This window comes from Paenibacillus sp. R-74696, assembly GCF_055814915.1.
In genome coordinates, this window is sequence record NZ_JBPULM010000031.1 from 173,015 (window position 1) to 288,357 (window position 115,343).

Here is a 115,343-nt window from a genome sequence, read left to right on the forward strand (position 1 = left end):
CTGGACATTTCGGCTGCCCCAGCAGGAATGGAGGCCGGATTAATTGTGTTTGGATACCAGTATGCTGCCTTGCGTATTTGCAGCAGCAAATCAAGGAATGCAAGAAAATTGCAGCTGGTACACGGAAACGAGGATCAGGAAACGGTGATTTGGGAAGCCCCCATTGAAGCAGATCATGTTGTGTTACGAGTAGATGTACACCCAGGAGCCCGATGCTCCTTTGCATATAGTTTGGATGGAGAGCACTTCGTTGCTCTGAACATCCCGTTATTTCAAGCAACGGTCAGCAAATGGGTAGGAGCAAAAATAGGCGTATATGCTAAATCGGATGCTGTAAAAGATCAGACGACAAGTGCCATAAAGGAACAGGCAGCACCTGGGTGGGCTGAATTTGGCTGGTTTACCGTTAGCGCACTGGACAATCGCTGATAGGCCTATTATGTTCCAGCTGGATCATGTTACTTGCCTTAACAAACGTTTCTCAGATAGACACATTTTCTGTAAGGACCAGCAAAACGACATGAGATATAGAGAAACATGAAGAAGTGATTATTTTATTGCAAAAATGACCTTATTTAATCAAAAGCAGCCATTCATGATCTTTATTGCATTTTGAGGTTTATTGAAGAGTTCAATATAATAGTTCATATGAACTCAAAATAAAAAGAAGGATTGTGATGAGACTCAAATGAGTACGGGTTTAAGTTTGTTCTTGATTGCTTTGCTAATTTTACTGACCGCATTTTTTGTAGCTACTGAATTCGCCATCATTAAACTTCGCTCCAGTCGTGTAGACCAATTGGTCTTAGAGGGGCGGAAAAATGCTAGTGCTGTGCTACACGTAACTCGAAATTTGGATGGGTATTTGTCTGCATGTCAATTGGGTATAACCATTACTGCATTAGGTCTAGGATGGTTGGGCAAACCAGCCGTGGAGAAGCTTCTTCTCCCTGTATTTGAAAGCATGAACTTGAACACCGATATTAGTCTCATCTTATCTTTTATATTGGCTTTCTCGCTCGTAACCTTTCTTCACGTCGTTGTGGGTGAGCTTGCTCCGAAAACGTGGGCTATTCAAAAGCCGGAATTCGTTAGTTTTGCTGTAGCCAAACCGATTATCTTTTTCTATAAGGTTATGTATCCCTTCATCTGGCTTTTAAATGGTTCAGCAAATGCTTTGGTTCGTTTTTTCGGCTTAAAGGCCGCTAAAGAGCATGAAGAAGCGCATTCTGAAGAAGAGATTCAAATCATATTAAACGATAGCCTTCAAAGTGGTAAAATTAACAATACAGAATATGGTTATATGAATCGCATTTTTGCTTTCGATGATATGGTTGCGAAGGATGTCATGGTTCCAAGAACCGATATGGTTTGTTTATTTACGAACTTATCTATATCCGAGAACATGGAGATTATTCAGAAGGAGCAATATACACGATTTCCAGTAGCGACAGATCATAAAGATCATATAGTAGGGATGATTAATACGAAGCAATTATTTTTACAACATGATAAGATTGACAGCGAATTGGATGTGAAAAAGCTCCTTCATCCTGTTGTGACTGTTTCCGAAGCGACACCTTTGAAAGTATTGCTTAAACGTATGCAGCAGGAGCGAGTTCATCTTGCTGTTCTCATAGACGAATATGGCGGAACGTCTGGACTTGTAACCATAGAGGACATTCTCGAAGTAATTGTAGGGGAAATTCACGATGAATTTGATGCAGATGAACGTAAAGGAATAGAAAAAATGATTGAAGTGAAGCCTATCAAGTAAACAAGTCTTTAAAACAGAAGAAGACCGTGAAAAACGGTCTTCTTCTGTTTGCGTTTCGCCCAGTATTCACTGCTAGGAATGAAGGGCTGCAAAGTTATTTCTATTTATTTAGCTGCTTAGATACGAACGGTCTTTCTATCAGTTAATAGGATGACGATGACCAGTAAGAAACCGATCAAGGCCAGGCCCGCTGCCAGCCATGGCAAGCCGCCTAGACCAGAATGCGTTATGACGACGCCGCCAATGTAGGCACCTAAGGCATTTCCCATATTGAGGAAAGAGTGATTGGACGTCGCGACAAGCATGGGAGCCTCACTCGCTAAAGTCATGGTGCGGAGCTGAATGCCCGGCATAATGCTGAAGGCGGCAATTCCCCAAATAAATAAAGTGGCTATGGCCAAAATAGGATTGTACAAGGTAACCGACAAAGCGGCTAACACGATGCTTAAAAATGCAAAATTAACCATAAGAGCAGGGAGCAGCTTCCAATCCGCCAGCTTGCCTCCAATTAAATTGCCGATGGTAACGGATATGCCGAAAATGACAAGAATCCAGGTGACGTTGTGCTCCTTAAATCCACTCATCTCCTGAAGCACCGGCGAGATGTAGGTGAATAAGGCGAACAGGCTTGCGCAGCCAAATAAGCCAGCTATAAGCATTAGCAAAACCTGAGGTTTAACAACAGCCTTAATTTCCTGCCAAACGCTCGCATTGTGGCTTTCGGAAATAATAGGGATGTATTTCCATATTCCTGCAAGTGAAACAATGCCCAAAACAGTGATGACGCCAAAAGAAGCTCTCCATCCGAATTCCTGACCGATAAAGGTGCCAAAGGGTACGCCAACAATGTTGGCAATCGTAAGTCCAGCTAATACAAGTGCTACGGCACTTCCCTTTCTGTGGGGAGGAACGAGATGTGTCGCGATTAAAGTGCCGGCTCCAAGAAAAGTGCCATGCGCCAGCGCCGTCACGATTCTTGCAAAGATGAGCAAGGGATACGTGGGAGCAAGCATGGAAAAGGCATTACCCAGAATAAAAATGAGTATAAGCAGCAGCAGCAATCTTTTCTTAGCAACGGAATGCGTCAAAATGGTCAATAGGGGTGCACCGATTGCAACACCTAGGGCATAGCTCGTAATGATTTGACCCGCTTGGGGAATGGTCACGTTAAGATCGGACGCCACGTTAGGCAGCAGTCCCATGACTAAAAATTCGGTCATGCCAATGGCGAAGGCTCCCATCGTTAACCACATAAGCGAGGCTGGCATTTTCTCCTTGCGCTGCGACTGAACACCCGCAAGCGATTGTGAATTTAACATTGAAAATTCTCCTATCCTGTCTGTTTCTCTATCTAATATACAAGTTATAATCATAGTTTCTGATCAATGGATTTACAATGCAACATCTTGGCTTCCTTCATCAAAATGTGATAGATCTTGCTATTTGCAGCCTGTATAAATGATAATGATGTTAGAGCAGCCAACTTGGGATATGAGGACGAGGACATCTATGAATCTAACCTTACAATATATTGGAAAAGTGTTGGAGCAGCCGGATTGGAGCTTCCCGACGCATCGGCATCAGCATTTCAGCGAGCTGATTTTTGTAACGAAGGGCGAAGGCGTTGTGACGATTGTGGGGGAGCGTTACGCGGTGCAGGCGGGAGACCTGTTAGTATACAATAAAGGCGTAATTCATGAAGAGTATTCCAGCGAGAATAATCCGCTAGCGCTTTACTATAGCGGCATTTTACATCCGGATATGGAGATGTTAATACCGCTCGAATGCTGTCCTGTCATGAAAACAAAAGAACATAAAAATACGATTCAATCGTTATTTGATTTGTTATTTGAAGAGGCGCAGCATAAACGGGATCAGTACCAGCAGGCCACCCAGCAATTATTGACGGTATTGGTCGTTTGGGTACATCGGTTGAATAAAGAAAATACGACCTTGAATAAGGTTCGGGATGCAGAATCCTTGGCGATTGGAATTAAAGAATATTTGGATATTCACTATTTGCGCCATCTTACGCTGCAGGAGATTGCTACCGAGTTTCATTTGAGTCCCTATTATATTTCTCATGTGTTTCATCGAAAGTATAACGACTCGCCGATCAATTATATTTTGAATCGTCGAATGGCTGAAGCTAGACAAATGCTTGTTTCAACCAAGCTGAAAATTTCGGTAATCGCCCATTTGCTTGGTTATGAAAATGCAAATTATTTTACTATTTTATTTACACGACTAATGACTGAATCACCTAGTCAATATCGTAATCGGGAGCTTCGCGAACGGATAAATTTATAAAGAGCGGAGGAGTCAAGCATAGTCTGTAGAAAATGTCCATGAAAGGGACACGCTAGGCTTGACACCATTTGCTTTTTGCGTTAAATTAAATGCATGCGCATGCTTTTATTGGTAACTGCAATTAAAATCCGAATGAGATAAGTGAGGGATTCGGGATGTTTTGGTATATTTTTTTATCCATAATGATTGTAATGTTCGTAGCTATACGCTGTTTATGGCCTTTACCGAATCTCATGCTTATCGATTATCAAGACTTTTTGAAACGGAGAGAAGAGTTTCATGAATACAAAGTTATTGATATCCGGGATGCTGTCGAGTATTTGGCTGAGCCTACTGCGGGAACGATTAATATTTCGTTAGGTCGCCTTCCTTATGTATGGAAGAAGCATCTGGTTCGTGAGGATAATGTCATTATATGGTCTGCGAAGGCTTTCAAATCAAGAAAAGCAGCGCGAATTTTGCGAAAGCAAGGATTTGGATCTCTCTATATCATTAAATAATTTACGTTCTTACGAGCAGTCCTTACGTTGCGAAATTGCCGCGTTCAGAGTAAGAGTCAAAACAACAACTTACCCATGTGATTGGTCCTTTACAATGGAATGGACAGGTACTACCTGCCATTCTATTGTAAAGGATCTTTTTTATGTCTAACCCCATAGTTACTCATTACCAAAAGTCCGTACTTAATTAAACATATCAATAGAATTGCAATGATCCGCTTCCTATAAATAAGCATTGGGGAAATAAATATGCAGATAAAACATGTCTTCCTCTGTATGAAAGGATAGTGTTCCATTATATTTTTCAGCAATATGGCGCATGCTTTTTATGCCAAAACCATGACGACTCTTATCACTCTTATTGGTTTGTGGAAAATTATCTCTAATAATAAAGTCGCTATTAAAATAGTTGGTGACATGAATGCCAATAACACCATTTTCTTTACCTATAGAAATAGAAATTATTCGTTTCTTGTCATTCTTGACTGATTGTACGGCTTCCAGAGCATTTTCTATGGCGTTGCTTAAAAGAGAATATAAATGAGTAGGTGAGATAAAAGATAAACAATGGCCATCAGCCATGCAACTCATGCGAATCTGATTTTTTTGACAATAAAGCTGTTTTTTATAGAGAATGACATCCAGGATATCACTCCCCGTTTTGAGAGTTGTATCGTAAACCTCAATGGCAGCCTTCAAAGATTCAACTTCTTGGTTTGTTAGCTTGTAACTAATACTCGACAATTGTTGGCGAAGATCATGAGATTTCATATTAATAATTTCAATTTCACTTCGCATATTATCAAACTGTTTTTTCTCTGAATACAGCAATTCTTCCATAATTAATAAATCTTGTTTAAGTTTGCTTGTTTCTAATATTCTTGTACGCAATAATAAAGTAAGCAAAGCATAAAAAATTGAAAAAAACCGAATGATAAAATCTAAGATATTGTTTTCGCCCTCGAATGAGCGGCTAAAAGCAGTAAGTATCATTGTAACAAGAATAAAGATTAATGAAAACGAAATAATTAATTTCTTACTAGCTTTGTCGTGTTCATAAACGTGGTTTCGGCGAAAAAGAAGGGCAAGCAAAAGACAAAAAACAAAATGGATCAACGAGTATAATGCCCAATCCCGCAATGGAACAATTTCCTTGAAAAGGGAAAGCGTTTCATAAGGATTTTTACCGAAAAATATAATGAATATTTCATATAAACGACCTACAATCACCTGGATGGCTACTCCTCCACAGAGACACAACAATAGTTCTGAAAAGGTTTCCTGGTAAAGCAAGTATAGAGCGAGTAAAACAAATAAATAAATAAAAATATTCAGCATGCCTTTATAAAGAGGGGGATTTAGTGAAATAAATACTGACATTAAAAGAATAAGCGGAAAAGCGAAAGGAGTGATTATAGTTAACTTTATTCCAAAACCTTTCTTTTTTTGAAAGGGTGGTGTCAGTATAAATACACAAAATACAAACTCAATTAGACTGGCCGTGCGAATGATAATCTGCTTTGAGTATGCATCTAACAAACCATAGATGATCTCACTCATACGTTTTTCTCACTTACATACTCCATTAATTTTTTAACAAAAGCTTTTTTCCTAGGCTGACTTATTCGCAAGTCGACGCCATCCAGTGAAACGGTATATCCTTGTATTCTTTGAACGTACGCAAGATTAACAAGATAACAATTGTTGCATCTGAAAAAATCATATTCTTGCAGTTTTTTCTCAATGGATGAAATCGTTGCATACTGTCGAAATACTCCATCCGCCGTGTGATAGATCACATGATGTCCTTCGGTTTCAACATAGCTAATACTTTTAGGAGAAACTTTGAGGATGCCATTATCGGTTGTAATAAGAACGTCATTTTTTGGTGTCTCATTAATTCTACGTATAGCACGAGACATTTTTAGAGCGAAATCATAATATTCAACAGGCTTCATTATATAATCAAGCGCTTCCACTTCATAACCATGAATAGCATATTGGGTGAGATTTGTAATGAAGATTAGAATAACTCCTTTATCGAGTGCCCTAATACTACGGGCAGCATCCATCCCGTTCATATAAGGTAACTGAATGTCCATAAATATGATATCAAAATTTGCAGTGTAATTTTCCAGTAGTAATACCGCTTGGGGGAAATGCGTGATGTTAAATGAAAGTCCTTTTTCAGAGCCATAGTTTTTAAGATGACTTTCTAATAAATGGGCCTGATTAGTATCATCTTCCACAATTGCTATTTTGATTATCATCTGTCACCTCTCCGGCTTATCTAGGTCAATTTTCACTATATGAAGTGAAACTCTCCTTGTCAATAAGATATCCTCCGACATATCGTAAACTAAAAAAAAACATCATAAACTAAAGTGCGATTGTTAAGTTTTCTTTAATACTATGAGAATATGCGAAGAATCACAAAATAAAAGTAATATCTCTTACAATAAGTATGCACTTGGAAAGCGTATACAATACTTAAGTCAAAGGGGAAAAAATCATGAAAAAAAGATCAGTAAAAAATGCATTTACAGTAATTAGTGTGTTGGTGATCGTAATTTGCTTAGCTGCATGTGGAAAGGGAGCGGATGGAGAGAAGTCATCTGGATCAAGTAACCTGACAGGGTATTATACCTCAACAACCAATGTCGGATTTATGAGTGCTTTCCCTGAGCATACCTTTAAGCAAGCAACTTTCGGTGTACAAGGTATTGAGACATTTTCAGACAATACGTATTGCTTAACAATTACTGAAACTTATTTTTCTGGACATTTAGAATTTAATGACAACGGAAAATATGATGTGGTTCCCAGAGGGGCAAACATTACTAAGTACTATGGAAGCTTAACTTCAGTAGATGAAGAGGGACTCATTACACTTGAGTTGTCAAAGCCTACAGCAGTTATTTCTAATAATTCTCACTCAGCAGGCGCCAACCCAATTGGCTATGTTAATACGAAACAATGGACTGATGAGATGGGTCAGGCAGTCGGCGGCGATGGGCCAGCTTTATCTGCAGAAGAGTACTTGGCATCGGTTGCTTTCCCTGATACATCTATTATAGTTGACGGAACACAAGCCAGTTTCGATTATGTTGTTTTGACTGGTGATGAAGCTGCATCAAATTAAATTAACTAGCGATTGTTTGGGGAGGTAACACCTTGAGAAATAAATCGAATTTATGGCGTGGGTTAACATCTGTTTTTGCATTCCTCTTAATATTTAGTATTTTAATGACTCAATTACTGATGAGCTGGAGCGGTCAAGTAAACGTCTTTCTAAATGTTACAGCACCTGTAATCAAAGCAGATGCAAGCACTATGCAATATAAGAGCGATTACGAGTTATCTGATAAAGGTTTGCAAGACATGATTGCAGATTCCGATAAACATGACGTACAAACCATGGAAGAAGGTACGGTTCTTTTAAAGAATGATCAAAATGTTTTGCCACTAACGTCTGAAGAACGCAGTATTACATTATTTGGTCGTTCAACAGCCGATCCTGTGTTCAGTGGAAATTCTGGCGGACCAGGTATGGACGAAAAACGCCAGGTCAGTTTGCGTAGCGCATTGGAAGAAGCGGGTTTCAAACTTAATGACAAGCTATTCGATGCCTATAAAAACAGTGGCGTTGCCAGAGTCAAGGCAGCTCCGGATTGGTTTATTGGAGAGGTTGATAAAAGTTTCTATACCAGCGAGTTACAAGCCACGTATCAGGATAGTTACAATGATGCGGCTATTGTGATGTTATCCCGCGATGGTGGAGAGGGTAAAGATTTAGCGACTTCTGACAGGGACGGGATTTCTCACCTGGCCCTTCATGAAACAGAAAAAGATTTGTTAAAGATGATTAAGGACAGTGGAAAATTCTCTAAGACCATTGTATTAATCAATAGCGCCTACGCCATGGAACTTGGTTGGATTCAAGAAGAAGAATATGGAGTAGATGCCGCGCTCTGGATCGGGAATCCAGGATTAATAGGATTCAGAGGCGTTGCCAATGTTTTAACAGGCAAAGCGGATCCTTCAGGCAGGTTGGCTGATACCTTTGCAGCAAATTCACTATCTGCGCCAGCAGTCAGAAATGCAGGCGATTTTAAATACGCGAATGATGATGGTAACTACATTGTTCAAGCTGAAGGGATCTATCAAGGATATAAATATTATGAAACTAGGTATCATGATGCTGTTCTAGGGCTTCATAATGCTGACAGTAATGCAGGTGCTTTTGTTAATAAAGACCGTTGGAACTATGCAGATGAAATGGTTTACTCCTTTGGCTATGGTAACTCCTATGCTGATTTTTCCCAAGAGTTAACAGCTGTTAATTGGGATAGACAAGCAAAAACGGTAACAGCAACGGTTAAAGTTACCAACCAAGGGTATCCTGAAGCATCAACTTATACTGGAAAGTCGAAGTCAGTAGTTCAAGTATATGCTCAACTTCCATTTGAAGAGGGGCAATCCGAGAAATCGGCAATCCAGCTAATTGGCTTTGGTAAAACTAAGGAATTGGCAGCTGGAGAATCTGAGGAAGTAACAGTCACTATTGATGAGTATCTGTTCGCAACTTATGATGCCAACGCTGAAAATGGTGCTGATCCAAGCAAGAATGGTAGTTATGTCTTTGATCCAGGTGAATATTATTTTGCCATTGGAAGTGACAGCCATGATGCTTTAAATAATATTTTGGCTAATAAAGAAGGCGAAAACGTAAAAGGCAAACTAACATCAGCAGATGGTTCTATTGTAGATGGGGAGCCGGGGAAGGCAATATCTGTTGTATTAGAATCATTGGACAACACAACGTATGCGAAGTCACAACATACGGGCGAAATTGTTTCGAATCAGTTTGATGAAGTTGATCTTAACTCCTTTGCTGAGAATACTGTAACTTATTTAACACGCAATGATTGGAATACTTATCCGAAACCCTATAAAGATATCGTGGCAACCGATGGACTTAAAGAGGTAATGAACAATCAAAAATATCAAAAACCAAAGGACGCACCTGAATATGACAGCTTTACTCAAGGTGCAGATGTTACACTCAAACTCATTGATATGAAAGATGTTCCCTTTGAAGATGATAAGACGTGGAACAAATTTTTGGATCAATTAACGGTTAGTGAATTAAGCGCAACGATTGGTGAGAATTTTGGCCAACCAGCAGTGAAATCAATTAATAAGCCTGCCAACAAAAATACAGATGGTCCTTCAGGATCTCAATCCAGTTATTTGTATGGAGGCAATCAGCCAGCAACTGCGCATGTCAGTCAAGTCGTGGCAGCTGCAACTTGGAATCACGAATTATTAGCAGAACGAGGCGCGTTTATTGCAGAGGATAGCCTGTTTAGCGGCACCACACAGTTGTGGTCTCCAGGAGCGAATTTACACCGGACGCCGTTTAGCGGGCGTAACTTTGAATACTACTCTGAGGATAGCATTCTATCCTATCTGCTAGGAGCTGCTCAGACAGAACAGATGCAAGCCAAGGGATTAACGGCTGCTATTAAACATTTTGTTTCAAATGATCAAGAAACGAATAGACAAGAGCTGTCTACATTTATGACGGAACAGGCTTATCGCCAAGGTCCTTTAAAAGGTTTTGAGGGCGCATTTACAGAGGGTGGTGCCCTTGGCACGATGATGTCTTTCTCCCGAATTGGTGGCAGCTTGGCTTATAGCGATAAAGCGACGATGACGCATGTTCTAAGAAATGAATGGGGCTTCAAAGGCGTAACGATAACGGATTCCGTTAAGGGCAATCCTAATATTCCAACAATTGAATCACTCGTTGCGGGAACAGATACCTTTAATGCTGACACTGGTCGTGCCAGCGAAATTCATAAATACCTCGCAAGTAAGAAGGACGGTTATGTTCTACAAGAATTAAGACGAGCGAATAAACATTTCTATTATTCACTAGCCAAGTCTAATTTGCTCAATGGCTTGACAGAAGAAACCGAAGTTAGTGATTTTACACCGTGGTGGCAAACCTTTCTTAAAGTGACCAATTACACGCTTATTGCATTAACATTATTAAGTTTAATTTTGTTCATCAGAAACGGCTATAGAAGAAATGTAAAGGAGGGGAACTAAGATGGTCTTATTTAAAGATAGAGCGCTTGGTTTTTGGATTGGTTTTATGGCATCCATTGTGATGCTAGTAGCAAACATTGCGTTTATCATTTTTGATTATGGCGATCGTACCTTTTCCTTTGTAACCTTTAGCCTGATTATCATTGGTGTTTTAGGTGAATTGTTGGTTTTGTTTAAAAACTATTCTTTTGCGCCACTTGTACCATCGATTTGTTTTGGCGCAGCGCTGTCGATGCATCTTTATTTAGGCTTTCCAACATTGTCGGATGTTGTGAATGGAGTTAATTTTATTGGTGGTAACCCTCAAGCAGTTATTATTTTCGGTATTGCCTTTGCTGTTGGCACAGTTGCAGCAGTGGTTTCTAGCTTTATGAAGCAATCCAATTCAGAAAAGTTAATTTATACCGTTACAACTTCAAAATGAAAAAATGGAGAAAAGTAAATGAAAAAAATTAGTATCTGTGATGGATGGAGTTTTATAGAGAATATAACGGATGAATTTATTAACTTCACAGGGGAGGGGACAGCCATAAGGCTGCCCCACACATGTAAAGAAGTACCTGTACACTACATGGAGGAAAGCTCTTGTCAGATGATATGTGGTTATAGACGTTATCTGAAAGTTCCACATAAATGGAAAGGCCGGCGCTTGTTTCTTCAGTTTGATGGTGCTGCTCATGTGGCGGATGTTTTTGTCAATGGGGAGAAGTTAATTACTCATAACGGTGGCTATACTGCATTTCGGGTAGAAGTAACGGATAAGTTGGTGTACGGAGAAGAGAACAGAATTGTTGTTCGCCTCAATACACGAGAGGATACAAATGTACCGCCATTTGGACATGTGATTGATTATATGACATATGGTGGACTATATCGCGAGGCATGGTTGTTGCTAGCAGATCAAAGCTATGTGGCAGATGTTTTTGTGCGAACACCAGACATGTTTCAAGCACTAATTGATGTTACAATCAGTCAGCCTGAAACAACCCAAACGCTTGAATTAAGTTTGTTAGATCAGCAACAACAAGTAGTTGGCCAGAAGTGTCTGAATGTATCGGAGGCAGTAATTAAGGAATGCAGCATCGGTGTTTCAGATAGTCAAGCCTGGTCTCCAGAAACTCCTTATCTGTACACATTAATAGCCTCGCTAAAGAATCAGAATGGGGACATCATTGATGAATACAACGTGTCTTTTGGATTTCGTCAAGTAGATTTTCGCAGTGATGGATTTTATTTGAATAGCAAGAAATATAAAATTCGTGGATTAAATCGTCATCAGAGCTATCCTTATGTAGGATATGCTATGCCTGCGTCCATGCAAGTGGAAGATGTTAGAATCTTAAAAGAAGAACTGCATGTCAATGCGGTTCGTACCTCTCATTATCCTCAGTCTAAGCACTTTCTTGATGCTTGTGACCGTTTAGGATTGCTTGTATTTACAGAAACGCCAGGTTGGCAGCATATCAAAAATGATGAAGAGTGGAAACAAATTGTCTGTGACAATGTAGAAGAAATGATCTTGCAGTATCGAAATCATCCTTCGATCATCCTTTGGGGAGTGCGTATTAATGAGTCACAGGATGATGATGCTCTGTACGCAAAGACAAATGAAATTGCTCACCGCTTGGATCATAGCAGACAGACGAGCGGGGTTCGCTTCCTATGGAGGAGTAGTCTATTAGAGGATGTTTATGCATTCAATGATTTTTCTCATACAGGAAAGAATGGTGGGTTACTGCCAAGGTGGTTGATTTCACCAAATAAGAATAAAGCATATTTGATTGCTGAGTTCAATGGTCACATGTTTCCAACAAAAGCAACGGATAGTCCCACCCATAGACTGTCGCACGCTATGCGTCATGCCAATGTTTTAAATGAGGTTTATAAAAAAGAAGATATTGCGGGGGCATTTGGTTGGTGCATGTTTGATTATCAAACCCATGGCGATTTTGGGTCAGGTGACCGTATTTGTTACCATGGCGTCATGGACATGTTCCGTAACCCTAAACTTGCTGCCAAAGTCTATGCCAGCTTCTCCGAAGATGCAGCAGTTCTGGAAGTTGGTTCAGATATGCATATTGGTGATTATCCTGGTGGTGCGGTTGGTGAGAACTATATTTTCACTAATGCCGACCAAGTACGCCTGTATAAGAATGAATTAATGATTCGGGAATTTCAACCCATCAACAAACGGTTCCGTCACTTACCACATCCACCTATTGAATTTTATGACACTGTCGGGAATGTGATTGAAGACGGAGAAAAGTATTCTCATAAGAAAGCTGAAGCCATTAAAGAATGTCTATTAGCTATTCAACGGTTTGGTACTGCACTACCTCCAAAGTATATTTTCAAAGCACTTTGGGTGATGCTTCGTCACCTTGTATCACCAGTTACGTTTTACCGGTTGTTTTTCAAATATATTGAAAATTGGGGAGTGTCAGCGCCAGTCTATCGCTTTGAAGCCATTAAAAATGGTGAAGTTGTCGCTGAGGTAGTTAAGGCCTCTAATGCTAGCATTCATATAGAAACCACAGTAAGTGGAACTGATTTAATGGAAGCAGATACATTTGATGTTGCATCAGTCCGTATTCGAGTAGTAGATGCAAACAACAATAATGCAACGTACTCACATCTACCTGTATTTTTAAAAGCAGAAGGCGCGATAGAAATCGTAGGTCCAAACTGTGTCACAGCAGAAGGGGGCATGTGTGGTACTTATATTAAGACAACGGGTATCGCTGGTGAAGGAACATTGACTATTACATCCAATCAGACAGAAACAGTCGAATTGCGCTTTAGTGTAAAAGTGGAAAGAAGTGATCGTAGTGAGTGGAATTAAGGCACGCTGGAGTAATTATAGAGTTAAACATCCCAAAATAGCTCAATTCATTATGTTTATTATATTAAGTAACGGCATTACAATTTTTCAAATGATTCTTATGCCGGTTTTGAAAGCCATGTTTAATGGAACTAAATTAGTAGAAAATAATTTTCAAATTTTGCCGCTAGGCCATAATTTTGATGGATCCGTTTATTATATTTTCAACTATCCGTTAGGTTCAATCTCCTCAGGTGGAGGCGGTGGACTCGCTTACTTCATTGCCGTTCAATTGACTTTGGCAGTAGCGCAGGTCATTAATTTCTTTGCTCAACGAAATATTACTTTCCGTTCAAAGAGCAATATTTATAAAGCGGCTTTTTGGTATCTGGTAGCCTACATTTTGATTACAATTAGCGCCGGGGCGCTTCAGGGTTGGTATAAAGATCCTATTTATAATTATTTCATTTCTGAATTTGGAAAATCCGGTGAAACGACTGCGGATTTAATTACAATGATTGTTAATGCTTTCATTTCATTTTGGGTATACTTCCCTATACTTAAAATCATTTTTAGAGAAGAGAAAAAATAATGGTTACTATAAGAAAATAAGAAGAGGTTTTGTTATGAAACTATTGTCATTCATAATACCTTGCTACAATTCGCAAGATTATATGGATCGTTGTATTAGCAGCCTCCTTGTTGACGGAGAAGAAATTGAAATAATTATCGTTAACGATGGCTCTAGCGATGGTACTAAAAGGATTGCAGATGACTATCAGGATAAGTATCCATCTATTGTCAAAGTGATACATCAAGAAAACTTGGGCCATGGTGGTGCGGTCAATACGGGTATTAAGTTTGCTGCCGGATTATTTATTAAGGTAGTTGACAGTGACGATTGGGTTGATCGAGAGGCTTATCAAGAAATACTCACAGCACTAAAAAAATTGGTTATGGAAGAAAAGAAAGTAGATATGGTTGTTAGTAATTTTGTCTATGAAAAAAAAGGTAAACGGCATAGGAAAGTAATGAAGTATGAAAAAAACTTTCCTGAAGGACGCATTTTTACTTGGGACGAAATTAAATCATTTCGTAAAGGCCAGTATATTTTGATGCATTCTATCATATATCGTACGGATCTATTGAAGGAATGCCAATTGAAACTTCCAGAGCATACTTTTTATGTGGACAATCTGTTTGTGTTTAAACCGCTGGAAAAAGTCGAGTTCATTTATTATGTGAATGTAGATTTCTACCGGTATTTTATTGGAAGAGAGGATCAATCAGTCAACGAGAAAGTAATGATTGAAAGAATTGACCAACAGCTAAAAGTAAATAAACTCATGATAGACGAAGTAAACATTGAAAATATCACAACCCCAAAACTTCGTCAATATATGTTGAATCACCTTGAAATTATCACCGTTATTTCTACGATATTATTAATCCGTTCGGGAAAAGAAGATAATCTGAGGAAGAAAAAAGACTTATGGAAGTATATTAAAGAAAAAGATATTCAACTATACAACAGTATCAGATATGGGGTAATGGGAAGACTAATGAATATACCGGGTCATTTGGGGCGCAGTATATCCATATCTGCCTATAAAGTGTCACAGAAAATTGTAGGATTTAATTAAAAATTGCAAACCTGTGGATGTTGTTTAAAATCCACAGGTTTATTTTATTTCTCACAATTGAATGAAAGGCAAGGTGAAAATGAATGCAGTACGATTATTTAGTAGTGGGATCTGGACTATTTGGCAGTACATTTGCCTATGAAGCAGCCAAACGAGGGAAACGAGTAAAGGTTATCGATAATAAAGCGCATATAGGTGGTAATATTTACACAGAAAATATAGAAGGTATACATGTGCATAAATATGGCGCCCATATCTTTCATACAAATAGTAAAGAGATATGGGACTATATCAATCAATTTGCCGAATTTAATCGATATACTAATAGCCCCATTGCTAATTATAAAGGCGAAATTTACAATTTACCTTTTAATATGAATACGTTTAACCAGTTATGGGGGACCATTACCCCCGATGAGGCGCTAACAAGGATTGCAGAGCAAAGAGCCGCTGCGAAGATTTCAAATCCAAAAAACCTGGAAGAACAAGCGATTTCCTTAATTGGAACCGATATTTATGAAAAACTGGTAAAGGGTTATACAGAAAAACAATGGGGACGTAAAGCAACTGAATTACCTTCCTTCATTATTAAACGAATTCCTGTCCGTTTTACTTATGATAATAATTATTTTAATGATCGCTATCAGGGGATTCCTGTAGGCGGCTATACACAAATAATTGAAAAGATGCTGTCGAGTAAATTGATTGATGTGGAGCTTAATCAAGACTTTTTTGTGAATAAAGAATCATACTTGGAACAATATCCGAAAATTGTCTATACAGGAATGATCGATCAATTGTTCGATTACAGATTCGGTGAATTAGAATATCGAAGTTTAAGGTTTGAATCATTTACTTTAGACCAACAAAACTATCAAGGAAATGCAGTAGTAAATTATACGGATGCGGAAACTCCGTATACCCGAATTATTGAGCATAAACATTTTGAATTTGGCGCTCAGCCAAAGACGATTATAACTAAAGAGTACCCAAAAACATGGGTGAAAGGTGACGAACCATACTACCCTTTAAATGACGATAGTAATAATGAAAAGTATAGAAATTACCGTAAACTAGCGGAAGAATTACCAAACGTTCTGTTAGGTGGACGTTTAGGGATGTATAAATATTTTGATATGCATCAAGTTATTGCGGCAGCATTAAATGTAGTTAAGATCGAATTTAGAGTAGACAGCGAAAAACACACCTAAGCATCAAGGAAAGCCTGACCGAAAAGAGGAATGTACGATTTTCGATATAAGGTTAAAAACCGAATATATAAACAGCTGCTCTATGACCCTATAATTAGCTTTGTACCATCAAAGTATAGAAATGGGGTAAAACATGGGTCATTATGTTAAGTTCGCAAAGTTGTTAGCGCTTTCTATTGCGATTGGAGTATTGCCGACTTTAGCCGCATGTTCGGGCAATAATAATCAACAGCCATCGGGCAGCCCGGCAAGCACAACTGAAAGCTCTTCGGCTGGGGCGGGTACGTGGGAACAGAAGTTTGACCCTCCGGTTACGATTACGACAGCCATAGTCGATGATGGCGCTTCGAGGGGCAATGCGTTCAAGCCCGGCGAGTCGATGGAAGACAACATGAATATACGCTGGATGAAGGACAATATGGGCATCAACGTGAAATTCGATTTTATTGTAACGAAACCGGAAGATTACGATACGAAGCTTCGCCTCCTGCTCTCCAGCGGCGCCAAGCTTCCTGATGCTTTCAGAGCCCAGGGCGAGCCGCTTCAAAGCTTGCTTGCAGCCAATAAGCTAATGTCTCTAGACGAAGCAATTGAAAAATATGCGCATCCAGGATACAAGGAATTATTAGAAAACTATGGATATACCCTGGGAGAAGTCAAAAAAGACGGCAAAATTTATGGTTTGCCATCCTTTTTCATGGGCGATGAAGGCACCGTTATGTGGGTTCGCAAAGACTGGCTTGATAATCTAGGTCTTCAGCCGCCTAAGACGCTGGCCGAGTTCGAGAACGTACTCCAGCAATTTACGGAGAATGACCCTGATAAAAACGGAAAGAACGATACGATCGGTCTGGCCGTTCCGCTTAAAGAAGGACCATGGACTTGGATGGGTCAGACGGACGCCATTGTTGCAGCCCTCACCACCCAAATGATCAATACCTCCGACATCCGCAGCTTCTGGAACAAGGGAGAAGACGGCAAGCTGAGCTATGGCGCAATTAACCCAGACGCCAAATTGTATCTGCAAACGATGAAAGATTGGATGAGCAAAGGTTATATGGACAAGGAAGCCGGAATCAAGGATCCGTCAAAATCCTCCGAATTGGTTGCCAGCGGCAAAGCCGGCATCATGTTTGGTCCGGCCTGGATGGGTGACTGGCCGCTGAGTGACGCGACCAATAACGATCCCAAAGCCAACTTTGAGCCTTATCCACTTCCAGCCGGTCCGGATGGCCTGGTAGGTCGTGCGGAGAAGATGCTGGTTTCGGGCTTTACCGTGTTTAACAAAGACTTTAAGGATATCGAGGTATGGTTCGCTTATTTCAACAAAATGTTCGCGAAGCAATTGGAGCAAGAAGGCGATCCGTACTTCGATCCGCGTTGGAAAGACGGTTATTACGAAGGATACGATTTTGTGAAATACAACGGCAAGCTCATCAAGGGCGAATACGAAGCTGCGGGTGTTCCAGCAGACCAATGGCCGCTTAAAGATGGAAGAAGCATGGATATGAGATTCATGATGACGAATATTCTCGGCTCCAGCGTTACGATTCCGTACTCCAACGAGGCTCCAGTCAAGAAGTTTTTGGCCGATCCGACCGCTGAGCCTATAACCTCCAAAGAATTTGATGTTAAACAAATGAAGAAGAAACAAATTGATGCTCAGGGCGTCCGGATTAACCAAGGCATTACAGAGGGGAAAAACTATTTTACCGGCCCAATGACACCGACGATGAAATCCAAAGGCGAATTGCTGAAGAAGCTTGCTACTGAAAGCTACCTCAAAATCATTTACGGCGATCAGCCGATCGAGTATTTCGATGAATTCGTCAAAGAATGGTTGGATAACGGCGGCCAGAAAATTACGGATGAAGTCAACGCGTGGTATGCAGAAAACCAGTAACGCGCGCTGACAACAGCAATGAAGGACGGAGGAGAGGGCAGCATTCGCTGCCGGTCTCCTTTCCGTTTTTTCGATGAAAGGAAGGGTACGAATTGGCAATGTACTGGAGAAAAACATGGCCGTTCCACATGCTTTTGTTGCCGGCCTTATTATTATGCATCGTGTTTCAATATATCCCGTTGTTTGGAGTTGTCATTGCCTTTCAAGACTATCAGCCATGGCTTGGCATCAAGGGGTCGACTTGGGTAGGCTTGGATCATTTCCGGTATCTGTTCACGTATCCGGACGGCAAGCAGGTCATCTGGAACACGCTAATTATCGCCGCATTTAAGGTGATCATGAATTTATTTATTCCCATTATTTTCGCTCTCTTGCTCAATGAAGTCAGGAAGATGTTTTTTAAGAGGGTTGTACAGACACTCGTCTATTTGCCGCACTTTTTGTCATGGGTTATCCTAGGCGGCATTATGCTCGATATTCTATCGACGGAGGGCGGGATCGTCAATCGCGTCCTTGAATCATTCGGCATAAACAGCATCTTTTTCTTAGGCAATGGCCCATGGTTCCGATTTACAGTCATCCTTAGCGACGTGTGGAAAGAGTTCGGTTTCTCCGCCATTATTTTCTTGGCTACTCTAATAGGCATCAATCCGGCTTTATACGAGGCGGCCGAAATCGACGGGGCTACCCGCTGGCAGCAAGTCAAATCCATATCCATTCCGCTCATTTTGCCAATCGTGATCGTAGTAGCGACGCTATCGCTCGGTCGGATTTTGGATGCCGGCTTCGATCAAATTCTGAACTTGTACAATCCGCTCGTGTATTCACACGGAGATATCATTGATACCTTCGTTTACCGGGAAGGACTGAACAACGGACAGTTCAGCTTCGGAACCGCGGTTGGGCTATTCAAGTCGTTTATCGGCTTCATCTTAATCGTCATCAGCTACAGATTGGCGTATAAACTAGCTAACTACCGGATTTTTTAAAATATAAGAATTTATAAGCCTCACTCTTATAAATAGACTTATATTTCATCGCGAAACGGTTGCTATGCCGCCAAAGGACGGCTTCAGTCGTTTACGCTTGAGGAGGCCCACCATGTACTACCGCTCTAGAAGCTACACCGTATTTACGATTTTAAATACCGTCTTTCTCTGCCTGCTGGCGCTCATTTGTATTCTTCCACTTATTCATGTGCTTGCGGTTTCCTTCAGCTCACGGGCTGCGGCAACAGCGAATATCGTCAATTTTTGGCCGGTCGGCTTTACGACGGACGCCTATGTCAAGACGCTGGCCAACGGGAAATTTCTGAAAGCCATGTGGATCGGCGTAGAGCGAACCGTGTTAGGCACGATACTTTCAATGGTCGTAGTCACGATGGCTTCCTACAGCTTATCGAAATCCAGCTACAAATTTCCGGGGCGTCAAATTTACATTTGGATATTCGTTTTCACGATGCTGTTCTCTGGTGGTCTAATCCCCTCATATATATTGGTCAGCAAGCTGCATCTGATTGATACAATTTGGGCGTTGATATTGCCTTCGGCCGTCAGCGTATGGAATATGATTTTAATGCTCAATTTCTTTCGAACGATTCCGCAGGAGTTGGAAGAGGCTGCCCATATCGATGGAGCGGGCCATCTGAGAGTGCTTTGGAGCGTTTATTTACCTGTATCGATGCCATCCATTGCGACATTATCTTTATTTTCAATGGTATCTCATTGGAATTCATGGTTTGACGGCGTCATCTATATGACCAATCCGGATGGGTATCCGCTCGCCACTTATTTGCATTCCATGATTGTTAGTGACAATATGTCTCGAATTGGTGTAACATCGGAAAGTGTAGCAAATTTCTCCAACCGCACAATTAAAACAGCGCAAATTTTTATCGGCGCGTTGCCGATTTTACTCGTATATCCATTTTTGCAAAAGTATTTTGTTAAAGGAATTGTGCTGGGCTCGGTGAAGTCCTAGGTTAAATCCTAGGTTAAATCTGCCCAGCAGAGAAGATGGAATTGAAGTGGAGGAGACCTATGTTATACAACAGAAGCGTTATGGGAGGCAGAATGAATATATTCACGAAAGTCATGATCGTGATCGTTCTTATGCTCATCCCTGTCGTTATGATGTATAATTCGTCGAATAAGATTAGTACCGGCGTTGTTGAGCAGGAGCTGCTTCAAGTCAACATGAATCGAATCCGTTTTTTTGTGGAGCAGATGGACGTCGAAGCAGATCGTTTATGGCGAGCTGCCTTCGTCGTTGCATCCGATCCGGATGCGCTGCAGCTGCAGCTCCGTTCTTCTTCCGAACCCTCCTATTCCATGCTGCAATCGAAGACGCTTCTGCTGCAGAAGCTGGATATGCAGTCTACCACCTTCCAATGGGTAAACGATTTCACCGTGTATTCCCCGGTTTCGGACGTAATGGTTTCTACGAATTATTTGCAGCAGCACGATGCGGATTATTTCAGGAATTCGAGCCAGCAGCGTTGGGATTATCGCATGATTGTTACGGAGCGGGGACCGGAGAACGCATTTGTGCGGGATTTAATAACGCCTTTCGAATCGAACGCCAAACCAGAAAATCCAAATTTGTACGTCGAAGTTTCGTTCTCGTCGGAAAATCTAGTGAAAATGCTAGATCGTTTTAAGCAGGGCAGCGTTGGAGAGCCATTTCTCTATAGTCCAGGCTTCGAACCCATTATGCCAGGGGAGTCTGAGCCCGAACTGATCCATGCCATGGCCCAGCAATTCGATAAAATCAAAGCACAAAACCCGAGTGAAGGGTCAGTCAAATTAACTTTTCACAACGAGCCTTACCTTGTAAATTATGTGGCATCAGCCTCGCTCGGATGGTATTTGATCGATTTCCAGCCCATGCAAAAAGTGCTGGAGCCCATCGATCATAGTAAAAAAATGTTTTATGCCGCAGGCTTGCTATTGCTGGTTCTGGGTGTCGCCTCCGCGGCGCTTTTGTACCGCAACGTGCAGAAGCCGATCTACGATTTAATCCGGGCGGTGAAATTGCTCCGGCGGGGCGAGTATGGTCATCGGGTCAAGCATGTATCGAGCAATGAGTTTTATTTTTTGATCGAGCAGTTTAACCTGATGTCCCATGATATTCAAACGCTAATCGACAAAGTATACACGGAGCAGCTTCAGGCGAAAGAGTCATCCCTCAAGCATTTGCAGGCACAAATCAATCCACACTTTCTGTATAATAACTTCGCATATATTCAAAGCATGGCGCAGCTTGAACGGACGAAAGCGATTGTCGCCTTCACCCAACACTTGAGCCAGTATTACCGTTATACGACAAGGACAGAGCAGCAATTGACTTCTTTGAACGAAGAGATGGAATTGATTCGCAATTATTTGGAAATTCATCGAATGCAGTCCGAGCGTCTGCAATTCCATGAACATATTGAAGCAGGCATGTTTTCTTTGCTGATGCCCCGATTGCTGTTCCAGCCGCTTGTCGAGAATGCGATTGTGCATGGAATGGAAGGCAAGAAGGGGAAATTCGAAATCGTCATAACCGGCAAACAGACCGAGGAAGGCTGGGAGCTCATCGTAGAAGACAACGGAGTAGGAATGCAGCAAGCTGAATTGGATGCTTTAAGGCATTCCCTGCAATTGAAATCGAGCGCGGATCACAGCCTTGGGCTAAGGAACGTTCATCAACGTCTAAGGCATTACTTCGGACAATCCTCAGGGCTTCTGATCAATCATTCATCTTTAGGCGGGCTTCGCGTGGGCTTGATGATTAAGAACGGAGGCGATTCCGATATTTGAAGTTCTGATCGTAGATGATATTCCCTCTCAGGTTGACAGTATAGCTGCTACCATTCCGAAGGACGAACTTAGAATTGGGCATATTCATAAAGCTTTTACAGGTGAGGAGGCTTTAAAGCTTTATCGGGAACAAAACATTCATATCGTCATTACGGATATACGGATGCCGGAGATGAACGGAATTGAGCTCATTCGGGAGATCCGCGAAATGGGCCGCAAAGTCAAAATCATCGTGATTTCGGGGTATGCTGATTTCGAGTATGCCCAAGGCGTTGTGCCATATAACACGTCCGGCTACTTAATGAAGCCGGTAAACCCTGAACAGCTTCGGGAAATGCTAGGCAGATTATCCGAAGAAATCACCTGCGAGACGAAGCAGCAACAGCAGCAGCAGCGCGACGTATACGCTTTCCGGGAGAATTTGCCTAGGTTGAAGAGCGAGCTGCTGAATCGTCTGCTGCATGATAACGGCATCCCGTACACGGAACTGGAACGGAAGCTTTTCCTGCTCGACTTGCCTTTCTCCCTGAATCAGGAAGTAGGCTTGTTTATTGTGCGGCTGGAGGGCAGGCTGCAAGCCTATGAGAGCATGGATAGAGAGCTTATTGAATATGCGGTCACCAATATGGCGGAGGAATTGTTTAGGGATGTCTTTCACTTGTGGTTCTGTCGCGATCATAATGAGTATCTCGTCTTTGTCGTATCAGCCAAAGGGAAAGCCGAAACGAACGGACAGACCCAAGAAACGACGACAATCGATCGAATTACGATGGACGTCCGGGTGGCTATGCTGAAGAAAAAGGCGGAAGCCCTCTTAAATGGCAGCGTTTCTATCGCGCTTGCCGTTAACGGGATGTCTTTTCCCGAAGGCGTTCCTGGACTATATCGATCAGTAATTGATGGCATGAGGCGGGTAGAAGAGGGGCGGCAAGGCCTATTTCTGCGAATCACGGGCACATTCGATCAGGTTCGGATCGGAACGCTGACGTCGCTCTATCGACCTCCTCTCCTCATTCATTTGCTCGATACGGGGAACTGGCTGCATGCGGAGGAAAAGTTAATCGAGATATTCGATGAACTGAAAAGCGTCGACTATCCTCCCGAGCATGCCAATGAAGCGTATTTCGCCATTGCTAACGCCTATCAGTATATGGCGCACAAAAAAGGAAAGCTGCTAAGCGAGTTCGGATCGTCCTCCTTCGGTCTCATGCCAGCCGCTCCTTCTCTTAAGCAGTTGGAGAAGTGGGCATTTTTCATATTCCGCTGCTTGAGAGAGCAATTGGAAAATTTATCTGTGAAGCAGGCAGGGTTAGTTGACAAAGTCCATAAATTCGTCGAGCAAAACATGAACGATAATTTATCGCTGCAGACGCTTGCGGCGCAAATCGGTCTGCATCCCGCCTACTTGTCGAGAGCATACCGGGCAGAGACGGGAAACAATTTGAGTGAATATATTTTACGATACCGGATGGAATTGGCGGCGTATTTGCTGCGCAGCAGCGACAAGAAAATTTATGAAATCGCTCGAATCATTGGTTATCAGGCAGTGCCGCATTTCATTAAGCTGTTTAGAGCATTTTCGAATATGACCCCTCAGGAATATCGCGATCGAACGGGGCTGTCCTGACTTTTTGGAAGCGTATAGAGATTGAAATCAAAGCCCCATTCTATCAAACCCTTGATTGGATGGGGCTTTTTTTATAAAGTCGATTTTTAATAACACATTTATCCGCATCGCCTCTGTTTTGGGTAAAAATTCCTCGGTTTGGACAATCTGAATCTGTCGTTCTATCATGTATACTAAAAGGTAGAATGAAAGCGGTAACATTGATTGGGGAATCAGGACGGGCGAAATGAAAGGGAGGAGTATAACAATGGAAAGAAAAATAAGATGGGGCTTATTAGGGTCAGGAAGTATTGTAGACAGATGGATTTGTGGTACCAAACAGCTGAATGATGTGGAAATTGTCGCCGTCTCCTCTAGAACAATAGAAAGCGCGCAGAAGATGGCTCAAAAGCACGATATTCCCTTAGCGCTAGAGTATGAAGCTTTGTTAGAAAGAACAGATATTGATGTTGTCTATATTCCCATACCACATCCCGCACATAAAAAAATGGCGATCATGGCGATGGAGCATGGAAAATCAGTATTGGTAGAAAAACCGGCATGTGTCAATGAAGGCGAATTAATTGAAGTATTAGAATGTGCCAAGAAAAATAATGTATTTTTCATGGAGGGCATGTGGACTAGATTTTTTCCGATGATGAACAAGATAAGGTCATTATTAAATGACGAGGGCATCGGTGAAATTAGAGCGATGAATATCGCATTTTCTTTTAGAATGCCGGGCGAATTCCGCGATAAACGATGGATGAATCCAGAGCTTGCTGGTGGCGGCCTGCTGGATACAGGGATTTACAATCTTCATTTTGCCGAAGCTGTATTAGGGAAAAATCCTGTTGCACTTACAGGGTTCGCTACTATTAATTCTGATGAATACCATATTCAGGTTGACGAGCAAGCAAGCTATATTGCCAAGTATGATAAAGGCGAGCTTGTCGTTATGAGCAGTGGCGTGAGAACAAATATGGTCGATACCGCCATGATCTATGGTACCCAGGGCTATATTGAAGTGCCGTCCTTTTGGAAGCCTACCTTAATCCATGTGATGAAGGATGGCAAGATGACAACCTATGAAGAGAAAGCGCCTCAAAAGGTTGAAGGCATTCAAGATGATGGCTTTCAATATGAGATTGCCCATGTGAATGAATGCATAAGGGGAAATTTAAAGCAATCGCCAATGATGACATGGGAGCAAAGCCTATCGATTATGAAGCAGTGTGATGAATTGCGACGTCAATGGGGACTTAAATATCCTTTTGAAGATTAATGAGCGAGACGGGTTTGAAATAAAGGGATGGAGGAATGAATGATGAATCATGAGATGATTGCCGAACAAGAAATGTTATTTCAATTTGATACATTTAGTCATGACTTGGGGATAGAAATTGGTTTATGGCTGTTAAACAAAGCCAGAAGTGATGGAAAGTCTATCGCAGTGGATATATCTAAATGCGGTCAGCAAATTTTTCACGCTGCCTTAGAGGGGACGACTGTCGATAACGATGAATGGCTTAGGAAGAAGAAAAATACGGTGTACAGGCTCAATCAAAGTACATTAGGTGTTCAATTGAAGCTGAAGGAGCAAGGCGTAACGCTGGAGCAAGCACTCCATTTAAGCCCTGTTGACTATGTAGCGGCAGGAGGGGGCTTCCCGATTGTAGTTAAGGGAGTTGGCTTTATTGGAGCCATTGCAGTTACGGGTACCTCGGACGTCGATGAACATGAGCGTATAATAAGCTGTTTAAGTGCTCTACTAGGTGTAAGCGATTATCCGAAATGAATGGTCTGACAGGCAGGAAATGCTGCTGCTTTACCAAACACCAACCGGTCATCCATGATGATCGGTTGGTGTTTTTCGTCTACTCTTTCTTGCGAAAGTGGAGTGGAGTCATTCCAACGCTGCGCTTGAAGCAGGTGGAGAAGTAAGGTGCATATCGAAACCCAACCTCCTCAGCTATGCGATCGATGGACCATTCCGTCGAGATGAGAAGCTGCTTCGCCCGCTCCATCCGGAATTGCAGCAAGTAATGAATGGGCGTGACACCGTATTTCATTTTCATGCAACGAACGATGTAGTTAGGGTGAAAATGCAGCTCCAATGCCAGCGTTTCATTGGTGATTTCCTCTTGGTAGTTGCGCTGCAGGTAAGCAGCAGCCTTCTCAGCCAGACGTGTTGCCGGTGTGCTAGCTATACCCGAGCTTCCGTTTTCCAGCAAAGCGAGCAGTTGGAACAGCAAGTGCTGCTTCTCCCAGAAGGCTTCGCCGACCCGCAGTTCTAGAAGCTGTCTCATCAGATCAAACGCGATTTGGGGATTAGGCAGCGCTGTTTGCTTAGGGATACGTATTAATTTTGGATTATCGAATGGTGAAGACGGGGCTGTTGCTTCTGGCTGGGCAATCAGGGGATCTTGACGCCAGAGCTCATGCTCGAAATGAACCCAGTAAAAAGACGTTTCCTGCGTGCAAGGCTTGACCGAATAATGCTCCCCTTCTGGCAGCAGCAATAACGCATCTCCTGCTCCAAGCGACCATTCGATCCCATTTTCACCAATGTGCAGTACTCCATTAACCACGATCAGCAGATCGAAAAGCCTAAAATGCTTTCGATTCGGATGGCGATCCCCTGTGCGGAAGTCCGAGCGGCCAGCTTCCCAATAATAAGGAAGGGGTGGGGTTTGCAGCGAAACCATGAACTCGTCATTCAAATGCTTATCCTCATAATTCTGTGTTATTTTTTATAGAAAAAAGGTCAATCCGTTTCTATTATGACAGTTATAAAAAGCATATACTCGATGCTATAGAGAGTCAAATTTTATAATTTCGAGGTGGATATCTATGCAAAAAAAACAGATTCATATCCAAGACGATTTTTGGAACCCATATTCCGAGCTTGTTCGCCAAACGGTTATACCCTATCAGTGGGAAGCACTGAACGATAGGATAGAGGGTGCTGAGCCGAGCCACGCCATACGAAATTTCCAGATTGCTGCTGGATTGGCGAAAGGCGAATTTGGCGGCTGGGTATTTCAAGATAGCGATCTTTACAAATGGCTGGAGGCTGTTGCCTATTCGCTTCGCCGCCACCCCGATCCTGAGCTGGAGAGAATTGCCGATGAAGCGATTGACCTGATCGGCCAAGCCCAGCAAAGCGACGGTTATTTGAATACCTACTTTACGATTAAAGAGCCTGGAAAACAATGGACGAATCTTTACGAGGCCCATGAGCTTTATTGTGCAGGCCATTTAATTGAAGCGGCAGTTGCTTATTACGAAGCGACAGGCAAGCGCAAATTGCTCGAAATCTCTTGTCGCTTCGTTGATCTGATTGCAAGCCTGTTCGGAACCGAACCGGGCCAGATCAGGGCCTATTGCGGCCATCAGGAAATTGAATTGGCCTTGGTGAAGCTGTACGGAGTGACGGGAGAAGAGCGTTATTTGAACCTGAGCCGCTACTTCATTAATGAACGTGGAAGCGAGCCAAACTATTTTATAGAGGAATGGGAACGCGGCGGCAGGACAAATATTTGGTCGCAAGGAATGCCTAATCTGGAAGTATACCAATGCCATCTTCCCGTACGTGAGCAAACGGTTGCGGTTGGTCACTCCGTTCGAGCCGTCTATATGTACACGGCGATGGCTGACCTCGCCCGCTTGACTGAAGATGAGGGGCTGCGCGAAGCTTGCGAGCGCCTATGGTCGAATACGACAAGCAAGCAAATGTACATTACAGGAGGAATTGGTTCAACGCATCACGGAGAAGCTTTCACGTTCGACTACGATCTTCCAAACGATACGGTTTATGCGGAAACCTGTGCCTCTATCGGTTTGATTTTCTGGGCACGCCGGATGCTGCAGCTTGAAGCCAAAAGCGAGTATGCGGATGTGATGGAGAGAGCGCTGTACAACAATGTGCTTGGCAGCATGTCAAAGGATGGAAAACATTTCTTTTATGTTAACCCGCTAGAGGTGTGGCCAGAAGCAAGCGGCAAAAATCCAGACAGACATCACGTCAAGCCGGTTCGGCAAAAATGGTTCGGATGCTCCTGCTGTCCCCCTAACGTCGCCCGGCTGCTATGCTCGCTAAATGATTATATTTACGACGTGTCTAATGATGGCAGGACGGTATATACCCATTTGTTTATCGGAAGCAACGCCTCTTTCGAACTTGGCGGTGTCAACGTAAACTTGCATCAACGCTCCGCGCTTCCTTGGAACGGCCATGTAGAATTGTCGGTTTCGCTCCCAGAGGGCGAAGTAAGTGCTGCGTTTGAAATCGCATTACGCATACCGGATTGGTTCCAAAGCGAGCAGCCGACGTTGAAAGTGAATGGCGAAACGCAGCCCTATCGTATTGAAAATGGCTATGCGAAGGTAGAGCGAAATTGGTCAGATGGCGATACATTGCAGTGGCTGCTTCCGATGGAGGCAAAGCTAATTGCTGCCCACCCGTTCATTCGGGCAGATGCTGGAAAAGTGGCCATTCAGCGTGGGCCGCTCGTCTATTGCCTAGAGGAAGCCGACAATGGAGCTCCGATTACCTCGCTTGCATTAGCCGAGGAGCCGAATTTGACGGAGTATGCCGTTCAAAATCTTCTTGGAGGCTGCGTTATTGTAGAAGGTGATGGAGTAGTGACAGACCCTGCTTCATGGTCCGATGGTAAGCCCTACCGCTCTTATACGAAGCAGAGGAACGCGGTTCGATTCAAGTCCATTCCTTATTATTTATGGGGCAATCGCCAGCCTGGCGAAATGAGCGTCTGGCTGCAGAGCTGAAATAGGTGAATGTATAGGCTGCAGGACCGATACAGCTTGCGACAAGGATACAAGGTAACGAGGAGGAAAAGGGCAGGAGAGCGTATCCTGTCCTTTTTTCGTATTCGGGTCGGATAAAGTGGGAATTGAAAATTTAAACATTGACTTTCAGTAAAATGGTAGCTAATATAGCTATTGTACCTAATCATGATAATCATTATCAACATAGTGATAAACATTATCGTAGTAGAATAGCTTTGATTTTTGGAATAACAGGGGGATAAACAAAATGAACAAAAGGCTAATGGGTTTAATTATGATTATCGTTGTTATGCTGGTCGCAGCGGGCTGTGGATCTAACACTACGAATAATTCGGCAGCAGAAGGAACCGCAACTGACCATGCAGCTGCTGCAAATTCGAATGGGGAGTCCGCTGCGGCTGGACCTATTGTATTAAAGGATGCTAAAGGCGAGGTTAAGCTGGATAAGCCTGCGCAAAAGGTTGTCGTACTAGAGTGGACATTTACGGAGGACGTGATTGCGCTTGGAGTGCAGCCAGTTGGTAATGCCGATAACGCACAATATAAGCTGTATGTGACATCAGAAGCGCCACTGGATGAAAACGTGACGGATGTTGGTATGCGTGACGCTCCGAATCTGGAGACAATTGCGGCTTTGAAGCCCGATTTGATTATAGCGAATACGGATAGCCACGAAGCGATTTATGATCAATTGAAAGGCATTGCGCCAACGTTGATTTTTAGTCTATACCCGCTTGAAGGGGACACCAATCAATATGACCAGATGGAAGAAGTGTTCAAAACGATTGCAGCTGCTGTTGGCAAAACAGAGGAAGGTACTAAAGTTCTAGCTGACCTGGATGCGCATTATGCGGATGCAAAGGCTGCGCTTGCTGCGGCGGGAAAGGGTGGCTTCAACTACGTGCTGACACAAGCGTACAGCTACCAAAATGCAGCAACGCTGCGTCTTTTTACTGACAACTCGCTTGCCGTACAAACGCTGGATCGAATTGGCCTGAAAAACGATTGGAAATCGGAAAACTTTGAGGTTTACGGATTTAGCACTTCGACGGTTGAAGCGCTACCGGCGGTTCAAGACACCAATCTGATCTACATTGTTCAAAAGGATGATAATATTTTTTCGAAAGAACTAAAGGATAACTCGGTTTGGAACGGTCTTACCTTCGTTAAGGAGAAACGCATCTACGGATTAGATAGCGCAACCTGGGTGTTCGGCGGTCCAATCTCCTCGAAAGTGATCGTTGATGAAGTTGTGAATACATTAACGAAATGAGTGCCAAGATGAACGATAATCATAACAATGAAGCCACTATCGGAATGACCTGGCGGGTAATTGGAATATTTGGGGGCGGCCTTGCCGCCCTTTTCGTATTATCCCTTCTTAGTCTTTGCTTCGGGGAAGCTAAAATCCCGGCAGCCACCGTGTTAGAAGGGTTGCTTGGCCGTCAAGATATAATGGAGCATAATCTGCTCTGGGATATCCGCATGCCGCGCACGGTTATTGGTATTTTGGCCGGGGCTGCGCTCGCTGCGGCTGGCGCCTTACTGCAAACGATAACGAAAAACCCGCTCGCTGCCTCAGATACACTAGGTATCAATGCTGGGGCTTACTTTATGGTTGTCCTTGGCGTGGTAGCCTTTCCTGCTCTGCAGCAGCAGTTCCCATTTTTAATGGCGGCGGCGGGGGGATTGCTGGCGGCGTTAATTGCCTATTTCCTGAGCGGCGGCCGGAAGGCCACACCTATCAGGCTTGCCTTATCAGGCATGATCGTATCCATGGTGCTTGGGGCGTTTACAACGGCCATTCATATTTTTAAGCAAACGGAAACGCAAAATTTATTTTTATGGGGTTCAGGTTCCTTAATTCAGCTGAACTGGAGCGGAGTCGAGTATGCATGGCCTTTCGTCATTGCCTTGCTTGGAATTGCAATGCTCGCAGGAAGGCAATTTGATGCCTTGGAGCTCGATGAGTCTACCGCTCGTTCGCTTGGGCAGCGTGTAGGCTTAATTCGGGCAATGGGGCTTGGCCTCTCGGTACTGCTGGCTGCGATTGTAGTCAGTGTAGTTGGCCCGATTGGCTTCGTTGGTCTGGTCGCCCCCCATCTTGTCCGGCTTAGCGGTATTCGCAAGCATCGCCTGCTTATTCCCGCCAGCGCATTGTGGGGAGCGCTGCTTATTACGGCGGCGGATTTGCTTGCTCGTATGGTGCGGAGCAATTTAGGGGAAATGCCGGTTGGCGCGGTCATGGCGATTATTGGAGCGCCTTGGCTCATCTGGCTCGTACTGACCAAGATGAAAAATATATCCGGTTCAGGCTCTGGGCAGTCATCTATGAACATCGGCGGGGTAGCGCTGCGTATGCGCTTCGCTCCGACTGCAATATCCATGACCGTGCTGCTCATCGTTATCATCCTCGTAAGCTTGTCGCTTGGGGGAACGAGAATACCGATTGCCGATTTGCTAGGCAGCCTCGTCGGTGGAGGAGACTCATCCTATTCGGTGCTGCTGAAATTAAGGCTCCCGCGTACACTCGTTGCGGCTGGGGGTGGAATTGCGCTTGCTATTAGCGGCGTTTTAATTCAAAGCGCAGTTCGAAATCCGTTGGCTGATGCCTCGATTATTGGCGTGACGTCGGGGGCAGGGTTTGGCGCGTTAATCGTATTGGTTGCGCTGCCGAATTTAACAATCTTCGCTCTCCCGTTTGCGGCAATTGCAGGTGGGATTCTTGCCGCAGCCTTTGTCTTTTTCTTAGCTTGGCGCAAATCTTTAAATCCGTCTGTTCTTATTTTGCTTGGCATCGCAGTATCGGCAATCGGCTCTGCGGGCATACAGGCGATGATCGTGAAGGCGAGCCTTTGGAATAGTACAGCCCTGATTTGGTTAACGGGCACAACCTATGGGAGAGGCTGGAATCAATTTTATAGCATTATGCTGTTTCTGCTTATCCTTTTACCGATTGCCTACTATTTGGGCCGAAAATTCGATTTACTGGCGTTTGGCGACGAAAGCTCGATAGGCCTTGGCCTGCCGGTTCGAGGAACGCGACTCTGGGCGATGATTATCGGCGTTTTGCTAGCAGCGGGAGCTGTTGCGAGCGTAGGTACGATAGGTTTTCTCGGGCTTATGGCACCGCATGTCGTGCGCATGATGATTGGGCATCACACGAGACGCTCCATTATTTTGTCAGGTCTGCTCGGCGGCTTGCTGCTCGTCATTGCCGATACGCTCGGTAGAACGATCATGGCACCGAAAGAAATTCCATCAGGTCTAATTATTATGCTGATCGGCAGTCCGTATTTCCTGTTCCTCATGTACCGCTCGGTGGTTAGGAAGTTTTAGCAGCGTTTGTGAGGCTGCTTGAAGCCTGCTGCTTTCCAATGCAGGTGGGAACGGAACGGTAAACACCCTGCACAAAGACAGGTTTGGCGGCGGACACAGCAGCCGCTATTTCAGCAGAATCACGGATATGACGTAGGCTGCAGACTCAGGTGACGCTAAGGCGCTGCCATAAGCCATTTTGACGGGATATTGAGGGCAATAACGGATTTCCTGTCCGCTTATGTCCTGAAATGGGATTAAAATCCAAAATAGCGGAGCCTCAGTCCGCCATAAAAAGCATGAGAGGGTCCGAGGTAAGCGATCGGAGTAACAATCTAATGCTGTCGTTCTCAGGCTGCCGTTCCCAGGCTGCCGTTTCCAGTTTTGAATTGTCAGAGGAGATTGCCTCGAATATTTGCTATGCAAGAGCAGTTGCATCAAACAGTTCGATTATGGTTAGATATTACCATGATTGGCCTGTTTTTTGCTTTTTTTATTCATTTTTTAAAATTAAGACGAGTGCAGCGTAAGAGCAAGGAGTGAAGAAAAATTGGAAGTCACGAACGACAAGATAAATATGGAGGAGCAGCTGTTTTGGTTCACGCATAGTGCTATTAAAGTGATGGACGTTCGGCATATTAAAATGAAGCTAGGGGAAGCGCTTAGCGCCTATCGGCTGCCGGCCAATGCGTTTTTGTTTGCGCTAAGAGGCAGTGCGGCGGTTGCTTTGGACAATCGGGAATATGCATTCAAAAAATTTCAAATATTGCATGGCGGGAAAGGCTTTTATTTGGATATTCGCCCCACAGATGAGCTTTTTGAATATTATCTCATTCTCTACAAAACGGTTCAGCCGCTTCTGAATATGCCAGAAAAACAGCGGCTGCTGGAGAAAAATCCTTTTCGCATGCAATACGGTGTTACGCCCGTTTTTCCAATATCCCTTTATGAGAAGCTGAAGCAGCTGAACGAAGAATTTCATAAGGACGGCAAGCTTGCCGAGCTGCATGTGAAAACGTTGTTCTACGACTTCATCTATGAATTGCTGCGGCAGCTTGAGGAGCAGGAGGTTCCCGTTATAAAAGCGGATCTGGTCGCCCAAGCGGTCAGGTTTATCCATGAGCATTATGCGGAATCGATTACACTGGAGCGGCTGGCGAATGTGCTGGATTGTACGCCAAGGCATTTAACGCGCCTATTCAAAAATCAAATCCACCATAGTCCGATTGATTATCTCATCCAGCTTCGCATCCAGAAGGCGAAAGATCTGCTGACGAGCACGGAGGGGACTTTACAGGAAATAGCCACTGGTGTCGGCTATCCGGACGTTTATTTTTTTAGCCGTATTTTTAAAAAGCATACGGGCATTTCGCCGATCCATTATAAAACGGAAGCGAGCCCCCCGAGAAAACGCCCTTATAATCCATTATTGATGTCCCGATACCCCATTGTATCCAGGAGGCGCAGCGGGCATACTGTTATTGGTGATAATCATTATCAAAACAGAGGCGAAGGGGTATTAAGAATGAACAAAGTTTCCAAACAATCAATTGCCATTATGATGCTGCTAGCGGTTACTCTATTGGTCAGTGCATGCGGAAGTTCGGCAAATTCTCCAGCGACAAATGGGGCTGCGCCAGCCGCAAGCAGCAATTCAGCGGAACAGACAGCGGGTGAGCGGGTACTGAAGGATGGTTTGGGGAATGAGGTTAAGGTTCCAGCTAATCCTCAACGCGTTATAGCCTCTTATTTGGAAGATCATTTGGTGGCGCTAGGCGTCATTCCGGTTGCTCAGTGGTCGGTAAGTGATGGGAAGGTGCAAAATTATTTGCAGAAGGAGCTGGCGAATATCCCTGCTATTCCATCCGAGCTTCCCTATGAAGTCGTGCTGAGCTACCAGCCTGATCTTATTATTATCGACAATGCGGAAATGGTAATGGGGGACAAGTATGCACAATATGCTAAAATTGCCCCAACCTATACAGTAGGCAGCGATGTCAACAATGATTGGCGGCAGGAGCTGCTGACGGTAGGAGAAGTGCTGAATAAGAGTGAGGAAGCGAAGCAGGTGCTGGCTGATTATGAAGCGAAAGCTACAGATGCCAAGGATAAGCTGCACCAAGCAATCGGTGACAAGTCGGCTGCGGTTCTCTGGATAACGGCTAAAAATGTCTACGTCGTCAACCAAAACTTATCCAGCGGCGATTTGCTTTATCGGGATCTGGGTTTGGCCGTTCCGAACGTGGTTGCGGAAATATCCTCTACGGCGAAGGCGAATTGGAGTGCGATTTCCAAGGAGAAGCTCGCCGAGCTGGACGCCGATTACCTGTTCATTGTGAACAGCAGGGAGGCGACTAAAGAGGAAATTTTGAGCGATCCGATCTGGCAGGGCATTCCTGCAGTGAAAAATAACAACGTCTACGCGTATGACAACAATGCCAGCTGGCTGTACACAGGAACGATTGCCAACTCGCAAATGATTGATGATGTGCTGGAGAGTATTGTGAAATAAATAAATAAATAAACAAATAAATCTAACCCGTAAAATGGACTCTCTAAGAGTTTCCACTTTACGGGTTATTTTCTTGTGAGGCTAAAATAAGTGCAGGAATAGTGATTTTATTGCCATATCAAAATCCCCTCCTATATTGTAGAATGATGCACATAAGCGCTGCAGGATACGAAAGGAGACAACAGATGAAGAGCTTCCAGCTGAGCAAGCTGTATATACCATTTACGTATAAAATGATGATTCCTTACATGGCGCTTGTGCTGCTGACGGATGTGCTGGTCGGCTATATCTCATATACGATGCTCGTTCAGTCACGAACGGAGATGGCGGAGACGAATATTCGCACCGCGATGGAGCAGACGCGCAATAATATTGAATACCAAATGGATGAGATAGAACGTATATCGAGCACGCTCTTCAGCAGCTTAACGTTTCAGAATGCTCTGCAAAACACGGGAGAACCGCTGGAGATTATGCTGAAAATGAAGGATGACATCATACCGCAGATGAGAGCGCCGCTCCAGCTGTATGGAAACAATATCCGGCTCGCGGTTTACACGGTAGACGAGAAAATGTACGAGGTGCTGGGCGATGATATGGACAAGCCTATTCAGCGCAGAGACTATTATGTGCTTTCGATGCATCATATCGAGAATACGGACTGGTTCAAGTCACTCCAAGCATCCAATCAGGATAATCTTTGGATACAGCTGGCTTCCGACCGCAAACTGGAAAACGTTTCGCATTTTCGCAAGCTGGTGTCCTCCAGCGGCATGGCTTCTGTTATCGGCTATGTGCGCGTGACGGCTCGCTTTGATGAGCTGCTTGGCAACTTCGATACGTTCCCGATTGATCAAGGCATCAGCTTGCGACTTCTTAACACCCAATCAGGCGAGGTCATGTATACGCGCGGCATAACAAGCGATCAGTCTAATTCGGCCTCCTACCTGAGTGTAAAAGAAGACATACCCGGAACGCCATTTGTGATTGAAACGCTTGTGCCGCATGCCTATTTAAACAAGGATGCCAGCCGTATGCAAAAGGTTATTTTCGCCGTGTGCTTAATCAGCTTCCTGGTCATGGCGTTTATTGGCTACATTGTTGCCCGGTTGTCTGGCAAAAAAATGAAGCGAATTGTTATGCTGGTTCGCTCCTTCCAAGAAGGGAACTTTCATAAGCGGATTGGTTTTACCGGCAATGACGAATTTGTTCATATTGCCAATTCCTTCAACCAAATGGCGACGAGCATTCAAGAGCTGATTAAAAATGTCTACGTGCAGGGCATTCAGAAAAAGCAGGCTGAGCTGGATGTGCTGCAAGCGCAGATCAGCCCTCATTTTTTGTATAACACGCTCTCGACGATTGGCAGTCTGGCTAATTTGGGTGAGACGGACAAGGTGACGGCGATGGTTCAGGGGCTGTCGAAGTTTTACCGTTTAACGCTGAATGGCGGCAATGTGTACATTACGCTGGAGAAGGAGATTGAGCAGGTAAAAACGTATTTGGACATTCAACGGGTAAAATATGCCGATACGTTCGAGGTTTATTACGACATCGAGCCGGATATTTTGCAAACGCCGATTATTAAGCTTATTTTACAGCCATTTGTGGAAAATATATTTAAGCACGCTTGGTTTGGCAAAACGATAGCGATACGCATAACGGGCAGGCGGCTGGGCGACCGCATTGAGCTGAAAATTATTGATACCGGCATCGGGATGCGGCCGGATACGATCAAAAAAATGCTCTCGAATACATCCTTGCCTATGCCTGTTCCTGCAGGACAAACGGATAAAGTGGAAGACGCCAAATCGGATAAATATGGTCTGAAAAACGTCGAAGAGCGAATCAAGCTGCGCTACGGCACGGATTTTGGCATTCGAATTGGCAGCCATTATGGCGCGGGCACAACGGTGCAAATTATTCTTCCGGTCGAAAATGCCGAGATGAGGGAGGATGCAGAAGGGATTTGGCTATAGGCAGCTTAGAGGGGAGCGTGCGGAGATGGATATTAGTTTATTGCTCGTGGATGATGAGGCGATCGATTTGGAATGGCTCCGGCGACGGGTAGTCGGCAATGAGCGCCTGCAATTGCAGGATGTGTCCGTTGCCACTAGCGGGTTCGAGGCGCTGGAAATGATGGAGCAGAAGCGCATCGACCTGATTCTCTCGGATATTCGCATGCCGATTATGTCGGGGATGGAATTTGCCCGCAGGGCGAAGGCGATTAACCCGATGGCGCATCTTGTTTTTATAAGCGGCCATCAGGATTTCAGCTACGCGAGGGAAGCGATCCAACTGAACGCCTCCGGGTATTTGCTTAAGCCGGTTGATGATACCGAGCTTCATGATATGCTGCTGGAGCTATGCAACAAAATCGAGCAGGAGCGGCAGCAAAACCAGTCGCTGACCGAGACGCTGACGCTGGTGCATCAGGAGCTGCTGCTGCGCTGGTTTAACGAGCCGACATCGGGGCGGGTAGAGCAGCATCTTCACAGCTTCCTTATGCCGCTGCTGCAGGGCGGAGCAGCTGTTGCCATTATTGAAATTGATGATATGGAGTGGAAGCTGGGCAAGATGGCAGCGGGTGAGCGACGTTCCTTAACAGCGGAGATGGCGTTGTTTATTCGTGACTTTGTTGACCGTCATCAAGTTGGAACGTTGCTGACCAGCTATGACTATCATTTTGTGCTGCTGGCGACGGTGCAGGAGGCGGAATGCAAAGCGCTGCTTGAAAAGCTGGTGCAAGCGTTTAACGAAGCTTTTCCCTATTCGATTACCATTGGCGCCGGCATGCATACAACGGTTATTGCCAAGCTGCATGACGCTTATCAGCAGGCACAGGCAGCTCTGAGCATCAAATGGATTGTCGGGAAAAACAGGCTCATTCACGATGCAGCATCCTGGTCGCCTAAAGAAGCGATGGCGTACAGCCTCGAAGAGACGGTAGACCGGATGCTGCGGGCGATGCTGGAATATGATCTGACGACGGTTGATGATTGCTTGCGGGAGCTGTTCAGCGGCGACCAGCCGCTAACCGGGAAAAACGACATCTACGACCTCATCATTCGTATTACGTCCAAGCTGCATGCGGATCTCCAGCAAATGAACGAGCATTTATATGAAATTTTAAAATGGGACTCCCATCAGCCGTTTGTCTTGTTTCAATTTGAGACGGTGCACGACATTCTCTCCTGGCTGAGAAGGCGGTTTTTCGAGCTGTCCGAGCTGCTGTATTTGAAGAAGCAGCGGCAGAAGCGGAAGCTGATCGAAGAAATCGCACTTTATGTGGAGCAGCGGCTCGATCAGAAAATTACGCTCAATGAGGTGGCGGCCCACTTTGATTTTACGCCGAACTACTTGGGCCAGCTGTTCAAAGCCGAGACGAATACGCTGTTCAGCGATTTTCTAAGCGAGCTGCGTATGAAGCATGTGTGCAAGCTGCTGGAGGACCCGACCAAGAAGATATATGAAATTGCCGAGCTGGCTGGCTATAAAAATATTATTTATTTTAATCGCCAATTCAAGCAGCAGATTGGTATGTCGCCGGGGGAATATCGGAAAAAACATAATATTTAATCGTTTTTCTGTGTTTATTTCATGGTAATGGCCCGGGGTCCGACGGATACCGGGTTATTTTTTAACCGCCATTTTATGCAATCGTTGAATTAGTATAAGTTTTAGTTGTTCCCCTTAATTATGCGGACGCCCTGCTTTTCTTATAATGAAAGCAGACAAGAGAAGAGAGGGGAGCACAGATGAAGCGACACGGATTTATACAGGATGTCATCAAATATCGGGCTATTTTGCTCATGCTGCTGCCAGCCGTTTTGTTTTTTCTACTGTTTGCTTATATACCGATGGCGGGCATTATTATTGCTTTCAAGCATTATGATTATGCCGGCGGAATCTTCGGCAGCGCGTGGAATGGGCTGGACAACTTTCGGTTTTTCTTTGAATCGGGCGATGCCTGGCGCATAACAAGAAATACGGCGCTCTATAATATCGCTTTTATTGTAGTCAACAATGTGCTGCAAATTTTCACGGCGATATTGCTGTTCGAGGTTGGGGGCAAATGGTTCCGCAAAATCGCTCAGTCGATTTTGTTCCTGCCTTACTTTATTTCTTGGGTTGTCGTGGGCGCGATTGCCTACAACCTGCTCAGCTTTGACATCGGAACGGTTAATTCCCTGCTGAGAAATATTGGGATGGAGCCGATTGATATTTATAATACGCCTGCCTATTGGCCGATTATTCTCGTACTGGTCGCGGCGTGGAAAACGCTCGGTTATGGTACGATCATGTATTTGGCGGCGATTACGAGCATTGATACCGAAATGTATGAGGCCGCGGAAATCGATGGCGCGAATATTTTTCAGCGTATCTTCAAGGTAACGATTCCTAATTTATATCCAACCGTCATTATATTGGTGCTGCTGGCAGTGGGCAATATTTTCAAAGGCGATTTTGGGATGTTTTACAATATGGTCGGCAATAATGGTGTGTTGTTCTCGTCTACTGATGTTATTGATACATTCGTATTCAGGTCGCTCATCACTTCGAATGACATTGGCATGTCGGCCGCTGCGGGGGTTTATCAATCGGTTCTCGGATTTACCACCATTATGCTGTTTAACTATGCCGTTCGCAAGTATGACAAAGATCGCGCCTTATTCTAGTGGGAGGTCATGAAAATGAGTGTATCTGATGCTAATATCGGCAGTAAAGCCGTCAAGTCTGTGAAAAGCGGTCAGCTCGACCGCCAACTTCTTGCCATTATCGGCTATACTTCCTTAACCGTACTGTCGGTTCTGTGCATATTGCCTTTTATTCTGATCGTATCCTCTTCGTTTACGGAGGAAAGCACAATTGTGCGTGAGGGTTATCAATTTTTCCCAACTGCCTTCTCTGTGGAGCCTTATAAAATCCTGTTCAAATATCCCGAACAAATGATTCGGGCATATGGGGTAACCATCTCTGTTACCGTTATCGGTACAGCGATCGGTCTGTTCCTGACTGCTATGACCGCCTATTGCCTATCACGCAAAGATTTCAAATGGCGCAATTTTTTCTCCTTCTTCTTTTTCTTTACGACGCTGTTCAGCGGCGGGCTTGTGCCTTGGTACCTGCTCATCGTCAACTATCTCCATATGAAGGATACGGCGCTAGCGCTGATTGTGCCGCTGCTGCTGAACGTGTTTTATATCATCGTTATGAAATCGTTTATGAGCAACATTCCAGAAGCGATTGTTGAATCGGCCAAAATCGATGGCGCAGGCGATTTCCTTATTTTCATGAAACTTATTCTTCCGCTGTCCAAGCCTGCTCTCGCAACGATCGGTCTCTTCCTTGCCCTCGGCTATTGGAATGATTGGTATAATGCCCTGCTGTTCGTTGCGGACGACAAGCTGATGCCACTGCAATATTACTTGTACAAAATGTTGGGCAACATGGATGGTATGCGCAAGGCAATGATGGGCTCAGGCGCTGTTGTGACGACAAGCCTGCCGACAGAGGGCCTTAAGATGGCAATGACGGTTGTAGCCAGCGGTCCGATCCTGCTTGCCTATCCCTTCATCCAGAAGTACTTTGTAAAAGGCTTGACGATTGGCGCAGTGAAAGGATAATCCCAAGGGAACTTGGTTTATCAAGATAGATGGGCATATCAACAGTTACATTTAAGGGGGAAATTCAATATGCAAAAGAAGAAAAAAGTCGTTATACCGGCGGTAGCCTTAACTTTAGCCATGGTTCTTGGTGCATGCGGCAACGGTGGCAATACAGGAACAGAAGCAAGCACTGCACCAGCGTCAGGCACAAATTCTTCCGCAGCACAGTCGCAGACGAAGGACGGCGTAGATATTTCCAAAGAGGTTAAGCTGAAAATGGTGTTTGTCGGCCCGAAGCCGGTTGATTATGATGCCGTATTCGCAGAAATTAATAAAAAGCTCAAGGAAAAAATCAATGCGACTGTCGATGCCGAATTTCTAGATTGGTCCGATTGGGCGCAAAAATATCCGCTGAAGCTGGCGGCGAATGAAGATTTTGACCTTATCTATTCTGCGAACTGGGCGGGCTATAACGATCAGGCACTCAAAGGCGGTTTTCTGGAGCTGACCGACGATATGCTGTCCAAATATATGCCAGAAACGTGGAAAGCAATGGACAAGGTTGGCTGGGATCAGGCGAAAGTAAACGGCAAGCTGTACATGGTTCCGCAAAACAGAGGCGAATCGGTAGAGAAGCTGATTTTGTACCGGGAGGACCTGCGTAAAAAATACAACCTTCCTGCTATCGACAGCCCGGAAGCCTATGCTAACTATTTGAAAGCGGTCGCTCAAAATGAGAAAGGCGTTACGCCATTCACACCGGAAACCGGCGACTGGAAGCTGCATAATTTAGACCGCATTCTGCTCAAGCAGCAACATGACTGGAACATGCTCGATTTCGACCTGCCGATCGGCTTTAAGCTGACGGATGAAGCGGGCAAAGTGTTTAACGTCTATGAAACACAGGAATTCAAGGATTTGCTGTATTATTACAAAGACCTTGCTGACAATAATGCCTGGTCGAAAAACGTATTGAACAATAAAAATGACCACCAGCAGGATTTCAAAGAAGGCAAAACAGCATCTATTACGCATAATATGGGAACGCTCGGCTCACTTATGGCATTGATGCGCATGGAAAAATCGCCTTATGAGCTTGCGCTGGCGGACATTACGCCAAATACGAAAAAATCGAATGCCGTATCGACGCAAAACGGTGTTTCTATCCATGCAACCTCCGAAAATCCGGAGCGTGCGCTGATGTTCGTTGACCTGATGCAAAATGACAGAGAGCTTCATGACTTGGTGCAATACGGTATCCCAGGCGTACATTTCACAGCCGTTGGCGACGATAAATACGATACGACCGATAAAAGCGTGAACTTCACAGGCTTCTCCAGCTGGGGCTTCAATTCGCCGCTTAATCGTGACAACGCATCCTTCCCAGAGGAAGCGACTGCGCTCACGAAAGATTGGGAAGCGAAGGTTTACCACTACCCACTGGAAACCTTCGTTTTTGACAACAGCAAGGTGAAGACGGAAGTGGCGAATGTTGGCAATGTGATGCTCCGCTTTGCTATTCCGCTGGAGTATGGCGCTATCAAGGATGTAGATAAAGGCCTTGAGGATTTGAACAAGCAGGTGAAGGCGGCCGGCATTGATAAAATTCTCGCAGAAGTACAAAGCCAAATCGATGCTTTTCTAGCAGCGAAAAAATAATAGCAGCTAAGGCAATAAGCTGCCCGCAGTCCGAACATCTGGCAACAGGTGCTCGGGCTGCGGGCTTTTGCTTTTTCAGCAGTGCGGCTGCCGGTTTAAAGCCTGTCAGGCTTGCTTTTCTTTTTATTTTTGCTGCGAATCTTACCGACAATCCACAGCAGCAGCGGCAGAAAAATAAAATGGAAGGGCAAATTAATCGGTACAGCGACGAGCTTAGGATAAAGGATGGAGCTGTCAACAAAGTTGCGCGGCAGCATCGAGAGTACAAGCGCGACGGGGGCAGCGATAAAGATGAAAGTTCGCCAGCGCTTCACACCGAACCATTGGGCGCTGCCATAAGAGGCAACGAACAAATACAGCGATACTTTAATGAAAATGCCCATAATCCAGATGGCGACGACGATGGCATCAAGATTTTGCAAAAAGCCGAAGGAAATGAAGCGAACCAAATTGAGAAACGGATAGGTCTGCCGAGCAGCTGTTGAGTAGCCGAAGATGGCGATGCACTCCATTGCGGAAAACAACGTAAATACTCCTGCTACTACGGAGCCGAGCACAGCGCTTTTTGTCCCCTCGCGCGGCTTCGAAAGGAAGGGGAGAATCATCATCAGCATAATGTTATCACCAAGAAAGGAAGCGGTAGGCAGCGCGCCCTTGAGCAGCACGAGCGGGCTGCCGTCGACCATAAACGGCAGTAAATTGTTTATTTTTATTTGCGAAATATTCAGCAGAAGCGGCACCATAATACCAAGCAGCACTAAAGGGCCAAATACCTCGCTGCACCTTGCAAGCACCTCAATTCCAGCAAAGGAAACATAGGCTGCCACAAGGAGCATGCCAATAATCGGAACTAGGACGGGCGTGAGCGGCAAAATGGTGCCAATCATGAAATCGGCATACTGCCGTAAAATAATGGCCAGCACCGTATACCAATATATGAAATACAACAAAATGATCGTGTGACCAAGGAACTTGCCCAATATTTTCGGCGCATAGGTGACTAGAGAATCGCCAGGATACATGATACTGATGCGTGACAGCACATAGGCAAGGCCCATGGAAAACAGCGTAGAGATGGCAATCGATAACCATGCATCCTGCTTGGCAACCGCAATGGAAGGATTGATGGTCAGCAAAATGGTCATGCCGATCTGCATCGTGGAAATCATCCAGAAAATTTGATTGCCGTTGATTTTCTCCTTAATCATTCGGCTTCCTCCTTCCTACTTGGATTCTTGGGTATTGAACATGCCCGGTCGCAAAATTTCTGCTTTAGCTTTTACAATTACCTTTATTTCTGGGAAAATCGCATCCCAATCCTTTTGATTTTGCTTCCATACACGTGGATAAGCGCGATGGAACGCTCCTGCAAAGTTGAAAATGTCCGCCTTATAGCTTTTTTTAGCTTTGGCAACAGCCAGGTTTATGCGCTCTTCAATATTGCGCTCTAGCTGGTCTTCGATTTTTTGAAGGCTTTCGCTGCTCTCGGTCAAATTGATGTCCGATGTATTTTGCAGCAGTTGATTTTTGCAGGAGACGTGAATCGTCATTTCCCATTTGCCGTCACGGAAGCGCGGCTTCATAGATGAGCGGTTGCGCAGCAGTTGAACAGAGACCGTACCGCTAGCGCCCTCGGGCTGGATCGTAATGATGGCATTGTCCATTGCATTAATAATCCACAAAATGCCGCGCGTCACCCGGTTGTCAGCGACACCTACCAGCTTGCCATTATGTAAAATGGCAGTCCCGTTTATGTAACCGATGCTGCGCGTAGGATCGTCTTTATTCGGCGGCGGCAGCAGCTCTACCCAAGGCAGCAAGGCGGTTTTGCTGTCATCCTCCAGCATTTCGGACAAATGAGCCATCGATGACGTGATGCTCGTCCTATTGTTCGCCATTTCGCGCAGCACCTCCGACGTATTCCGCTCCAAAATCGAATGACGCTCCAAAATTTTTTTTGCTTTTCCTTTGCTGACGAACACAAACGCCCGCTCACGCGGCTCTGAATCCCGCATCAGAAAGTCCATATCCTCCTTCACGCCTTGCTTGACCTTGTCCTCGCCAAAGATGAATACCTCGGCATGGCCCCAAAAGATTTTGCGAGAAAAGCGTTGTTGGAGTTGGGACAACGCATCAGCAATATTTTCACCATGAGCCGATTGAACGAAGGTGGTCCCGGTTCCGCCTGAAGCTTCGCCAGCAGCTTGTACTCCTTGCGGAGAGCCTTGGGGAATGAAAATTTGCACGCTCACCTCAATGAGCTTATCGTCCTTCTTATCGATCGCTACCCCGGTTACGAGCGCCAAATCATTAATTTCCTTGCGATCCCAGCATCCGCCGAGTACAAGACAAAGCAATAGAGCTAATAGTGAAAACAGAATTGAACGCAGCATCTGGATCATGAGGAAGCCTCACCTTCTCCTTGTTCGGGACGATTGTAAGGGGGCTGCCTTATTTCATTTTTACGTCCAGTAAAGCTTGGTCTTTTGCGGTTGCTCCAAATCGGAGCGCGCATGAATGTATCGAGCATTTCACTCCATTTCATTGGCGCAAGCGGCTGCAAGTATGGCACTCCAAGCGAGCGGATGGAGCATAAATGGATAATGATGGCGATGACGCCAAGCATCAAGCCGAGCAGGCCAAACATGCCCGCCAGAAACATAATCGGGAAACGCAATACGCGTATGGCGATGCCAGCGCTGTATTGCGGCAGCAGGAACGACGCGATGCCTGTAATCGCCACGACCATGACCATTGGCGAGGAGACGAGTCCGGCAGAGGTCGCCGCTTGCCCGATAACGAGTGCGCCGACGATGCTGACGGCGGAGCCTACCTGCTTGGGCAGGCGAACGCCGGCTTCCCGCAGCGCCTCGAAGGAAACCTCCATCAGCAGCGCCTCAATCAGCGCGGGGAAGGGGATGTCTTCCCGAGACTTGGCAATGCTGAGCAGCAGCGAAGTTGGCACCATTTCCTGATGGAACGTCAGCACCGCGACATAAAGGGAGGGCAGCAGCAGCGAAATGAAGAGGAACAGAAAGCGCAGCCAGCGGATGAAGGTGCTGATCATAAAGCGCTGGTAGTAATCCTCTGGCGATTGCAGCATAGACATGAAGGTCGTCGGAGCAATCAGGCAAAAGGGCGTACCATCTACCATGATGCCTATTTTCCCCTCCAGCAGCGAGGCGCTGACCACATCAGGACGTTCGGTTACTTGGATTTGCGGGAAGGGCGAATACGGATGATCCTCAATTAAGGCTTCGATATAGCCGCTTTCCAATACCCCATCAATGTCGATTTTCTCGATGCGATGTCTGACTTCCTCGACAAGCGAGTGATTAGCAATGCCATCAATATGGGCGATGACGACTTCCGTCTTTGTATAGCGCCCAACCTGTACAGAGCTCAGCTTTAGGGCAGCATCTTTAATTTTGCGCCGCAGCATGGAGGTGTTGACGCTCATCGTCTCGGTAAAGCCTTCGCGCGGACCGCGAATAATCGATTCTGCTGCCGGCTCCTCGATACCGCGCTGCTGCCAGCCGGATAAATTAATGGCGATGCCAAACGGCAGATGATTAACGAGCAGGGCAGCGCTACCGGTCGAAATATAATGAAGAAGCTCGTTAAAGGATGTGGCGATGGAAAGCTGGCTCGTCGATACGACGGAGCGGATATAGGCAAAATCAAGCTCAGACGCTTCGGTTCGGGTTTGCAGCAGCGGAGCAAGAACATGCAGGTCGATGAGCGTTTCGTTAACCATGCCATCGATAAACAAAAGAAAAGCCTCGGTTTTCCCAGCGATCGGAAAGGTCCGGCTTTTAATATCAACGGAATCATTATAAATCGTGTTGAGAATTTCGATATTGGCTGCTAGCTCGGTGCTGAAAGGCATCAGCCGGTAATCCATTATGTCAACCATCGTCATTCTCCTTGAATTATAAGAGTGGTTAAATCCGAATAAGTTAAGGATATATTTACCGACAGCGGCATTTTTTATTCTGCTGATTGAATAGGATGGGCAAAAAGGGGCTGCTGGCAGAAAGCCAAAAAAAGCAGCGCTCTCCTGAGAGAACGCTGCTTTGATCCGGATTAGCGTTATGGGCTAAACCAATTGTGTATCGTTATTAATGGAAATGAGCACAATGGCTTTATCCTCGCCAATATTTTTGGCATAGTGGGGCATGCAGGCTTTCCAGCTAAAGGAATCGCCTGCGTAGATGGTTGCCGATTCGTCTCCCTGCTCTACATAGATCGTGCCGGAGAGGAGGAAGTGAATTTCTTCCCCCGCATGGGCATGCTCCTCTGCCGTCGAGGCGCCGGGCTCAAGCTCGACCAGCATCATTTTGACGCTGCCGCGCTCGCTGAGCTGCTCGACCTTCATCTTCCCGCCGCCGTACAAAGTGTGCCGACGCTCATCCTTGCGCAAAATCTGCATCCGCTCATCCTTTTTGAGCAGCAGGAAGGCGAGCGGAACGTTCAGGGCTCCGGCAATATGATCGAGCGTAGAAATGGATGGCGATGTTTTGTTATTTTCTACTTGGCTTAGGAACCCTTGTGATAGTCCGGTAAGCTCCGCAACCTGTTGGATAGAGAGTTGTTTCTTCTTGCGAATTGAGCGAATGGTATTGCCAATATCCATGAGTACCTCCTGAAACATTGGTTGCCTCTTAACCGTTGTCGTTAAGCTGTGGCGGTTGAGCCTGTGTATGTGGCATTAAGCTTCATCCATAGTAGCAAATGTTTTATTGACTTGCCAGCATTCACATGATAATATTTCTCATATAAAACATATATTCTTATAACAAATATATCAGATAAAGAGGCGATGGACAATGACTATTTCCATTCATCCAGCTGCACATATTGGATATGTGAAGCTTAAAGTAAGTAATATGGAGCGCTCGCTCCTTTTTTATAAAGCGGTTGTGGGCTTTAAGGAGCTTTCCCGAAGCGGGAACGAAGTGCAGCTGACGGCTGACGGCAAGCGTCCGCTGCTCATCTTGCAGGAGCAGCAGGGTGCGGTTGTGCTGCCGGAGCGTGCAGCGGCGGGACTGTATCATTTTGCGATTTTATTGCCGAGTCGTGAAGCGCTGGGGCTTGCTTTGCGGAATTTGGCGAACCATAATGTGCCGGTTGGACAGGGCGACCATTTGGTTAGCGAAGCGCTCTATTTCAATGATCCAGACAACAATGGCATTGAAATTTACCGCGATCGCCCCCGCGAGCAATGGGAGAAGCTGGAGGGCGGCGGCTACAAGATGGCGACTGATCCCGTTGACATTCAGGGTCTGCTGGATGTTTCCGAAGGCAAGGTTTGGAATGGGCTGCCCGAAGGCACGGTTATTGGGCATGTGCATTTGCATGTGAGCCATTTGCCGCAAGCCCAGCAGTTTTATTGCGACACATTAGGCTTTGATCTTATTTTCAACATGGGCGGGTCCGCATTGTTCATCTCGGCGGGCGGCTATCATCATCACCTCGGCCTGAATACATGGGCAGGCGTAGGTGTACCAGCAGCTCCAGCGAATGCGGCAGGTCTGGACTACTACACGATTGTGCTTCCTAATCAAGCAGCGTTGGATGAAGTGCTGGCTAGATTGGGGCAAAAGCAAATACAATTCCGCAAGCAGGCAGATGGCTGGATGGTCACAGATCCTTCTGGCATTTCCAGTTTGCTGACGATTGGTGGATAAGCAGCGATGGAGAAGCGAATGGGGGAGCAGCAAACCGGAATTGAAATTGGCATTTATACATTAGGCGATATATTGCCTGATCCTCATACATTGGAAACGATAAGTGCGAAGCAGCGGATTCAGGACATTATTGCAGCGGCAAAGCTGGCGGATGAAGGAGGGCTCGACATTTTCGGCCTGGGCGAGCATCATCGCCATGATTTTGTCGTTTCGGCAACGCCAGTTATGCTGGCAGCTATTGCCCGGGAAACGAAGCGAATCAAGCTGACGAGTGCAACTACCGTGCTCAGTACGGTTGATCCGGTACGCTTATTTGAAGACTATGCGACGCTGGATTTATTATCTGATGGGCGTGCGGAAATTATTGCGGGACGCGGAGCATTCGTCGAATCGTTCCCGCTGTTTGGCTATGAATTGAGCGATTATGATGAGCTGTTTAGCGAAAATCTGGAGCTGTTCGGCGAGCTGAGCCGCCAGGATACAGTAACCTGGCAGGGCAAGCATCGCCCTGCCCTTCGGGCCGCTGCGATTGCTCCGCGTCCGATTCAGCCGCAAATTCCGGTATGGGTTGGCGTTGGCGGTTCGCCGCAGAGCGCTGTGCGCGCAGGGGAATTTGGCCTCGGCATGATAATGGCGATTCTTGGCGGTTCACCAGACAGGTTCAAGCCGCTCGTCGATATTTATCGCGAAACGGGAGTGGCGTCGGGCTTCGATGCAGCGAGCTTGCAGGTTGGCGTCACTGGTCACGGCTATATCGCGAAGGATAGCCAGAAGGCTCGTGCAGAATATTTCCCCTATTACACGAATTATTGGTCGCATATGAACCGCCAGCGCGGCAGCGACTTCCGTATTACGCAGGAGGAGTTCGCCGAAATGACGGCGCCCGATCAGGCCTTGTTTGTCGGGAGTCCAGAGGAAATAGCTGAGAAAATAATTCGCCAGCATGAGCTGTTCGGGCATCAGCGTTTTATTGCTCAGCTCGATATTGGCGGCATTCCTTATGCCAAAGTTGCCGAAAGCATCGAGCTATTAGCTGGGAAGGTCGCGCCTATCGTGCGTGCAGCGACAAAAGCGAAATCATGATTTAAACCTGATCCTTGCCGATTTTGACGAAAGCTGGCGGATAACGATAATTCATTCATAGATTCATAGACAATCTGGCAGGCGCTGCTTTACGGCGTTTGCCAGATTTTTTGTCGTGCTCCAAAATATTTTCAATAATCAGACGGTTCTACAATTTTCTCGTAAATGATCCTTTACAATAGATTTTAACGAGCTTAGAAATACATATTTATGGGTTAAAAGGTAATTTGTGATATTTGATAGAAAGGAGGCAAGGTGGCGGTTTTAGTAGAGGGCAATGAAAAATAGGAGGGATTTCATGCAGCAATGGTATAAACGCAAAACAAGTCGCAATAAGCAATTATCTATTCTAATCGTCATGTCGCTTTTGCTCACCTTATTATTACCCGCGGGGGCTATGGGGGCGGAAGCAGCTCCGCAAAGCCTTAAATCCTCCATATTGTCAGAGCAGCTGAAGCTGCCGAAATCGGCTTATGAGCAGGTTGATTCAGCCGGCAAGAAGGAGTCGGCGGGGCTGCTTGGCGCGCAGGGAGAGCAGCGCTTCAAGGTGGAAGCGGCAGGCTCTGCGGCAGAGGGAACAACACCACTACTCCTTACGCCGCAAAACTACGTGCCGCATTCGGACAGCGGCAAGACGATTAGCGTCATCGTTGAGCTGGTATCCGATCCAATCGCCGTGCAGAGCGTCAAGGCACAGCAAGGTCAGGCCAAGTCGATTGCCGGCTATCAGACGATTGTGAAGCAGGAGCAATCCAGCTTTGCTGCTGCTGCGAGGAAGCTGAATGTGAAGCTTGGGCGCCAGTACCAGCAAATTTTCAATGGCTACTCGGTACAGGTTCCGGCAAATCAGGTGGACAAGCTGCTTGCGCTGCCTGGCGTGAAGGCTATCTATCCGAATTCGGAAATTATTATAGATCCGCAGCCAAGCGTGGAGGCTAAAATGGACGAGAGTGTTCCATTTATCGGTACCCCTGTTTATTGGGACAGCGGCCTAACGGGGGAAGGCATTAAGGTTGGGGTTATCGATAGCGGTATTGATTATCTCCATCCAAGCTTGAAGGATGCTTATAAGGGTGGCTATGATTTTGTCGACAACGACAATGATCCGTACGAGACGCTTCCCGATCCGAATGATGCTGAGGTGGCAACCTCCCATGGCACGCATGTGGCTGGTACCGTAGCAGGGCGCGGAGATCCGGAAAACCCGGATGGCGAAAGCGGATGGGTAAAAGGCGTCGCATACGGTGCAGATATTTATGCTTACCGCGTACTGGGGCCGAAAGGCAGAGGTTCGACGGAAAACGTCATTGCCGCGATGGAACGATCGGTTATCGACGGTATGGATATCATTAACCTTTCGCTGGGCGATGACTTTAATGATCAGTTCGAGGCTAGCGCCGTCGCGCTGAATAATGTGATGCTGGCAGGCGTTGTGGCGGTTGCGGCGAACGGCAACGATGGACCAGAGCCTTATACGGTAGGTGTTCCGGCTACAGCGGAGCTGGCGATTTCCGTCGGAGCTTCTTCGCCGCCACTTTCTGTGCCTGTGCTGACAGGAAGCGGAGTAGACACCGTCTATGGTGGCTATATGACCTACTCCCCTGAGCTTGGCAATCTGGAAAATAATGCATTGGAGCTTGTATATGCGGGCCTAGGAACAGCGGCGGATTTCATTGGCAAAGATGTAACGGGTAAAGCTGCGCTCATTTCACGAGGCTCCATTACTTTTGGCGAAAAGGCGCTGAATGCCTTAAATGCCGGAGCTGCGGCTGTCATTATTTATAACAATGCGACAGGAGGCTTCAGTGGAACGCTGAATGCGGGAGTCGATTATGTCCCTACGCTTAGCATTTCCCAGGAGGATGGACTTGCTTTGAAAGCGAAGGTTGACGCGGCTGCTGGAGCTGGCGGGTATTCGATCGACTTTGGTACAACAGTAGAGCAGGATATGATGGGGGATTTCAGCTCGCGCGGTCCATCACTGCCGGGTCTGGCTATTAAGCCGGATATAACGGCGCCAGGTGTAGCTATTCGTTCATCCGTACCTGCTTATGGCGGCGATTATTCGGATGCTTATGAAAATAAGCAAGGCACGAGCATGGCGAGTCCGCATATTGCAGGCGCTGCTGCTCTGCTGCTTCAAAAGGAGAGAGGACTTACTCCATTTGAGGTAAAAGGGCTGCTGATGAACAATACGAAGAAGCTGGCAGATCGCAGCGGCGAGCGTTATTCGCATATGGATCAAGGGGCAGGACGGATTGACTTGGAGCAAATCTCTCATGCAAAAGCGATAGCGCTTGTGGAGGAAACGACAGTTGCAGTAGCAGGTGCTGCCGCTACGTCTTATTTGACGGGCAGCTTATCTTTCGGAGCACAGGCTCCAGGGGATGAGTCGGCGAAAACGATCCAAGTAAAGGATATTTCTGGCGCGGCCAGCTCGTATGCGGTATCGACAATATGGTATGGCGAGGCAGCGGGTGAGCTAAGCGTTAGCGAAGAATCGTTCGCGGTGGCGGCAGGCGGTACGGCTTCCTTCGATGTAGCCCTGCAGGTAGCAGAAGCAGCGGAGGATGGCCGTTACGAGGGCGAAGTCGTCATTCAGGGTGGAGGACAGACTATACAGCTTCCACTCGCTGTCTATGTAGGCGAAGTGGAGCTTCCAGCAAAAGTATCGGAAATTACGCTTGAACCGTTCCTTTTTTCGCCAAATGGTGATGGTGCAGCGGATACGACCGACCTTAAGTTCCGCGTAAATGCTACGCTGCCGTATTTTTCACTGGATGTTTATGCGGTTTCGGGAAGCAATTTGTCCTGGAAAGGGGCCATTGTGGAAAGCGCGCAAGGCATGACACCGGGCAGCTACATCGTTGAAGGCTGGGACGGGGAAATATTGACGGCTCTTGGCCCTCAGCAGCTTGGTGAAGGACATTATGTCGTCGTGCCTTGGGTCGGGTTTGGGGCAGAAGATTTTTTGCTTGACCAGCTTGCCGAATTTGTCTTGGATGTGCAGGCTCCGGTTGCGGAACTGGCTGACCCGCCAATTGCAGTTACAGGCAATGACGGTGTGATTAGCGGACGAATTATCAGTGACCGCCTTATTACGTTGTTCGGCGATTATTCGGCAGTTGGTGCTGCTGCCATCGCTGAGGATGCAAACGGCGATTTGCAGCAGTATGATGCGACGATTGCAGCAGACGGGCGCTTCGAGATTTCGGTGCCAATTGTTCAAGGAAGCAACGCGTTTGACGTGTATGTGTATGATGCCGCCGATAATGGCGTCATTGAGCCAGCCTTTGTTGTCAACTATGAGAGTGCGAATGAGCAGCCTGCCACATTGGCAGCTGTTGCTTCAAAGTCCAGTGTTCGCACGGGTGAAACCTTTGATATTGATGTGAATTTTGAGCATGTAAAGGGCTTATATGCGGCGCAGTTCAGCTTGACATATGACAGCGGGCTCGTGAAAGGCACAGTTGCGCCAAGCGTTACGCTGTCCACGTATCAGCAGCAGGTCAATCCTGGCGGATCGCTTATCGTAAATGAGACGGTTGTCGATCTCGGGAGCGGCGTTGCGAGGAGCGACTATGTCGTATCGTTGACCGGGGATCACAGCGGCTATAGCGGCTCCGGGACGCTGGCAACATTCCATTTTTCCAGCGGCAGCGCCGGAAAACAAGATTTTAAACTGTCCAATGTTCGGGCATTGAACAGCGATACGCAAGAAATTGCTTATAGCAGTGTGAGCGACGTTTCTGTGACGGTGACGCCGGGTCCTACCGAGCCGGAGCATCGGATTACAGGCAAAATAACGGCGGAAGCTCTCGGCAGCAGTGTGAATTATAGTGAGACGTGGTACCAAGGTGCCGATGGTGTGCACAAAGTTGTCGTAGAGGCGGTTACAGCAAGCAAGGAGGTTGCAGCTGTTGGTGAAGTGAAGGCGGATGGAAGCTATACGCTGCTTGTTCCATCGGGTACTTACACCGTGCGTGTAGTCGTGCCAGGGCATGTGGCTTCGGCGTCTTCGGTGACGGTGGCTGACGAGGATACGACGCTTAATGTCGGACCGCTTCAGGCGGGCGATGTGAATAGCGACGGTAAAATCGATCTGGCCGATCTCCAGCTTGTCGCCAAGCAGTTCGGCAAGTCACGGAGTACAAGCTGGGCCAATGCACCGGCAAGCTCAGCTGACATTAATCGGGATAACGCGGTTGACCTGCTCGATATTTCATTCGTTTTAGGCAACTTCAAGCTGTAAGCGGCACGAGATAAGAGATAAGAGATAAGAGATAAGAGATAAGAGATAAGAGATAAGAGATAAGAGATAAGAGGTAAGAGACAAAGGGCAAGAGACTGATCATAAAACGGTCGTGAAAAATGGAAGGGGAGCGCGATTGGCTCCCCTCCTTATTTTCAGGATGAGGTATAGGGAGCAAGAAGTCGAAGACAGGAGAGATGAATATGAGAGGGAGTCAGCATTCAAAATGGTTGTCATTAATGGGGGTAAGCCTGCTGGTCACTGCTTGGCTTGGTGCGGCATCGGCATCGGGAGCCGAGAAGGCGGAAGCAGACAAGCTGCCGCAAATTCGTATTGTCCTTTCTGCCAATCAGGTGAAGATTGGCGACGTGTTCGAGGTCGCCGTATGGCTGCAAGGCTTTAAAGGGAGCTACGGCGGAGTTCAAGGCTATGAGGTACATATGAAATACGATTCAAAGCGAATAGCGCCTGTAGTTGAAAAAGAGGCGGAGGCGCTGCTGCGGCCAGCGGTGTTTGCAGCTTCGGCGAGTCCCATGCAGCTGCTGAACAAGCTTGATGCCGCAGCAGGCCTTATTCAAATTGCCGAGGCGACGGCCCAGCGGGACCCGGCATTATTTTCTGGCTACGGAAAGCTGGGCAGCCTGACCTTCAAGGCAGAGAAGGATGGAGCCGCGTCCTTCAGCTTGGCGAAGTCGATCATTATTTTGCCGGATAATCCGGGACTGAATATTCAGCATCGAGTAAATGAGCCAGTCGTCAGCATTGGCGCAGAATCAGTCAAGGACGGCGCGACGAAGGTCGTCGGACAATCGCCAGCGAAAGCGGCAGCACAGTTGACGGTGGAGCAGCGCCTCAAGCAATTCAAGGATTATGAGGCGGTTGCGAAGCTGAAATGGGCTTCGGCAGCTGTCGGGGAGCTGGCGCTTGCGCAGGTGATGCAAGGGACGGCAGCTGGCACTTTTGAGCCGGGGCGCCTAATGACGCGGGCAGAGTTCGCGAAGGCCGCTGTACTTGCGTTCGAGCTGGATATGAAGCAGCAAGCCATCCCCGCTTTTACCGATGTGCGCAAAAGCGATTGGTCATACGACTATGTGGAGACAGCGGCGGCAAATGGCCTGCTGCAAGGTGTAGAGCGGCCGCAAGGCAGCGCCCTTCTGCCGAATCAGCCGATTACGCGAGCGGAAATTGCCGCTGTGCTGTCGCGGCAGCTCAAGGCGCTCGGCCCGGCCGAGCCAGCAGGTGCACAAGAAGAAGCTGCATCTGGTGTACATCCGTTTAGCGATATTAGCGGCCACTGGGCGGAGCAGGATATTGCGTATTTGTACGAGCGTGAGCTGCTGCAAGGACGGACGGACAAGCTTTTTGCTCCAGGCGACCATGCAGTGCGTGCGGAAGTCAGCGTGCTGCTGCACCGCGTAATGGAGCGTCTGAACTGACATCAACTAAGGCAGTCCTCCCATGCAAAAAAACCTCTGCCACATGGGAGAGGTTTTTTTGCAATACATGCTCTATACCGGAATCATAAGTAAAATAATCGAAAATAGCGAGAAGCAAACGCTGATGAGAAACAGAAACGACAGCACTTGTCCGGGTTTGAGGCCGGAATGCAGCAGGCGGTAATGAACCTGTGTCGCATCCGCTTGGTAAATGGGCTTGCCTTGAATCATACGCTTGATTACGACGAAAATGTTATCGAAGATCGGCACGCCAAGCGCCAAAATCGGAATGAAAATCGACAGCACAGTTGCCTGCTTGAAGGCACCGTCAAGTGCAATGACTCCAAGCATAAAGCCGAGGAACGTCGCGCCAGCGTCGCCCATAAATATTTTGGCCGGAGGCTTGTTGTAGCGCAAGTACGCAATTGCAGCCCCAATCAAAATAATAGCCAGCATCGCGGAATCGCTTTGCCCCTTGGTAAGGGCCACAATAAACAGCGTTACAGCTGAAATTGTAGAAAGGCCGCCCGCCAAGCCGTCCATGCCATCGGAGAAGTTAATGACGGTCGTTACGCCGAAAATCCATAAAATCGTCAATACGAATTGCAAGGCATAAGGCAGATTGACGAACTCACCGCTGAGCGGATTGTAGAAGCCCTCGAATGATACACCAGCGAAAAATACGATTGCTGCCGCCGACACTTGAACGAGCATCTTCGGCAATGACGGAAAATCCTTGCCATGCGTCTTGTACCAATCGTCAATCGTGCCAATAATGAGCAGCAAGATCGAGCTTATTATAATAGCGACTGTTTTCATTGTAATTTCATCTACAAATACTAAATACGTAGCCATAAAGCCGACAAAAATAGCATAGCTCGCCGTGAGTGGAATCGGCTCTTTATGTATTTTGCGTTCGACATCCTTGCGGGGCTTGTCCACAAAATCGATGCGGAAAGCGAGCTTACGAAGCGGAGGAATAAGCAGCAGCACAATAAAGAATGACATTGCAAATGCAGCAGCGTAACTAATCTAGATCATCTCCTGAATGTATAAATATATAAAAATAGGCAGCAAAGCTAGCAATCTCTCAAACTAATAAAATGTTACAATAAACGAGTTTGAATAGCAAATTTCTGATAAATAACTCATCTTCCGTCGAAGTCCAGATCGTTCACCATTCGCCGGATTGTTCAATTGAAATCGCTTACATAAATGCTAATATAAGGGGTGTGCGTTGCTGATATTAACCAGGCGTCGCATCATTATAAAGGAGGAGTTCAAGCATGGTGATTATGGGAAAAAGAAGTGTGATCGCTGTTTTGCTGCTTACTCTACTGCTTTCAATTGCTGCCGGAGCGATTCCGGCGGGCCGCGCTAACGCTGCCAGCGTAAGTATTGTAAACGGGACAGACTGGAAGGATACTGCAGGCAACCCGATTCTTGCGCACAGCGGCAACATTTTAAAGGTCGGTTCCACCTATTACTGGTATGGCGAGCATGCGACGGGCGGAACGTTCGATGCCGTTAACGTGTATACATCAAGCGACCTCAAAAATTGGACTTTCCGCAGCAGCGTGCTGACCAAAACCTCGGCAGCGGAGCTGAATACGAGCAAGATCGAGCGCCCGAAGGTCATCTATAATGCCGCAACGGGCAAATATGTGCTCTGGATGCATTATGAAAATGGCAGCGATTATTCGCTCGCCCGCGTTGCAGTAGCGACGAGCTCTACACCAGATGGGGCATTTGCGTATCAAGGCAGCTTCCGGCCGCTGAACTACGAGTCCCGGGATATGACGGTGTTTGCCGATACCGACGGCAGCGCCTACCTTATTACCGCTTCGAGGAAAAATGGCGGCGCCAACGATACGATGGCGATTTTTAAGCTGAATGCCGATTATACCGGCGTGAGCAGCTTTGTCGGCTGGATTTATGAGAACGGTTACCGCGAAGCGCCTGCTGTTGTGAAGAAAAACAATACGTATTATTTGTTCACCTCGCAGGCTTCGGGCTGGTATCCGAACCAAGGCGGCTATTCCACAGCCTCGGCGATGAACGGCACATGGTCTGCGATCTCGCCCTTCGGTGATCCGGCGGCTTACAGCTCGCAGATTGAAAATATTATGACCGTGACGGGCAGTGCCACCACGACCTACATCTATATGGCGGACCGCTGGAATCCGCTCAATCTCAGCGACCACAAATTCATCTGGCTGCCGCTTACGCTGAATGATGCAAGCAATAGTGCAACGCTCAATTGGTATAGCTCATGGGGCATTGATGCAGGAACTGGCACGGTCACGCTGCCGTCGCAAGTCAACCATGCGCTGGGCAAAACCGCGACCGCCAGCAGCATCGCCTCCGGAAGCAGCGCAGCAAATGGCAATGACGGCAATGCACAAGTGTCATGGGCGGCTGCAAATAATGGCTGGCCTGCTTGGTGGCAGGTGGATTTTGGCGCACCGAAGACGATTACTGAGGTTGATATTTCGTGGTTTATGTATAAGGGCTCCGAGGGCTATTACAAATATAAAATCGAAATCAGCAATGACGGCGTGAACTACGCAGCGATTGACCGTACGACGAACACCGCATACGGTTTCACGACTGACGCAGTACATTTTACGGCGCGATATGTGCGAATTAATATGGTGAATGCAGTGCTGTTCAACAATCCGGGCAACTGGTATACGCCAACGCTGCATGAGGTTCGGCTGTTTGGCCCAGCGACTGCAGAGGCGACGGGCTACAGCACCTTTGAAGCGGGCGCTCTTGCTGGTTACCTAATCCGTCATAACAACTATGTTGGACGCGTTGATTCGGGTATATCTCCGGCTGCCGATTCGCAGTTCCGAGTGGTGCCGGGACTTGCGAGCGCGTCGTCCGTATCGCTGGAGTCGATGAATTACCCTGGCTATTTTTTCCGCCGCAATGCCAGCAATCAGATTGTGCTTCAGCAATATGACGGAACGGATGCGTTCAAACAGGATGCGACCTTCAACATCGTCAGCGGGCTTGGAGACAGCACGGAAATTTCCTTTGAATCGTACAGCCAGCCGGGCTATTACGTTCGCCATTACGACTATGTGCTGCGGCTGGACGCCTTGAGCGCCCTCAATACAACAATTTCTAAAAATGATGCAACGTTCAAACGAACGAACTATTCGTAAAATCGTAGAGAGAAGGATAGACGAGGGCTGAAAAGAGGGAGGAAAAGAGGGAGGAAAAGAGAGGAGAAATAGAGAGCAAGAGAGAAAAACACAAGACACAAAAAACAAGAGAAAGAGTGGGCTACCTCCTCTTTCTCTTGTTTTTATGGATGGACGGAAGCTTCATATATTTTTGCAGCCTCGCCATTAAAGATGTAAAAAAGCCGTCAGCGAAGATCCTTATAAATTTCCCGCATCACATGACCTAGCTCAGGAACGATAATGCGTTCGGCCGCGAGCCGGACTGCGCCGCTGGAGCCGGGCATGGAGAAAATCGCCGTATCCTCGTAAACGCCAGCAATCGCCCTGCTCAGAATCGCCGCCGTGCCGATATCCTCAGCAAAGCTCAAGTAGCGAAAAATCTCGCCAAACCCATGCATTTCCTTATCGAGCAAATCCTTTACTGCCTCATAGGTCGTATCCCGCTTGGCAATGCCTGTCCCGCCATTGAGCAAAATCGCCTCAACCGCCGGGTCCGAAGCTCCGCTGCGCAGCGCGGACTGGATTTCGCTGTATTCGTCCTTGACGATGGCGTAGCGCGTCGTCTGATAGCCGCCTGCCTTGAGCAGCTCAATAAGCAGCGTGCCGCTTTTATCGGTAGCGGGCGTACGTGTGTCAGATACGGTAATGACCATGCAATTAACGGTCGAAGGTGCTTCCTCGCGATGTTGTTCAACGGATGTACTCATTGGAAATGTAAACATCCTTTCTTGGCCAGCTATGCCGGAAAATATTTGAATAATGACTCCTATTGTATACTGGATCTGGCCCTGATGCCAGCGCATGCATGGAATGTTCCTCCGTAAAAGGCACTGGGGGCTGGCCCAAAATAGGCAGTTGACGAATGAAAAGCGGCTTGCTATACTCATTAAGCGTAATAATTACTATTAAGCAATGTAATAACCGTTAATGAATCGCTGCTGGCGATTTCTTTTTTGGGATAATATCGTAATTATTACGATTAAATGCAAACGGCTGTCGCCATCCACTGGCGGCAAAGCTACCGTTTCGAGAGTGAAACTTATACATTGTTATCTTTTTTTGAAAAATAGCATTGGAGCGAAAGGGGAGAGACCGCGTGCAGATTGCTTCATTAAATAATGTCGTGTTCGGCTACGGCAGCGTACCGAGTCTGAATGAGGCGGATATGGACATTCATGCCGGTGAATTTATAGCGGTAACCGGGCCCAACGGCGCCTCGAAGACGACGCTGCTTAAGCTGGTGCTGGGCTTGCTGAAGCCGTGGAGTGGAGAGGTTTACTTGGCGAAGCTCGGCGCGAGCGGCAAGAAGCTCGTGATTGGTTATGTGCCGCAGCAGATCGCAGCTTTTAACAGCGGCTTTCCAAGCACGGTGCTGGAGTTCGTCAGGTCTGGCGCATACGAAAGCGGAGCTTGGCTGCGGCGGATGCGGCCACAGGAACGAGCCCGTGCCGAGGAGGCGCTGCGCCAGGTCGGCATGTGGGAGCAGCGCGGCCGCAAAATCGGCGAGCTGTCCGGCGGACAGAAGCAGCGGGTGTGCATCGCCAGAGCGCTGGCACAGCAGCCCGACCTGCTCGTCATGGATGAGCCGACAACCGGAATGGATGAAGCAAGCCGTAAAGGCTTTTACGAATTAATGTTTCATCATGTGCAGGCTCATGGGCGGACGGTTGTGATGGTGACCCATGGACTCGAAGAGGTCCGTCCGTATTTGGACCGCATCATTGAGCTGGAACGGAAGGGGGAGGGAGGATGGAAATGCTGCACTACGACTTCATGCAGCGGGCATTTTGCGCCGGAGGCATCATCGCTTTAGTTGCCTCTGTGCTTGGCGTGCATTTAATGCTGAGACGGCAGGCGCTGATGGCGGATATGCTTTCGCATGTATCATTAGCTGGCGTTGCCGCGGGGGCCTATCTAGGCTGGAATCCTTCCTACGCCGGGTTCGCTGCTGCTGTAGCAGGAGCGATTGCCGTTGAATATATTCGGCGCTCATACCGGGCCTACAGCGAAATGTCGATTGCCATTATTATGATTGGCGGCTTGTCGAGCGCCGTTGTGCTGATGGGGCTGAATAAAGGGATGAACAAAAGCTTCTCCTCCTATTTATTCGGCTCTGTCGTCGCGGTGAACGAAACTGAGCTTATGCTGATGCTTGGAGCAGCGGCTGTAGGAGCGAGTTTTTTTATATTGCTGCGCAGACCGCTGTATCAGATGGCGTTCGACGAGGAAACGGCGCAAGCAAGTGGCATTCCTGTCCGACTCATCTCCATGCTGTTCAGCGTGGTGACGGGCATGATTGTCGCTGCGGCTATGCCAATTGTAGGCGTGCTGCTCGTATCGGCGCTAATCGTGCTGCCTGCGGCGCTGGCGGTACGGCTTGCCCGCAGCTTTGCGGCAGCGCTCATTATTGCGATGGTGGTCGGGGTGGCGGGCGTATTCTCGGGACTGACCGCCTCTTACGAGCTGGGAACGCCGCCGGGCGGAACGATCGCACTATTTTTGCTCGCGCTGCTGATCTTAGGCATTGTATTGAAAAAGGCATACGTTATAGCCGGGAAGCTGGGCAATCGGCAAAATCGCACCATCATCAACAACCATAAAACGGGGCAAGTGGCGAAGCAGGACGCTTTTCCCCGCATGAAGAGCAGCAAGCTGGATGCATCAGCAACTCACACACATGGAGGTACAGAAAATGAAAGTTATGTTTAGCAAATTTTCTTTGTTCTTAATCGCAGCGGTGCTGCTGCTATCGGGATGTGGCGCGGCTGGAAGCACGAATGGGGCAAATACAGTTGGCGCGCAAGCAAATAACGGAAGTGCCGTTTCCTCTGAAGCGAGCGTTTCGCCAGCTGTTGGGGAGACGGAAGCGAAGAAGCTGCAGGTCGTAACTACCTTTTATCCGATGTATGAGTTCAGTAAGCAGGTGGGCGGGGAATACGCTGATGTAACGGCGCTTATTCCGGCCGGCACCGAGCCGCATGACTGGGAGCCAAGTGCCAAGGACATGGCGGTGCTGAAAGAAGCGGATGTGTTCGTATATAACGGCATCGTAGAAGGCTGGGCGGAGCAGGCGCTGGAAAGCGCGGCAAATGAGAAACGTTTCGTCGTGGAAGCGAGCAGCAGCATTGAATTAGCCGAGGGCGGGGAGGACGAGCATTCGCATGGGGAAGAAGCGCACGGTGCCTCGGATGATGCAGCTGCGGATGCGGAACATGAGCACGACCATGCTGCCGAGCACGAGGAGACTGCCCATGAGGAAGAGGAACATGATCACGATCATGAGCATAGTCTCGATCCGCATGTATGGCTGAGTCCGAAGCTGGCACAGGCAGAAGTTGCGGCCATTCAAGAGGCGTTTGCGAAAGCAGATCCCGCCCATGCGGACCAATATAAAGCGAATGCAGATGCCTATATTGCCAAGCTCAAAGAGCTGGACGATGCGTATAAGGCTGGGCTTGCAGGGGCGAAGCGTACCGAGTTCGTTACGCAGCATGCGGCTTTTGGCTATTTGGCGCGTGAATACGGCTTGACGCAGGTGCCGATTTCCGGCCTGTCTCCTGACCAGGAGCCCTCCCCTGAGCAAATGGCGGAAATTGTGAAGCTAGCGAAGGAGCAGCAAATAAAAACGATTTTTTTCGAAACGTTGGTTGATCCGAAAATCGCCAGCACCATTGCGAGCGAAATCGGCGCCAAGACAGCGGTGCTGAACCCGCTGGAAGGGCTGACTGAGGAAGAAACGGCAGACGGGCTCGATTATATTGGCGTGATGAAAAACAATCTGGAAGCACTGAAGCTTGCTTTGAACGAATAAGGCAGATTGAAGCCACAGCAAGAGACCGATGTTATCGCATTTATGCCAAGCTATATATATGAAGGGAAGCGTGAAAACGAATGGACAAGGAAGCAGCAGTGAAGAAGCAAGCAGATTTTAAAATTCCGGTGACGGTGCTGAGCGGTTATCTAGGAGCAGGGAAAACGACGATTCTCAACCATGTGCTGAACAATCGCGATGGCCTTCGCGTGGCGGTTATCGTCAATGATCTGAGCGAGGTCAATCTCGATGCGGCTTTGGTTCAAAAAGAAGGCGGGCTGTCCCGCACCGATGAGCAGCTGGTGGAAATGTCGAATGGCTGCATCTGCTGCACGCTGCGCGGAGATTTGCTGCGCGAGGTAGAGCGGCTGGCGAAGCAGGAGCGCTTTGATTATATATTGATCGAATCGACGGGCGTGGGCGAGCCGGTTCCCGTTGCCCAAACGTTCACCTATATTGATGAGGAGCAGGGAATTGACCTGTCGCAATTTTGCCGCTTGGACTGCATGGTGACGGTCGTTGATGCGTACCGCTTCTGGCACGATTATTCCTCGGGCGAGACGCTGCTTGAACGCAGTCAGGGGGCGCATGAGGAAGACCATCGAGAGGTCGTTGATCTGCTGATTGACCAAATTGAATTTTGCGATGTGCTGCTGCTTAATAAATGCGATCTGGTCAGCGATGAGGATTTGGACGAGCTGGAGGGCGTGCTTCGCACGCTGCAGCCGCGCGCCAAGCTGATTCGCACCGAGCGGGGCAAGGTTGATCCTGCGGAAATTTTGAATACCGGCAGATTCAACTTTGAAGAAGCCAGCGTATCGGCTGGCTGGATGCGGGAGCTGAATGCGCCTGTCCATACGCCAGAAACAGAGGAATACGGAATTGGCTCATTCGTTTATTTGCGGGCGAAGCCTTTTCATCCGGAACGGTTAATGCGCTGGATGGAGGAGTGGCCGGAAGCTATCGTTCGGGCAAAGGGCATTATGTGGCTGGCAACCCGCAGCTTGCAGGCGCAGAGCATTAGCCAGGCGGGGCCGTCGATTCAATTTGGCCCTGCTGGACTGTGGGTGGCCGCGCTTCCCGAGCCTGAGCAGCACTTGCTGCTTGAGGAGGAGCCTGAACTTGCGGGCAGCTGGCATCCGATGTATGGTGACCGAATCAATAAGGTTGTGTTCATCGGTATCGATTTGCAGCACGCCGAGATTGAAGCAACGCTTGACCAGTGTTTGCTTACGAAGGAAGAGATGAAGCAGGATTGGAACAGCCTTTTCGATCCATTTCCGCAGTCGCAGCAGGAAGCTTGCGCCATAAATTAAGGAGACAGGCCGTTGAAAAGTATGTTATAAAAGGAGGTGAGCCTAATGAGAGTTACTGTAACGCTGGCATGCACGGAGACGGGTGACCGCAACTACACGACCTCCAAAAATAAACGTACAACCCCGGAGCGGCTGGAGCTGCGCAAATACAGTCCCGCCTTGGGGCGGGTGACTGTGCACCGGGAAACGAGGTAGGAAAGGAGGCTTCCAGAGGATGGCAACTTGGAACCTGACGCATACGCGCCATCATCTGCTTCTATGCAACGGAGGCAGCTGTAAACGCAGCGGCGCGGAAGAGGTAACGCTCGCCATCCGTGAGGAGCTTGCGAGGCGCGAAGCGGATTCTTTCGTCCATACGACGAAGACGATGTGCAACGGCAGATGCGAGGATGCATGCAATGTGGTCGTCTATCCCGACGGCAACTGGTATAACGGCATGACCCCAGAGCTTGGCCGCGAGCTCGTTCGCGGACTGCTTGATGGCAATCGGATGCCGCTGCCGGAGCGAATCTCGTATAACTACGAAGCGGATTGCTTCACAGCGACGGGCAGTGCGGCGGAAGGCATTAGCAAGCCGGTTGTGAAGAAAGTTGAAAGAGCTTAAGCAAGTGGAGAAGCATAGGTAAAAGCAGAGGGCATAACGCTGAATGACAGCGTTATGCTTTTTTTGTTCATTATTGTTAATCGATTCTACTAATTTTTTTATATCCCTATCCGATTTTCCTGAAATAACATTCTCTATCCCTATTAGTTCGTTTATTTGGTTTATTATCCCTCGGAAGGATATATAGATTTTAAATCTAGACATGCATGAAAGAGAAGTGAATTTTGCATGAATAATAGTAAGTAATTCTTGATAATCCTCTCTTTAAAGTTAGGATATCGAGACTTGGAATTCAAAATTTCATACTATATACACAAAAATAGGTGGAAAATTAGGTATTTTGATGTAATAATGGGTAAGGTAAATAATTGAAAATGAAGTTCTATATTTCATATATATACTTTATAAACAAGGAGAAATGAGAAATGAAAAGACAGGTAAAAAATATATTAGCTGGGGTCGTTTCTATCAGTATATTGCTGCAAGGCGGTATGGCTGCGGCGAAAGAAGCAAATGGGCCAAACCAAGATATATGGAAAGATCGACAGGTGTATGTGAGCACTAGTGCTGCAAGCTTTAAGGATATAAAGGGGCACTGGGCAGAAGCGACGATCAAGCAGGCAATAGCGGATGGATATCTTAAGGGGTATTCGGATGGAACGTTTAAGCCCAATGGCCTTATTACACGTGCTGAACTAGCCAGTGTGCTCGTACGGATAACGAAGAATAAAAAGGATGGAAGCAAGCTGAGCTTCACGGATGTACCGAGCGGCTATTGGGCAGCAAGTGCTATTGAGGGCGCAGTAGGAGCTGGTTTTATTAAGGCAGGCGATGCGCCGGGGGGCAAGTTTAAACCAAATGAAGCGATGACCCGATATGATATGGCGAAGTGGTTTTCACAGGGACTGGTGCGCAGTGAAGCTAGTTTTGAAACGGCATTGAAAGAGGTAGAAGGTACGTTATTGCCATTTACCGAGACGTATAAGACCGGTATTAGTAAAACCCAAACGCCTTACATCGCTCTTGCACGGGGAACGGGACTAATGAAAGGAAATCCAGATGACAGCTTTGGACTGGAAAATACAACGACGCGTGCAGAGGTTGCGGTCATGCTTTACCGCTATTTAAGAATTGAAGGAAGCAAGGCGGAAAGCTATAGAGGATTGAATGAATTGAGAGAAGTTGGACTGTATGGTACGAATGCAGTTAGCCTTGGCAATGCAACATGGTCCAAAGATAGTAAGGACGTTGTGGCACCTGTTTATAACATTATGGGGAAAAAATTTATTATGAAGGGGAAACGGGGCACGTTTGTTTTAAATCGAATGATAATTGTGGATATTTCGAAACCGTTGGGAACCGAAGATAGAGGTATCTATGGAAACATGTTTTATCAAGCAGTATACGATACGTTTGGAGTATACACGGAAGCAACCGTCACCGCTGAGAAGAAAATGAAATATTCTACTGAGTATGGGGATAGCTATAGTGTGTTAACGGGAACAGTCATACTTGGTGATGCTCCAGAACAATTTGGTTACGAAACCTTACCAAGATTTTATGGACTAGAATACAAGGATTTTTCTGACTTTTTACAAGTAGGGAAACCAAGAAGGGTATGGACTGCTACTGGTATTATCGGTATGCAATTTATTACTGCGGCTGACGGTACTGTAGGGACTATAAAATTGAATAGAGAGTAATGAGTGGAGATGCAGATCAACTGGGGCTATAGCAATGTTTGAATCGAGCTTCTCGGTGGGCAATGACTTCCAAGGCACCGGGAGATAGAACGAGTGAGCGAGGAGGAGTACAATGGCTGGAAAGCAGGTTGTATTTAAACCGGATGAAGTGAGGCGCCTGCAGCAGCAGATGGTGCGAATCGGAGCGGACACGGATGAGCTGCGACGGCGGGTGAGCGGGAAGATCGCGAGCTGGGATCGCTCTTTGCCGATGCTGAGCAGCCTGGAGCAGATTCAGAGGCAGTTGACGGGCTTGACGCAGGAAGCGGAGCAGATGACGGAAGTGATCAGCAAAGCACTGAAAGGCATCGAGCGGGTGCAGGCGGAAGCGGCGCAGGAAGCGAAGCAGCTGGCGAAGGGGCTGAGCGGGCTGGAGCGTTTTGACCTATTGAAGCGTGTAGGGACAACAGGCGGCGGCAGCTACACGCCCGTTCCGATCACCTTCCGTCCGATGGTGACGAATCTGATCGACCGGATCTTGCCGCAAGCCAGCCGAGACCGCTGGTCGAGCGATCCGTTGGTGAAGGAACTGCGGCGGGTCGCAGGCCTGCAAGGCGCGACAGCAGCAGAAAAGCTGGATGCGGAAATGAAGCTGGAGGCGATATTCGCCGAGCGGGATTTGATCGCGAAGGCGCAGACGGCGTATGCGGTGTACAAGCAGTTTGGCAATCATCTGCTTATGGCAGAAGTGCATAAACAGGCGGAGATTAGTCGAGAGAAGCTGAAGGAACTTGGCGTAGCAGAGAGCTATTTTTCCCAAAATGTGAATATGACGAGCTATTTCAAGCAGGTGCCGCTGCTGGCGTGTGACTATGATCCGTCGTTCGCGCTGGAAGGAGACCTGACGACACGGGTGCCGCTGCCGGACAACGCTCGCTATTTGTTTATGGTGATGATGGCGCAAACACAGGGTCCGACGGGCGAACTGGCGAGGGTGCAGCTCAAGGAGATTCATGCGCTGCAGCAAACGATTCGAACAGCGGCTGGAGGATTAGTAACGGATGTACAGCAGGGGCAAGTGAAAAGCGGGCTGCTGAACGTGCTGACGATTTTGCAGAGCATGCAGGCATTAAGTAAATACGATCCCCCACCAAAAGAAGTTATCGTCGAGGAAAAGCCGGGCATGCTGGAGAAGTTTGGGCAGGATTCGATGCGTAGCCTTGAGATCTACTGGAGCGTGCTAAAAAACCAAGCGTCAGTGGAATGGGCTGCGATTAAGCAAACCGGAAATAGCATAGCTGAAGTGGGAACGGATTTATACAATGCTCATGTAGAACGAGCGAACAAGAGCAACGACTCGGTCTATGATTTTTTTAACCATGCGACGATGGGCTTGCTTAGTGTGCCAGAGGCATTTTGGAAAGAGTATGTTGATCGGGCGGCGAATAAGAATGAGTCGGTGTCTGCCTATGTGGACTATTTGAGCATGGGTCTAACGGGGATGGTACAGGGAGCAATTGCGCCGGAAAATCCGAATTCCAAAGAGCATGTGCAGGATGTAATCGGAGTGCTCGGCTTATTGTTTTCGGTTAAAATAAAGGCACCAGGAGGGATGGAACCAACAGTACCGAAAAGCCCAACAGTCAAACCGGAGGGTGCAGGAAGTGACCGTGGATTAGGCTTTGGCAATCAGCTTGTGACCCCTGAAGGCTTCCAATTCATGGACTCTTTTCCTAACAACAAGTCGCCAATTGAAGTTCCGAAAACAGACGTGCAGAAACGGTATTTGGAAGAGATGGAGCGGCTGAAGCGAGAGGCTGAGGGGACGGGTAATTCTGTCCCAGTAATAAAGAACAATTTCGAGTTTGTAAATGGATTTGATGATCACATGACAAATGCACAAGGGATTGTTAGAAAAGGGAATAAAGGCGTTGTTGGAGGTCATAATTTAGAAAATTTTGAGAAAATTCTGACAGATCAAGGCTGGAAGCTAGATGATGTTATTGTTTCAAGAACTCCGCACTCTACTGTTCCTGGGGTTTATGAAATAGAGTACAGACTTCCTGCATTAGACAGGGAATTGAAGGTAGTGCCTGGTCAATATAAAAATATCCCTCAACCAAAGACAGTCTATGATTCAAATGTGATTTCAAATGAACAAATGATTGTATGGGGCAAAGAGGCTATGGAGAATGGTGTGATTAATGGGAGATTAGTGACTGGATATTCCTCTAATGGACTTAGATTTACGGGATACCTTGATGAAAGTGGGAACATTACAAATTTCCATCCTTCATTTGAGGGGAAATAGGGAGGTAACAATATGACAAATGAAAATATTTCTGAAAAAAAACTGATAGATCTTTATTATTTTTCTATCGGAGATGGGAACTTTATTAAAGCGTTGGAAAAGCATTGTAACGGGCAGGGTTTTGGTAATGAGCATATATGGTGTTTATTTGCAAGTGAACTAGAAGAGTGGGAAGAAGGGTACTTCGGAGAAGAGGGGGTTTGCTATTTTTTTGACCGTCCTGCAGTTGATGAAGATGTAACCGTCGTACTAGATTACTCCAGTTTCTTTTTTTATCTTAAAGAAGCAAGTGAAGTATATTTGTTAAAGCATTCTGATGATAAGGATGTAGTTGACTCTCGATTATATGAATTTAAACGAAAGTTTAAAATCGTATAAGTAGTAGGGGGCTACCTAGTGAAGAATGTATTCATCATCTAACTAAAAACACAAATAACCCGTGTAATACCCGTATAAAGATTTCGTCATTTTCTTTTACGCACTACAATGCTTTAATTTTATAACCTAAATAACTCTATTCCGTTACAATGAACAGGTTGATTATGGTCAGATACGACCATGATTAACCTGTTTTTATTATGTTCGCTTCACCGTTACAGCGGCGGAACTGATTGCTGAAATCGGAGATATTCGTCGATTCTCTAACGCTGACAAGCTAGCCTGTTTTGCCGGAATCACCCGTGTCCATTTTAGTTTAGGCGGACCAAGCCAGTGGACAAGGAAATCCTGTACTGAGTGCCATCTTCCATAACCTAGCCGTTCAGTAAATCCAAGTGGCAAAAGGAAGCAACAAGCAACAGTGAAATCCGTTGTTTTACGACTACTATCATCGGAAGCTAGTAGAGTGCAAGACGAAGAAACAAGCCCTCATATGAGAAGGCTTGTAAACATCAACTACAGTATGATGAAGAACAAGACAGAGTATCGGGTGGCAACTCTAACAGAGCGACAAGTAAATTGATATAATGGTAGTAATTGGAATATTCCAACGATAGGAAAATCGCTTCCCCCATTTTCGTTTCCCTCGCTGTTGTCTTCTTAGACAGTTCACGTTTTAAGTGATACTTAAGTAATTACGATTTTTTTTATATCCCTATCCGATTTTCCTGAAATAACATTCTCTGTGCATATTAGATCGTTTATTTGGATTATTATCCCTCGGAAGGATATATAGATTTTAAATCTAGACATGCATGAAAACGAAGTGAATTTTGCATGAATAATAGTAAGTAATTTTTGATAATCCTCTCTTTTAAGCTAAGATACCGGGACTTAACATGCAAAATCTCATACTATATACACAAAAATAGGTGGAAAATTAGGTATTTTGATGTAATAATGGGTAAGGTAAATAATTGAAAATGAAGTTCTATATTTCATATATATACTTTATAAACAAGGAGAAATGAGAAATGAAAAGACAGGCGAAAAATATAATAGCTGGGGTCGTTTCTATCAGTATATTGCTGCAAGGCGGTATGGCTGCGGCGAATGAAGCAACTATGCCAAACCAAGAAGCATTGAAAAATCGGCAGGTGTATGCGAGCACTAGTGCTGCAAGCTTTAAGGATATAAAGGGGCACTGGGCAGAAGCGACGATCAAGCAGGCAATAGCGGATGGATATCTTAAGGGATACTCGGATGGAACGTTTAAGCCTAATGGACTCATTACACGTGCTGAACTTGCGAGTGTGCTTGTACGAATAACGAAAAATAAAAAGGATGGAAGCAAGCTGAGCTTTACAGATGTACCGAGCGGCTATTGGGCAGCAAGTGCTATTGAGGGCGCAGTAGGAGCTGGTTTTATTAAGGCAGGCGATGCGCCAGGAGGCAAGTTTAAACCCAATGAAGCGATGACTCGATATGATATGGCAAAGTGGTTTTCACAGGGCCTAGTGCGCAGTGAAGCTAGTTTTGAAACGGCATTGAAAGAGGTAGAAGGTACGTTATTGCCATTTACCGAGACGTATAAGACAGGTATTAGCAAAACCCAAACGCCATACATCGCTCTTGCACGTGGAACAGGATTGATGAAAGGAAATCCAGATGACAGCTTTGGACTGGAAAATACAACGACGCGAGCAGAGGTTGCGGTCATGCTTTATCGCTATTTGAGAATTGAAGGAAGCAAGGCGGAAAGCTATAGAGGATTAAATGAATTGAGAGAAGTTGGACTGTATGGTACGAATGCGGTTAGCCTTGGCAATGCAACATGGTCCAAAGATAGTAAGGATGTTGTGGCACCTGTTTATAACATCATGGGGAAAAAATTTATTATGAAGGGGAAACGGGGCAGCTTTATTTTACATAAAATGATAGTAGTAGATATTTCGAAACCGTTGGGAACGGAGGAGAGAGGTATCTATGGAAGTATGTTTGATACAAGAATGGGAGCAACTTTTCTCATTTATACGGAGACAACTGTTACGGCTGAAAAGAAGATGAAATACCCCGATGAATATCAAGATAGTTATGATTTTTTAGGAGGATCAGTTATTTTTGGTGATTCACCTGAGCGGTTTGGATATGAAACGGTACCAAGAAATTATGGTTCTCATACAAAATACAACGACTTTTCAGACTTTTTACAAGTGGGAAAACCGAGAACGATCTGGACCACTATTGGTTCTACATATGGTATGCAATGGATTACTGCGGCTGATGGAACCGTTGGAACAATAATGCTGAACAGAAAATAAGCGGGGAAGATGAAATGGTGAGAAATTTTTTTGTAGTAATGGGTGTTTTATTGGTTCTAATTGCTACAGGGTCAGCAAATTTTGTTGCTGCAGCTGTTGGGGATGAAACGATTCAAGCTGGTGAAATTGAACTTCCTCCAGCTGGCGATATTACATTTGAGCCTCTGTCTGCTGGGTATACAGGCTCCAAACAGCATAAGCATTATAAAGTAGTAGCAGGAGACATCGTCAAGCCCAAAATCATTTGGACCCAATTGGATGATGGTAGCTTTAGGGCTGAATCCTCCGAGTCAGAGGCTGAAGGTTATCCTAGGTTGGCTAATGCGGCTAACATGAATACGGGGGCAGATCGAAATACGAATCCATATCCAGTCCCAACTTCATTCGTTGGGGTAACGGATATGTCTCTGTATGCACCACGAAGCTTTGTAGATAAAAACAACGAGGCACATGCTATGCAGGCGGGGGAGTATTTCCTCTCTAGCAATTCAAGTGAACATAGATTTGTGAATATGCATCTATATCCAGGTTCATTTGGAGATTGGCTGAATGCTGGTAGAACAAATAAAAACTATTTGGTCTATAAAGTAACCACAGGTGGTCCAAATCATCAGATTAGCAATCCATTAGGGATTTTTAGACCAGGAGGCGTGTGGCAGAAATATGGGGTTCATTATATTTTTGAAACATTATTAATTTGGCGTGGGGTCGATAAGCAAACGAAAGAAATACGAATTATTGGAGATTCGCCTGCCTCCATTGGAGCGACAAGTCAGATGAAAGCTGAAATAAAGACGGATGGCTTTAAGCCTTTAGGCTGGCAGAACATGACGAATAGGGTGACGTGGAAAAGTGATCGCTCGGCCGTCATTTCCGTCGATGAACAGACTGGTTTAGCAACGGCACATAGCCGAGGCTCGGCTGTTATTACAGCGAACTGGAAAGACGATGGGGCAAATGGGTATAACATCACGGCGAGAATCACACTGACGGTGGGAGCTACCGCGTGTACAGGAGCAAGCTGTGAGCCTTCGGACATGTGCGTTCCGACGCCCGGCCTAAGTAGAAGCCAAACCTCGATAACGCCCGATGCTCGAGGCGAGATTCGGGCAGATGCGCGAGGGGCAGAGCAGTTCGATGTGAGTAAGGGGATTCCAAGCAGTGACGCGCTTTATGCCAATGTATTCGGCAAAGCGTATCTCTTTGACTATACGTTTGATCAAGAGGAAGGAACTTGTACATTTAAAATTCCGGTGTCCAAAACATATACGCTGAAATGGCAGACCGAGGAATCAGATGGGACCGATTCGGATGGCAATCCGAGAACGAGAACGGTCCGTCATCAGGAATCCGAGACGGTAACGACGATATATGAGGTGGAACGGCCGTTTTCCTATTGGGAAATTACGACGTTCGATGCATGGGGACTGAAGCAAGCGACGCTGAATCAATATGCACTGCCTTATGGGGCGATTACGCTGCTGCCAAACGGCTATACCGCGCCGGATGTGCAGGGAGGCGTGACGGCCGAGCATATGGAGAAGCCGCCATACAGTGCGAAAGTGTTGGCGGGCGAAACGCTTGATGGCGGCAGCGAGCGTCCGAGCGTGCCGTCGGAGGACTGGACCGAAGAAGCAGAGGGGCAGGTTGGACGAATTAAGGTATGGAATGACCGCCTAGATTTCGACGGCTCCGTCATCATGGACGACGTGCAGCAGGACGATGAAACCCCAGAGCCGATCGACATCGTAGAAGGCGAGGAGATCGGGGAAGATGTGCTCTACGAGAGCGGATTGATCATACCCGGCACCCGGGCGAACAGCCGGGATGAGCCGAGTGATGGCATCCTGTCGTACGAGAGCCTGCTGAGCATCAATGGCGAAGGGGAGGTTCAAACGTTCCCGATTGAAGGGCTCAATACAGTGACCGTCCATACCCCAGTGGTCAATGATTCTGAAGCACCGGATGAAAACCGGGGCTTTGACCAAAGCGTCATCCCAAATATGGCGCGAACGGTGCTTGTACTGGGACGAGAGTTTTCCGTCGACTTTGACGAGACAGCGCCGCATTTGAACCAACTCGGATACGGTAACCGGGACTATGCGAGATATACGCGAAACAAACGAATTGTATTCCCGTTTGATGTGTACCACGGGAGCACCTTCTATCCAGCGCAAACGTGGATCGATTATCCCGTTGGAGCAGCGAAGCAAACGTACCGCATTCCGGTCTGGGTACCAGAAGGGAACTACGATGCGGTGACGCAGGCGTGGGCGATTAATACGCCAGATGGCTCATCGGCGTATCAGACCGACTTCAATGGGGATCTCGCGAACTACGGAGCGAGCCGGACGCTGCTCTTCACAGTGCAAGGCCGGATTTCGGATTTCACCATCACGGACATTGGCGACCTGCGCTATGAATCGGTGTTTCGCACAGGGAAAGGCTCGAAGCAGCATTCGGGCTACGTCTATGAATCGGGTGGACGGACGAAAGACCGAGAAGAGACGGCTCTAGCGAGCCAGCCTTCACGGCTATTGCCGATTCGACCAGGCTCGCATCCAAGGGAAGCGGCCACGGTGCCGCATAATGGGTACCCGATCTCGTTCTACTTTGAGACGATCGGGAGCTACAGTGGCAAGGACGCAGGCATCCAAATCCAGCCAAGCTTCTGGTTTGTGAGCAAGCAGGGCGGAAGCGCGCAGGAGGTGGACTTGTACTACGACGTATCCGGCCCACGGAACAAGCTGATTAAGGTCGGCTCGGCGCGGGATCAGGAGCTGTACAGCCGAACGTATCAGCTGGCGGATCTGCTGCGCGGAGTGACGACGACCTCGCTGAGCCAAGCAGCGAGCTATGAATATGATTATCTATTATCCCCAGCGAATCGATTTGGCGCTTCCTGGGAGAAATTCTGGAAGCACTATATTACGCGGAAAACGGTCATCAGTGCGGGGTACAGCTTGGAAGAGCTGTCGTATGCGTCCCGTACGCTAGTGGGACCAAGCGGCTCGCAGGTACCGGCAAGTGTGAATACGGTGCAAGCGCTGCGGAGTGTACAGCGATGGTATGGGGAGTACAGCTTGCCGATCGCGCCGTATGTGCTGCCGAAGGGCACGAATATTTTGGACGTGGCAAGGCAAAATGGCGGGGTGCTGAATGGCAGTGAGGCAGCGTTTTTGAAAAACGGCTACCTGATGGTTCATTTTGACCTGAGTGCCTACCAACAGGAGCGCAAGGCGAATCCGGAAATTCGGTATGACGCGCCAATGGCGAATATGTGGGAAATTGAAGGACAGCCGCTTAGTAGCGTGAGCTATAGCGGTCAGACGTATCGCTTTCAATACGGGGATATCGCGATGTTTGAATCAAGCTTCTCGGTGCGCAATGACTTCCAAGGCACAGGGAGATAGAACAGGTAAGCGAGGAGGTGTGAAATGGCAGGCAAGCAGGTTGTATTTAAACCAGATGAAGTGAGAAATTTACAGCGCCGGATGATTCAGATTGGGGCAGACACCGATGAGCTGCGGCGGCGGTTGAGCGGGAAGATCGCGAGCTGGGATCGCCCCTTGCCAGTGCTGGGTAATCTGGAGCAGATTCAGAGGCAGCTGACGACTTTGACGCAGGAAGCCGAGCAGATGATGGAAGTGATCAGCAAAGCGCTGAAGGGCATCGAACGGGTGCAGGCGGAAGCGGCGCAGGAAGCGAAACAGCTGGCGAAGGGGCTCAGCGGACTGGAGCGTTTTGACCTGTTGAAGCGGGTAGGGACGACAGGTGGCGGCAGCTACACACCCGTGCCCGTGACCTTCCGTCCGATGGTAACGAATCTAATCGACCGTATATTGCCGCAAGCCAGCCGGGACCGCTGGTCGAGCGATCCGCTGGTGAAGGAGCTGCGGCGGGTCGCAGGCCTGCAAGGCGCGACTGCGGCAGAGAAGCTGGATGCGGAAATGAAGCTGGAGGCTATATTCGCGGAGCGTGATCTGATTGCGAAGGCACAGACAGCGTATGCGGTGTACAAGCAGTTCGGGAATCATCTGCTGATGGCGGAGATGCATAAACAGGCGGAAATCAGCCGGGAGAAGCTGAAGGCGCTTGGCATAGCGGAAAGTTATTTTGCTCCCAACGTGAATATGACGAGTTATTTCAAGCAGGTGCCGTTGCTGGCGTGTGACTATGATCCGTCCTTTGCGCTGGAAGGGGATCTGACGACACGGGTGCCTCTGCCGGACAACGCACGTTATTTGTTTATGGTGATGATGGCGCAAACGCAGGGTCCAATGGGCGAACTGGCGAGGGTGCAGCTCAAGGAAATTCATGCACTGCAGCAAACGATTCGAACCGCTGCGGGCGGATTAGTAACGGATGTACAGCAGGGGCAAGTGAAAAGCGGGCTGCTGAACGTGCTGACGATTTTGCAGAGCATGCAGGCATTAAGTAAGTATGATCCACCGCCAAAGGAAGTCGTCGTCGAGGAAAAGCCGGGCGTGATGGAGAAGTTTGGACAGGATGCGATGCGGACCCTTGAACTGAACTGGAGCTTTTTGAAAAACCAAGCGGCAGTGGAATGGGCTGCGATCAAGCAAACCGGAAATAGCATAGCTGAAGTTGCAACGGATTTATACAATGCTCATGTAGACCGAGCGAATAAGAGCAACGACTCCATCTATGATTTTTTTAACCACGCGACGATGGGCTTGATCAGTGTACCCGGAGCGCTATGGGAGGAACATGTTGATCGAACGGCGAATCGGAATGAGTCAGTGTCTGCATATTTGGATTATTTGAGCTTGGGTCTAACGGGGATGGTACAGGGAGCCTTTGCCCCAGAAAATCCGAATTCCAAGGAGCATGTGCAGGATGTAATTGGAGTGCTCGGCTTATTGTTCTCGGTTAAAATAAAGGGGCCAGGAGGAATAGAACCGACGGTTCCGAAAAGCCCAGAGGTTAAACCGGAGGGTGCAGGAAGTGGCCGTGGACTAGGATTTGGCAATCAGCTTGTGACGCCTGATGGAATACATTTCATGGATTCCTTTCCTAACAACAAGTCGCCAATTGAAGTCCCAAAAACAGACGTGCAGAAACGATATTTGGAAGAGATGGAGCGGCTGAAGCGAGAGGCTGAGGGGACGGGTATAGTTAAATATAAAGAGGGATATTATTTTGAACATTTAACTGGAAAGGTAGAAAAAGTAACAGATTGGAAGGGGGTTAGTGGTGGTCATAACTACGATGAATTTAAGATTTTCTTTGACGAAAATGGGAAGTACTCATTAGTAGAGGTGAATAAATTAGAACATCCCGATATTCCTGGTATTTATGATTTGGAATATAGAATGAAGGTCGAAATAAAAGATTATAAAGGAAAAGGTACTGGTGAATTTAAGGATATACCCAAGGAGGATAAACCACCGCATAAAAAAACTATATATGATCCTAATGTAATTTCTAATGACGATATTATAAGATTAGGAAAAGAGGCAATGGAAGAAGGAATAAAATCGCAAAGAGTAAGTCAATTAAAAAGTCAAAGCAATAAGCAAATAATCCGAGGAGTTTCAAGTAATGGGTTGAAGTTTGAAGGAATAAAAAATATTGATACTGGAGTAATTGAAAACTTTTATCCAGTATTGAAATTTGGAGAAAATTAAGGAGATACCATGATGACCACTGTTTACGATGATAAGAATAAGTTTATTCTCAAGTACGAAGAAAACGGACTCGAAAAAGGCTCAGTTATTGATGTTCTTGGCGATTTTGTTTTGGAGCATGACCTTGTTAAAGTATTAGATGGTTTTTTAAACGAATATGTTGAGAGACGAGATTATATGGGAGTTATATATTCAGATGAATACGATGTCGGGGATGAAGGTTACTTTGGCGAGAATAGTGTTTTGTTTTATTATGGTGTAGATGATAATTATGATGTTGTCAGTTACAAAGAACTGTATGATTACTTGCAAGTAGCATGTAATTTCTATATTGAAAAGAACTCAGATCAGAAAGATTTAATAAGCGAATATTTATTAAGAATAAAAGATAAATATAGTATTGAAGAATGAAGATTGGGATTGGCGAATTAGTGATAGAGCGTCGAAAATTATTTTGCAATTCGTATTCTGATTTAATAAAGAAATTGAATTAATATTTTTCTTATATGGAAATAATATTAATTCATCAATCGAGCAAAACAAGGTAGCTCTATCAGTGTGAATGAAAGAGATAGTAAGTATATTGCATAAATACAAAATAACAAATAACAATGAAATTCATGGATTTTCCGAGTTTGAAGTGGCGATAGGTTCTGTTTTACCAACCCAATATAGAGAATTTCTTTTGCAATTGGTCATGATGCAGGATTATTATTTCGAGGAACAGATATATTATTTGGCAATGTAGAAAGTCTTTTGGAACTTAGAAAAGAAGCGGAAGATTTGTTGGAGGCAAATTAAGAAACTTTCAATTTACCATCTGATGCTTTTGTTCTTTTAATGCACCAAGGGCATGAATTCAACTACTTTGTTATTCAGAAGGTAATGACCATCCGGTTTATCAGTATGTTGAGGGAGACGTTCTTCCTGTTTTAGTGCAGTTCTTAGAAAATCATTTAATTCATGTGCTCCAGTCATTAAGGAGGGGTTATTCCCTTGTAATGGTGGGGGAGTATCGAATGAACCCAACATTTAATTAATAACACATCTAACCCATCTAACCCATGTAATACCTGCATTAAGATTTCGGCTACAGAGAAAGCTTGAATTTTATGTCCTAAATAACGCGATTGCTTTGTATAGAACAGGTCGATTATGGTCAAATGCGACCATGATTGACCTGTTTATTATTTTCCACTGAGGTGCTCGGTAAACTTAACTTCCTTCTAACTTTGCTGACCGTGCAAAACCTGAAAGTCACTTCGACAAGCATGGAGGCGAATTTGGCGGAATTTATAAAAATACAGATGAGTATCTTGACGGTGCAAAAAATGTAATCAACAACGGAATAAAAGTACAGTAGGAATATAAGGGTGAAACACGAACAGGATATGTGAGATTTATGGGAAATAATAAGGACGGTAACGCAAAGTTTGAGTTTGTAGGGACAAACAATAACGGTGAAATTACCACATACCATACACAAAGTGGTAAAAAATTCCGGAAAACTATAAATGGTGAGAATGTTCCTGTAATTAACCCTGCTGAATAAGAAAAGGGGAAGTAAAAATGAGGCATTTAGCTCTAGTTAAAGGATTAGACCCACACATTGAAGAGGAAGTTACACTCGAAATACAAGGAATAGAATTTACAGGTTTCGCGTTTATTTGCCCTTATGAAATTGAAATAGGAGAAAAATACTCTGTTTCACTAGGATTTGTAATTTTAGACGGGTTAAATATTCGTGAAATATATGATAGTAAAAAAGAAATGGAACGAATCGGCACAAGTTTTAAGTATTATATCCGTGGTATCCTTAATGAAGATTCAATTGATGCAGGAATAGTTATATCTGATGAAGATGAATATTTTGCTAACTATCCTGATTTGATTGGCAAAGTCGTAGAATTCCAAGTTGACCGAATTAGTGTGGAATTTTTGAAAGAATAGAGTTGTTTGAACCTAGTCTGGCTATGAGCCTTTCAAGGTTCTTTTTTTGGTGGGCCTAACCGGAATGGTGCAGGGAGCATTTGCGCCGGAAAATCCGAATTCCAAGGAGCATGTGCAGGATGTAATCGGAGTGCTCGGCTTATTGTTCTCGTTTAAAGTGAAGGGGCCAGGAGGAATTGAACCGACGGTACCGAAAAGCCCAGAGGTTAAACCGGAGGGTGCAGGAAGTGACCGAGGACTAGGATCTGGCAATCAGCTTGTGACCCCTGATGGGATACATTTCATGGACTCATTTCCCAACGACAAGTCGCCAATTGAAGTCCCGAAAACGGAAGTGCAGAAACGATATTTGGAAGAGATGGAGCGGCTGAAGCGAGAGGCTGAGGGGACAGGTAATGCTGGTAAAATATCAATAACAGCAACCCCTGAGCTAGAGACTCATATTAGGAATAGGGAATTTTTTGATAAAAATGGGAACGAGTACCCGAACAAGAAAGGAATCGTTGGTGCACATAATAGCGAAGAGTTTTATAAAAATGATGTGAAAATAGTTAGTGAGAATAAAGTTTATGATTCGAATGGTAATGAAGTGATAGGAGTTAAACAAATTGAATATAGCATGCCCGAGTTAGATCCTAAAACAAGACAACCAACGGGTAATTATAATACTAAGGTATTAAAGAAAACTATTTATGATCCCAATGTGATATCTGATAAAGAGTTTCTCGAAAGGGGTATAGAGGCTGCTAATAATGCTTTAGCGAAGGAGACAACAGGAACCTTATCTCGTACTTGGATAGGAGTAGATTCAAAGGGAGTAGTATGGGTCGGATATTATGAAGATGGGAAGATAACTTCGTTTTTCCCAACAACACCTTAGGAGGAAGTAAAATGGAGAAATTATTAAATGCTGATGACTTGATTAATATCGAACACTCGCCTATAGAGGAATTAGTGAATTTCTGTCACTTATTAAAATCATACAAAGATGCCATGAAGTATGTGAGCAAAAAAGTTGGTTATGGGACAGATTTTGGTGGCTTTACTTTTTGGAGTGATCTTGATGAATCTGATAAAAGTTTATTTCAAGAAGAGTTCGAAGGGGTTGAAATCGAGTACGGAGAGGATTCGATAATTATAGATTATGAAGTTCTATACTATTATCTTGATTTAGCAGCAGGGAGATATATTAAAAATAATCCTCAAGATAAGCAAGAAATCGAAAAGTATCTTACAGAAATGAAAATTAACCTAAATTTGGAGGGAAGAAAAAGTTTGTAAAATAGATTGAGAAAACTCATTTACAGCTCCAACAACAAGATACTTCCATAAGACCATCGATGCCACAATGCGAGTTAGCTCACGTATTGTGGCATTTTATGCGTAGCAGGATTCATCAAACAAATTAGCGTTTAGACAAAATGTACGGTCTACCAAAAAAGCTTAATTTACGGCGAACTTATAGCATGTTTTAAAGTATGATGCGGAATACAGGGTTGCTGTGCTAACAGAAAGCAAAACAAACAAATACAATGTTGGTAATTGTGAAAAAGTTATCCCCTTTCCTTTTGCAGTGTTTAAGGTTAAAACTGAGGGGACGGGTAATATTGGTAATGTTATACCATCAAATAAGACTGTTATTAGTCCAGAAATGGAAGTTAAGATATTGGAAGGGCAACGCAAAAGCCCAAATAAAAATGACTTAATTGGGGGGCATTCTCCTGAAATTTCAAACCACAATTCAAATTATGCAGTTGAAGAGATATCTATTAACCCAGATGGAACTAGAAAAGTAAAGTTTACAACACAATTCCCAGATGGGAATCTTTCAAAAATTAAGACAAGTACACTCTTTCCAGATTTCTGGACTGATGAACAAATTTTAAAAAGCATAACTGATGTTGGTAATACACCAGCTATTTCTACAAGATTAAGAGATGGGGCAACTTGGCATAGAGCAATTATTAATGGTGTTGAAGTTGATGTAATTAAAGCTGGTGAAAATGTGACCAGTGGTTATCCAACAGGGGCAGTAAATGCATCTCGCCCTGCAGGTTTTTAATTCTACATTTAAGTGGAGGCAATATATATGTACAAAGAACTAGATAACCTATTATCTGCTGATACAACAGTAGATTCTTGGTACGATGATGGCTGTGTCATTGCAAACGAGATACTTGCAGAATTTTGCTCAAGTGATTGGGATGAATTATCTAATAAAGTACTAAGTAAACCAGTACAATGGCAAAGAAAATTAGCCTATTGTTTAGATAATGAGTGCAATATATTTGAACTTAACATTTTAATATCATTGCTGAGTACTAATGATGTCGAATTATTCGAGATATGCATTGACACACTAAGAAGTTTCACAAATAAAGAAAGTAAGAAGATAATATTAGATAATCCCATAATACTACAACGTGTTAATAACTTATTCTTGCATACTTCGAGCTTACCAGTGAAAAATATGCTTCAAGATTTCCTTTTAAAAATCCATTCGTAAATTTGCGTTCCATACCTTGATTGGCTTCATGCCTTTCAAGGGGGTCTGTCAACAATTTTGTGTAAACTCTGTTGAAGCAAAAGTTAACGGAGGTGCTGACTGATCCGTTCAGGGAAAAAGACGGAGAGCTGGAGGAGCATTTGTCCCCAATTCTGCACACGCCCTGTCCACTTTCGGGTAACGTCCATCGTCGCCAAATAAAGCATTTTGAGGAGGGACTCGTCGGTGGGGAAAATGCTTTTTCCCTTTGTCACTTTCCGAAGCTGACGGTGGTAACTCTCGATCATATTGGTCGTATAAATGAGTTTGCGAATCTCAGGTGGATATTTAAAATAGGTGGCGAGTTCATCCCAGTTGGTACGCCAAGAGCGCACCATGAGCTGATATTTGCTTCCCCATTGTTCTTCAAAGCGATCTAATTCGAGCAGAGCAGCCTCTTCGGTTACCGCTTTGTAGATCGGCTTTAAATCAGCGGTTACCTTTTTTAGATCCTTGTACGAGACGTAACGGATGGAATTGCGGATTTGGTGAATGATACATTTCTGAATCTCGGTGTTCGGATAACAGGCCGAGATCGCCTGAGAGAAGCCCGTGAGGTTATCCACACAGGTGATTAGAATGTCCTGTACACCACGGTTTTTAAGCTCGTTTAAGACACTGAGCCAAAACTTAGCGGACTCATTTTCCCCAATCCACATGCCTAATACGTCCTTGTTGCCTTCTAAATCGATGCCAATAACCATGTAGGCGGCCTTGTTCACAATGGCTCCGTCTTGTTTCACTTTGTAATGAATCGCATCCATAAATACGACCGCGTAGATGCCCTGCAACGGCCGATTCTGCCATTCTTTAATGAGGGGGACGATTTTGTTCGTCACGTTTGAAATCATGGTTGGAGAGACGTCTATTCCGTACAGATGATGGAGGTGATCTTGGATATCCCTCGTACTGACACCTTTCGCGTACATCGCGATGATTTGGTCCTCAATACCGGTGACGGTTGATTGGTGCTTCTTCACAATCACGGGCTCAAACTCGCCATGACGATCACGAGGGACGGCTATCTCCATTTCGCCGTACTCGCTCGTTACCGTCTTTTTCGTTTTCCCATTACGGCTATTACGTGTTGTTTTGCTCTTCACATCATGCTTCTCATAGCCGAGCTCCGTATCCAGCTCAGCCTCCAGCATGGATTGCAGCGTCTCTGCAAATAGCTCCTTCAATGCCGACTGCACATCTTCCATCGTTTTGAGGTTGTTTTCCTTCACAAATGCCTTCACTTGTTCCTTATTGAATCTCGCCATCGGTGCCATCCTCTCAAACCAGCCTTTCTTCTATTGTAATCGGGTTTGAGAGTTTACACAGAATATTTTACAGACTCTTTCAAGGTTTCTTTATTGGTGGGGTTACCGAGTGCTGAATGAACTCATTATTTAACCAATAACACACTTAATGCATGTAATAGCCATATAAAGACTTCTTCTTTTTGTTTGTACGGACAAAAAAAGGTTGAAGATTATACACGAAATAACGCTATTAAACTATATCGCACAGGTTGATTATGGTCAGATACCAACATAATTGACCTGTTTTTTCTGTTAGAATTTTAGGGGTCTGTTTGTCTCTAAACCAACGTCGCCAACTGCTGCGCAAGACGCTCAAGCGTCGATTTTGCGCCTTCGATAGCTCCATATTCTTTGACCACTTTCTCTAATTCCTCCGCAGATTTGAACAGTGAGCGCATGGCCAGCTCGGTCTCGCTATCTTGTTCCGCAATCGTAACCGTTACCCGAAAGTACTCGGCATCCTCATGATCGCCATGGGAGTAAACGAGCCGCTCGGGGCTTACAACCTCAAGGTGTGAAATTTTATTATCATAATCAACACCGTCAGGGCCATGCATGATGTAGCTCCATACTCCGCCCGGCCTTACATCGATCTGCTGGATTGTAATGGTAAAGCCTTCGGGTCCCCACCATTGCTGCAAATGCACGGCCTCTGTCCAAGTTTTGAATACAAGCTCACGGGATGCTTTGAATAGCCTGGTCACGGTAAGCTCCGGCCCATTGACCGCTGTAGTAGTGCTGCTGGCTGAATGGTTTTGCGACATTAGAAATTCCTCCGTTATTAATAAAATGGTATTTATTGGGAGGATATAGAGCTGCAATCGAACAAGCGGGTAGAAATTTGTCGAAAAAGTGTCGGACTGATTAATAAGTCTCATGCTTTTACCGATATAGTTACTAAACAATAATCATTTTTCAAAAAAGGGGATAGCTCATGGCTTTAAAAAACTCGCGTTTTATTCGCGCCCTACTCACATTCTGTTCCCTCCGTCAGACAGCCGGGCGAATTGTACTATCTACATTGCTTATCGTCATTGTCTGTGTTTCGGTACTGTCGTTTACGTTTTATACTCCCACCTCTAATGAGGTCAGGAGCCAATCGGAGAAGCAAATGGAGTTGAATACGAGGCTACTGGCCAAGGAAGTTGACAGCAGAATGAAAGAGAAGCAGACCATCATTAAAATGCTTGCGGAGCAAGGAGCGGAGCTGGGCGATGACAAACAGAAGCATATGGACTTGATTGCCAAGTCACAGAAGCTGCATCCTGAATTCACAACGATTTTGTATTCGGCTGATACGACGGGAAAGCTTGCAATAGACTCGACTGGCAAGGAATATGACTTATCTGAGCGTCCCTATGTAAAAGAGATTCAGGCAGGACGCGCTTACGTCTCTGACCCGATTATTTCTAAAGTAGATAATCAGCTTGGCGTTGCTATTGGTGCTCCTATAATGAAGGATGGCCAGCCCGTTGGCTTTTATACAGCAGGATATCCGATTAGTGAGGTAGTTGATAACATTGCCCGTTTTGAGCAAGGCGAGACGGGAAGAGCGCTTATGACGACTGCGGATGGAACATTTATTTATTTTCCGGATGAGTCTTTTATTTTAAACAATAAGATTGCCGATTTGAACAACCCTGTACTGGATGAAGGATTCGCTGATGCGCTTCAGGGTAATTACAAGGCCATTCATTTCCATGAATCAGGGGTCGACCAGTTATCCTATTTAACTAAAACGGATCTCAATTGGATCGTTGTCACCTATGTGCATGAAAGCGAGTTTTTAAAATCGGTTAATGATTTGCTGAAGCTCATAATAATCGTAGGGCTGATCATTATTGTGGGGGCGCTGCTGCTCAGCATTTTGATAGCGCTCAGAATTGTGCATCCTATCCGTCAATTGACACACGGAATTGATCTGCTGGCACAAGGCGATCTCACGTATCGCATTCCGACCAAAGGCAAAAACGATATTAGCGTGGCTCTTCATGCTTTTAATGCAGCAGGAGATCAAATGCATCAATTAATGAAGGGCGTTGCAGGCTTATCCGAGCAATTGACGGAGTCTGCGAGGCAGCTTGCGGCAGGTGCTGATCAAGGTGCTCATGCAGCGCAGAGCATTTCCGAGGCTATTTTGGTCGTGGCCGAAAGCTCGGAGCGGCAAACGTCTAGCGTACAAGATGGCAGCGATGCAGCGGAAAATATTGCTGTGCAAATTAACGGTGTTGCTGCACATAGCTCAGATGTATCAGCCATTGCCTCTGAGGCCTCTACCCTGGCAACAGATGGCTCAGCCGCTATGAATCAGCTTGGTGGAAAAATGGATGAGATGGAGCTCGGCATTCGCGAGTTGTCTGGCACGATTCAAGATCTTAGCGGCTTGTCCGCTAAAATTGGCGAGGTTGTAGGCAGCATTAGCAACATCGCTCGCCAGACGAATATTCTCTCCTTGAATGCGGCGATTGAAGCGTCGCGCTCTGGTGAAGCTGGGCGAGGTTTTGCTGTCGTTGCTGATGAAATTCGGAAGCTGGCTGGACAGTCGATGGCATCCGCAGAGCAAATTGCCGGCTTCATTGGCAGCATTCAGCTTGAGATTAAGCGGACCCTTCACGCGTCTGAACAGACAGTTGAGCAAGCAGCCCAAGGCAAACAAGCCGGAGAAGCGGCGAATGAGCTATTTACGCACATTCGCTCATCTGTGGAACAGGTTGCAGACAGCATTCGAAGTGTTTCGACCGCAGCTGAGGAAATCGTCTCTGGTACAGGAAGCTTGGTTGACGCCATTCGTCATATTGCCGATTCCGCCAGCGAAACCGCTGCTGAATCTGAAAATGTCTCGGCTGCCGCGCAGCAGCAAATGGCATCAATGGAGGAAGTCGCTTCCTCCTCGGCGGAGCTCGCTAACATGGCAGAGAAGCTTCGCACGCAAATTGATCAGTTTAAGCTATAGCAGGTTGATCGGTAAAAGGTGAGAGCTAAAAGGTAAAAGATAATAGGTAAAACGACAAAAACCGTTTCTTTGTTAAAGGCAAGCTTAGCCTGCTATTAACGAAAGGAACGGTTTTTGTTGATGGAGCAAGTAATCGGTATAACTTTCGAGCTCTCAATGCCTGCGAGTTTTGCTAAGAGTACGCGGCTCAGGCAACTCACTCTTTTTTCAAGGACTGAGTTTCCGCTATTTAGGCTTTTAAACTGAATTTAGACCGTAAGCGGACAGGAAAGCCGCTATTGCCCTCATTATTGCGTCAAATTGATCATCTGCAGCACATTAACGTCTCCTGAGTCCGCAGCCTGTACCATAACCCGTGATTCTGTCTAAATAGCTGCTGCTGTGTCCGCCAAATCTATTTAAGTGCGACTGTTTGCGTATGAAAAAATAGGTGCGGTTAGGCAACTTCAATCCACGCGCCCCATATGGAGTGCGACTGGAAAGCGGGCATCTTTGGGCTCCAGCCTTCGGCTGTTTCAATCCACGCACCCCATACGGAGTGCGACATGAACATACGCCTGGTCAAAACCAGTAGTGGAGTTTCAATCCACGCACCCCATACGGAGTGCGACAGCGAAAATGCCCATGAATGATGCCGGGCAGGCATTCGTCTGGTACATTTTCAAAATAAGTAATGCTAAAAAAGTCTGAAACAAATGTTGACTTTTACCCATTCTCATGAAAATGAGTCGTTTTCGACAAAATTCGAGGTGCGAATCGCCCAGGGATTTCATGGGAGCTTCACATTCGCACCAGTCCTTTGTATATTTACTTTACCTGCTTCACTTATATTATTTCTCTCATCGTAAGGGATGGCAGAAAACAATACAACCCCAAATTAATCATGAAATCCGCCGCCGATACCGCTGATCCTGCCGATACTATAGCTCACCCCAATCGTTCCCCACAAACCGTGCCACATTCCAAAAAAAATAAAGCGTCCCCGAAGGAACGCTTCATCTCCATCTTCATCCGGCACGCAAGCGCCGACGATGAACTTTTTTACCTCTATGTGTTACAAGCCGTTCGCTTCTCCATTAACCGAAATGCCCAGACGGTTGAAAATCTTGGTATGGGCGTTTGGCAGGGAGCTGTCCTGCGGCAATTTGCCATTGTTCAAAGTGACGAGCATGGCCGAAAGCTCATTAAACCAAGCTTCATCGTTCGTCGCAAGCGCCAGGTCGATCAGCTGCGTCAACTGCTGCACCGTATACAGCGGTGACGAACGCAGTGAATTAACCTGTGATGCCGCAAGTGTAATCGTTCTGCCGATGGCAAGCTCGTTGTCGCATGCCGTTACATATAGCCGTACCGTGCCGTGGGAAGCATCAACGCTTTCTACAAAGCCGAGCATTAGCTCGCCATTTCCAGTCGTTCCGTTCATCCAGTCGCCCGGTTTAATTATCATCTCATTAATCATTCCAGTCACCACCTGTCGTTTAATGGAACCTGCAATTATGCCTGCTTGTTTCAAAATCCATTACAATTTAACAATGATAATACTGTAATTATAATTTATACAGTTACAGCTGTCAATCGTTGCTCTCTGTTTGCCCGCTGATGAGCTGAGAGCGGTATTGCTTGGGCGCAACCCCCATATTTTTCTTGAACGCTTTGGAAAAAGAAAAGAGGTCGGGGAAGCCGATGGAGCTGGCGATTTCCGATAACGTATAGCTGGTTTGCGCCAGAAGCCGCGTTGCTTCTCCCATTTTTAACTGCTGGATGTATTGGACCGGTGTTATGCCGTATGCTTTGCTGAATTGTTTAGTGAAATGCGTGCGATTTACCCCGACGTAGCTTGAGACGCTCTCCACGGTAATGCCCTCCGCATAATGAATCTCCATATACTCCAGCCCCTTTTGCAGCCAGCCAATACTGCGATGGTCGCGGGGAACAGCAGGAGAAGCGGAGGATACAAGCTCATCCCATATACGGTGAAAAAGGCTCAGCCGTGCCAGATCGGTATTTGGCGAACCAGAGTGGCTGACGAGCTGCAAAAGCTGCTGCATAAACTCGGCAGCCTGTGGTGTCAGTGCGCCGGGTGCATGAGGCGTTTGCGGGCCAAGCCCGAGCCGAGCCAATAGCTGAAGCGCTTTCTTGCCGTCAAATGCAAAAAAGATTTTGTGCAGCGGCTCCTCCGCCAAGGTGAAATATTCATGGGTAACCTGCGGGAATAGGCAGAACAGATCATTTGGCCGCAGCGTGTACGCCATGTTGCCCTGAAGGAACGTTCCTTGCCCCTCCAGCACGCCTAGCAAATAATAGTAAGGCGCCACGCGTGGGCCGATATGATAATTCGGCTTGGCGATATTCGTCCCGACCCGAATCGGCCATGCGGCTCCCGATTTCTCGAAAGCAGAAGGCGTGAAATGATAGATTTCCAGCCATTCATGATGGTCCTCACGCATATTCGGTCTCATCATTAATACCCCCTTTTTTCCATGTTTAAACGTGCTTGTCCTACAATCTATTATTCTAGTTTTACTTAACTAGTGCTGTGAAAATAGATAACCTTCCTCAGTATAGCAAATGATTCAACGTCACAAAATGACAAGTTTAATACGCCGCGAAATGACATTGACCCGCTAACGGTTGATTGTTATGATGCAAATACAACTATTCCTACTAAACTTGTTGGTTATTGACCGGACAGCCGGATGTACCATAAGCATCTGCCAGACGAACTGGAGATACGGGCTGCTCACGGCTTCAGCGACATACCCGTAAAGGAGAACAAAATGGTGAGTAATCTTAATGATCATAAAGAGATAGAGTTTGGCTGGTTTCTGCCTACGGCGGGAGACGGCAGCTACGTAGGCGTAGCATCGGAGAGGGAACCTACGCTGGAGTATTTAATTAATGTGGCTCAAACGGCTGAAAAAGCAGGCCTCGGCTTCGTACTGATCCCGACGGGCGGTCCATGCTTGGACGCCTGGGTTGTCGGCTCGGCTATTATGAGCCATACGACGACGCTTCGTCCGCTCGTGGCGGTACGTCCTGGCCTCGTGACTCCGGTGCTGTCGGCCCGGATGGGAGCAGCGCTTGATCAATTATCCGGCGGACGCGCGATGATTAACGTCGTAACGGGAAGCTCAGTGCAGGATTTGGAGGAGCTGGGCGATCCGCTTGCCCATGCGCATGATGAACGCTACGAGCGCGCCAGTGAATATTTGGCCGTCATGCAGCAGGCGTGGACGCAATCGGCTGGCATTAAAGCGTCTGAATTCGTCGGCAGCGAAGAGGCTAGGGAGAAGCAGTTGAATCAGCAGCAGCCCTTCAGCGGGAAATATTATCAGTTCACCCGTGCGGTAACGACGCCGCTTACGGTACAGAAGCCGCATCCGCCGTTTTACCTCGGCGGCAGCTCCCCATCAGCGAAACGCGTAGCGGTTGAATTCGCTGAAACGTATTTAATGTGGGGAGAGCCGCATGACTGGATTCGCGAGCAGATCGAGGATTTTGAAACCGTCCGTGCCCAGTACCGCGAGGAGACGGGAATTGATCGTCCGGTCCGCTTCGGGCTGCGGGCGCAAGTATTGGTGCGCGATACAGAGGAAGAGGCATGGGCTGCGGCATGGGAGCTTATTAGCAAGGTGTCGCCTGAAGCGATTGAGCAGGCGCAAAAAGCTTTTGCCAAGACAGATGCCACGAACCAGCGCCGGCAGAACAAGCTGCGCGAGCAGTTCAAGGATGAGCGATTTGTTGTAGGACCGAACCTGTGGGCAGGCCTGTCGCTAGTCCGTTCGGGTGGTGCGATCCTGATTGTGGGCACGGCCGACCAAGTATCGGAACGATTAATTGAATACGCCGAGCTAGGCATATCCTCATTCATATTGTCGGGCTACCCTCATCTGGAGGAGGCGGAAAGCTTCGGCAAAGAAGCATTGCCGTTGTTTCATCAGAAATGGGCGAGCAGACGCGAAGTAAAGGCGTAAATTTTTATAGTAGATGACAGGAGGGTTTTTAAATTCATGATCAATAAAAAATATTCCTTTTCCGCAGCCGTATTGCTGCTGCTTACACTCATCTTGGCAGCTTGCGGCGGCAATGGCGGCGAAGCCGAGACCAGCAATGCCGCATCCGGCGGGAACAGTGGAGCGGGCAAGTCCGTAGAGATCAGCTTTATCCATTGGCAGGGCGATGTGCCGATCTGGAACGAGATTATTAAAGATTTTGAGCAGGAAAATCCAGGCATCAAAGTGTCCATGCAGACGTTCCCGTCTGAGCAATATCAGACGACAGCGCAGGTTAAACTGCTGGACGGCTCTGTAGGCGACGTGTTCGCATCCTTCCCGGGCGCGCAGTTCGAATCGATTGCCAAAGCAGGCTTGTACACCGATTTAACGAATGAAGCATTCGTCCAAGCATTCGTGCCGGAGCTGATTAAATCCGGAGCGAAGGATGGCAAGCAATATGCGCTGCCATATTCTCTCGTGTACAACATTCCGGTTTACAACGTCGGCCTGTTTGAGCAATACAACATTTCCCCGCCGAAGGATTGGGCCAGCTTCCTTGCCGCAAGCGAAACGCTTAAGAGCAAGGGCATTATTCCCATCGCCTTCCCGGGCGCCGATATTGGCCCAGGCCAATTTATGAACCCGATGATGATGAACAATGCGCCGGATGAAGAGGTGTTCCAGAAGCTTGAGAAGGGCGAAACCAAGCTTACGGATGAATGGTGGACCACAACACTGTCGCAGTTCAAAGAACTGAACGACAAAGGTTATTTCCAGCCTGATTCGTTAGGTACGAATACGGATGCAGCGATTGCTCTCTTTTCACAAGGAAAAGCGGCGATGCTGGCAACGGGTTCATACTCCATTGCAGCCGTATTAAAGGCTAACCCTGAGCTGAAGCTGGATTTGCTCGCTCCAATTACCGTGCCTGCGGATCAAGCGATTTATGAGGGCATTCATACGACGACGTTCATGCTTGGCGTTAACAGCAAGTCGAAGCATCCGGAGGAAGCCAAAGCATTCATCTCCTATTTGAGCAAAAAAGAAGTAGCGGGCAAGGTTGCGAATGCGGCGAACCAGAACATTCCGGTTAAGGATATCGAATATACAAGTCCTGCGCTGCAGGTCATCAGCGGCTGGGCCGATAAGAAAACGCGCTTCCAGCCTCGTTATCTCATTACAAATATTGAAATTCAGAAGGCGGTTACCGGCTCCATTCAAGCGGTCATTGCCGGCGATTCAGCGGAAGGGGCTGCCAGCAGCGCGCAAGCGATTGTGGACCAGCAGCTGAAGCCATAGTCTGATGGCTGTGCGGAAGACGATATACTTCTTTTTTGTGCCGGGGCTGCTGCTCTATGCTGTCTTCTTCCTCTATCCGACACTGTCCGGCTTCTACAATTCCTTCACGGATTGGGACGGCATGTCGGACACGTCAAGCTTCGTCGGTCTGGATAATTACAAGACGGTAGCAGACAGCATTATTTTCAAAAAAGCGATTGGCAACAACCTGCGGTTTATGCTGTCGGTTGTGGTCGTGCAGACGCTCGTATCCCTCATTGTAGCGCTGCTGCTGACAAAAAATAAAAAAACGACGGTTGCGCTGCGGGCGCTGTATTTCTTCCCGACGATATTATCGTCTGCCGCTGTTGGATTTATCGCTGCTTATGTTTACGACCCGAATCTGGGGCTGCTCAATGAGCTGCTTCGGATGCTCGGATTGTCAGCGCTTGCGAATAATTGGCTTGGCAATCCGTCGCTTGCGATCTATTCCATTGCTGCTGTTCAGGCTTGGGCGCATATTGGGCAGATGGCGATTTTATTTATCGCTGGCCTGCATGCGATTCCGGAGGAGCTGTATGAGGCGGCGAAGCTGGACGGAGGCGGCAGATGGGCTATTTTTCGCCGGATCACTTGGCCCCTGCTTGCGCCAGCGGCGACGATTGTTGTTGCTTATACGACGATTCAGTCCTTTAAGGCGTTTGATCTGATCTTCGTCACAACGCGGGGCGGTCCGAATTATGCGACGGAAATTTTGTCCACGTACATTTATTCGGCGGCGTTCCAGAACTATAAGTTTTGCCAAGCGTCCGCGGCTTCGATTTACTTCCTGTTTATTATTGCCTTCATTACGTTTCTGCAATTCAGAGCGCTGCGGGCGAATCGCGTCTCCTATTAGGCCGTATTTTCAAGCTGTCTCTACGCACTGCGAAGAAGGCGGCTTGAAGATAGGACCTTAACTTGAAATATAAGCATTTATAAGTTTTACACCTATAAATCAATCGGCTTATATTTCTCGGACTGAAACGCGCCGCGCCGCCAAAGGACGGAGGGCAGCCGTTTCACCTTGCGTAATGATCAGAAAGGAGGCATGGATGCATGCTGTTACGAATAGCAGGGCGCTTGTTTCTGCTTGTCTTCGCCATTATTATTTTGCTGCCGCTCCTTTTCCTGATTGTGACGACGATCAAAGACCAGCAGCAGTTTTATGCGAGTCCGCTCGGTATTCCAAGCTCGTTCACCCTGCAAAACTACAGCCATCTATTTGACAGCCAGCCGATGCTGTCTTATTTCAGCAATAGCATAACGGTGTCTTTCAGCACGGTTGTTCTGGAGCTCATCGTGTCGAGCATGATAGCATATGGCATCTACCGGGTTGCTAATAGGCTAGGACTTATCCTTTATGGCATCTTTCTTATGGGGCTGATGGTTCCAGCGCAGGTGAACATGATTCCGATCTATTCCTTTATGCGCGATTTAGGGCTGATGAACAGCCGGTTTGGCCTCATATTGGTAACCGTTTCGATGCTGCTGCCGGTAGCGGTATTTATGCTGACGGGCTTTATGCGAGCGCTGCCGAAGGAAATGTTCGAGGCAGGCAGCATGGATGGCGCGGGGGAGTGGCGGCTTTACAGCCAAATTGCACTGCCGCTGTCAGCGCCGTCGCTTGCGGCAACGGCTATTTTTCTGCTCGTGAGCGTCTGGAATGATCTGCTGTTCCCGATGCTGCTGCTGACGGATAAGGCAAAAATGACCTTGCCCTTAGCGCTTTTGCAATTCCAGGGCGAATATTCGACCAATTATCCGGGGCTTCTGACCGGAGTAGTATTGATCTCGCTGCCGATGCTGATTTTATTTTTACTGCTGCAACGGTATTTTATTTCCGGCATGGCTGCCGGAGCATTGAAGGGATAGAGGGAGCGCACGCCGCGAGGGTGCAGCTCCTTTTTGTTCTTTATAAATGAGCTGGTAACAAGTTTTATGCTTGTTAGCGGCTTTTTTTGTGCAAAATTAAAGTATGCCAATCATGCTCGGCTGATTTTTAATTATTCCTTGACGGGAATATTCCCTTAGTGGTATATTCAATTCAGGGAAACGAAAGCACCTTCATAGCGCTGACTTCCCTTTGATTTTAACAGCGCCATTAAAGGACGCGGTTTTATGGATGCTACGACATTCGGCGCATTATCCGACCCGACACGTCTACGGATCATGGAGCTGCTCGTGGACGGTTCCTTGACGGTCGGAGAAATTGCGGATCGTCTTCACATTCGTCAGCCTCAAGCTTCCAAGCACTTGCGTATTTTGCTGGAAGCAGGGCTCGTCGAGGTGCAGGCAGCAGCCAATCGCCGTTATTACAAGCTTCGAGTGGAGCCGCTCCAAGAGATGGACAGCTGGCTGGAAACGTATCGCAGCCTATGGAGCGAGCGGTTCGACAAATTGGATATTTACTTGCAGCAGTTGAAGGAACGGGAATGCAAAACAAACGAACATTCGGGAGGCAATCACAATGACGAACAAATTAAGCTTTAAGGTTGAAGGACAGGTACTTACGATGGAGCGGATTTTTGATGCACCACATACACTTGTGTTTGAAGCGCATTCGACGGCAGAGCATTTGAAGCATTGGTGGGGACCGAACGGCTGGATTTTATCAGCTTGCACAGTAGATTTCCGCCCAGGCGGCGTATGGCATTACTGCATGAAATGCGTAGACGAGAACCAAGGGGACTTTTACGGTTTTGAATCGTGGGGCAAGGGCGTATATAAGGAAATTGTAACGAATGAAAAAATAGCCTATGTCGACTATTTCTCCGATGCCGAGGGCAATGAATCCGAGGACATGCCGTCTGGTGACATTACCATTACGTTCGAAGCGACGGAGGATGGCAAAACCAAGTTCGTGAGCGTAACCCGCTATCCAACCGAGGAAGCACTCAAAACGGTTGTCGAAATGGGAATGGAGCAGGGCATTAGCGAAACGTCGGATCGCCTGGTCGCATACTTGGAACAGCTGAAATAAAAGTAACGTCATTATAGCTTTGAAAAATAAAGCGAGTTAGCAAGCTGCCCGCTGCCTTTCAGACTGCTGTTCAACTATAAAAGGAGACAAGCGCTGCCATTCAGGCAGCGCTTGTTTTTTTAAATATAGGAAGCTTGCAGTGTTTCCAGTCCGTTCATGTAGGGCCGCAGCGCTGCTGGAATATAGATCGATCCGTCTTCCAGCTGATGATTTTCCAGCAGCGGGATAAGAATGCGCGGCGTTGCGACGGCCGTATTGTTAAGCGTATGGCAGTAGCGTAGCTTGCCCTCTGCATCGCGATAGCGAATATTCGAGCGCCGCGCCTGAAAATCATGCACATTCGACGACGAATGGGTCTCGCCATATGCTTGCCTGCTTGGCATCCACGTTTCAATGTCGAACTGCTTAACATTTTTTTGCGACATATCGCCGGTACATACCGCAACAACCCGATAGGGTAGCTCCAGCATTTGCAGCAGCTGTTCCGCATTCGCTGTTATTTCGTGGAGCAGCGCCTCCGAACGGTCAGGATCGGCCTCGCAAAGCACGACCTGCTCAACCTTGGCAAATTGATGCACGCGATAGAGGCCGCGCACATCACGTCCGGCCGAGCCGACCTCGCTGCGGAAGCAAGTGGTTGCTGCGGTAAGCCGAATCGGCTCGGCAACATCGACGATTTCATTCTCGTAATAGGCGACTAGCGGCACTTCCGACGTCCCGATCAGCCAGCGATTTTCGCCGTCGATTCGGTAAGCCGAATCTGTGCCCGCGGGGAAATAACCCGTATTGTACATCGCTTCCTCTCTCACCATCAGAGGCACATCAAGCAGCGTAAATCCGCGCTCCAGCAAATAGTCGAGCGCGAGCTGCTGTACGGCGCGGTGCAGCAGGGCACCTGCGCCTTTCAAATAGTAGCTGCGCGAGCCTGCTGTCCGAACACCGCGACTCATATCGATCATGCCGTGCAGCTCGCCGAGCTCCACATGATCCCGCAGCGCAAAAGCGGGAGCCGGAAGGCTGCCTATTCGGCGCACTTCCACATTGTCCGCATCCGACTTGCCAATGGGCGTATCGGGCGAAGGCGGATTTGGCACCTCCAGCATGAGCTGGCGGAATTGCTGCTCAGCTTCAAGCAGCTGCTCCTCGCAAGGCTTTAGCAGCTCATTAATTTTCGCTACCGCTTGCTTCAATTGCTCGGCCTGCTCGGTTTCTTTTTCCTGCTCTATCCCTTGCTTTTCCCGCCTCGCATTTGCGCTCTGCATCAGCTTTGCAATGCGCTGCGAATGCGCATTGCGCTCCTGCCTAAGTTCGTCCGCCTGCTGCTGCAGCTTGCGTCTGCGAGTATCCGCTTCAAGCAGCTGCTGGACGTTAAAATCCAGCCCCTTATGCTCCGCCGCTTGCTGCACCAGCTCTTTGTTTTCGCGAATCCATTTCATGTCCAGCATGTTACCGCGCTCCTTCATCGTTTAAATAAAAACGCAAAAACGCTCCTCATCCTTTTGGGACGAGGAGCGTTAAACTCGCGGTGCCACCCAACTTGACCGGACGGCAGTGCCGAACGATCCGCTTTGGTTCCGCGATAACGGGCGGGCCCGGTTAACTTAGGAGAAGCGCTATGCATCTCTCTTGACGAGAACGCCTCGGAGTTGGAATCTCGTCATCAGCAAGTCGTTGTAATGAAATTAGATGTATTATAGCGCGCGCTGCGGATGAAAGCAAGATTGATTTATTTCATTTTAAATTATTTCAACCAAGCATCAACCAGCGCGGCGTTGCCTTCAACCCAAGCCTTGGCCGCTGCTTCCGGCGTTTCGCCGCCTTGAATAGCAACCATGACCTTCGCCATATCATCCGGCGTCCAGTTGAACTTGTCGAGGAAAGCGTAAGCTTCCGCTTTATCCTCTTTCAGCCCTTTGCGTACAATCGTATGAATTTGCTCCGCTCCGCCGTATACATTTTTCGGATCATCCAAATATTTCAGATCCATCTTGGCGAACATCCAGTGTGGTGTCCAGCCCGTAACAACGATTGGCTCTTTATTGTCATACGCCTTCTGAAGCTCCTGCGACATCGCAGCGGACGAGCTTTCAAGCAGCGTCCATTTGTCGCGCAGACCGTATTCATCCATTGCTTTCTCCGACGCCATCATAAGTCCGGCACCGGGCTCAATGCCGATAATTTTGTAGTCGAGCTCGGGACCCGTTGTATCATTCAAGTCCTCGATGCTCTTGATGTCCATATAAGAGGGAACGACAAGTCCGGTTTTGGTGCCTTCAAGATTAGCGCCTAAATCCTCATATTGTCCTTTATATTTGTCAGCGTAAGAGGCATGCGTGCTTGGAAGCCAAGCGGCAACGATTCCGTCTGCGCTTCCGTCGGAAATGCCAGCCCACATCGGTCCAGCATCTACTTGCAGCATTTCAACCTTATAGCCCAGCTTCTGCTCCAATACTTCCTTTACGACATAGGTGCTGGCAATTTCTGAATCCCAAGCGACATAAGCCAGGGTAATGTCTTTGCTTCCTCCGGCGGAAGAACAGCCGGCGACTAGAACAGCGAGCATAACGGCAGCAACTAGCATTTTCATTTTTTTCAACAATAACACTCCTTCTGAAAATAGTTCGATTGATCTAACAGCTAATCCGCCTTAAAGGCGGAGAGCACATATAGTGGTTTACGCCTTTTTCGTACGGCGAATCGCATTTTGCGTTAAGCGGTCGAGGATGATCGCCAATATAACGATGGCGATCCCCGCCTCAAAGCCAACGCCGGTGTTGCCCTGCGTCACCGCACGGTATACGTACGAGCCAACGCCCTGTGCGCCAATCATGGATGCGATAACGACCATCGAAAGCGACAGCATAATCGTCTGGTTGATGCCCGCCATAATGCTCGGCAGCGCAATCGGCAATTGCAGCTTGATCAGCTTCTGCGACGGTGTAGAACCGAAGGCATCAGCCGCTTCCGTCAGCTCTTCCGGAACTTGGCGAATGCCAAGATTGGTCATCCGTATCGTTGGTGGAATCGCAAAAATAATCGAAGCGATGACGCCAGGCACGACGCCAAGCGAGAAGAAGGAGACGGCAGGCAGCAAGTATACGAAGGCCGGCATCGTCTGCATGAAGTCGAGAATCGGAGTAACGATATTTTGAATGCTATTTTTACGTGCGCACAAAATGCCAACTGGAACACCGACCACTACTGAAATGAGGGCGGACGTCAGCACGAGCGACAGCGTCTGCATCGTCTGGCTCCAATAGCCGAGATTATCAATAATGAGCAGGCCGATAAACGTAAACAGCGCCATGCGCCATTTGCCGAGAAACCAAGCCGCTGCGGTAAAAAGAATAATTAGCACGATCGCAGGGAAAAAGTCGAGTGCGGTATTTAATCCGCCAACCGTTTCGCCAACGACCACTTTAATAAGCTTGAAAAGCGGACTGAGATGGGTATCAAGCCATGTTTCCAGCGCCCCGATCCAATCTGCTAAAGGGATTTTGGGTATATTCATGCTTTAACACCTGCCTCTATTTCGGTATTGCCTGCGAGTGCGGCAAGCACTGCGCCTTTAATGACGATGCCCTTTAATCGTCCATTTTCACCGATGACAGCAACGGGCAATCTCGCATTGCCCATCAGCTCGAACAGTTCATTGAGCAGCGTATCGGGCGATACGGTTGGAACATCACGCTGGGTAAGCGATTCAAGCGACAGCCCTTCCTTCAAAGCCTTTGCAGCGTCGTCAGCCGTAATGACACCAAGCAGGCGCATTTCCCTGTCCACCATATATAAGCTGGAAATGCTTCTGGCACGCATGAGCTGGAGCGCAACGCGAGGTCCTCTCTCATTCGTGATCGTCTCGGCCTTCGCCATGACATGGGAGGCGGTGAGCACCTTGGACAAATCGACGTCTTCGACGAAACGCTCGACATATTTATTGGCAGGCTGCATCAAAATTTCTTCCGGTGAGCCAATTTGCACGATGCTGCCATCCTTCATTAGGGCAATTTGGTCGCCAATGCGCAGCGCTTCATTCAAATCATGAGTAATGAAGACGATCGTTTTTTTCATCTTCGATTGGAGCTCCAGCAGCTCATCCTGCATATCCTTGCGGATAAGTGGGTCAAGTGCACTGAACGCTTCATCCATCAGCAGCACTTCGGGATCGCTGGCAAGTCCTCTTGCAAGACCTACGCGCTGCTGCATCCCGCCGCTTAGCTGCTCGGGATAACTGTCGCCGTAGCCTTTCAAGCCTACAAGCTCTAAAGATTGAATCGCCATTTCCCGGCGCTTCGACTTGTTGATGCCCTGAACTTCAAGGCCGTATTCGATGTTTTGCAGCACCGTGCGATGCGGGAAAAGCGCAAATTTCTGAAACACCATCCCGACATGCTTGCGCCGAAACTGCCTGAGCTGCTCCGCCGTCATCTTGAGCACATCCTTGCCATTGAACAGCACTTGTCCGCCCGTCGGCTCAATTAAGCGATTCAATAAGCGAACGAGCGTCGATTTGCCGCTGCCCGATAAGCCCATAATGACAAATATTTGTCCAGCCTCTATCGAAAAATTGGCTTGATTCACGCCGACAGTCAGCTTTGTTTCTTTTAAAATCTTTTCCTTTGACCAGCCTTTATCCAGCAGCGGTATTGCTTTTTTTGGGTCCGCTCCGAAAATCTTGGTCAGCTTTTTAGCTTCTATAATAGCCATGTAGTACCCCCTCCACGATCCTTGGCACAGGAAGCGAGGTGGACGCTTTATCATAACGCTCCTTCACCAAGCTTCGAGTGTTCGTCTGCTTACAAGTGTAGTTGGATAACAATGTAATGGTCAAAAGGCGTGAGCCCCTGTATACTTTGTACAGTTATAACTTTACAAACTTTTCGTACAGAATACTCCTGATAACTCCCTTTTTCATATCAACATGTTTCTTTACATTACCCTAGGCGTTTGATTACAATACATGTTGTAGGATGAATGGGACACGCCACTCCTCAGGAGGAACGACATGGATGAACTTGCAGCATTAACAGAAGAGCAGCAGCAGCTTCTGCTGAAGACGCGAAGGCGCGTCATTGAATCAATCGGCAAAAACATGGATCTGTATGGCATAACGCTGTCCATCGGGCATTTATATGGCAATATGTATTTCAACCGCGAGCCTGTCACGCTGGACGAAATGAGTGCTACGATGGGAATGAGCAAAACGTCAATGAGCACCGGAATGCGGACATTATACGATCTGAAAATGATCAATAAAGTATGGGGCAAAGGCTCACGCAAAGATTTGTATGAAGTGGTGCCGGATTGGCATGAGAACTTCACGGACTTTTTCTCTATTAAATGGAGGAAGGCTGCTGAGCAAAATGTACTTGCCCTAACCCGTTCTCTTAAGGAAATTGAACAGCTGGAGGAAAATCCGGAGCATTCCGAAGCCTTTCTTGATGTGCTCGCAAGCGATAGACAGAAGCTTCAGGAAGCGCTCGCGTATTACAAGTGGCTGGGTCGTCTCATTGATGCTTTTGAGTCAGGAGAAATTTATAAGCTGATTCCGAAGGAAGAGTAGACAGCAGAATATCGCACGACCTAACATTCGTATAAAAAACATAGCTTTCGTGCAAGGCCGGTTGAATGCAACCGGTCTTTTCTGCGTCTACCTGCAATACGTAGTGTAAAGAAATGCCTCTATAACCGATATAGTTACTATACGTTCTTATCTACTATAATTTGGAATGGGGGATTTGCAGTGCTTCATGCGCTTCTCGTTCATGACCGCGTAATCGAAAGAGCGATTATTACAACTGGTTTTACGGAACAAAATATACAAATCTCGGCCCAGAGCAGGCTGGAGGATGCTTTGCTCTGGTTCAAGCAAGGCGGCGAGGCGGATCTATGTCTGATTGATGCTTCTCTGACAGAGGATACTGAAGCCGCGTGCCGCGCGATTCGTGAGGCAAGCGGCAGCAAGGAGCTATACATAATTTTACTGCTGGACATAAAAGCCAGAAAACAACTGGAGCGGCTCTACACAGCTGGGATGAATGATTATTTATTGCGGCCCTTCGCCGCTGTAGAGCTTACGCAAAAGCTCTGCATGCTCCTGCAGCTGAGAAAATCAGAGGCGGGGCTTGTGGAGACGGAGCTGGCGATGCTGCGCGCGAAGATTAAGCCGCATTTTTTATTTAATGCAATCGGAACCATTATTTTCATCAGCAAGCGGAATGCGGAGGAAGCGAGGGGACTGCTTCGCAGCCTAAGTGAATTTTTGCGGAGCAGCTTTGATTTTGAGAATAAGGCGGAGGCTGTGTCTTTCAAGGTTGAGCTTGCACTCGTTAACGCCTATCTGGACTTGGAGAAGGCGAGATTTGGCAGTCGCCTGCAGGTGAATTACGAGCTCAGAGCAACGCAGTTTCAGCTGCCGCCCTTTATTATTCAGACGCTAGTGGAAAATGCGATTCGCCATGGTATTACAGCCAAGCTCATCGGCGGCACAGTTGACATTATTACGCTCAACGTTCCTGAGGGCATTCGCGTCATTATTAAGGATGATGGAGTCGGTATTCCGGAGGAGCAGCTAGAAAGTTTTATGCGCATTAGAAAGCAGCCGCCAGGCAGGCGTTTGCCAAGCGGGCAGCAGCTGCTGCGTCAGGGAATTGGGCTTGCGAATACCAACGAGCGTCTACTCCGTCATTTTGGATCGGGACTGCATATTAGACGCCGCGAAAGCGGAGGCACGACCGTTACCTTTTTGATACCAGCACAGGGGGGGCACTAAAATGTTGAACGTTGCGGTGGTGGATGATGAGCATTGGGCGCTTGAGGAAATGAAGGAATATTTATCGAACTGTGAAGGAATCGGCTCCATTCAGCTTTATGATGATCCGGTGGAGGGACTTGCGGCTATCAAGCGCGAGCCGCCGGATGTCGTGTTCGTAGACGTTTACATGCCGCAAATTTCTGGTCTTACATTCGCGGAGGAAATGCTCGCTAATTGCCCAGGGACGGCTACCGTATTTGTCACGGCATTCGATAATCATGCGCTGCAGGCTTATGAGCTTAATGTGGAGGATTATATATTGAAGCCAGTAGCGCCGCAGCGGCTTCAGCGAACGGTGGAGCGCGTGCTTCAACGTAGAAACGGGAGGAATAAAATGGCCGCCGAGGCGGTGCAGCAGAAAGACAGAGTCGACGTGCAATGCTTCGGCAAGCTGAACCTTTACGGGACAGCAGGGCCCGTCAAATGGAAGGTGCTGAAAACGAAGGAGCTGTTCGCGTATTTATGGATGAACCGAGAAAGCCGCGTGGAAAAAATTATAGATGATGTTTTCCCTGGAATGGAAGATGCGAAGGCAAGGGCATACATTCATACCTGCGTTTATCAACTTCGCCAGCTGTTGAAGCGTAATGGGCTCGACGGGCGGATTCGAATTAAATCACTGCGGGAGAAGTATATTTTGACTGCCGAGCATATGTCCACCGATATGCTTGAATTTCAACTGCTGGCAAAACGTGCGGTCGATAGGGGCAACGTATTTTTACTCCGCCAGGCGGTGAATTTATACAAGGCGGAAGTGTTGACGGATATACATAGCGTCTGGGTTTATCGGCTGCGAGAGCACTATAGATTAATCGGCTGCTTAGTTTTGGAGCGGCTGATCGAGGAACTGCTGAATCAAGGAGATATTCTTGTGGCAACGGATTATGCGCTCGAATATTTAAACAAGGAGCCTTACGATGAGGGGGCTTTATGGCTCGTCGTCCGCTGCTATATGAGAGGCGGTAATCGGGTTAAGGCGAGTACTGTATTTAAGCAGTTTTGCAAGCGTACTGCTGGGGAGCTTGGAGCTTGTCCGCATGCCGAGCTAGTGGATCGATATGAGTCGCTCATGCAGGCAACCTAATATCAAAACATAAGAAGCTGCCTTTTGCCTAAGACAAAGGTGGCTTTTTTGCGTTTTTGAAAATATTAGAGAAAGGATAGGATTTACCCATCCATTTTAATTAAATTCGTTAAAATTCACTAAAAATCGACAAAAGATTCAGTTATGATTCAGAGCCGTTTGTTATTGTATAGGAAATAAGACGCAGCAATCAGCAAATCGGGAGGACGGAAGATGCATCGAATACTCGTGGTAGATGACTCTTCTTTTATGCGGCATTTAATCAAGCGATATATTGAAGAAGATCCGAAGCTTAAAGTCGTAGGAGAAGCGAGAAATGGGGAGGAAGCTATTGCTGAAGCTCTCCGCCTGCGTCCAGATGTCATTACAATGGATGTGGAAATGCCCGGAATGGATGGGCTTACTGCCCTTTCGGAAATTATGCGACGTGTGCCGACCCCCGTTATTATACTCAGCTCCTTCCATAAATTTGGCGGGGAAGAGACCATTATGGCGCTTCAGCGCGGAGCGGTTGATTTTGTCGCCAAGCCGTCGGGAGAATTGTCAGCCGATATTTATAAAGTAAAGTCAGAATTGTGTGAAAAAATAAAAAATGCAGCCGGAGCGCCGATTCAGCGGCTTCTGAAGCTCGCGGGCGTGCCGCAGGCACTGCCTACGCCTCAGCCTCAGCTGAGAAAGACAACCTTGGCCGCATCTATCGTCCGTGAGCTTATAGCTGTAGGCTCCTCTACCGGAGGGTCGCAAGCGCTTACCGTGCTGCTCAAAAGCTTGCCCGCTGCTTTTGAGCATCCCATCGTCATCGTGCAGCATATGCCGGCGACCTTTACCGCTTCGTTAGCTCAAAGACTGGACGGAGTTAGCGCTGTGAAGGTCGTTGAGGCGAAGGATAAGCAGCAGCTTGTGAATGGAACGGTGTTCATCGCCCCCGGAGACAGCCACATGAATGTGGAGGAGAAGGATGGCAGTTACTTCATTAAGCTTCATCAAAAGCCGCTTGCCGGGCTCCATCGCCCATCGGTGGATGAGCTGTTCCGCTCGGTGGCGGAGCTTAAGCGGCTAAAGCGGCATCTCGTGCTGCTGACAGGCATGGGCAGCGATGGCGCAGAGCAAATGCTTCAAGCTAGGAAGGCAGGGCAAGCAGCAACGACGATAGCGGAAGCGAAGGAGACCTGTATCGTTTACGGCATGCCGAAAGCGGCAGTTGATCGAGGGGCCGTCGATTATGTGCTGCCCATTGAGCAGATTGGCAGAAAGCTGCTGGACGTTACCAGAGGCAAAATGTGAAAGGGGGTGAAATCATGCAGGGGGTAGAGCAAATGCAGTATGTGCAGTTTGGCGTAGGGGAAGAAAGCTATGGCATACGTATAGCTGAAGTTCATGAAATTATACGTATGCAGGAAATTACCGAAATACCGAATTGCCAGTTTTATGTGAAGGGAGTCATTAATTTACGCGGCAAAATTATTCCGGTTATTAGCCTGCGAGCGTTATTTTCACTAGATGAGGATGTGTACTCAAAAGCAACGCGGATCGTCGTTGTTCATCATCAGGAGGAGTCGATCGGCATTATTGTGGATCGGGTGCACAAGGTAACGACGTTTCACGATATTCAGCCACCACCGGAGCGGGTAGGCGGCATCAACGGCGCCTATTTTACAGGAATCGGTCTTACAGAGTCAGAATTGGTCGGCATATTAAAGATCGATGAGGTGCTGCTGCGCGATTAATGCTTCTAGCTTCACATGGCATATTTCAAGCAGCAAGTCAGCTCTCAAGTCAACGCTTATGAGGTGGTCCATATGTTCGATAACTCGGAATTTAGGCAAGTGTTTCTCGAGGAGCTTGAGGAACAGATCATGACGATGGAAGAAGAGATTTTATCTTTGGAAAAGCAAGGCTCTCATTCCGAGGGCATTCAGCGGCTTTTCCGGGCGGCACATACGATTAAAGGCTCTTCTGCGGCAATGGGCTATATGGAGCTCAAGCAGCTGACCCATGAATGGGAGCATCTACTTGATATGCTGCGTAATGAAGAGCTTGCGATGTCACGGGAATTGACGAATTTATTTTTTCAATGTCTCGACTTTATTAAAGATTTGCAAAACAGCATTATCCACGAGGAACTGCTGCCGGACCCTTCAGCGGTCATCAAGGAACTGGAACGGTTCTCGAAAGCCAATACGGAATCGGTCGCTGCTGCAAAGGAAGCAGCAGGTGATGCTTTGCCGGAAGAGGCGGAGCAGGTGCTGCAAGAATTTATACATAACGGTCAAACCGTATATAGGGTAACCGTCAAGCTCACCGAAGACTGCATGATGAAGCTGGCTCGCATTAGCATTATTGATATTTCCTTGCGGGCGTTTGGCGAGGTGCTGTGGAATGAGCCCAATATGAAGCTGGTGCAGGATGATCAGGATATTCATGCAGTGCGGTGGCTGATTGCCACTCAAGAGGTGGAGCCACTTGTTCTTGAGCAGGCGGTAGCTGGGCTGATGGATGTGCATAGCGTAAGGGTGGAGGCCGTGCAGCCGTCACAACCGGAAGCTGAGACAGCGGCAGCTTTAGAGCAAGAGCAGGACAATGCGGACATGCTGATCGGTTTTGCTGGAGGCGGAGCGGAGGAAGCCGCAGACAAGCCGCAGCAATCCAAAGCTTCAATGAAACAGCAGACGATTCGCGTCAACGTGGAACGGCTGGAAAATGTGCTCGATTTGCTCGGAGAGCTGGTCATCGACCAAACCCGCTTGAAGCAGGCCATTCAAACCTTGCATCAAGCGCATGGATATTCGGAGACGATGGATGACCTCGGCGAAATTAGCGACCATCTATCGAGGCTGATTGGCAGCCTGCAGGAAAATGTGCTGAAAGTGCGGATGCTGCCGATTGAGCAGCTGTTCAGCCGCTTCCCGCGGATGGTGCGTGATTTGGCACAAACACTGAACAAAAACGTTGATCTGCAAATGGTTGGCGGCGATACGGAGCTTGACCGCACGCTTATTGAAGAGGTCGGCGATCCGATGATTCATTTGATCCGCAATGCGGTGGACCACGGCATTGAAATGCCGGAGGAGCGGCTGAAGAGCGGCAAGCCCGAGCAGGGAATCGTCCGCATCAGCGCGGCGCATGAGGATAATCAGGTTGTCGTCGTCGTCGAGGATGATGGTGGGGGCATTGATACGATCAAGCTGCGCAAATCCGCTGTCGCTAAAGGGGTCATTACGGTTGAGGAGGCGGCACTGCTCGATGAGCATAAGGCGCTGCGTCTGATTTTTCACCCGGGCTTCTCGACCGCTTCCCAGCTTAGCGATGTATCGGGCAGAGGCGTGGGCATGGATATCGTGCGGACGGATATCGAGAGGCTTGGCGGAATTATTGATATTGATACGACCGTCGGCGTGGGAACGAAGTTCACGATAAGGCTGCCGCTGACGCTTGCCATTACAACCGGCTTGCTCGTCAAGGCGAGCGACCAGACGTTTATTTTGCCCATGAGCGCCGTCGTGGAAATTATTCGAGTCGATACAAGCACGCTCAAAATGATTAAAGGCTCACCGGTTATTAAAATTCGCAATCAGATTGTCCCGTTCGTATGGCTGCATGAAATGTTCGGCTATTCACGCACCGAGGGCGGCTCTGAAAAAATTCCGGTCGTGATGATCGGCAGAGCGGAGCAGCGGCTGGCTATTGCGGTCGATCAGCTGCTTGGCAATCAAGAGGTCGTTATCAAAACACTGGGCTCCTACGTGGGCAAGGTGGATGGCATTTCAGGAGCAACGATATTGGGCAACGGGCGCATTGCGTTGATTTTGGAAATAGGCGGCCTTATGAAAAAAGCGAGTGGCATCAGCTAGAACAGCGTTAGCTAGATCAGTAAGGAAACAAAGCAGCAACAGCAAATATTAGATAGAATAGGGAGGGTATTTGTTATGAATTGGTTCTACAACTTGAAAATCAGCGTCAAATTAATATCCGCATTTCTGATTGTTGCGATTATTTTAGGTGTCGTGGGTCTATTCGGTATTTACAATTTAGGCAAAATGAATGCGTCCCAGGATGATATGTATTTCAATAATTTGATTCCGGTTAAAGAAGCTTATGAGGCACAGGTCAACTATACCCGCATGCGGGTTCAAATTCGAAGCCTGTATATGCATGATACGGAGCAGCAGAAGCAGGCAGAGCTTGCTACAATTAGGGAAACGACAGTACTAGTTGAGAAGGCTGTGGAAAAATATAAAGCAACAAATATGAGTGATGATGCTAAAAGGATCATCGAAAGCTTTGATACGGATTGGAAAGCGTATTTGGCCATTTACAACAGGGGGATTGAACTCAATGCCGCTGGCCAGGATGCCTCGTTTAAAAATTTGATCAGCACCGAATTAAAAGCGCAGGGTGATATTATTTTCAATACGCTTGAGGATAGCATCGAGCTCTCGATTCGTGAAGCGGATGCAGCAAACCAGCAAGGGGAACAAACATACAACAGCGCATTGTTGATTACGATTGTCATTGTGGTGCTGGCGTTCTTACTGAGCGTTATTTTCGGAGTTGTGCTGTCCCGCATGATTTCGAGGCCGCTTAGTCGTATCGTTGTGCTCGCAAGAAATGTGGCGGACGGCGATTTGCGCGAGAAGGCGGATATTCATACGAAGGACGAGGTCGGCAACCTTGCTAATTCCTTTAACCATATGATTGACCGTTTGAACGGAACGGTTAGCGGAATTGTGGAATCCTCGCACAGCGTTGCTGCGGCAGCAGAGCAAATCTCGGCAGCGACACAGGAAATCGCAGGTGGCAGTACGGCGCAGGCATCGGCGGCACAGACGATTCATGAGCTGTTCAGCGAGCTGACGATGGCGATTCAATCGGTCGCGCAAAGCACGGAGCAGGCTTCGGAGCTGTCCGATTCCGCAATGAAAATTGCTAGAGAAGGCCGTACGATTATCGACAACTCGGTGAAAAGCATGAATGGCGTGCGCGAGCAAATGTCCCAGCTGGAGCAGGATTCCCATCAGGTTGGCGATATTATTGAGGTCATTGAGGATATTGCCGATCAAACGAATTTGCTGGCGCTGAATGCTGCTATTGAAGCGGCACGTGCAGGCGAGCAAGGTCGAGGCTTTGCGGTCGTTGCCGATGAGGTGCGCAAGCTGGCGGAGCGGAGTGGCGAGGCGACGAAGAAAATTACGGTCATCATTCAAGGCATGCAGCAAAATACGAAGCGCAGCGTAAATGCAGTCGAGGAAAGCGCAACGCTGTCGGAGAAAACGGGAGAAGCATTCGAGCGAATTACGAAGATGGTCAACGATACAGGCCACCGCGTATCCGAAATTGCGGCAGCAAGCGAAGAGCAGGCGGCCCAAGCGGCAAACGTATTAGCAACGGTTGAAAATGTTTCCGCCGCTGCTGAGGAATCCGCAGCTAGCAGTGAGGAATCCGCTGCGACTGCACAATCGCTGGCCCAGCTTGCGGATGATCTCCAGCATACGGTGTCGATATTTAAAACGGCATAATGATTGATGGAACAGGTGCGAATGTGAAGCTCACATAAAAACCCTAGGGGATTCGCACCTCAGAAATTGTAGGAATTTGTCGAATTTGAGTTATTTTAAGAAAAGTCAAGGTTTGATCTAGATTTGTTTAATATTATATTTATTGAAAAATGAAGTGATTGATGCCATGATGGGATCAATCACTTGTTTTTTCGCTGTCGCACTCCGTATGGAGTGCGTGGATTGAAACGTGTTTTGATTGCTAAAAGTGCAGCTGCCGGTTGCGTCGCACTCCGTATGGAGTGCGTGGATTGAAACTTCACCGGCACCATCTGAAGAGCCAGCAGCGACGTCGCACTCCGTATGGAGTGCGTGGATTGAAACATAATGGTATTTGGAGGTGGGAGTATAGCCTTCGTCGCACTCCGTATGGAGTGCGTGGATTGAAACGACGTAGTAGCTCCGCTTTCTTTTGTCGCCACAGTCGCACTCCGTATGGAGTGCGTGGATTGAAACATGAATCCAAACGGAAGCCAGTCGTGGGATGGTTAGTCGCACTCCGTATGGAGTGCGTGGATTGAAACGCAAAGATCGGCGCCAGGTCAAACGGTTTAGGGGTCGCACTCCGTATGGAGTGCGTGGATTGAAACGATGGCTACCGAGAGATCAGATTAAGGACGTACAGGTCGCACTCCGTATGGAGTGCGTGGATTGAAACACTTTGCTTAACCTTGATTTCATCGCGCACCGCAGTCGCACTCCGTATGGAGTGCGTGGATTGAAACATCCGAATCTTCCTCGCCCAAGCCAGCGGCTTCCGGTCGCACTCCGTATGGAGTGCGTGGATTGAAACATCTATACCCAATGAAGTAGCTACGAATAACACGTCGCACTCCGTATGGAGTGCGTGGATTGAAACACTGATCCTCCGAAGGACGACTTTTAATGCGCCTCGTCGCACTCCGTATGGCATGCGTGGATTGAAACTCTCAAACGCAGGAGGAGTTGGACGCTTACCTCCAGTTGCACTCCGTACAAAGTTAGTGAATTGAAAGCGGAAAATTCATGACTATTTTAATTTGCATATACTTCCAAATTCTTCAATCGAAGCTTTGCAATTCCACCATCCTTGAAAAGAAGAGCGCCTTAACACAAAAAACACCCGAAAATCCGCCAAAACAGCGATTTCGGGTGTTTTTTGTCTTGCCCTTTTACTACTTAATATACACGCTGCCGAATGGCAGCACTTCACGAAGCAATCGCTTGAAAAAGCCGTCGTTTTGCAGCGGATGCTCCAAATCTTTTCCATGCGAGCCTGTCTGAATCAGGACGGGTCCGCTTCCAGTTATTTTCCACTGGACGTTCATATTCTGGCTTGCTAGCTGATTGCCATAAACGGCAAGCTGGATGGTCGCATTCGCGGGATAAGCGACAAGCGAGCTGGTATTTACAAAAAGCGGGCGCTCCTTGTCCAATTGCAGCACCGCTATGTCGCCGCTTGTAATTACGCCAAGCTCGCCGGGGCCGGAGAAGCGCATCCGCACCAGCTCGCGGGTGATCCATACATTTTTCATTTTCTGAATGACGCTTTTGAGCTGCATGCCGTCTGTGAAATAGAGCACGTGGCGGTAGTCGAACAGCAAATCGCTTTCCGGTCCAATCGTGATCGTCTCCAGCGAGCAGCCTGGCGGCAAGCCGATTATAAATTCGGAGGGGCCGCTTAGCACGGCACGCACCCATTTCTTTTTACGATAAACGCCTGCCAAATTCATAAAACGATCCTCGCGCTGCTGCGGTGCGCCTTGGTAAGCAATTATCGCTCCCGGATGGAGCACATGGAGCTTGTCCGCATCCTGAAGCGTCACCTTCACATGTCCAATCGGCGCGGGGGAGGTTGCTTTCATCGACTACACTCCTCTGCCGGCATGCTTCTGCTTGCGCCAAACGAGATAGCGCCATACGCGCAGGGAAAGAATATAGGCGAAAATCAAACTCATAATGATGAGTGCTGTATTGATAAGCTTTTGCGTAAAGCTGGCTTGCTTCTGCTTGATTTGCTCCATTTCTTGAATAAGCGCGTTGTTCTGTTCCATTAGCTGCTCATTGGTTTTGCGGAACTGCTCGTTCTGCTGCATGAGCTCCTCTTGCCTGGCTGCGTATTGCTCTGCGTTTTGCAGCGACTCGGTGAGCTGCTCCTTCTGTGCATCAAGCTGCTGCTTGGCATCGATATATTGCTGCTCTAGCGCGTCGATTTTTTCGGGGGCCGAGAAAATGCCCTTTATGTTGCTCCACATGCCTGCTTCGGCAACCTGATGCGGAAATAGCAGAAATAGCAAGGACATGAATAATAGAGTAGAAACAAGGAATGGCGCTTTTGGCAACGTTGATCCCTCCTCTGATAATGCGATAGCTTTAGTGTAGCTTCTTTTTTGCCCATTTGCTAGATTGGCTGGACATGTTTATCGAAAGAATGATTTTTTTCGACAGCATCTATGCGGGCAGCAAAGCAACCTAAAGAGTTATACGACATTAAATGAGGATTGGTAACGGTAGAAAATAATAGAATTACAATTTTACTAGGATGTGTAACCAAACTTCAATATATCGAAGCTTGGTTTTTTAGGGAAGGAGTTGTTTCCGCGATATAAGTATGCTAAAATACCAATTAACCAAACATCCTATGTTTGATAAATAGATGAAATGAGGACTGACGTATGCTTCAGAAAACAAATCGGCTGACGCTGGTCGAGCAAGTCGCATTGCAAATGGAAGGACAGATCGAATCCGGTAAGTGGGATGTCGGGATGCGTATTCCGGCCGAGCCGGAGTTGATGATCGAGTTGAATGTTAGCCGTAATACATTGAGGGAAGCCATTCGTGCGTTGATCCACGCGGGACTCTTGAAGACGAAGCAAGGGGATGGAACGTACGTCTGCTCTTCGAGCGCGCTGGGAGTCGTACTGCAAAAACGAATCATGCGCTCCGATACGCTGCACACATTGGAAGTCCGGCATGCACTCGAGCGCGAGGGAGCCCATCTGGCTGCACAGCGCAGAACGGACGAAGAGGCGCGCGAGCTTCTTCTCCAACTGGAACGCTGGGAGGGGGCGGCAGCACGCGGTGACATGGATGCCATTGTTACGGAGGATATCCGTCTTCACCAAGGCATTATCGCGGCGTCTCATAACGAAATCTTGATTGAATTATACAACCATATCGCGGACGCGTCACAAGATTCGATTACAAGCTTGACTCGTTATGAAGCCGATGCGGATTTCTTGGAGATGCACCGGCAGCTGGTCGAAGCGATTGTCGATCAAGACGCGGATCGTGCCGTGGCAACGGTTCACCGTTATATTGCGGAATCGAAAGCTGTTCTTGAGGTCAAAGGAGGCGAGCGGCCATGAGCGTACCAAGCGCTACGAAATCAATGATGGCGAAGAAGTCGTTATCGTTGGGGTGGCCGATCATACTCGGCATCGTCCTGATCGCACTGACCATGCGGTCGCCGCTAACGTCGGTAGGCCCATTGGTCGGTTCGATTCGCGAAGCCCTCGGACTGTCGAATGCTGCGGCAGGTCTGCTCACTTCACTGCCGTTGCTTGCTTTCGCGCTGCTCTCACCGTTCACACCCATTCTGGCACGCCGCTTCGGCGTGGAGCGGACCCTGCTTTATGCGCTGGTTTTACTCATGGTTGGTATCGCGATCCGATCGTTGACCGCAACTGCTTCTTTGTTTGCAGGTACTGCTTTGATTGGGCTGGCGATTGCGGTGTGCAATGTGCTCATTCCAAGTTTGGTCAAACGGGATTTTACTCATCAAGTCGGCCTCATGACCGGCGTGTACTCCGTGTCAATGAATTTATGCGGGGCGATCGCTTCCGGTGTCAGTATTCCGGTCGCCCGCGACCTCGGCTTCGGCTGGAATGGCGCGCTCGGCATTTGGGGCATACTCGTTCTGGTGGCCGCGCTGTTCTGGTGGCCTCAAGCTCGGGCGAGTCGGGCGTCTGCCGTGGCAGCGACGAGCGGTGCGTCGAAGCGCCGAAGTCTGTGGCGATCGCCACTGGCATGGATGGTTACGATTTTTATGGGGATGCAGTCTCTCTTGTTCTATGTGTTGATCGCTTGGATGCCTGAAATCCTGTCAAGCCGGGGCTTGAATGAAGACAGCGGCGGCTTGCTGCTGTCGCTGTTTCAGATGGCTGCGCTGCCCGTAGCGTTCATTGTGCCGATCGTGGCGGGACGCATGAAGAACCAACGTTTGCTGGTCATCATCATGGCGGTTCTGTTGTTTGTTTCATTGGGAGGTCTTTATTTCGGAGGAAATGCGTTCATTTCGTTATGGATCGTTTTACTCGGAATTGGCGGGGGATGTGCGTTCAGCTTGGCCATGATCTTTTTAAGCTTGCGAACGAAAGATGCCTTCGATTCCGCTTCTCTGTCCGGCATGTCGCAATCGGTTGGCTATTTGCTGGCGGCAACCGGACCGATCTTGTTCGGTTTGCTTCATGATATCACGGCAAGCTGGAAGCCCCCGCTGTTGCTGCTGCTTGTCGTCAGCGCTCTGCTGCTCCTGTCCGGCCTCGGCGCCTCCAGAAATCGTACGGTATAAGGCAAATGAAAGAAAAAACAGACCCAAACAGCTCCGTGAATGAATGGATGAAGAAAAATAGGCAGAGCAGCGTCTGCCAGGTACAACCGATTATCGCGCTTCCAAGCAAGGCAGCTCAAGCTCGGCGGTGAGTCCGGCTCCAGGCCCGTTAGTTAACGCCAGCCGTCCGTGATGGGCTTTGGCTATTCGGAAAGCCATTGGCAGCCCGAGACCATGTCCAGAAGGTCTGGCATATTTTCGATTTGCGGAAAAAGGCAGCTCCAGCACATCGGCCAGCTCTTCCGGCGGGATGCCTCGTCCATTGTCTAATACGATGAATCGGCACGTATGCTTGTCGTCTGCAAGCTCTACTCCCAGCCTGATATCGCATCCCTGTGGATTATGGCGGATCGCATTGTGGACGAGATTGGTCATGGCACGCAGCAGCAGGCGCTCGTCCCCATATATTTGGGCAGTTTCGTTTATGTCATCCATTTCGAGCGTAAAGCTGGGCTCGAGTCCGGCATTAATAATATCGGATGCCACCTGGCGAGTCAGTGCTGCCAGCCGCAAAGCCTTCGGAGTGAGCGGCTGCATTTCATATTCCAGCATGGACACCAGATTCAAGTCACTTACTAAAGTACGCAGTTTCTCTGCTTGATAGCGGATAATACCTGCGTGCTTTCGCTGCAACGGAGGAATTCCTTGATGCTCCTCCAGCTCGCTGGCATAGCCGAGCACCATGGAAAGCGGGGTGCGAATATCATGGGAAATGCCAGCGATCCAGTTGGATCGCGCTTCATCCCTGGTTTTGAGCGAAGCATTTTTCTGATGCAGCAGCGATGAGGCATGGTTGACAGATTGGGCAAGGTCAGCGAGCATTCCCTTGGGCTCAAGCTGCACTTCCTGATCCGCGGCAAGCGCCTGTATGCCCTGCGTCAGCGGACGGATGGAAAGCAGGAGCCGGGAACCGATCAGCAGGGCGACAATCAGCACAAGCACAAGGTTCCCGATGAGAAGGAGCAGGGCGCGCAGCGGCAAATTTTTGACCCAGTCGGTCGGCAGTATATGCTGGTATTTGACAAGGCTGTCCTTCGGATAACCGATTACGATAAGACCATCTGCATGCTCCCACACAAATACGGGATAATCCATCAGGTAGCTCATGGAAAGCTTGGCGACGTCCGTCAGGCTATAGTGAACAGGGAGCTCTTCGGGCAAGCTGTGTCCCCACAAGACCTGCCCCGCCGAGCCAACTAACATCGCCCACACCTGCTGCTCATCCAGCAGTGCCGCCGTTTCGGCCTCAAGAACATACCCATTATTCGCAGTCTGCAGCCCTTCAGCCGTATGCCGCACAAGCGCAGCTGGCGAACTCCCCTCGACCGTCCCTGTACTAACCCAGATGAGCAGCAGCAAAAAGTTAAGCAAAAGCAAAGAGAGCGAGATTAGCATCGTCGCCCCAATAAAACGCTTTAAAATACGCACGATGCCTCCCATTATTCATCCCCCTTGACCAGCAGCTTGTACCCCAAGCCGCGAACGGTCAGCAGATGCTCGGGATTGGAGGGCAGCTCTTCTATTTTCTCGCGAATGCGGCGAATATGGACCATTAATGTATTTTCATAGCCATAATAATCATCGCTCCAGGCTGCTTGGCAAAGGGCATCATTGGTCACAATCCGGTTCCGGTTTTCATAAAACTTGGTTAGCAGAACAAGCTCCTTAGCGGTTAAAGAAACGTCCTCGCTGGACGTCCGCACAATGCCGCTTTCCAAATCAATAACACGGGGGCCCAGTTGAAAAATAGGGCGCTGCTCCTGACGGAATGGTGCATATACTCGCCGTAAAATCGCGCTCAACCGCAGCAGCAGCTCACGCGGCAAAAAAGGCTTCACCATGTAATCGTCGGCGCCTAGCCCAAGACCGAGCAAACGATCCTCATCCTCTCCTCTAGCGGATAGAAAAAGCACAGGAACGCTTGAGAACTGCCGCAGCGACTTGAGCAGGGCGAACCCGTCCCCGTCAGGCAGCATAATATCCATAATGACAAGGTCCGGCTTAGCCGCCCTTATGTTACGCAGTGCCTCTGCGCAGGTAGCCGCCTGAAAAATGCGGGTAAAGCCTTCCTTGCGTAAAAAACCTTCGACCATTTCCCTTAAATCGCTCTCGTCATCGACGATGAGCAGTTTTTTATGTTTTAAGTCTTCCATATTTTTGATCACCCATTTTCAGTATACCTTGCTTTTGCTGGTTTTGGAGCGTGACAGGGCGTCATCGGCCCGATTTAAGGCTGACGTAAGGTTAGCTTCAGTTTACAGCAAGGCGGCATCGTTATGCTTGATTGACAATATCAAAATGGGAGTGAATGACGATGCAGGCGATTGTATCTACCCGCGGCCTGTCCAAACGATACGGCAGCAGCTATTCGGTGGAAAAGCTCGATTTATTGGTGGAGGAGGGAGAGATTTATGGCTTTCTTGGACCGAATGGAGCCGGGAAATCGACGACTTTAAAAATGATTCTAGGGCTCGCTCAGCCGACAGAGGGCAGCGTATCCGTATTCGGCAAGGAGCTGGCCAAGCACCGCCGTCTTATTTTAAGCCAAACGGGCTCCCTAATTGAATCCCCTTCCTACTACGGACATCTGACCGGCTTGGAAAACATGCGCGTCGTCCAGCGGCTGCGGAATGTGCCCGGCAGCCATGTGCGAGAAGCACTGAAAATTGTCCGGCTGGAGCAGCAGCAAAATAAAATAGTATCGCAGTATTCCTTGGGCATGAAGCAGCGCTTAGGCATTGCGATGGCGCTGCTGGCTTCGCCTAAGCTGCTGGTGCTGGATGAGCCGACGAATGGGCTCGATCCGGCAGGTATTGGTGAAATCCGCGAGCTGATTAAATCTTTGCCGCAGCGATTAGGAATGACTGTGCTAATATCCAGCCATCTATTGTCGGAAATCGAACAGATCGCCACCTCAGTAGGCATTATCCATCAAGGCAAAATGCTGTTCCAAGGCAAGCTGGATCAGCTGCGAAATGAAAGCCGGCCGACAATTGCCTTTAAGACGAGCCAAAATCCGATGGCGCATTCGCTGCTCGCTGCCCAAGGCTTTACGCCGATTTTACAGGATGGCTTCCTGCGATTAAGCCATCTGACAGATGCTCAGGTAGCGCGAATCAACAGGGAACTGCTTGCAGCAGATATTGATGTGCTGCGCATAGAAGAGCATAAAAAAAGCTTGGAGAGCCTGTTTCTCGAATTGACAGGGAAGGAGCGCAGCTTATGATCCGCTCGATTTGGCTGGAATGCTACAAGCTGCGCCGAAGATACGTCGGGATGACGGTACTGCTGATGATTGGGGTGGAAATGGGGTGGGCGTTTCTGGCAACAAGCATGTCCATCGCCCGTAATCCTGACCAGGCAAGCTGGGAGCCGCTTATTGCGATGACAGCATCCTTGAACGGTCTGTTTGCCCCTATTCTCGCAGCGATCTGCGTATCGCGTATTTGTGATATGGAGCATAAGGGCAATACGTGGAAGCTGCTGCTGTCCATGTCTGTCAAGCGGGAGAGCTTATATGCTGCCAAATATGGCTGTGTAGCCCTTATTTTGCTGCTTGCCTGTTTTGTGCAAATATTAGCGCTGATTGGCTTCGGCAAAATGAACGGTTTTGAGGAAGCGGTGCCGATTATGCTGCTCGGACGCTTGCTTGCTGGAACGATGGCTGCCCATCTGGCCGTCATTGCCCTGCAGCAGTGGTTATCTATGGCGCTTAAAAATCAGGCATTCGCGCTATGTCTGGGCATGCTTGGCGGGTTCATTGGCATGGCTGCTGATTTGTTTCCAAGTGCAATAAGGCCATTGTTCATCTGGTCGTATTACTCGGGTCTTAGTCCGGTTGCCCAGAGTTATACGGATAATCAGCTTGAATTTATAGCGCGGGATTTAGGAGCAGGGCTTCCCATGCTGGGACTGCTGCTATTCCTGGGGTTGTTGATCTATGGGGCAGGCCGATGGCATGTATCCAGACAGGAGGTGTAGAGGATGCTTATGCTGAAAAGGGTAGTTCCCGCTGAATGGCTGAAGCTGCGCCATTCGCATCTATGGATCGTATTGCTTGCGCTGCCGATTGTCAGCGTCCTGATGGGCTGCGGTAATTTTTATATGAATCAGGGTGTATTGCAAAATGGCTGGTATAGCTTATGGTCGCAAGTCGGACTGTTTTATGGCGAGTTTTTCTTTCCCACGCTGATCGCTATTTGCTGTGCCTATCTTTGCAGATTGGAGCATACAGGTAAAAACTGGAATATGATGATGACAGCTCCGATTCCGGTTGCCAGCATTTTTTGGGCCAAGCTCTATACAGCTAGTATACTGACGGGCTTTGTGCAATTGGTGTTTGTCCTGCTCTATATGATAGGGGGAACAATGGTTGGATTAAGCCTCTCCGAATTGCCAGGAGAATTACTGGGCTGGCTCGTGCGGGGCTGGCTGGCTGCTGTTACGATTTGCAGCTTTCAATTGCTGCTTTCCTTGCGGATACGCAGCTTTGCCGTCCCTGTAGGAATCGGGCTAGGGGCAACCTTTCTGGGGCTGGGCATGTATGTAGCGAAGGCGGGGCTGTTTTTTCCACATTCGCTGTTGACGATTGGCATGGGCGTGCTGAGCCCGGAGCATTTGGCTCCCCAGCAGCAGCTAACGGTCGTTGTTGTGAATTTGCTCTATACGGCTGTATTCAGCGCCGCTGCCATTTACCGGCTGCGAACGGCCGACGTTTCGGCATAACGCCTATCATCATCGGACAGGTGAACAGCATTAGGCATCATTCGTCAAAATAAGCACAATATTGAAATTTTGAATATACGCATGGTACAAGGATATGGTAGCCTAGGAGGGAAGCGTTACCAATGATAAACGACGAATGATGAATAAACGAAGGAGCTGAACGTTAATGCTGCAACTCGACTTGACTGGAAAGA

Annotated in this window: 91 protein-coding genes, 2 pseudogenes and 1 CRISPR repeat array (2 of these 94 running past the window's edge); of the genes and pseudogenes, 71 read left to right on the top strand and 22 right to left on the bottom strand. The window is 47.3% G+C overall.

The features are described 5' to 3' along the window. Together ACSR9A_RS15785 and ACSR9A_RS15790 are read left to right on the top strand one after the other, a co-directional pair. A protein-coding gene (locus tag ACSR9A_RS15785) for a glycoside hydrolase family 43 protein (protein WP_473758184.1) crosses the window boundary here: on the top strand, window positions 1-429 show its final stretch. The gene continues 1,185 nt to the left of window position 1, outside the view; the window shows 429 of its 1,614 coding nt (coding positions 1,186-1,614); the start codon falls outside the window, past its left edge; its stop codon occupies window positions 427-429. Window positions 430-688: 259 nt separating this feature from the next. After that, a pseudogene (locus tag ACSR9A_RS15790) lies at window positions 689-1,759 on the top strand (hemolysin family protein); the annotation flags it as partial. A gap of 134 nt (window positions 1,760-1,893) precedes the next feature. On the opposite strand, the gene ACSR9A_RS15795 reads toward ACSR9A_RS15790, so the two are convergent. Further along, window positions 1,894-3,096, bottom strand: coding sequence for an MFS transporter (locus ACSR9A_RS15795; RefSeq protein ID WP_473758185.1), 1,203 nt, complete (start codon window positions 3,094-3,096; stop codon window positions 1,894-1,896). 190 nt (window positions 3,097-3,286) lie between these two features. Between ACSR9A_RS15795 and ACSR9A_RS15800 the strand changes: the two genes are divergently transcribed. Together ACSR9A_RS15800 and ACSR9A_RS15805 are read left to right on the top strand one after the other, a co-directional pair. Continuing rightward, window positions 3,287-4,087 (top strand): AraC family transcriptional regulator, encoded by an 801-nt coding sequence (locus tag ACSR9A_RS15800; protein WP_473758187.1) that lies wholly within the window; start codon window positions 3,287-3,289, stop codon window positions 4,085-4,087. 155 nt (window positions 4,088-4,242) lie between these two features. Next, a complete protein-coding gene (locus ACSR9A_RS15805) occupies window positions 4,243-4,587 on the top strand; it encodes a rhodanese-like domain-containing protein (protein WP_473758189.1) in 345 nt (114 codons plus the stop codon). A gap of 222 nt (window positions 4,588-4,809) precedes the next feature. Here ACSR9A_RS15805 and ACSR9A_RS15810 read toward each other — a convergent pair whose 3' ends face one another. Beyond that, complete coding sequence (locus ACSR9A_RS15810) at window positions 4,810-6,147, bottom strand: ATP-binding protein (protein ID WP_473758191.1); 1,338 nt, start codon at window positions 6,145-6,147, stop codon at window positions 4,810-4,812. After that, window positions 6,144-6,857, bottom strand: a complete 714-nt coding sequence (locus tag ACSR9A_RS15815; RefSeq protein WP_473758193.1) for a LytR/AlgR family response regulator transcription factor — start codon at window positions 6,855-6,857, stop codon at window positions 6,144-6,146. The genes ACSR9A_RS15810 and ACSR9A_RS15815 overlap by 4 nt, the downstream gene beginning before the upstream one ends. 242 nt (window positions 6,858-7,099) lie before the next feature. Here ACSR9A_RS15815 and ACSR9A_RS15820 point away from each other — a divergent pair, with 242 nt between their 5' ends. From ACSR9A_RS15820 to ACSR9A_RS15885, 14 genes are all read left to right on the top strand, one after another. After that, entirely contained in the window at window positions 7,100-7,729 is a 630-nt protein-coding gene (locus tag ACSR9A_RS15820; RefSeq protein ID WP_473758194.1) for a hypothetical protein, read from the top strand. Between the two features lie 32 nt (window positions 7,730-7,761). Next, the gene (locus ACSR9A_RS15825; protein ID WP_473758196.1) at window positions 7,762-10,704 is read left to right on the top strand and encodes a glycoside hydrolase family 3 protein; all 2,943 of its coding nucleotides are present in this window, start codon (window positions 7,762-7,764) and stop codon (window positions 10,702-10,704) included. Between the two features lies 1 nt (window position 10,705). Continuing rightward, window positions 10,706-11,128 (top strand): hypothetical protein, encoded by a 423-nt coding sequence (locus tag ACSR9A_RS15830; RefSeq protein ID WP_473758197.1) that lies wholly within the window; start codon window positions 10,706-10,708, stop codon window positions 11,126-11,128. An 18-nt stretch (window positions 11,129-11,146) separates the two neighbouring features. Next, window positions 11,147-13,546: a glycoside hydrolase family 2 protein gene (locus ACSR9A_RS15835; RefSeq protein ID WP_473758198.1), complete on the top strand. Its 2,400-nt coding sequence runs from the start codon at window positions 11,147-11,149 to the stop codon at window positions 13,544-13,546. Next, window positions 13,533-14,117, top strand: coding sequence for a hypothetical protein (locus ACSR9A_RS15840; protein WP_473758199.1), 585 nt, complete (start codon window positions 13,533-13,535; stop codon window positions 14,115-14,117). Before ACSR9A_RS15835 ends, ACSR9A_RS15840 begins: the two co-directional genes overlap by 14 nt. 34 nt (window positions 14,118-14,151) lie before the next feature. Continuing rightward, on the top strand, window positions 14,152-15,168 hold the full coding sequence (locus tag ACSR9A_RS15845; RefSeq protein WP_473758200.1) for a glycosyltransferase family 2 protein: 1,017 nt from the start codon (window positions 14,152-14,154) through the stop codon (window positions 15,166-15,168). 83 nt (window positions 15,169-15,251) lie between these two features. Next, complete coding sequence (glf, locus tag ACSR9A_RS15850; RefSeq protein WP_473758201.1) at window positions 15,252-16,379, top strand: UDP-galactopyranose mutase; 1,128 nt, start codon at window positions 15,252-15,254, stop codon at window positions 16,377-16,379. 133 nt (window positions 16,380-16,512) lie between these two features. Next, entirely contained in the window at window positions 16,513-18,282 is a 1,770-nt protein-coding gene (locus ACSR9A_RS15855; protein WP_473758202.1) for an extracellular solute-binding protein, read from the top strand. A gap of 98 nt (window positions 18,283-18,380) precedes the next feature. Continuing rightward, window positions 18,381-19,271, top strand: coding sequence for an ABC transporter permease (locus tag ACSR9A_RS15860; RefSeq protein WP_473758424.1), 891 nt, complete (start codon window positions 18,381-18,383; stop codon window positions 19,269-19,271). Between the two features lie 112 nt (window positions 19,272-19,383). After that, on the top strand, window positions 19,384-20,262 hold the full coding sequence (locus ACSR9A_RS15865; RefSeq protein ID WP_473758203.1) for a carbohydrate ABC transporter permease: 879 nt from the start codon (window positions 19,384-19,386) through the stop codon (window positions 20,260-20,262). A 92-nt stretch (window positions 20,263-20,354) separates the two neighbouring features. Next, window positions 20,355-22,085, top strand: coding sequence for a sensor histidine kinase (locus ACSR9A_RS15870; RefSeq protein WP_473758204.1), 1,731 nt, complete (start codon window positions 20,355-20,357; stop codon window positions 22,083-22,085). A gap of 7 nt (window positions 22,086-22,092) precedes the next feature. Then, window positions 22,093-23,712, top strand: a complete 1,620-nt coding sequence (locus tag ACSR9A_RS15875; RefSeq protein WP_473758425.1) for a response regulator transcription factor — start codon at window positions 22,093-22,095, stop codon at window positions 23,710-23,712. 247 nt (window positions 23,713-23,959) lie between these two features. After that, a complete protein-coding gene (locus ACSR9A_RS15880) occupies window positions 23,960-24,976 on the top strand; it encodes a Gfo/Idh/MocA family protein (RefSeq protein WP_473758205.1) in 1,017 nt (338 codons plus the stop codon). A gap of 39 nt (window positions 24,977-25,015) precedes the next feature. Further along, window positions 25,016-25,489: a heme-degrading domain-containing protein gene (locus tag ACSR9A_RS15885; protein WP_473758206.1), complete on the top strand. Its 474-nt coding sequence runs from the start codon at window positions 25,016-25,018 to the stop codon at window positions 25,487-25,489. A 79-nt stretch (window positions 25,490-25,568) separates the two neighbouring features. Here ACSR9A_RS15885 and ACSR9A_RS15890 read toward each other — a convergent pair whose 3' ends face one another. Continuing rightward, on the bottom strand, window positions 25,569-26,414 hold the full coding sequence (locus ACSR9A_RS15890; RefSeq protein WP_473758208.1) for an AraC family transcriptional regulator: 846 nt from the start codon (window positions 26,412-26,414) through the stop codon (window positions 25,569-25,571). Between the two features lie 130 nt (window positions 26,415-26,544). Between ACSR9A_RS15890 and ACSR9A_RS15895 the strand changes: the two genes are divergently transcribed. The 9 genes from ACSR9A_RS15895 (at window position 26,545) to ACSR9A_RS15935 (ending at window position 41,601) form a co-directional block, all read left to right on the top strand. Continuing rightward, window positions 26,545-28,482: a glycoside hydrolase family 127 protein gene (locus ACSR9A_RS15895; RefSeq protein ID WP_473758209.1), complete on the top strand. Its 1,938-nt coding sequence runs from the start codon at window positions 26,545-26,547 to the stop codon at window positions 28,480-28,482. Between the two features lie 268 nt (window positions 28,483-28,750). After that, complete coding sequence (locus tag ACSR9A_RS15900) at window positions 28,751-29,776, top strand: ABC transporter substrate-binding protein (protein ID WP_473758210.1); 1,026 nt, start codon at window positions 28,751-28,753, stop codon at window positions 29,774-29,776. A gap of 8 nt (window positions 29,777-29,784) precedes the next feature. Beyond that, a complete protein-coding gene (locus ACSR9A_RS15905) occupies window positions 29,785-31,842 on the top strand; it encodes an iron ABC transporter permease (RefSeq protein ID WP_473758212.1) in 2,058 nt (685 codons plus the stop codon). Window positions 31,843-32,371: 529 nt separating this feature from the next. Continuing rightward, on the top strand, window positions 32,372-34,333 hold the full coding sequence (locus tag ACSR9A_RS15910; protein WP_473758213.1) for an AraC family transcriptional regulator: 1,962 nt from the start codon (window positions 32,372-32,374) through the stop codon (window positions 34,331-34,333). A 185-nt stretch (window positions 34,334-34,518) separates the two neighbouring features. Then, complete coding sequence (locus ACSR9A_RS15915) at window positions 34,519-36,312, top strand: sensor histidine kinase (RefSeq protein ID WP_473758215.1); 1,794 nt, start codon at window positions 34,519-34,521, stop codon at window positions 36,310-36,312. 25 nt (window positions 36,313-36,337) lie between these two features. After that, window positions 36,338-37,912, top strand: a complete 1,575-nt coding sequence (locus tag ACSR9A_RS15920; protein ID WP_473758217.1) for a response regulator — start codon at window positions 36,338-36,340, stop codon at window positions 37,910-37,912. Window positions 37,913-38,091: 179 nt separating this feature from the next. After that, window positions 38,092-39,012: an ABC transporter permease gene (locus tag ACSR9A_RS15925; RefSeq protein ID WP_056042839.1), complete on the top strand. Its 921-nt coding sequence runs from the start codon at window positions 38,092-38,094 to the stop codon at window positions 39,010-39,012. 15 nt (window positions 39,013-39,027) lie between these two features. Beyond that, window positions 39,028-39,960 carry a carbohydrate ABC transporter permease gene (locus ACSR9A_RS15930; RefSeq protein WP_341281308.1) on the top strand — a complete coding sequence of 311 codons (933 nt, stop codon included), beginning with the start codon at window positions 39,028-39,030 and terminating at the stop codon, window positions 39,958-39,960. A 69-nt stretch (window positions 39,961-40,029) separates the two neighbouring features. Next, the gene (locus ACSR9A_RS15935) at window positions 40,030-41,601 is read left to right on the top strand and encodes an ABC transporter substrate-binding protein (RefSeq protein WP_473758219.1); all 1,572 of its coding nucleotides are present in this window, start codon (window positions 40,030-40,032) and stop codon (window positions 41,599-41,601) included. Window positions 41,602-41,696: 95 nt separating this feature from the next. On the opposite strand, the gene ACSR9A_RS15940 is transcribed toward ACSR9A_RS15935, so the two are convergent. The 4 genes from ACSR9A_RS15940 to ACSR9A_RS15955 form a co-directional block, all read right to left on the bottom strand. Further along, the gene (locus tag ACSR9A_RS15940; RefSeq protein WP_473758221.1) at window positions 41,697-42,809 is read right to left on the bottom strand and encodes a GerAB/ArcD/ProY family transporter; all 1,113 of its coding nucleotides are present in this window, start codon (window positions 42,807-42,809) and stop codon (window positions 41,697-41,699) included. Window positions 42,810-42,824: 15 nt separating this feature from the next. Next, the gene (locus tag ACSR9A_RS15945) at window positions 42,825-44,003 is read right to left on the bottom strand and encodes a Ger(x)C family spore germination protein (protein ID WP_473758222.1); all 1,179 of its coding nucleotides are present in this window, start codon (window positions 44,001-44,003) and stop codon (window positions 42,825-42,827) included. Continuing rightward, a complete protein-coding gene (locus ACSR9A_RS15950; protein WP_473758223.1) occupies window positions 44,000-45,517 on the bottom strand; it encodes a spore germination protein in 1,518 nt (505 codons plus the stop codon). Before ACSR9A_RS15950 ends, ACSR9A_RS15945 begins: the two co-directional genes overlap by 4 nt. 183 nt (window positions 45,518-45,700) lie before the next feature. Next, window positions 45,701-46,237 carry a helix-turn-helix domain-containing protein gene (locus tag ACSR9A_RS15955; RefSeq protein ID WP_341281313.1) on the bottom strand — a complete coding sequence of 179 codons (537 nt, stop codon included), beginning with the start codon at window positions 46,235-46,237 and terminating at the stop codon, window positions 45,701-45,703. Window positions 46,238-46,430: 193 nt separating this feature from the next. Here ACSR9A_RS15955 and ACSR9A_RS15960 point away from each other — a divergent pair, with 193 nt between their 5' ends. From ACSR9A_RS15960 to ACSR9A_RS15975, 4 genes are all read left to right on the top strand, one after another. After that, the gene (locus ACSR9A_RS15960) at window positions 46,431-47,291 is read left to right on the top strand and encodes a VOC family protein (protein ID WP_473758225.1); all 861 of its coding nucleotides are present in this window, start codon (window positions 46,431-46,433) and stop codon (window positions 47,289-47,291) included. Between the two features lie 6 nt (window positions 47,292-47,297). Then, complete coding sequence (locus ACSR9A_RS15965; protein ID WP_473758227.1) at window positions 47,298-48,374, top strand: LLM class flavin-dependent oxidoreductase; 1,077 nt, start codon at window positions 47,298-47,300, stop codon at window positions 48,372-48,374. A gap of 298 nt (window positions 48,375-48,672) precedes the next feature. Next, complete coding sequence (locus ACSR9A_RS15970) at window positions 48,673-52,626, top strand: S8 family serine peptidase (protein WP_473758228.1); 3,954 nt, start codon at window positions 48,673-48,675, stop codon at window positions 52,624-52,626. Window positions 52,627-52,829: 203 nt separating this feature from the next. Beyond that, a complete protein-coding gene (locus ACSR9A_RS15975) occupies window positions 52,830-54,062 on the top strand; it encodes an S-layer homology domain-containing protein (RefSeq protein WP_473758230.1) in 1,233 nt (410 codons plus the stop codon). 72 nt (window positions 54,063-54,134) lie between these two features. Here ACSR9A_RS15975 and ACSR9A_RS15980 read toward each other — a convergent pair whose 3' ends face one another. Continuing rightward, entirely contained in the window at window positions 54,135-55,070 is a 936-nt protein-coding gene (locus ACSR9A_RS15980) for an MraY family glycosyltransferase (protein ID WP_341281318.1), read from the bottom strand. Between the two features lie 287 nt (window positions 55,071-55,357). Here ACSR9A_RS15980 and ACSR9A_RS15985 point away from each other — a divergent pair, with 287 nt between their 5' ends. Continuing rightward, window positions 55,358-57,235: an AbfB domain-containing protein gene (locus ACSR9A_RS15985; RefSeq protein WP_473758426.1), complete on the top strand. Its 1,878-nt coding sequence runs from the start codon at window positions 55,358-55,360 to the stop codon at window positions 57,233-57,235. 206 nt (window positions 57,236-57,441) lie between these two features. On the opposite strand, the gene ACSR9A_RS15990 is transcribed toward ACSR9A_RS15985, so the two are convergent. Further along, window positions 57,442-57,963 carry a MogA/MoaB family molybdenum cofactor biosynthesis protein gene (locus ACSR9A_RS15990; RefSeq protein ID WP_046234765.1) on the bottom strand — a complete coding sequence of 174 codons (522 nt, stop codon included), beginning with the start codon at window positions 57,961-57,963 and terminating at the stop codon, window positions 57,442-57,444. Window positions 57,964-58,352: 389 nt separating this feature from the next. Between ACSR9A_RS15990 and ACSR9A_RS15995 the strand changes: the two genes are divergently transcribed. The 19 genes and pseudogenes from ACSR9A_RS15995 (at window position 58,353) to ACSR9A_RS16085 (ending at window position 79,786) form a co-directional block, all read left to right on the top strand. After that, window positions 58,353-59,069 (top strand): metal ABC transporter ATP-binding protein, encoded by a 717-nt coding sequence (locus ACSR9A_RS15995; protein ID WP_473758231.1) that lies wholly within the window; start codon window positions 58,353-58,355, stop codon window positions 59,067-59,069. Beyond that, window positions 59,006-59,965, top strand: a complete 960-nt coding sequence (locus ACSR9A_RS16000) for a metal ABC transporter permease (RefSeq protein WP_473758233.1) — start codon at window positions 59,006-59,008, stop codon at window positions 59,963-59,965. Before ACSR9A_RS15995 ends, ACSR9A_RS16000 begins: the two co-directional genes overlap by 64 nt. After that, the gene (locus tag ACSR9A_RS16005; protein WP_473758234.1) at window positions 59,949-61,067 is read left to right on the top strand and encodes a metal ABC transporter substrate-binding protein; all 1,119 of its coding nucleotides are present in this window, start codon (window positions 59,949-59,951) and stop codon (window positions 61,065-61,067) included. The genes ACSR9A_RS16000 and ACSR9A_RS16005 overlap by 17 nt, the downstream gene beginning before the upstream one ends. An 80-nt stretch (window positions 61,068-61,147) precedes the next feature. Further along, entirely contained in the window at window positions 61,148-62,383 is a 1,236-nt protein-coding gene (locus ACSR9A_RS16010; RefSeq protein ID WP_473758235.1) for a GTP-binding protein, read from the top strand. Between the two features lie 45 nt (window positions 62,384-62,428). Further along, window positions 62,429-62,578, top strand: a complete 150-nt coding sequence (gene rpmG / locus ACSR9A_RS16015) for a 50S ribosomal protein L33 (RefSeq protein ID WP_341281323.1) — start codon at window positions 62,429-62,431, stop codon at window positions 62,576-62,578. A 19-nt stretch (window positions 62,579-62,597) separates the two neighbouring features. After that, a complete protein-coding gene (locus ACSR9A_RS16020) occupies window positions 62,598-62,987 on the top strand; it encodes a (2Fe-2S) ferredoxin domain-containing protein (RefSeq protein ID WP_473758236.1) in 390 nt (129 codons plus the stop codon). Between the two features lie 425 nt (window positions 62,988-63,412). After that, complete coding sequence (locus ACSR9A_RS16025; RefSeq protein ID WP_473758237.1) at window positions 63,413-64,690, top strand: S-layer homology domain-containing protein; 1,278 nt, start codon at window positions 63,413-63,415, stop codon at window positions 64,688-64,690. A gap of 112 nt (window positions 64,691-64,802) precedes the next feature. Next, on the top strand, window positions 64,803-66,980 hold the full coding sequence (locus tag ACSR9A_RS16030; RefSeq protein ID WP_473758238.1) for a CdiA family toxin C-terminal domain-containing protein: 2,178 nt from the start codon (window positions 64,803-64,805) through the stop codon (window positions 66,978-66,980). 12 nt (window positions 66,981-66,992) lie between these two features. After that, entirely contained in the window at window positions 66,993-67,358 is a 366-nt protein-coding gene (gene cdiI, locus ACSR9A_RS16035) for a ribonuclease toxin immunity protein CdiI (protein WP_473758239.1), read from the top strand. Between the two features lie 214 nt (window positions 67,359-67,572). Further along, window positions 67,573-67,731 (top strand): annotated as a pseudogene (locus ACSR9A_RS16040) (transposase); the annotation flags it as partial. A gap of 661 nt (window positions 67,732-68,392) precedes the next feature. Further along, window positions 68,393-69,679 carry an S-layer homology domain-containing protein gene (locus tag ACSR9A_RS16045; protein WP_473758241.1) on the top strand — a complete coding sequence of 429 codons (1,287 nt, stop codon included), beginning with the start codon at window positions 68,393-68,395 and terminating at the stop codon, window positions 69,677-69,679. 14 nt (window positions 69,680-69,693) lie between these two features. After that, window positions 69,694-73,092: a DUF5704 domain-containing protein gene (locus ACSR9A_RS16050; protein WP_473758242.1), complete on the top strand. Its 3,399-nt coding sequence runs from the start codon at window positions 69,694-69,696 to the stop codon at window positions 73,090-73,092. 24 nt (window positions 73,093-73,116) lie between these two features. Further along, entirely contained in the window at window positions 73,117-75,330 is a 2,214-nt protein-coding gene (locus ACSR9A_RS16055; protein ID WP_473758243.1) for a CdiA family toxin C-terminal domain-containing protein, read from the top strand. Window positions 75,331-75,342: 12 nt separating this feature from the next. Next, window positions 75,343-75,741: a ribonuclease toxin immunity protein CdiI gene (cdiI, locus tag ACSR9A_RS16060; RefSeq protein WP_473758244.1), complete on the top strand. Its 399-nt coding sequence runs from the start codon at window positions 75,343-75,345 to the stop codon at window positions 75,739-75,741. Between the two features lie 1,158 nt (window positions 75,742-76,899). After that, window positions 76,900-77,280 (top strand): hypothetical protein, encoded by a 381-nt coding sequence (locus tag ACSR9A_RS16065; protein ID WP_473758245.1) that lies wholly within the window; start codon window positions 76,900-76,902, stop codon window positions 77,278-77,280. Between the two features lie 64 nt (window positions 77,281-77,344). Next, on the top strand, window positions 77,345-78,160 hold the full coding sequence (locus tag ACSR9A_RS16070; RefSeq protein ID WP_473758247.1) for a CdiA family toxin C-terminal domain-containing protein: 816 nt from the start codon (window positions 77,345-77,347) through the stop codon (window positions 78,158-78,160). Between the two features lie 11 nt (window positions 78,161-78,171). After that, on the top strand, window positions 78,172-78,561 hold the full coding sequence (gene cdiI, locus ACSR9A_RS16075; RefSeq protein WP_473758248.1) for a ribonuclease toxin immunity protein CdiI: 390 nt from the start codon (window positions 78,172-78,174) through the stop codon (window positions 78,559-78,561). 220 nt (window positions 78,562-78,781) lie between these two features. Beyond that, the gene (locus ACSR9A_RS16080) at window positions 78,782-79,342 is read left to right on the top strand and encodes an EndoU domain-containing protein (RefSeq protein ID WP_473758249.1); all 561 of its coding nucleotides are present in this window, start codon (window positions 78,782-78,784) and stop codon (window positions 79,340-79,342) included. A 27-nt stretch (window positions 79,343-79,369) separates the two neighbouring features. Then, window positions 79,370-79,786: a hypothetical protein gene (locus ACSR9A_RS16085; protein ID WP_473758251.1), complete on the top strand. Its 417-nt coding sequence runs from the start codon at window positions 79,370-79,372 to the stop codon at window positions 79,784-79,786. A gap of 83 nt (window positions 79,787-79,869) precedes the next feature. Here the strand turns inward: ACSR9A_RS16085 and ACSR9A_RS16090 are convergent, their stop codons facing one another. Both ACSR9A_RS16090 and ACSR9A_RS16095 read right to left on the bottom strand, forming a co-directional pair. Beyond that, the gene (locus tag ACSR9A_RS16090) at window positions 79,870-81,090 is read right to left on the bottom strand and encodes an IS256 family transposase (protein ID WP_473758252.1); all 1,221 of its coding nucleotides are present in this window, start codon (window positions 81,088-81,090) and stop codon (window positions 79,870-79,872) included. A gap of 320 nt (window positions 81,091-81,410) precedes the next feature. After that, window positions 81,411-81,896, bottom strand: a complete 486-nt coding sequence (locus ACSR9A_RS16095) for an SRPBCC family protein (protein WP_473758254.1) — start codon at window positions 81,894-81,896, stop codon at window positions 81,411-81,413. A 170-nt stretch (window positions 81,897-82,066) separates the two neighbouring features. Here ACSR9A_RS16095 and ACSR9A_RS16100 point away from each other — a divergent pair, with 170 nt between their 5' ends. Next, a complete protein-coding gene (locus ACSR9A_RS16100) occupies window positions 82,067-84,085 on the top strand; it encodes a methyl-accepting chemotaxis protein (RefSeq protein WP_473758255.1) in 2,019 nt (672 codons plus the stop codon). 1,054 nt (window positions 84,086-85,139) lie between these two features. On the opposite strand, the gene ACSR9A_RS16105 is transcribed toward ACSR9A_RS16100, so the two are convergent. Beyond that, window positions 85,140-85,544, bottom strand: a complete 405-nt coding sequence (locus tag ACSR9A_RS16105) for an IDEAL domain-containing protein (RefSeq protein ID WP_473758257.1) — start codon at window positions 85,542-85,544, stop codon at window positions 85,140-85,142. A gap of 112 nt (window positions 85,545-85,656) precedes the next feature. Then, complete coding sequence (locus tag ACSR9A_RS16110; RefSeq protein WP_473758427.1) at window positions 85,657-86,544, bottom strand: AraC family transcriptional regulator; 888 nt, start codon at window positions 86,542-86,544, stop codon at window positions 85,657-85,659. 318 nt (window positions 86,545-86,862) lie between these two features. On the opposite strand from ACSR9A_RS16110, the gene ACSR9A_RS16115 reads away from it, so the two are divergent. The 6 genes from ACSR9A_RS16115 (at window position 86,863) to ACSR9A_RS16140 (ending at window position 92,380) form a co-directional block, all read left to right on the top strand. Beyond that, window positions 86,863-88,059: an LLM class flavin-dependent oxidoreductase gene (locus ACSR9A_RS16115; protein ID WP_473758259.1), complete on the top strand. Its 1,197-nt coding sequence runs from the start codon at window positions 86,863-86,865 to the stop codon at window positions 88,057-88,059. 36 nt (window positions 88,060-88,095) lie between these two features. Further along, window positions 88,096-89,379 (top strand): ABC transporter substrate-binding protein, encoded by a 1,284-nt coding sequence (locus ACSR9A_RS16120; protein WP_473758260.1) that lies wholly within the window; start codon window positions 88,096-88,098, stop codon window positions 89,377-89,379. A 4-nt stretch (window positions 89,380-89,383) separates the two neighbouring features. Further along, window positions 89,384-90,256 carry a carbohydrate ABC transporter permease gene (locus tag ACSR9A_RS16125; protein WP_473758261.1) on the top strand — a complete coding sequence of 291 codons (873 nt, stop codon included), beginning with the start codon at window positions 89,384-89,386 and terminating at the stop codon, window positions 90,254-90,256. 200 nt (window positions 90,257-90,456) lie between these two features. Beyond that, the gene (locus ACSR9A_RS16130) at window positions 90,457-91,272 is read left to right on the top strand and encodes a carbohydrate ABC transporter permease (RefSeq protein WP_473758262.1); all 816 of its coding nucleotides are present in this window, start codon (window positions 90,457-90,459) and stop codon (window positions 91,270-91,272) included. Between the two features lie 246 nt (window positions 91,273-91,518). Continuing rightward, window positions 91,519-91,890, top strand: a complete 372-nt coding sequence (locus ACSR9A_RS16135; protein WP_473758263.1) for an ArsR/SmtB family transcription factor — start codon at window positions 91,519-91,521, stop codon at window positions 91,888-91,890. Further along, window positions 91,868-92,380, top strand: coding sequence for an SRPBCC domain-containing protein (locus ACSR9A_RS16140; RefSeq protein ID WP_473758264.1), 513 nt, complete (start codon window positions 91,868-91,870; stop codon window positions 92,378-92,380). The genes ACSR9A_RS16135 and ACSR9A_RS16140 overlap by 23 nt, the downstream gene beginning before the upstream one ends. 119 nt (window positions 92,381-92,499) lie before the next feature. On the opposite strand, the gene serS is transcribed toward ACSR9A_RS16140, so the two are convergent. From serS to ACSR9A_RS16160, 4 genes are all read right to left on the bottom strand, one after another. Next, window positions 92,500-93,825, bottom strand: coding sequence for a serine--tRNA ligase (gene serS, locus ACSR9A_RS16145; RefSeq protein WP_473758266.1), 1,326 nt, complete (start codon window positions 93,823-93,825; stop codon window positions 92,500-92,502). Between the two features lie 296 nt (window positions 93,826-94,121). After that, window positions 94,122-94,967: a glycine betaine ABC transporter substrate-binding protein gene (locus ACSR9A_RS16150; protein ID WP_473758429.1), complete on the bottom strand. Its 846-nt coding sequence runs from the start codon at window positions 94,965-94,967 to the stop codon at window positions 94,122-94,124. 87 nt (window positions 94,968-95,054) lie between these two features. Further along, complete coding sequence (locus ACSR9A_RS16155; protein WP_473758267.1) at window positions 95,055-95,891, bottom strand: ABC transporter permease; 837 nt, start codon at window positions 95,889-95,891, stop codon at window positions 95,055-95,057. Then, entirely contained in the window at window positions 95,888-97,087 is a 1,200-nt protein-coding gene (locus ACSR9A_RS16160; RefSeq protein WP_341281342.1) for a quaternary amine ABC transporter ATP-binding protein, read from the bottom strand. Before ACSR9A_RS16160 ends, ACSR9A_RS16155 begins: the two co-directional genes overlap by 4 nt. A gap of 298 nt (window positions 97,088-97,385) precedes the next feature. Between ACSR9A_RS16160 and ACSR9A_RS16165 the strand changes: the two genes are divergently transcribed. From ACSR9A_RS16165 to ACSR9A_RS16195, 7 genes are all read left to right on the top strand, one after another. Beyond that, window positions 97,386-97,943, top strand: a complete 558-nt coding sequence (locus tag ACSR9A_RS16165; RefSeq protein ID WP_473758269.1) for a GbsR/MarR family transcriptional regulator — start codon at window positions 97,386-97,388, stop codon at window positions 97,941-97,943. Between the two features lie 180 nt (window positions 97,944-98,123). Beyond that, window positions 98,124-99,152, top strand: a complete 1,029-nt coding sequence (locus tag ACSR9A_RS16170) for a histidine kinase (RefSeq protein WP_473758271.1) — start codon at window positions 98,124-98,126, stop codon at window positions 99,150-99,152. Window position 99,153: 1 nt separating this feature from the next. Continuing rightward, window positions 99,154-100,278: a response regulator gene (locus tag ACSR9A_RS16175; RefSeq protein WP_473758272.1), complete on the top strand. Its 1,125-nt coding sequence runs from the start codon at window positions 99,154-99,156 to the stop codon at window positions 100,276-100,278. A gap of 213 nt (window positions 100,279-100,491) precedes the next feature. Continuing rightward, window positions 100,492-101,562: a protein-glutamate methylesterase/protein-glutamine glutaminase gene (locus ACSR9A_RS16180; protein WP_473758274.1), complete on the top strand. Its 1,071-nt coding sequence runs from the start codon at window positions 100,492-100,494 to the stop codon at window positions 101,560-101,562. A 14-nt stretch (window positions 101,563-101,576) separates the two neighbouring features. Then, window positions 101,577-102,005 carry a chemotaxis protein CheW gene (locus ACSR9A_RS16185; RefSeq protein ID WP_338554800.1) on the top strand — a complete coding sequence of 143 codons (429 nt, stop codon included), beginning with the start codon at window positions 101,577-101,579 and terminating at the stop codon, window positions 102,003-102,005. Between the two features lie 72 nt (window positions 102,006-102,077). After that, window positions 102,078-104,129: a chemotaxis protein CheW gene (locus tag ACSR9A_RS16190; protein WP_473758275.1), complete on the top strand. Its 2,052-nt coding sequence runs from the start codon at window positions 102,078-102,080 to the stop codon at window positions 104,127-104,129. 75 nt (window positions 104,130-104,204) lie between these two features. Then, window positions 104,205-105,794, top strand: coding sequence for a methyl-accepting chemotaxis protein (locus tag ACSR9A_RS16195; protein WP_473758277.1), 1,590 nt, complete (start codon window positions 104,205-104,207; stop codon window positions 105,792-105,794). Between the two features lie 196 nt (window positions 105,795-105,990). Continuing rightward, window positions 105,991-106,760: direct repeats of the CRISPR family, unit length 33 nt; unit sequence GTCGCACTCCGTATGGAGTGCGTGGATTGAAAC. Window positions 106,761-106,987: 227 nt separating this feature from the next. Here the strand turns inward: ACSR9A_RS16195 and ACSR9A_RS16200 are convergent. Next, complete coding sequence (locus ACSR9A_RS16200; RefSeq protein WP_338554803.1) at window positions 106,988-107,677, bottom strand: AIM24 family protein; 690 nt, start codon at window positions 107,675-107,677, stop codon at window positions 106,988-106,990. Window positions 107,678-107,680: 3 nt separating this feature from the next. Next, a complete protein-coding gene (locus ACSR9A_RS16205) occupies window positions 107,681-108,154 on the bottom strand; it encodes a DUF3450 domain-containing protein (RefSeq protein WP_473758279.1) in 474 nt (157 codons plus the stop codon). A gap of 333 nt (window positions 108,155-108,487) precedes the next feature. Here ACSR9A_RS16205 and ACSR9A_RS16210 point away from each other — a divergent pair, with 333 nt between their 5' ends. Beyond that, entirely contained in the window at window positions 108,488-109,180 is a 693-nt protein-coding gene (locus ACSR9A_RS16210) for a FadR/GntR family transcriptional regulator (protein ID WP_473758280.1), read from the top strand. Next, window positions 109,177-110,385, top strand: a complete 1,209-nt coding sequence (locus ACSR9A_RS16215; RefSeq protein ID WP_473758281.1) for a CynX/NimT family MFS transporter — start codon at window positions 109,177-109,179, stop codon at window positions 110,383-110,385. Before ACSR9A_RS16210 ends, ACSR9A_RS16215 begins: the two co-directional genes overlap by 4 nt. A 90-nt stretch (window positions 110,386-110,475) precedes the next feature. Here ACSR9A_RS16215 and ACSR9A_RS16220 read toward each other — a convergent pair whose 3' ends face one another. After that, on the bottom strand, window positions 110,476-111,864 hold the full coding sequence (locus ACSR9A_RS16220) for a sensor histidine kinase (RefSeq protein WP_473758282.1): 1,389 nt from the start codon (window positions 111,862-111,864) through the stop codon (window positions 110,476-110,478). Then, window positions 111,864-112,577, bottom strand: coding sequence for a response regulator transcription factor (locus tag ACSR9A_RS16225; RefSeq protein WP_473758283.1), 714 nt, complete (start codon window positions 112,575-112,577; stop codon window positions 111,864-111,866). The genes ACSR9A_RS16220 and ACSR9A_RS16225 overlap by 1 nt, the downstream gene beginning before the upstream one ends. Before the next feature lie 155 nt (window positions 112,578-112,732). Here ACSR9A_RS16225 and ACSR9A_RS16230 point away from each other — a divergent pair, with 155 nt between their 5' ends. The 4 genes from ACSR9A_RS16230 to ACSR9A_RS16245 form a co-directional block, all read left to right on the top strand. Next, complete coding sequence (locus ACSR9A_RS16230; RefSeq protein WP_473758284.1) at window positions 112,733-113,650, top strand: ABC transporter ATP-binding protein; 918 nt, start codon at window positions 112,733-112,735, stop codon at window positions 113,648-113,650. Continuing rightward, entirely contained in the window at window positions 113,647-114,405 is a 759-nt protein-coding gene (locus tag ACSR9A_RS16235) for an ABC transporter permease (RefSeq protein WP_473758285.1), read from the top strand. Before ACSR9A_RS16230 ends, ACSR9A_RS16235 begins: the two co-directional genes overlap by 4 nt. A gap of 9 nt (window positions 114,406-114,414) precedes the next feature. Continuing rightward, the gene (locus ACSR9A_RS16240; RefSeq protein WP_473758430.1) at window positions 114,415-115,149 is read left to right on the top strand and encodes an ABC transporter permease; all 735 of its coding nucleotides are present in this window, start codon (window positions 114,415-114,417) and stop codon (window positions 115,147-115,149) included. Window positions 115,150-115,318: 169 nt separating this feature from the next. Further along, window positions 115,319-115,343: the start of an SDR family NAD(P)-dependent oxidoreductase gene (locus ACSR9A_RS16245; RefSeq protein WP_473758431.1), read on the top strand. 737 nt of this gene lie beyond the right edge of the window; the window shows 25 of its 762 coding nt (coding positions 1-25); it begins with the start codon at window positions 115,319-115,321; its stop codon lies off the right edge, out of view.

Coding starts and splice junctions, on each gene's coding strand:
- ACSR9A_RS15795 (WP_473758185.1), bottom strand. CDS start 3,096: ATGTTAAATTCACAATCGCTTGCGGGTGTTCAGTCGCAGCGCAAGGAG.
- ACSR9A_RS15800 (WP_473758187.1), top strand. CDS start 3,287: ATGAATCTAACCTTACAATATATTGGAAAAGTGTTGGAGCAGCCGGAT.
- ACSR9A_RS15805 (WP_473758189.1), top strand. CDS start 4,243: ATGTTTTGGTATATTTTTTTATCCATAATGATTGTAATGTTCGTAGCT.
- ACSR9A_RS15810 (WP_473758191.1), bottom strand. CDS start 6,147: ATGAGTGAGATCATCTATGGTTTGTTAGATGCATACTCAAAGCAGATT.
- ACSR9A_RS15815 (WP_473758193.1), bottom strand. CDS start 6,857: ATGATAATCAAAATAGCAATTGTGGAAGATGATACTAATCAGGCCCAT.
- ACSR9A_RS15820 (WP_473758194.1), top strand. CDS start 7,100: ATGAAAAAAAGATCAGTAAAAAATGCATTTACAGTAATTAGTGTGTTG.
- ACSR9A_RS15830 (WP_473758197.1), top strand. CDS start 10,706: ATGGTCTTATTTAAAGATAGAGCGCTTGGTTTTTGGATTGGTTTTATG.
- ACSR9A_RS15835 (WP_473758198.1), top strand. CDS start 11,147: ATGAAAAAAATTAGTATCTGTGATGGATGGAGTTTTATAGAGAATATA.
- ACSR9A_RS15845 (WP_473758200.1), top strand. CDS start 14,152: ATGAAACTATTGTCATTCATAATACCTTGCTACAATTCGCAAGATTAT.
- glf (WP_473758201.1), top strand. CDS start 15,252: ATGCAGTACGATTATTTAGTAGTGGGATCTGGACTATTTGGCAGTACA.
- ACSR9A_RS15855 (WP_473758202.1), top strand. CDS start 16,513: ATGGGTCATTATGTTAAGTTCGCAAAGTTGTTAGCGCTTTCTATTGCG.
- ACSR9A_RS15860 (WP_473758424.1), top strand. CDS start 18,381: ATGTACTGGAGAAAAACATGGCCGTTCCACATGCTTTTGTTGCCGGCC.
- ACSR9A_RS15865 (WP_473758203.1), top strand. CDS start 19,384: ATGTACTACCGCTCTAGAAGCTACACCGTATTTACGATTTTAAATACC.
- ACSR9A_RS15870 (WP_473758204.1), top strand. CDS start 20,355: ATGAATATATTCACGAAAGTCATGATCGTGATCGTTCTTATGCTCATC.
- ACSR9A_RS15880 (WP_473758205.1), top strand. CDS start 23,960: ATGGAAAGAAAAATAAGATGGGGCTTATTAGGGTCAGGAAGTATTGTA.
- ACSR9A_RS15885 (WP_473758206.1), top strand. CDS start 25,016: ATGATGAATCATGAGATGATTGCCGAACAAGAAATGTTATTTCAATTT.
- ACSR9A_RS15895 (WP_473758209.1), top strand. CDS start 26,545: ATGCAAAAAAAACAGATTCATATCCAAGACGATTTTTGGAACCCATAT.
- ACSR9A_RS15900 (WP_473758210.1), top strand. CDS start 28,751: ATGAACAAAAGGCTAATGGGTTTAATTATGATTATCGTTGTTATGCTG.
- ACSR9A_RS15905 (WP_473758212.1), top strand. CDS start 29,785: ATGAACGATAATCATAACAATGAAGCCACTATCGGAATGACCTGGCGG.
- ACSR9A_RS15915 (WP_473758215.1), top strand. CDS start 34,519: ATGAAGAGCTTCCAGCTGAGCAAGCTGTATATACCATTTACGTATAAA.
- ACSR9A_RS15920 (WP_473758217.1), top strand. CDS start 36,338: ATGGATATTAGTTTATTGCTCGTGGATGATGAGGCGATCGATTTGGAA.
- ACSR9A_RS15925 (WP_056042839.1), top strand. CDS start 38,092: ATGAAGCGACACGGATTTATACAGGATGTCATCAAATATCGGGCTATT.
- ACSR9A_RS15930 (WP_341281308.1), top strand. CDS start 39,028: ATGAGTGTATCTGATGCTAATATCGGCAGTAAAGCCGTCAAGTCTGTG.
- ACSR9A_RS15935 (WP_473758219.1), top strand. CDS start 40,030: ATGCAAAAGAAGAAAAAAGTCGTTATACCGGCGGTAGCCTTAACTTTA.
- ACSR9A_RS15940 (WP_473758221.1), bottom strand. CDS start 42,809: ATGATTAAGGAGAAAATCAACGGCAATCAAATTTTCTGGATGATTTCC.
- ACSR9A_RS15945 (WP_473758222.1), bottom strand. CDS start 44,003: ATGATCCAGATGCTGCGTTCAATTCTGTTTTCACTATTAGCTCTATTG.
- ACSR9A_RS15950 (WP_473758223.1), bottom strand. CDS start 45,517: ATGGTTGACATAATGGATTACCGGCTGATGCCTTTCAGCACCGAGCTA.
- ACSR9A_RS15955 (WP_341281313.1), bottom strand. CDS start 46,237: ATGGATATTGGCAATACCATTCGCTCAATTCGCAAGAAGAAACAACTC.
- ACSR9A_RS15960 (WP_473758225.1), top strand. CDS start 46,431: ATGACTATTTCCATTCATCCAGCTGCACATATTGGATATGTGAAGCTT.
- ACSR9A_RS15965 (WP_473758227.1), top strand. CDS start 47,298: ATGGAGAAGCGAATGGGGGAGCAGCAAACCGGAATTGAAATTGGCATT.
- ACSR9A_RS15970 (WP_473758228.1), top strand. CDS start 48,673: ATGCAGCAATGGTATAAACGCAAAACAAGTCGCAATAAGCAATTATCT.
- ACSR9A_RS15975 (WP_473758230.1), top strand. CDS start 52,830: ATGAGAGGGAGTCAGCATTCAAAATGGTTGTCATTAATGGGGGTAAGC.
- ACSR9A_RS15980 (WP_341281318.1), bottom strand. CDS start 55,070: ATGTCATTCTTTATTGTGCTGCTGCTTATTCCTCCGCTTCGTAAGCTC.
- ACSR9A_RS15985 (WP_473758426.1), top strand. CDS start 55,358: ATGGGAAAAAGAAGTGTGATCGCTGTTTTGCTGCTTACTCTACTGCTT.
- ACSR9A_RS15990 (WP_046234765.1), bottom strand. CDS start 57,963: ATGAGTACATCCGTTGAACAACATCGCGAGGAAGCACCTTCGACCGTT.
- ACSR9A_RS16000 (WP_473758233.1), top strand. CDS start 59,006: ATGGAAATGCTGCACTACGACTTCATGCAGCGGGCATTTTGCGCCGGA.
- ACSR9A_RS16005 (WP_473758234.1), top strand. CDS start 59,949: ATGAAAGTTATGTTTAGCAAATTTTCTTTGTTCTTAATCGCAGCGGTG.
- ACSR9A_RS16010 (WP_473758235.1), top strand. CDS start 61,148: ATGGACAAGGAAGCAGCAGTGAAGAAGCAAGCAGATTTTAAAATTCCG.
- rpmG (WP_341281323.1), top strand. CDS start 62,429: ATGAGAGTTACTGTAACGCTGGCATGCACGGAGACGGGTGACCGCAAC.
- ACSR9A_RS16020 (WP_473758236.1), top strand. CDS start 62,598: ATGGCAACTTGGAACCTGACGCATACGCGCCATCATCTGCTTCTATGC.
- ACSR9A_RS16025 (WP_473758237.1), top strand. CDS start 63,413: ATGAAAAGACAGGTAAAAAATATATTAGCTGGGGTCGTTTCTATCAGT.
- ACSR9A_RS16030 (WP_473758238.1), top strand. CDS start 64,803: ATGGCTGGAAAGCAGGTTGTATTTAAACCGGATGAAGTGAGGCGCCTG.
- cdiI (WP_473758239.1), top strand. CDS start 66,993: ATGACAAATGAAAATATTTCTGAAAAAAAACTGATAGATCTTTATTAT.
- ACSR9A_RS16045 (WP_473758241.1), top strand. CDS start 68,393: ATGAAAAGACAGGCGAAAAATATAATAGCTGGGGTCGTTTCTATCAGT.
- ACSR9A_RS16050 (WP_473758242.1), top strand. CDS start 69,694: ATGGTGAGAAATTTTTTTGTAGTAATGGGTGTTTTATTGGTTCTAATT.
- ACSR9A_RS16055 (WP_473758243.1), top strand. CDS start 73,117: ATGGCAGGCAAGCAGGTTGTATTTAAACCAGATGAAGTGAGAAATTTA.
- cdiI (WP_473758244.1), top strand. CDS start 75,343: ATGACCACTGTTTACGATGATAAGAATAAGTTTATTCTCAAGTACGAA.
- ACSR9A_RS16065 (WP_473758245.1), top strand. CDS start 76,900: ATGAGGCATTTAGCTCTAGTTAAAGGATTAGACCCACACATTGAAGAG.
- ACSR9A_RS16070 (WP_473758247.1), top strand. CDS start 77,345: ATGGTGCAGGGAGCATTTGCGCCGGAAAATCCGAATTCCAAGGAGCAT.
- cdiI (WP_473758248.1), top strand. CDS start 78,172: ATGGAGAAATTATTAAATGCTGATGACTTGATTAATATCGAACACTCG.
- ACSR9A_RS16085 (WP_473758251.1), top strand. CDS start 79,370: ATGTACAAAGAACTAGATAACCTATTATCTGCTGATACAACAGTAGAT.
- ACSR9A_RS16090 (WP_473758252.1), bottom strand. CDS start 81,090: ATGGCGAGATTCAATAAGGAACAAGTGAAGGCATTTGTGAAGGAAAAC.
- ACSR9A_RS16095 (WP_473758254.1), bottom strand. CDS start 81,896: ATGTCGCAAAACCATTCAGCCAGCAGCACTACTACAGCGGTCAATGGG.
- ACSR9A_RS16100 (WP_473758255.1), top strand. CDS start 82,067: ATGGCTTTAAAAAACTCGCGTTTTATTCGCGCCCTACTCACATTCTGT.
- ACSR9A_RS16105 (WP_473758257.1), bottom strand. CDS start 85,544: ATGATTAATGAGATGATAATTAAACCGGGCGACTGGATGAACGGAACG.
- ACSR9A_RS16110 (WP_473758427.1), bottom strand. CDS start 86,544: ATGAGACCGAATATGCGTGAGGACCATCATGAATGGCTGGAAATCTAT.
- ACSR9A_RS16115 (WP_473758259.1), top strand. CDS start 86,863: ATGGTGAGTAATCTTAATGATCATAAAGAGATAGAGTTTGGCTGGTTT.
- ACSR9A_RS16120 (WP_473758260.1), top strand. CDS start 88,096: ATGATCAATAAAAAATATTCCTTTTCCGCAGCCGTATTGCTGCTGCTT.
- ACSR9A_RS16125 (WP_473758261.1), top strand. CDS start 89,384: ATGGCTGTGCGGAAGACGATATACTTCTTTTTTGTGCCGGGGCTGCTG.
- ACSR9A_RS16130 (WP_473758262.1), top strand. CDS start 90,457: ATGCTGTTACGAATAGCAGGGCGCTTGTTTCTGCTTGTCTTCGCCATT.
- ACSR9A_RS16135 (WP_473758263.1), top strand. CDS start 91,519: ATGGATGCTACGACATTCGGCGCATTATCCGACCCGACACGTCTACGG.
- ACSR9A_RS16140 (WP_473758264.1), top strand. CDS start 91,868: ATGACGAACAAATTAAGCTTTAAGGTTGAAGGACAGGTACTTACGATG.
- serS (WP_473758266.1), bottom strand. CDS start 93,825: ATGCTGGACATGAAATGGATTCGCGAAAACAAAGAGCTGGTGCAGCAA.
- ACSR9A_RS16150 (WP_473758429.1), bottom strand. CDS start 94,967: ATGAAAATGCTAGTTGCTGCCGTTATGCTCGCTGTTCTAGTCGCCGGC.
- ACSR9A_RS16155 (WP_473758267.1), bottom strand. CDS start 95,891: ATGAATATACCCAAAATCCCTTTAGCAGATTGGATCGGGGCGCTGGAA.
- ACSR9A_RS16160 (WP_341281342.1), bottom strand. CDS start 97,087: ATGGCTATTATAGAAGCTAAAAAGCTGACCAAGATTTTCGGAGCGGAC.
- ACSR9A_RS16165 (WP_473758269.1), top strand. CDS start 97,386: ATGGATGAACTTGCAGCATTAACAGAAGAGCAGCAGCAGCTTCTGCTG.
- ACSR9A_RS16175 (WP_473758272.1), top strand. CDS start 99,154: ATGTTGAACGTTGCGGTGGTGGATGATGAGCATTGGGCGCTTGAGGAA.
- ACSR9A_RS16180 (WP_473758274.1), top strand. CDS start 100,492: ATGCATCGAATACTCGTGGTAGATGACTCTTCTTTTATGCGGCATTTA.
- ACSR9A_RS16185 (WP_338554800.1), top strand. CDS start 101,577: ATGCAGGGGGTAGAGCAAATGCAGTATGTGCAGTTTGGCGTAGGGGAA.
- ACSR9A_RS16190 (WP_473758275.1), top strand. CDS start 102,078: ATGTTCGATAACTCGGAATTTAGGCAAGTGTTTCTCGAGGAGCTTGAG.
- ACSR9A_RS16195 (WP_473758277.1), top strand. CDS start 104,205: ATGAATTGGTTCTACAACTTGAAAATCAGCGTCAAATTAATATCCGCA.
- ACSR9A_RS16200 (WP_338554803.1), bottom strand. CDS start 107,677: ATGAAAGCAACCTCCCCCGCGCCGATTGGACATGTGAAGGTGACGCTT.
- ACSR9A_RS16210 (WP_473758280.1), top strand. CDS start 108,488: ATGCTTCAGAAAACAAATCGGCTGACGCTGGTCGAGCAAGTCGCATTG.
- ACSR9A_RS16215 (WP_473758281.1), top strand. CDS start 109,177: ATGAGCGTACCAAGCGCTACGAAATCAATGATGGCGAAGAAGTCGTTA.
- ACSR9A_RS16220 (WP_473758282.1), bottom strand. CDS start 111,864: ATGGGAGGCATCGTGCGTATTTTAAAGCGTTTTATTGGGGCGACGATG.
- ACSR9A_RS16225 (WP_473758283.1), bottom strand. CDS start 112,577: ATGGAAGACTTAAAACATAAAAAACTGCTCATCGTCGATGACGAGAGC.
- ACSR9A_RS16230 (WP_473758284.1), top strand. CDS start 112,733: ATGACGATGCAGGCGATTGTATCTACCCGCGGCCTGTCCAAACGATAC.
- ACSR9A_RS16235 (WP_473758285.1), top strand. CDS start 113,647: ATGATCCGCTCGATTTGGCTGGAATGCTACAAGCTGCGCCGAAGATAC.
- ACSR9A_RS16240 (WP_473758430.1), top strand. CDS start 114,415: ATGCTGAAAAGGGTAGTTCCCGCTGAATGGCTGAAGCTGCGCCATTCG.